The following is a 115,343-nucleotide window of genomic DNA, read 5'->3' on the forward strand; positions in this document are numbered from 1 at the left end:
GATCCCGCTCGATGCGCACCTCATGATCGACGACCCCGACCGCTGGGCGCCCGCCTACGCCGAGGCCGGGTGCAAGAGCGTGACGTTCCACGTCGAGGCCGCGGCCGACCCGCAGAAGCTCGCACGCGACATCCGCGCGGCCGGAGCTCGCGCGTCGATGGCGATCAAGCCGAACACGCCGTGGGAGCCGTACGCGGATCTGCTGCCCGAGCTCGACATGGTGCTCGTCATGACGGTCGAGCCCGGCTTCGGTGGCCAGTCGTTCATGGCGGAGCAGATGCCGAAGGTGCGCGCGGTGCGCGAGAGCATCCGCACGCACGGCGGTGACGTGTGGGTGCAGGTCGACGGCGGCGTCTCGGCCAAGACGATCGAGCAGTGCGCCGAAGCCGGTGCCGACACCTTCGTCGCGGGATCGGCCGTCTACGGTGCCGAGTCCGCTGCCGCCGCGATCGACGAGCTGCGTGCCCTGGCTGCGGGGCACGCGCACTGAACTGACGTGTGTCGCACCGAGCGGGGTGGGCGAGCTTGCGAGGGAAGACGCGCAGAAGAGCGCGAAGGAGTAACATGTTGGGCGTGTACCCGGGGTAGGTGAAATTCCTAGCCGGCGGTGAAAGTCCGCGACCCGGCCCGCTTCGACAGGGGTCGGTTGACTCGGTGAGATTCCGAGACCGACGGTTAAAGTCCGGATGGGAGGTTGCACGCGGTTGTTCGCGCTCTGCGCGGGCGGCCGACGAGCCGTTGCGGCGTGCCTGAGGGCATCGCGCGTGGCGTCTCGGCCGATGTCGTCGGCGCCTTCGTGGCGTGCGGCGGGCGTCAGCTTTCTCGTGCCCCGGTGATCGGTTGTTCGATCGGACCGGAAGGCATCTCGTGAGACTCGAGCGTCACAGCGCCATGGAGCGCGCCGCGCAGCTGGCTGCGCTGTCGCCGCGTGTCGACCCCAATCCTCGTGTCGGGTGCGTCGTCGTCGACGCTGACGGCGTCATCCTCGCAGAGGGCTACCACCGCGGCGCGGGCACGTGGCACGCCGAGGCCGCGGCCATCAACGAAGCGATCGCGACGGGCGTCGACCTGCGTGGCGCGACGGCGTACGTCACCCTCGAACCCTGCGCGCACACCGGGCGCACCCCGTCGTGTGCACGCGCTCTGATCCGCGCCGGCGTCGCCCGTGTTGTCTTCGGCCAACCCGACCCGAACGGCGCGGCCGCCGGGGGAGCGCAGATCCTGCGCGAGGCAGGCGTCGCCGTCGAACAAGTTGACACCCTCGCGGCTGCGAGCCGAGACCTCAACGCCGACTGGACGTTCTCCGTCACCCACGCGCGCCCGTTCGTGCGCTGGAAGTACGCCTCGACCCTCGATGGATTCAGCGCGGCGTCGGATGGCACGTCGCAGTGGATCACCGGCCCGGCCGCGCGCGTCGACGTCCACGCGCAGCGTGCCGAGCACGGCGCGATCGTCGTCGGCACCGGCACCGTTCTCGCCGACGACCCGCAGCTCACAGTCCGCGACGCCCAGGGACGCGCGGGGGTGCAGCAACCGTTGCGCGTCGTCGTCGGCGACACCCCGATCCCCGACACTGCCCGCGTGCTCGACGACGCCGCTTCCACCCTCGTGCTGCCCCGGCAGAGCCCGACCGACGTCCTCGCCGCGCTGCACGCGCGCGGCATTCACGCCGTCTGGCTCGAAGGTGGACCGACGCTGGCCGCGGTGTTCCTGCGTGCCGGGCTCGTCGACGAGATCGTCGCCTATCTCGCCCCCGCCCTGCTCGGCGCGGGCCGCCCCGCGGCCGCCGACCTCGGCATTACGACGATCGCGGAGGCCCGCCGCTTCGACCTCGTCGACGCCACGACGCTGCCCTCGAACGAACCGTCCGCCACCGACCTGCGCCTGCGCCTGCGTCCCACGAAGGAGATCTGATGTTCACCGGAATCATCGAAGCGACCGGCACGCTCGAGCGCATCGAGCACACCGCCGACGCGGCGATCCTCACGATCGCGGGCGCCGCAGTCCTCGACGACGCCCACCACGGCGACAGCATCGCCGTCAACGGCGTGTGCCTGACGGTGACCACGTTCGACGAGCAGCGTTTCAGCGTCGACGTCATGAAGGAGACGCTCGATCGCACGAGCCTGGGCGCGCTCGTGCCGGGCAGCCGGGTCAACCTCGAACGCGCCATGAGCGCGCAGGCACGGTTCGGCGGTCACGTCGTGCAGGGCCACGTGGATGCGACCGTCCGCATCACCGCCATCGAACCGGGGGAGCGCTGGAGCGTCGTGCGTTTCGACCTGCCCGTCGACCTGGCGCCCTACGTCGTGGAGAAGGGTTCGGTGACGCTCGACGGCGTGTCGCTCACGGTCGCCTCGCGCCAGGAGGCGTCGTTCAGCGTCAGCCTCATCCCGACGACGCTCGAGCTGACGACGTTCGGCGCCGCCCGCGTCGGCGGTCTCGTCAACGTGGAGGTCGACGTGCTCGCCAAGTACGTCGAGCAGATGCTCGCGCCGCGCCTCGCTGCGCTCGACATCCGTCTCGTGGAACTCGACGCCCGCCTGGCGGCCTCCGAGGGGCGCGCATGAGCATCTGGGAACAGGCCTACTCGGCGCACCTGACGATCGGCGGTGCGCAGATCACGTGGCGCGAGATCATCGGCAACGCGTTCGGGATGGCGTCCGCGATCGGTGGCATGCGCCGCAAGGTGTGGGCGTGGCCGGTCGGCATCATCGGCAACATGCTGCTGTTCACCGTGTTCGCCGGGCTCGTGTTCGGCATGGACGATCGCGCGCCGATGCTCGGTCAGGCCGGGCGGCAGATCTTCTTCATCATCACGAGCCTGTACGGCTGGTGGGTGTGGCGCGCGAGCCGCCGCGACGGCACGAGCGGTGAGGCCGTCACGCCGCACTGGGCGAGCGCGAGCCAGCGCATCGGCTACCTGATCGCCTGGGGCGCGGGCGTCGTCGTCGTGCACTGGATCTTCACGCTGATCGGCGCGGGTTGGCCGGCGCCGTGGTGGTACTTCTGGTGCGACGCCTGGATCTTCGTCGGCTCCCTGCTCGCGACGTTCGCGATGGCGCGCGGCTGGAACGACTTCTGGCTCATGTGGATCGCAGTCGACGCCGTCGGCGTGCCCGAGCTCATCTATTCCAAGTACTACCCGAGCGCCGTGCTGTACGCGCTCTACGCAGCCCTCGTCGTCGTCGGATTCGTGCAGTGGGTGCGCATCTCACGCCCCCACAGCGTCGCCGAACGCGAGAGGGAAGCGGCCTGAGCGATGCACAGCCCGTCGAAGCAGACCGAGACGATGAAAACCGAGACGAGAGGGAGCCTGATGAGCGCCGCACCCAGCGCCGCAACGCCCGAGGAGACGCCGCTGGCGCTGTCGAGCATCGAGGACGCGCTCGAGCAACTGCGGCTCGGACGGCCGGTGCTCGTCGCCGACGACGAGAACCGCGAGAACGAGGCCGACATCGTCATGTCCGGCGCGACGATGACGCGCGAGTGGATGGCGTGGGCGATCCGGCACAGCTCCGGGGTCATCTGCGCGCCGATGCCGGACGCGATCGCCGACCGCCTCCTGCTGCCCCCGATGGTGTCGCGCAACGAGGATCCGAAGGGCACCGCCTACACGATCTCCGTCGACGCGAAAGGCGGCGTGCACACCGGCATCTCCGCAGCCGACCGCGCGCTGACGCTGCGGTTGCTCGCCGACCCGAGCACCGAGCCGAGCGCGCTGACGCGCCCCGGGCACGTCTTCCCGCTGCGCGCCAAGCCGGGCGGCGTCCTCGAGCGCGACGGGCACACCGAGGCCTCCGTCGACCTGTGCCGCCTCGCCGGGCTCGAACCGGTCGCGATGATCGTCGAACTCGTCCACGACGACGGCGCGATGATGCGGCTGCCCGGCGCGATCGAGCTGGCGCAGCGCGAGGGCCTCGCCGTCATCACGATCGAGCAGCTCATCGGGTGGCGGCGCCGCCACGACCGCGTCGAACACGTCGCGAGCGCCGACCTGCCGACGCAGGTCGGAACGTTCCGCGTCGAGGCCTACGCCGATCGGGAGAACGGCGCCGAGCACCTCGCGCTCGTCGCGCCGACCGACGGTGATGACGTGCCGCTCGTGCGCGTCCACTCCGAATGCCTGACGGGCGACGCGCTCGGCTCGCTGCGCTGCGACTGCGGGCCGCAGCTCGCCGAGGCGCAGCGGCTCGTCGCGCGTGAGGGCGGGGTCGTCGTCTACCTGCGCGGGCAGGAGGGCCGCGGCGTCGGCCTGCTCAACAAGATCCGCGCGTACGCCCAGCAGGACGCCGGCGCCGACACCGTCGACGCGCAGACGAACCTGGGGTTGCCGATCGAGGCGCGCGAATACGGCGCTGCCGCAGCGATTCTGCGCGACCTCGGCATCGAACGGGTGCGGCTGCTGACGAACAACCCGGCCAAGGTACGCGAGCTCGTCGAGCACGGGATCGACGTCGTCGAGACGGTGCCGCTCGTCGCGGGGCGCACCGTCCAGAACGCCTCCTACCTGCGCACCAAGCGCGAGCGCATGGGGCACACGTTCGACGCGTGAACCGCGCGTCGCATCGGAACCACCAGCCCGGCACACCACCCGCACGCACGAACCACCACTGCAGATCGATCGAAGGAGAACATCATGAGCGGCCACGGAGCCCCCACCCTCAGCACTGACGCGGCGGGCCTGCGCGTCGCCGTCGTCGCGGCGAGCTGGCACGAGAAGGTCATGAACGGCCTCATCGACGGCGCCCGTCGCGGCCTCGCCGACGCCGGCGTCCGTGACGACGACGTGACACTCGTGCGCGTGCCCGGCACGTTCGAGCTGACGGCGGCCTGCGCGCGCCTCGCGCCGCACTTCGACGTCCTCGTCGCGCTCGGCGTCGTCATTCGCGGTGGCACTCCGCACTTCGACTACGTCTGCAGCGCCGCGACGGACGGGCTGACGCAGATCGGCGTCACGACCGGCAAGGCGATCGGTTTCGGCGTCCTCACGTGCGACACCGACGCCCAGGCGCTCGATCGTGCGGGCCTCGAGGGTTCGAGCGAGGACAAGGGTCACGAGGCGGCGACGGCGGCCGTCGTCACGGAGATGACGTTGCGCTCGTTGCAGCTTCCGGCCGCGACGCTGTGAGCGGCGCGACGCCGGGCGCGGTCGGCCCGGCGCGAACGCAGCCGGTAGCCTTGGGCACCGTGAAGAGCTTTGAGCAACTGTGGGAAGAACTGAGCGAGAAGGCGGCCACGCGCCCCGAAGGGTCGGGCACCGTCGCCGAGCTCGACGCGGGCGTCCACTTCATCGGCAAGAAGATCGTCGAGGAGGCCGCCGAGGTGTGGATGGCCGCCGAGCACGAGGGCAACGCCGCCGCCGCCGAGGAGATCAGCCAGTTGCTGTACCACCTGCAGGTGCTCATGCTCGAGCGCGGCATCACGCTCGACGACGTCTACTCCCACCTGTGATCGAAGGGTCCTCCATGCTGCGCGTTGCCGTGCCCAACAAGGGCGCCCTGTCCGAATCCGCCGCGTCGATGCTCAAGGAAGCGGGCTACCGCGGGCGTCGCGAGTCGAAGGAACTCGTCGTCGTCGACCGCGACAACGACGTCGAGTTCTTCTTCCTGCGCCCCAAGGACATCGCCGTCTACGTCGGTTCGGGCACCCTCGACCTCGGCATCACCGGGCGTGACCTGCTGCTCGATTCCGGCTCGAGCGCCGTCGAACACCTGCAGCTCGGCTTCGGCGGTTCGACGTTCCGCTACGCCGGCCGCCCGGGTGTCGCGACGTCCGTCAGCGAGCTGGTGGGGCGCCGCATCGCGACGTCGTTCGCCGGCCTCGTGCGGGCCGATCTCGCCAAGAACGGCGTCGAGGCCGAGGTCGTACGTCTCGACGGCGCCGTCGAGACGGCCGTGACGCTCGGCGTCGCCGACGTCATCGCCGACGTCGTCGAGACCGGCACGACGCTGCGCAACGCGGGCCTCGAGGTCTTCGGCGAGCCGATCCTCACGAGTGAGGCCGTTCTCATCCGCCCCGACGCGCGTGAAGTCGGTGACGCCGCACTGACGCTCGTGCGTCGCCTCGAAGGTGTCCTCACGGCCCGCAACTTCGTCATGATGGACTATGACATCGAAGCTTCCCTCGTCGAACGCGCCGCGGCGCTGACGCCGGGGCTCGAGTCGCCGACCGTCTCGCCGCTGCACGACCCGAACAAGGTCGCGGTGCGCGCGATGGTCAACCGCAAGGTCATCAACCACGTGATGGACGAGCTGTACGCGCTCGGCGCGCGCGCCATCCTCGTCACCGACATCGCAGCCTGCCGCCTGTAGTCGAGCCCGCGAGGAGCAATCATGAGTGACGTCGACGCCTACCGTCCCTTCGTCCCGCGACGCGGGCGGGCGATGGCGTTCACCGCGGCGGCGCTGTCCGTCGTCGTGTTCGGCATCGTCGCGTTCGTCCTCGTGCCCGGTGGCGGTGCGACGGGGTGGACGACGATGGACAAGTGGTCGCTGTTCTTCCTCGGGTGTGCCATCGGCTGGATGCTGTCGCGCTGGGGGCTCGTCAAGGCAGTGCCGAACGAGCGCGGCCTCAAGGTGCGCAACCTCATCCTCACGCGTGAGATCGAGTGGGCCGAGATCCTCGGCGTCCAGTTCGGCGGCGGGCGGGCCTGGGCGACGCTCGACCTCGCCGACACCGAGCAGCTCGCCGTCATGGCCATCCAGCGCGCTGACGGCCCGTCGGCCGAGGCGGAGGCCTCGCGCCTCGCGGCCCTCGTCGAGGTCGCTCGTCAGCGTGCCGCGGCCGCGGCGGGCGCGCACGACTGACGCTCGTTCAGCCCCGAATGGGGTCGTCCGGCACGCGAACGAGCGCGTCGGGGCGCGGTGGGTGCGCCGCGAACCAGGCGTCCTCCTGCAACTCCCACGCGAGCCAGTAGGGCACGAACGTCTCGCCGTCGCGCTCCAGCGCGCGCCGCTTGCGTGTCTCGCGCTCGGCCTCCAGCCACAGGGCGGCGTGGGCGAGCGACCGTCCGACCCAGGTCGCGCCGACGCCTTCGACGATGAGCGGACGATCGGGTGTGATTGTGACGCGTCCTCGCGCCGCCGTGCCCGGCCAGTGGGTCGGCAGGTAGGTGCTCGCGTTGTGGCGTGACCACTGCTCGGCGATGTGACGGGCCCGCACGAGCCCCGCCGACAGCCCGTCCCAGTCGCGGTACAGATCGTCGAGGTGGACGATCTGGGCGTCCACGTGACGATCGTGCAGAGCGCCGGCGAGCTGCGTCTTGCCCGAGCCGGAGCGGCCGTCGATCGTGACGAGCCAGCGCGGGCGCGTCATCCGCGCCTCGACGTGCGCGAGGGCGTCGTCGTGTTCGACGTGCGGCACGCACGCGAGGGCGGCGGCCTCGGGACGCACGGGGGCCGAGAGCGAGCCGGCGCGTGCGTCATCCACGGATCAAACCTATCGGCGCTGCGTCGCCGTGGCCTCTAATCTGGTGCCATGACTGTTGCCGTGCGTGTCATCCCGTGCCTCGACGTCGACGCCGGCCGCGTCGTCAAGGGCGTCAACTTCGAGAACCTGCGCGACGCGGGCGACCCCGTCGAGCTCGCCGCGAAGTACGGCGCCCAGGGCGCCGACGAGTTGACGTTCCTCGACGTGACGGCGAGCTCCTCGGATCGTTCGACGACGTACGACGTCGTCTCGCGCACCGCGGAGCAGGTCTTCATCCCGCTGACGGTCGGGGGAGGCGTGCGCACGGTCGACGACGTCGACCGGTTGCTGCGCGCCGGCGCCGACAAGGTCGGCATCAACACGGGCGCCATCGCTCGCCCCGCGGTCATCGGGGAGATCGCCGACCGGTTCGGCGCGCAGGTGCTCGTCCTGTCGGCCGACGTGCGCCGCGTCGATGGCCACTACGTCGTGACGACGCACGGTGGGCGTCGCGCGAGCGACCTCGACGCCGTCGAATGGTGTGCTCGCGCGGAGGCGCTGGGCGCCGGGGAGATTCTGCTCAACTCGATGGACGCCGACGGCACGAAGGCCGGCTTCGACCTCGACCTCGTCGACGCCGTGCGCCGCGAGGTCAGCGTCCCGCTCATCGCGAGCGGCGGCGCGGGCGCCGTCGAGCACTTCGAGCCGGCCGTCGCGCACGGCGCTGACGCGGTGCTCGCCGCGTCGGTGTTCCACTACGGCGAGCTGACGATCGGTGACGTCAAGGGTGCCCTTGCGGCGGCGGGGCACCCGGTGCGCTGACGCTCCGTCGTGCGCTGACGCTCAGATGCCGCGCGGTTCAGCGACGAACCGGTTGATGTCGTCGGGCTCGCCCTCGAACTCGACGAAGCTCATCCGCCCGGCCAGGTGCAGCAGCACCTCGCTCGGCTGGCCGGCGACGATGAACTCGCCGATCGGCTCCGACGGCGAGTTGAGCGCCAGCGGCGCGTGCCCCGGGCACAGCGCCGCGACGCGCATCGCCGAGCGGCGCAGCGTCATCCGTGCGGCCGTGGGCAATGCGTCGTAGAGCGCGTTCTGCAGGTCGGCGCCCAGCACGCGGACGCCGTCCTGGTCGGCGGCCGGCAGCTGAGCGCGCAGGATGTCCTCGTGGTGGATGAAGTACTCCTGCAGGTTCGCGTGCGCATCGACGGCGGGGATGCGGAACGGCGAGAACTCGTGCGGACCCTTGCGCACCATGTCGACGAGATCCTCGAACGGGCGCAACGCGTAGCGCTCCCGGGTGCGTTCGGACGCGTCGCGCACCTGGGGCACGAGGATACCGAGGGCCTCCGGGCGGCGCTCACGCATCGCGAGGTGTGCCATGAGATCCCTGACATTCCAGCCGACGCACAGCGTCGGCGCGTCCGGGCCGAGGCGCAGGGCGGTGTCGCACAGGGCATGACGTTCGGCTTGGGCATACTTGCGCATGCCGCAATGTTGTCACCTGCGCGAATGCGCGAGCAAAGGAACCCCACGTGACCTCAGCCGACCTGGCCCCTGACGCCTCACCTGTGCGCGTGGCCGCCGCCGGCGCCCGCGAGCAGTGGCGAGCGTTCACGCCCGCCGTCATCGGCGCGACGGCATACGGCATCCTCACCGTCCTCACCGCCCGCGTCATCGGCCACCTCGTCGCGGACGTCGTCACGCCGGCGGTGCGCGATCGTCACCTGGACGGTGCGATGGTCTGGCAGATCGTGTGGCAGCTCGGCGGCGTCGTCGCGCTCAACGCGGCCGCCGTCATCCTGCGCCGCATCGCGGCGGGCGTGGCGTACAACAACCTCATCGCCTCGACGCGGCGGCAGGTGACGCGCGCCTACCAGCTACTGCCCATGCGCTGGCACCTCGCGCACCCGTCGGGTCAGCTGCTGTCGCACGCGAACTCGGACGTCGAGGCGATCTGGAACATCTTCCAGCCGCTGCCGATGGCGCTCGGCGTCGCCGTCATGCTGGCGTTCGGGTTCGTCTCGATCTTCCTCGTCGACGTGTGGCTCGGCGTCGTCGCGCTCGTCGTGTTCCCGCTGCTGATCGTCATCAACTACTGGTTCCAGGTCGTCATGCGCGCCCGCGTGGAAGCGTCGCAGGCCGCGCGAGCGCGCGTCAGCGCCGTCGCGGACGAGAGCTTCGACGGCGCACTCGTCGTCAAGGCGCTCGGGCGAGCGGACGCGGAGGTGTCCCGGTTCGGTGACGCCGCGGGCGAGCTGCGCGACGCCAACGTCAGGCTCGGACGTACCGAGGGCATCTTCGACCCGATGACGAACGCGCTGCCGACGATCGGTTCGCTGCTCGTGGTCCTCGTCGGCGCCGAGCGGGTCGCGTCAGGCGCGATCACGGCGGCCGACGTCGTCGAGGTGGCGTACCTGTTCAACCTGCTCGCATGGCCGGTGCGTGCGTTCGGCTGGATCCTGTTCAGCCTGCCGCAGGTCGCGATCGGGTGGAAGCGCGTCAAGCCGATCCTCGACGAGGCGGGCTCGACAGTGGTGCCCGCCCGCACGCTGGAGCTACCCGGTGGGCCGATCGCCGTCGACGTCGAGCACGTGACGTTCCGTCACGACGCGCGGCCGGCGGCGGGGGCTGATGCTGAGGGCGAGTCGGAGGACGGTGCCGACGTGGCCGAGGGCCTTCAGGAGCGGCGCGCAGCGTTGACCGACGTGACGCTGCGCGTGCCCGCGGGCGGATCGCTCGCCGTCGTCGGGGCGACGGGTGCCGGCAAGACGACGCTCGCTCAGGTCATCGCGGGGCTGACGACGCCCGATTCGGGCAGCGTGCTCTATGACGGCGTGCCCGCCGCGCATGCCGTGGCACGCGAGGAGCGGGTGGCGCTCGCGACGCAGGAGGCGTTCGTGTTCAACGAGTCGACGCGTGAGAACGTCGCGCTGGGGCGCGCCGGTGTGGATGCGGGGGCTATCGATGCGGCGCTCGGTGTCGCGCACGCCAAGGGGTTCGTCGCGGCGCTGCCGGAGGGGGAGGACACGTCGCTCGGCGAGCGCGGATCGCGGCTCTCTGGCGGTCAGCGTCAGCGCGTGGCGCTCGCGCGCGTGCTCGCGGGACGCCCCGGGCTCGTCGTGCTCGACGATGCGACGAGTGCCATCGACCCCGCGGTCGAAGGGCAGATCCTCACGTCCCTCGAGGAGGCGACGGACGGCTGCACAAGCGTCATCATCGCGCACCGCCGCTCGAGCATCCTGCTCGCCGACGAGGTCGCGTTCCTCGACGCCGGGCGCGTCGTCGCTCAAGGCACGCACGAAGAACTCATGGCGACGCAGCCGGCTTATGCGCTGTTGCTCACGGCGTACGAGACGCAGGACTCTTCAGCGTCCGGGGACGAGTCTGAGGGCGGGGGCCAAGGCGACTCAGACCGCGGCGCATCGGACGGGGCGACATCGGCTCCGCCTCATGCGGGGTCGGACGAGGCGCCCGCGGGGCAGGGGATCGCAGGGCAGACGGGGGTGTTCCACGAATCGGGTGAAGCGGACGAACGCGGCGCGTTGGGAGCCATGACCGCGGCACCCGAAGCGTCGGTCGTCGATGCCGTCCGCGAGGAAGGCGAGGCGCGATGAAGCGGCGCTCGACAGCCGCCACGGAGACAGCCGCCACGGCGCAGGCGGCGGGCGCGACTCCCGTCGTCAGTGATCGCGGCACCCTTCGGCGCGGCCTGCAGCTCGCACCCGAGATGACGCGTGGGCTCGGGTGGACCCTGCTGCTCGCTCTCGTCGCGACGACGAGCAACGTCATCGTCCCCATGACGATCCAGCGCGCGATCGATGACGGCATCCTCGCGCCGGGCGGCATCGACCTCGGTGTCGTGCGCTGGACGTGTGCGCTCGCGGTGGTCGGCGTCGTCGTCGCCGGGCTGTGCTCGTACGTGATGAACGTGCGGCTGTTCAAGGCGTCGGAGGCGGGTCTCGCGACGTTGCGCGTCAAGGCGTTCGCGCACGTGCATGCGCTGTCGACGTTGACGCTCAACGCATCGCGGCGCGGTTCGATGGTCTCGCGCGTGACGAGTGACGTCGACCAGATCTCGATGTTCGTGCAGCGCGGCGGCATGATGCTCATCGTCTCGATCGGGCAGTTGCTCGTCGCGACGGCCCTGATGCTGTGGTACTCGCCGCTGCTGACGGCCGTCGTGTGGGCGACGTTCGTGCCGCTCGTGTTCCTGCTGCGGCACTTCCAGCGCGTCGTCGGGCGGGCGTACGGCGTCGTGCGTGAGCGCGTCGCGGACATGCTCAGTGCGATCTCGGAGTCGGTCGCGGGTGCCGCGACTGTGCGGTTGTTCGGGGTGCAGGAGCGCACGCAGGCGCGCATGGACGAGACGATCGAACGTCAGCGTCGTGCGGCCATCAGCGCGCAGATCCGCGCGGTCGGTGCGTTCGTGTCCGGGCAGGGCATCTCGGGGCTCGCGCTCGTCCTCGTGCTCGCCGTCGGCGCGTGGCAGGGGGCGCACGGGCGGATGAGCGTCGGTGAGATCACGGCGTTCGTGTTCCTGACGAACCTGTTCACGCAGCCGGTGCAGACGGCGACGGAGGTGCTCAACGACCTGCAGAACGCGCTCGCCGGGTGGCGTCGCATCATCGAGGTGCTCGACACGCCACTCGAGGTCGAGCCGCCCACCGAGCCGGTGACGTTGCCGCGAGGGCCCGTCGGGGTCGAATTCAATGACGTGACGTTCGCGTATCGCGCGGGCGACAAGCCCGCTATCGTCGGGCTGACGGCGTCGGTGGCCGCAGGTCGTCGTGTCGCCGTCGTCGGTGAGACCGGTTCGGGCAAGAGCACGCTCGCGAAGTTGCTGACACGACTCGTCGATCCGTCCGACGGTGTCGTGCGTCTCGGAGCCGTCGATCTGCGCGACCTCGACGACGCGTCGCTACGCGCGTCCGTCGCGTACCTGCCGCAGGAAGGGTTCTTGTTCGACGGCACGATCGCCGACAACGTGCGCTTCGCGCGCCCCGACCTGTCGAATGAGGACGTCGCCGCCGCGTTCGACGCCATCGGCTGCGGCGCGTGGTTGGCGGGGCAGCCCGCCGGAGTACAGACGCAGGTCGGCGCTCGCGGCGGGCGGTTGAGTGCGGGGGAGCGGCAGCTCGTGGCGCTCGCGCGCACGTACGTCGCGGGCCCTGACGTGCTCGTGCTCGACGAGGCGACCTCCAGCGTCGATCCCACGACGGACGTCGCCGTGGGTCGAGCGCTCGATCAGTTGATGACCGGCCGCACGAGCGTCGTCATCGCGCACCGCCTCGCGAGCGCCGAGAGTGCCGACGAGGTGTGGGTCATGGACGCAGGGCGCCTCGTGCAGCGAGGCCCGCACACGGCGCTCGTCGCCGCCGGCGGGCCCTATGCGCGCCTGCACGCCGGCTGGGTGGCGTCGCACGCGCATTGACGTCTGGGCCATGGCAATCTGTCCCGAGTGGCCCGAGCGCCGGGCGCCCGATGGCGGGTAACACGGAGGCAGGTTGCTACTCGCCATCGCGTGAGTTACCCGCCATCCTGCTCGGCGCTCGCTGATTCGTCATCGCCTCGGCTCGTCGCCGAGTTGCCTCCCGGAAGGTGGTCCGCCGGCAGGGAGCGTCGGTCGAAGTCCGACGTGAGCCACCTCTCGAGTGATTCGTCGGGGAAGGTTGGCGGTGACCGGCCGGTGACGGCGGGGTCTGCCGTGGCGGAGGTGATCCGGTCGAGGCGGAAAACGCGCCAGTCGCGACGGTGCAGGTCATGGCGGAGGAGGTACCAGCGGCCCTCGCGGATGAAGCAGATGAGCGGTTGCACCTGTCGATCGCAGACACGGCCGTCGCCGTCGGAATGGCGAAGTGCACGATGCCACGTTGGGCGGCTGTCGACGAGCAGACCGTGCAGGCGCGCGTCGACAGGCTCGAGCCCACTCGTCAGCACGTTGGTCGCCGTCGCGGTCGCGACGGCTCGTCGACGCAGCGACCCCGGCAGCAGGCGTTCGAGCTTGGCGCGCACGACTGTGGCGTCCGTCGCCCCGGGGCTGTCTCCTTCGAGACCTGCCCCCTCGAGCACGAGCAGGGCCGTGACGAGGGTGGACACCTCGTCGGCGTCGAGTACGAGGGGCGGGATCGTGACGCCCGAGTCCAGGCGGTAGCCGCCGCCGGGACCGGGCGTGACCGCACGCTGTAACCGAGGCTGCGCAAGCTAGCGACACCGCGTCGGACGGATCGCGGCCCCGTGGCAAGACGCATGGCGAGATCAGCCACGGAGCACCATCGGCCCGTCTGGAGCAGACCCAACGATTCGAGGGTACGCGACGAAGGACTCGTGACGGGCTTGTGGGACATGCGTTCATTGTCGTGCGAGATGAGGACCGGAACCGTCTGCATCTGGTCCTAGCGTCATTCCACGAGGGCGCGGGCACACCGCCGCTCAGGAAAGGGTGATCGATGCGCATCGCCATCACGACACCCAATGGAAACGTGGGTCGCCACCTGATTCGTATGCTCGTCCGAGTCGGGGTACGGCCCGTGCTCTTGGCACGGCATCCCGCGCAGATCGCGCGGGAACTGCGCCCCCTCGTCGACATCGTCGAGGCGGATTCGCTGGACCGCGACGAGGTCGTCGCCGCGACTCGCGGGATTGATGCCGTGTACTGGGTGAATCCGAGCCCGATGACCGCTGATCCGCTCGCTGAGCATGCTCGGGCGAGCGAGGCAATCGTGGGTGCCGTCCGCGCGAACGGCATCAGGCGCGTCGTGTTCCACAGCAGCGTGGGGGCAGAGAAGCGCCACTGTGTGGGAGGGATCGACGGCCTTGCCGCGACGGAGTTGTCGCTCGACGCGCTCGACGTCGACGTCACGCACCTGCGGTGCGGTTATTTCTTCTCCAACCTCACCCGGCACCTGGCGGCGATCCGCCAGGGCGAAACCGACACGGTGCTCCGGGTTGATCACGCATTCAGCTGGGTGGCGCCGCGTGACGTCGCCGAGATGGCGGCACTCTGCCTCCTTGACGAGGGGTGGCAGGCGCGTCATGTCCGAGCGGTTCACGGGTCGCGGGATCTCTCGTGGCGCGACGTCACGCGCATTCTCTTCGACCACGTGGGAAATGCGGTGGCGGCGCGCCAGATCAGCGATGCGGCGTGATGTCCCGCTACCTGGGGCCGGGCTCGCCCGTGGTCTCGCGCAGGCGTTACTGGGGATGAGCACCGGAATCCGCGATGATTTCCGTCCCGAGCAGGGGCGGACCCCCGCCACCACGACGCCGACGCAGCTCGCGGGCTGGGTGTACGACGAGCTGCTGCCGATCATGGGTGCGTGACGATCGGGTTGGGCAGTCGCGTTTGAGGATCAGCTTTGGAAGCGCCGCCGGCGCCCGCGCGGGCGTGGTCAGTGAGAGCCGGCTCAATGGATCTTTCATGTGACGGAGCCTACCCCTATTCGAACATGTGTGCGATAATTGGGTCATGGAAACGCTAGAGATGACGGACGCGGCGAACATCGTCGCGCGTCTCTCTGAGCTGCCCGGTGAGGCTGTCCTGGCCGTTTGGGGCGAGCTGACGACGCGGGTCGCAGAGGAGGTTCTCACCGATCCGGCATCGCTCGTTCCGCTCACCGATGGAGGCGCGAGCCTGGACGGTCGGTTGGACGCCCTGATGAGTCACCGTCGCCACCTTGAACGCGCTGCGGCGCTCACACAACGTGTTGCACGCAGCGCCGAAGCGGTCACGCACATGCTGGCCTCCGAACACCATGACAGTGTGCGTCGCCACGACGTCCTCAGCGGCGAGGCGATGGGTGAGGGCGCGTCCGACGATTCTCGGGCCTACGACGTCGAGGCCGGCGAGTTCGCGGCCTCAGCGCTCGGCGGCGCACTCGGGCTGACGGCGCCCGCCGCCCGGGCGATGGCGGCGGGGGCTTCGACGCTGCGTGCGCGCCATCCCGGCCTGCTGGCGGCCTCGGCACGCGGAGACGGCTCCGTGCGGGTGGCGGCGATGCTGGCGGGGGAGCTCGCGCACCTCGAGGCGGACGCTGCGCGCTCCGTGGCACAGATGCTCATCGACAGCGGAGATCATCGACGCGCTCACCAGGCGGCGCGGCAGGCGTGCCGCAAGACCCTGCGTCGGCTCGGTCTCACTCGCCCTGCCGACGAGGTCGAGGTGGAGTCGACGCGCGGGGTGTGGTTCGAGCCGCACCTCGAGTTCGAGTCGCTGTGCACGATGACAGCCGTTCTCGACACCTACGACGCCACGGCCATCCAGGCCGTGATGGAGGAACGTGCGCGGCGCCTGCAGGAGAACTCTGCCCCCGGCGCTCGGCTTTTCGTCGGCGCAGCGCGGGCTGACGCGCTCACCGACCTCATCCTCGAGAACTGCACCGTGACGGCCACGCTGAACCTGCAGGTGCCGATCATCGCGCGACCTCCCGACCCGTCGAGATCCGCCGTCGCGGGGCTCCTCGACCCGCCGAGATCCACGGGCGTCCCGGACGCGGAGGACGTGTCCGACCTGCTTGACGCGAGGGTCCCTCGGCCCGCCATTGGAGTGCCGCCGGGTCATTCCCCGGCGTCGCCCGCAACGTCGTCGATGGTCCTGGGTGCCTGTGGCGTGCGCGGCGTCGGTGTTCTTTCTGCTGGCGTCGTCGCCCGCCTCGCCGCTACGGCTGGTGTGGGATTCACGGCGACGCTCGCGTCGCACCACGGGTGTGGTCGCATCACGACGCTGGCCACCACGACGGCTGCTCACCGCCCAAGTGTCGGCATCGCCAAGCTCGTGCGGGAGCGCGACGGCGTGTGCCGCTTCCCGTTCTGCGAAACGGCCGCCTCGCGGTGCGACCTCGACCACGTCATGCCGTTCGACCAGGGCGGGCCGACGAGCGCGACCAACCTGCAGGCGCTGTGTCGTCACCATCACCGCGCCAAGACCCACGGGGGCTTCCGCGTGAGGATGACGCCCGACGGCGTCTGCACGTGGCTGTCGCCCTCCGGTGCCCGCTGGGTCACCGAACCCGGCGGCATCACACACGCCGACGCCGTTCGCGCCGCCTGACGGCCCTCGCGGCCCTGCGGCCCCGGCTGCCTGCCGAACCCTGATCTCACGTGCTCCGCGCTCTCGGTGCGCCGCCGCTCAATCCTGGTCTGGCGAGGTCTGTGCCCGCTACCTACTGCTCGAACCTGGTCTGACGGCGCAGTCATTCCCCGGCCACAACCCGCGGCCCATTTCATGTCCCGGGCGCGTTCACTTTCCCGGGCGCAGCATCATCGACACGGCGGCACCACGCACGCCGGCGCCACACCTGTTCGCGCGGCCTGACGACTCGGTGACGCCCGCCTCCACCTCGCCAGTCGTGTCGGCGACACCGCGTCCGAACCCTCGCTCGGATGCCTGGGTGAGATCACGCTGAGGGAGAACTCCACCCGTTCATGCGACGTCAGCGTGGGATAAGGCCGCGCTGGATCCCCGCCGTCATCCGCCGTGCGCGGGTGCGGGGTCAGGCGCAGCTGCGTCCCCGTCGCGATCCGCGATGCGCGGGAGCGTGAGGTCAGGCGGCGTTGGGGCCCGCAGTGATCCGCGAGGTGCCAGCGCGAGACACCGCGACGGGTTGTCAGGGCCACTTGGCACAATGGCCCCCATGTCTTCGCCCGAGCCTTCATCGCCGCTCAGCCCTGACGTCGCGCAGCGCCTCAAGCGCGACGACGCGGGTCTCGTCGCCGCGATCATCCAGGACGACACGAACGGTGACGTGCTCATGCTCGGCTGGATGGACGACGAGGCGCTGCGCCGCACGCTGAGCGAGGGGCGCGTGACGTTCTGGTCGCGCAGCCGCGGCGAGTACTGGCGCAAGGGCGACACGTCGGGTCACGCGCAGTACGTGCGCAGCGTCGCTCTCGACTGCGACGGCGACGCGTTGCTCGTCCGCGTCGACCAGGTCGGCGCCGCATGCCACACCGGCGAACGCAGCTGCTTCTTCACCGACCTCGACGCCGCCGTCTGCAGTGATGGCGCGATCGCGTCCACCGGAACCGACGCTGACGCAGCTACCACGGCGCCCACCGGAACCGACGCTGCGGACGCAGCCACGACAACGTCAACCCCAACCGTCGCCGCAGACGTACCCGCCACCATGCCCACCCCCAGGAGCAACGCATGACTGCCGCAGCCGAGCCGGAGACGAGCCTCGCCGCCGACCTCACCTGGGGCGCGACGTGGCCGAGCGTCGAGTTGTTCGAGCACCTCGCGGGTGGGCGTCGCGTCATCCCCGTCGTGCGCAAGCTGCTCGCCGACGCGGAGACACCCATCGGCATCTACCGCAAGCTGGCGCGCGACGAGCCGGGCACGTTCCTGCTGGAATCGGCGGAGCACGGCGGCGTGTGGTCGCGCTACTCGTTCATCGGCGCCGCGAGCCGCGCGACGCTCACCGAGCGTGACGGCGACGTCGTCTGGCTCGGCGACGTGCCGACGGGGCTGCCGACGACAGGCCTGGCGGTCGATGCCCTACGCGCGTCCCTGCAGGCACTTCACACCGAACGCATCGCCGGCCTGCCGCCGCTGACGAGCGGTTTCGTCGGCGCGATCGGCTACGACGCGGTGCGTCGCTGGGAGAAGATCGGCAACCACGCCGACGACGTCCTCGCGATCCCCGACGTCACGATGTTGCTCGCCACGGATCTCGCCGTCATGGACCATCAGGACGGCTCGCTCCTGCTCGTCGCCAATGCCGTCAACTTCGACGGCCTCGAACCCGGCGCGCGCGCCGCGTACGACGACGCCGTCGCCCGCCTCGACGCGATGCAGACCCGCCTCGTCGAACCGGCGGCTTCGACGGTGGCGATCCCGCACGAGCGCGCCCAGGACGTGCGCAGCAGCCACACGCGCGAGCAGTTCCACGACATGGTCGAGTCGTGCAAGGAGGACATCCGCGCGGGCGAGGCTTTCCAGATCGTCGTCAGCCAGCGATTCAGCGTCGACACGCACGCCGACGCGCTCGATGTCTACCGCGCCCTGCGCGCGAGCAACCCCAGCCCCTACATGTATCTGCTCCGCCTGCCGCACCCTGACGGCGGCGCGTACGACGTCGTCGGCAGCTCGCCGGAGGCGCTCGTCAAGGTGACAGGCGAACGCGTTATCACGCACCCGATCGCCGGTTCGCGCCCGCGCGGCAAGACCCCGGAACACGATCAGGAGCTCGCCGACGACCTGCTGGCCGACCCCAAGGAACGCAGCGAGCACCTCATGCTCGTCGACCTGTCGCGCAACGACCTGCAGCGCGTCTGTCGCGCGGGCACCGTCGAGACGGTCGAGTTCATGAACATCCGCAACTACAGCCACGTCATCCACCTCGAGTCGACCGTCATCGGCGCACGCCGTGACGACGTCACCGCCTACGACGTGCTCGAGGCGGCGTTTCCCGCGGGCACCCTCTCGGGCGCGCCGAAACCACGCGCGATGCAGATCATCGAATCGCGCGAGGGCACCCGTCGGGGCATCTACGGCGGCGTCATCGGCTACTTCGACCTCGCGGGCGACGCCGACGCCGCCATCGCCATCCGCACCGCCGTGCTCAAGGACGGTGTCGCGCACGTCCAGGCGGGCGCCGGCGTCGTCGCCGACTCGGTGCCGGAGAGCGAATACCAGGAGACGATCAACAAGGCCGCCGCGGCGTTACGCGCCGTCGCGACCGCCGACGGCATGACGGGAATCGCATGAGCACCTTCACGACGAAACGCAGCGTCATCCTGCTCAGCCTCATCGCGGCCGTCCTCGCCGCGATCGTCTCGGGGCGCACGTGGATCAACGGCTCCCTCAACGATGGCGTCATCGCGAGCAGCAAGGTCGACGTCACGGGCAACCAGGCGGTGCCCGGCTACTTCGGCATCGCCCTCGTCGCCGTGGCCGGCGTCCTTGCCGCCGCGACGGCCGGCCGCATCGCGCGTTGGCCCGCCGCGCTCGTCTCGCTCATCGCCTCGGTCGCGCTGCTCGTCGTCACGCTGCTGACGCTGGGCGACCCGGCCTCGGCGGTCAAGACTCGGATGACGTCCGTCACCGGCCACAACGGTGAGGCCGTCGCGCGCGGCACGTTCACGCCATGGTTCTGGGCCGCGGTGTTCGCCGGCCTGCTCAGCGTCGCCGCGTCCCTGCTGGCGCTGCTCGGCGTGCGCCGCTGGGCGGGGCTGTCGAGCCGCTACGACGCGCCGACGGAGACCAAGGCGCCGACCACGCACGAGAGCGACTGGGATCTCATGAACCGCGGCATCGACCCGACGGACACCGAGACCGCCCCCGGCTCGCACGAGCCGGACGGGCCTGACACAATGACCCAGAACAGTTCATCAACGCGCGTGACGGAGACGTCGGCTGCGCAGCACGGCTCCAAGGAGAAATGACGATGTCCGGAGACAGCCCGTACCTCGACCACGGCCACAGCCCCGCCGCCTGGACGGGCGTCGGCATCTGCATGGTCGGTTCGCTCCTCATCGCGTTCGGCGTGTACTTCGGCAACGAACTGCTCGACATCATCGGCGCGGTCCTCGTCGTCGGCGGCGGCGTCGTCGGGTGGCTCATGGGCAAGGCGAACCGCCGCAGCGCTGCCGCGCACGGCTCGATGGACTCCGAGCGCAAGCCCGCCTGATCCACGCCGCGGCCTGACGGGCCCGGCGCGCGCCGTGACCACACGCTGGAACCGGCGGCGCCGTGCCCTGTCACGCTGATTGGATTCGACCGTGACCACTGTTCTCGACTCGATCATCGCCGGGGTGCGAGACGACCTCGCCGAGCGCGTGCGCGCGCGCAGCCTCGCCGACGTCACGCGTGACGCCGACGCCGCACCGCCCGCACGCGACGCGCTCGCCGCGTTCCACGCCGCCCGCGAGGCGCGGCGCATCGCCGTCATCTCCGAGGTGAAGCGATCCAGCCCGAGCAAGGGCGCGCTCGCGCAGATCCCCGATCCGGCCGCGCTCGCCGCGCAGTACGCCGACGGGGGAGCGACCGCGATCTCGGTGCTCACCGAGCAGCGCCGGTTCGGCGGGTCGCTCGCCGATCTCGACGCCGTGCGCGCCGCCGTCGACATCCCGGTGCTGCGCAAGGACTTCATGGTCGAGCCGTACCAGTTCTTCGAGGCCCGCGCCCATGGCGCCGACCTCGTCCTCCTCATCGTCGCCGCCCTCGACGACGCACAGCTGCGCGACTTCGCGGCTCTCACGCGCGAACTCGGGATGACGGCGCTCGTCGAGGTCCACGACGCCGCCGAAGCGGAACGGGCACTCGCCGTCGAAGCGCAGCTGCTCGGCGTCAACGCCCGCAACCTCAAGACGCTCGACGTCCACCCCGAGGTGTTCGGCCCGATCGCCGCGACGCTGTCGGCGCACGTCGTCAAGGTCGCCGAGTCGGGCATCTCCGGGCCCGCCGATGCCGCCCGCTACGCCCGCGAGGGCGCACAGGCGCTGCTCATCGGCGAGGCACTCGTCAAGAACGGCGACCCCCAGCAGGGGCTTGCCGACATCATCACCGCGTGCGCGGACGCCACGAACGCGTCAGCCGTCGAAGGGACGCCCGCATGACCGACCCCACCCCGCTCGGCGAACCGCGCCACGACGGTCTCGCGCCGCACGGCCTCGGGCGCTTCGGCGACTACGGCGGACGCTACGTCCCCGAGGCCCTCGTCGCCGCGCTCGAAGAGCTCGACGAGCAACGCCAGAAGGCGATGGTGGACGATGAGTTTCGCCACGAACTCGCCGAACTGCACCGCACATACACGGGCCGTCCGAGCCCGATCACCGAGGTCAAGCGCTTCGCCGAGCACTGCGGCGGCGCGCGCGTCCTCCTCAAGCGCGAGGATCTCAACCACACCGGCTCGCACAAGATCAACAACGTCCTCGGCCAGGCGCTGCTGGCCAAGCGCATGGGCAAGACGCGCGTCATCGCGGAGACGGGTGCCGGCCAGCACGGTGTCGCCACCGCGACGGCCGCGGCGCTCATGGGCCTCGAGTGCGTCGTCTACATGGGCAAGGTCGACACCGAGCGTCAGGCCCTCAACGTCGCACGCATGCAGCTGCTCGGCGCAAGCGTCGTGCCCGTCGAACACGGCAGCCAGACGCTCAAGGACGCCGTCAACGAGGCGTTCCGCGACTGGGTCGCCAACGTCGACACGACGCACTACGTGCTCGGCACGGTGACGGGACCCTACCCGTTCCCCGAGATGGTGCGTGACTTCCACAAGCTCATCGGTGAGGAGGCCCGCGAGCAGATCCTCGCCGAGGCCGGGCGCCTGCCCGACGCAGTCTGCGCCTGCGTCGGCGGCGGCTCGAACGCGATGGGCATCTTCCACCGCTTCATCGGTGACGACGGCGTTCGCCTCGTGGGCCTCGAGGGCGGCGGCGAGGGCATCGCGAGCGGCAAGCACGCGTCGCGCTTCAGCGGCCAGGGCACGCCGGGCGTCCTGCATGGTGCCTACACCTACGTCATCCAGGACGAGGAGGGCCAGACGATCGAGACGCACTCGGTCTCCGCGGGCCTCGACTACCCGAGCGTCGGTCCGGAGCACAGCTACCTCAAGGACATCGGTCGCGCCGAGTACCACCCGATCACCGACGTCGAGGCGATGGAGGCGTTCCGGCTGCTGTCGCAGACCGAGGGCATCCTGCCGGCCATCGAGTCGGCGCACGCCCTCGCGGGCGCGATGAAGGTCGGCGCCGAGCTGGGTGAGGACGGGCTGATCCTCGTCAGCCTCTCCGGGCGCGGCGACAAGGACGTGCACACCGCCGCCCGCTGGTTCGGGCTCATCGATGAAGACGAGACCGTCGTCAGCGGCGAGGACGAGGAGACGAAGCTGTGAGCACCCCCATCCCGCTTGACGCCGTCTTCGCCGCCACCCGGGACGAAGGCCGCGCCGCCCTCGTCGGCTACCTTCCCGCAGGCTTCCCGAGCGTCGCGGATTCGATCCGTGCCGCGCAGGTCATGGTCGAGAACGGTTGCGACATCGTCGAGGTCGGCCTGCCGTACACCGATCCGCTCATGGACGGCCCCGTCATCCAGAGCGCCGCGACGCAGGCTCTCGCGGGCGGTGTGCACACCGCGGACGTCTTCCGCGTCGTGCGGGCCGTCACCGACGCCGGTGGCGCGGCCGTCGTCATGACGTACTGGAACCCGGTGCTGCGCTACGGCATCCGCCGTTTCGCGGAGGAGTTGAAGGCCGCCGGGGGAGCCGGCCTCATCACCCCCGACCTCGTGCCCGACGAGGCCGACGAGTGGATCGCCGTCGCCGACGAGCTCGGCCTCGCGAAGATCTTCCTCGTCGCGCCCAGTTCGACGCCCGCCCGCGTCGCGGCGACGACGGCGAACTGCTCGGGCTTCGTCTACGCGGCGTCCGTCATGGGCGTCACGGGTGCGCGCACGAGCGTCGGCGACGCCGCGAAGGGTCTCGTCGAGCGGACGAAGGCCGCCACCGACCTGCCCGTCTGCGTCGGCCTCGGCGTCTCGACGGCGGAACAGGCGCGCGAGATCGGCCGATACGCCGACGGTGTCATCGTCGGTTCCGCGCTCGTCAAGACGCTGCTCGACACCGACCCCGAACGCGGCCTGGCGGCCCTCGCCGAGGCCACGAAGGAACTGAGCGACGGAGTACGACGTTGAGCACCAGCATGGACACGAGCACGACCAAGCCCACCGCCGAGCGCTCGAACCGCTGGCCGTGGATCGCCCTCGTGCTGCGCCTCGTGCTCGCCGGCGTCTTCCTCTATGCAGGCCTGCCGAAGCTCACGCACCTCGACGCCTCGCGCCGCTCGGTGCGCGCATACGACCTGTTCTCCTACGACGTCGCGAACGTCATCGGCACGATCCTGCCGCTGGCGGAGGTGGCGCTCGGCGTCATCCTGCTCGTCGGCCTGTTCACCCGCTTCGCGGCGATCATCTCCGCGCTGCTGCTCGTCATCTTCATCGCGGGCATCGCCTCGGCGTGGGCGCGCGGCATCTCGATCGACTGTGGGTGCTTCTCCGAGGGCGGGGCGGTTGCCGCGAGCCAGACGAAGTATCCGCAGGAGATCGGCCGCGACATCGTCTTTCTCATCCTCGCCGGGCTGCTCGCCTGGCGCCCGCGCAGCCGCTTCAGCGCCGACGGGGCGCTGTGGGGCTGAACGATCTTCGTGACTCAACGCCCCCGCCATCTGTGAAAGGCTTCACCCATGCGACCTGATGCTTCCACCAAGCTGCAATCCGTGGCGCCCAAGCAGGGCCCCAGCAAGGGCTTGATCGCCGCGATCGTCGGCCTCGTGGCCGTCCTCGCGATCGCGGCCGTCGCCTTCCTCTCGCTCAACAAGAGCGATGACACCGACACCCCTGTCGCTGCCGGTGACACCCCGACGGGTGCACTCGCCAACGGCCAGGGCATGCCGGTGTTCGCCGACAAGGCCAAGGCCGACGCGAAGAAGGTCGACGTCTACTTCGACTACCAGTGCCCGTACTGCAAGCAGTTCGAGCAGGCCCAGGGAGCCAAGCTCCTGGACATGGCGAAGGCCGGTGACGTCAAGCTGACGTACCACGTCAAGACCTTCCTCGATGAGAACCTGCCCGGCGACAGCTCTGCCCGAGCCGCGAACGCCGCGTTCTGCACCGCCACCGCCGGAAAGTTCTCCGACTTCACGACGAAGGTGTTCGAGAACCAGCCCAAGGAGGGCGTCGGCTACACGAACGAGACGCTCATCAAGCTCGCGAAGGAGGTGGGCGTCAAGGGCTCGTCCTATGAGAAGTGCGTCAACGACAACCGGTACTCGGCGTACGTCAAGAAGACCGAGTCCGAGACCAACAAGGCCGGGGTCAACTCCACGCCGGTCGTCAAGATCAACGGCAAGGACGTCGACAACGCCGACATGGCCGGCATGATGAACATCGAGAACTCGACGCCCACCACGATCGACAAGGTGCTGGCCAAGTTCTGATGCTGACGGAGATTCCTTCACCGACCGAAGGGGTGCTGTGGCTGGGCCCGGTGCCCCTTCGGGCGTATGCCCTCTGCATCCTGACGGGCGTCGTCATCGCGACGATGATCACCGGGCGGCGCCTCGAAGGGCGCGGCTACTCGCGTGACGAGGCCGTCGACGTCGCCCTGTGGATCGTGCCGTTCGGCATCGTCGGGGGGCGGCTGTACCACGTCATCACGACGCCGCAGCCGTACTTCGGCGAGGGCGGGCACCCGCTCGACGCGTTCAAGGTGTGGGAGGGCGGCCTCGGCATCTGGGGCGCCGTCGTCCTCGGCGCCGTCGGCGCCTGGTTCGGCGCGCGCAAGGCGGGCGTCCCGTTCCCGGTGCTCGCCGACTGCGTCGCCCCCGCGCTGCCGCTCGCGCAGGCGATCGGCCGGTTCGGCAACTATTTCAACAACGAGTTGTACGGTCGCGCGACGAACGTGCCGTGGGCCCTCGAGATCCACCAGTGGGACATGAACAAGGGGCGTGCGGTCGTCGACTCGACCGGTGCCCCCGTCGTCCTCGGCACGTTCCACCCGACGTTCCTCTACGAGGCGATCTGGTGCATGCTCATCGCCCTCGTCATCTGGCGCCTGTCGGATTCGGGGCGGCTGCGCCAGGGGCAGGCGTTCGCGCTGTACGTCATGCTGTACCCGCTAGGCCGCATCGTCGTCGAGTTGATGCGCAGCGACTTCGCGAACCGCATCCTCGGTGTGCGCGTCAACGTGTGGGTGTGCGGCATCGTCTTCCTGCTCGGCCTCGCGATCTTCATCGCGCGCCGGCGTGCGTCCGCCGACCCACGGGCGGCGCACCAGCTCGAGGCGGATGCCCACGGCGCACACGATGCGGACACCACGGCCGACGAGGCCTCCTGAGCTGTATCGTCAGCTGAGACGCGCTCGTCCACGTGGTGAGCGCGCATGAACATTCGATAGAATGCATAAAACCCGCAGGCCAATGCCGTCCCGCGGTGGTTTCGACCCGACCCGATGCCTCGTGCGCCCTGCGCTCGGGCGTCCCGACGACGAACAGGACGGTGAGTCATGTCTGCTCATGCTTTCTCCGCCCAGCCCGCTGCCCAGGGGTTGTACGACCCCACGTTCGAGCATGACGCCTGTGGTGTCGCGCTCGTCGCGACGATGCGGGGCCACGCCGGCCACGACATCGTCGACGCGGCGCTGCTGGCCCTGACCAACCTCGACCACCGCGGTGCCACGGGCGCCGACCCGCTCGTCGGCGACGGCGCCGGCATCCTCACGCAGATCCCCGACGCGTTCCTGCGCGAGGTCGTCGACTTCGAGCTGCCCGCGAAGGGCTCCTACGCCGTCGGCATCGCGTTCCTGCCGCAGGACGCCGACGGCCAGTGGCACGTCGGCGAGGGCTTCGACCGCATCGCCGACGAGGAAGGCCTCGTCGTCCTCGGCTGGCGTGACGTCCCCGTCAACCCCGACGTCGTCGGTGAGTCGGCGCGCGGCACGATGCCGGTCTTCCGCGAGGTGTTCGTCGCGGCGAAGGACGGCGACGCCTCGGGCCTCGAACTCGACCGTCTCGCGTTCTGTGCGCGCAAGCGCGCCGAGAACGAGCTCGACGTCTACTTCGCGTCGCTGTCGGCGCGCACCATGGTCCACAAGGGCATGCTGACGACGGCGCAGCTCGAGCAGTTCTACCCCGACCTGTCGGACGAGCGGTTCGAGACGGCGCTGGCCCTCGTGCACAGCCGGTTCTCGACGAACACGTTCCCGAGCTGGCCGCTCGCGCACCCGTTCCGCTTCATCGCGCACAACGGTGAGATCAACACGGTGCGCGGCAACCGCAACTGGATGAGCGCACGCGAGTCGCAGTTGCGCAGCGACATCATCCCCGGCGACCTGTCTCGCCTGCTGCCGATCTGCACCCCGAACGCGTCCGACTCGGCGACGTTCGACGAGGCCCTCGAACTGCTGCACCTGTCGGGTCGCAGCCTGCCGCACTCGGTGCTCATGATGATCCCCGAGGCGTGGGAGAACCACGCGACGATGGACCCGGCGCGTCGCGCGTTCTACGAGTACCACGCCGCGTTCATGGAGCCGTGGGACGGCCCCGCGTGCGTGACGTTCACCGACGGTTCGCTCATCGGCGCCGTCCTCGACCGCAACGGCCTGCGTCCCGGGCGTTACTCGGTGACGAAGGACGGCCTCGTCGTCCTCGCCTCCGAGGCGGGTGTGCTCGGCCTCGCGCCGGAGGACGTCGTCGAGCGTGGGCGCCTGCAGCCGGGCAAGATGTTCCTCATCGACACCGAGGCCGGGCGCATCATACCGGACGAGGAGATCAAGGGCGAACTCGCCACGGCGAAGCCGTATCAGGAGTGGCTCGACTCGGGCATCGTCAAGGTCGGCGACCTGCCGGATCGTGAGCACATCACCCATTCGTTCAGCTCGGTCACGCGCCGTCAGCAGACGTTCGGCTACACGAACGAGGAGCTGAAGATCCTGCTGACGCCGATGGCGTCGACGGGCGCCGAGGCGCTCGGTTCGATGGGCACCGACACACCCGTCGCCGTCCTCAGCTCGCGCCCGCGCCTGCTGTTCGACTACTTCACGCAGCTGTTCGCGCAGGTGACGAACCCGCCGCTCGACGCGATCCGCGAGGAGCTCGTCACGAGCCTCGGCACGACGATGGGTCCGGAGGGCAACCTGCTCACCGACGGCCCCGAGCACGTCAAGCAGGTCGAGTTCGGCTTCCCCGTCATCGACAACGACGAGCTCGCGAAGATCGTCCACATCAACGCCGACGGCGACCGCGCCGGCTTCGCGGCGTACGTCATCCGCGGCACGTACCGCGTCGACGGTGGTGCGAGCGCGCTCAAGGCGCGCCTGCAGGGCATCTTCGCCGAGGTCGACCAGGCGATCGCCGACGGTCACCGCTTCGTCGTCCTGTCCGATCGTGACTCGAACGCCGAGTTCGCGCCGATCCCGTCGCTGCTGCTGACGGCGGCGGTGCACCACCACCTCATCCGTCAGAAGACGCGTCTGCAGGTCGGGCTCGTCGTCGAGGCCGGCGATGTGCGCGAGGTCCACCACGTCGCGCTGCTCGTCGGCTACGGCGCGGCGCTCGTCAACCCGTACCTCGCGATGGAGTCCGTCGAGCAGCTCGCCCATGAGGGTGCGCTCGGTGACACGACGCCCGAGCAGGCCGTCAAGAACCTCATCAAGGCGCTCGGCAAGGGCCTGCTCAAGGTCATGTCGAAGATGGGCATCTCGACCGTCGCCTCCTACCGCGGCGCGCAGGTGTTCGAGGCGCTCGGCCTCAGCCAGGAGGTCGTCGACGAGTACTTCACCGCGACGACGTCGCGTCTCGGCGGCATCGGTCTCGACGTCATCGCGGCCGAGGTCGCGGCGCGTCACGCGAAGGCCTACCCGAGCGACGGCCAGGGCCCCGCGCATCGCGAGCTCGAGGTCGGTGGCGAGTACAAGTGGCGCCGCGAGGGTGCACCGCACCTGTTCAACCCGACGACGGTGTTCCGCCTCCAGCACTCGACGCGCGCGCGTCGTTACGACATCTTCAAGCAGTACACGCAGGCCGTCGACGACCAGTCGGCAGAGCTCATGACGCTGCGCGGGCTCTTCAAGTTCGCCTCCGACCGTCCGTCGATCTCGATCGACGAGGTGGAGCCGGCGAGCGCCATCGTCAAGCGCTTCTCGACGGGCGCGATGTCGTACGGCTCGATCTCGAAGGAGGCACACGAGACGCTCGCGATCGCGATGAACCGCCTGGGCGCGAAGTCGAACACCGGAGAGGGCGGCGAGGACGTCGATCGCCTGCTCGACCCGAAGCGTCGTTCGGCGATCAAGCAGGTCGCCTCGGGTCGCTTCGGCGTGACGTCGCTGTACCTGACGGAGGCCGACGACATCCAGATCAAGATGGCGCAGGGCGCGAAGCCCGGCGAGGGCGGTCAGCTGCCCGGGCCGAAGGTGTACCCGTGGGTGGCGCGCACGCGTCACGCGACGCCCGGCGTGGGTCTCATCTCGCCGCCGCCGCACCACGACATCTACTCGATCGAGGATCTCGCGCAGCTCATCCACGACCTGAAGAACGCGAACCCGAGCGCGCGCATCCACGTCAAGCTCGTCTCCGAGGTCGGCGTCGGCACCGTCGCCGCGGGTGTCTCGAAGGCCCACGCGGACGTCGTGCTCATCTCCGGCCACGACGGCGGCACGGGAGCCTCACCGCTGACCTCGCTCAAGCACGCCGGTGGGCCGTGGGAGCTCGGCCTCGCCGAAGCGCAGCAGACGCTGTTGCTCAACGGCCTGCGCGACCGCATCGTCGTGCAGACCGACGGCCAGCTCAAGACGGGCCGTGACGTCGTCATCGCCGCGCTGCTCGGCGCGGAGGAGTTCGGTTTCGCAACCGCGCCCCTCGTCGTCAGCGGCTGCATCATGATGCGCGTGTGTCACCTCGACACCTGCCCGGTCGGCATCGCGACGCAGAACCCGGAGCTGCGCGAGCGTTTCAGCGGCAAGCCGGAGTTCGTCGAGACGTTCTTCGAGTACATCGCCGAGGAGGTGCGCGAGATCCTCGCCGAGCTCGGTTTCCGTTCGATCGAGGAGGCCGTCGGGCACGTCGAGGCGCTCGACACAGACGAGGCCGTCGAGCACTGGAAGGCCAGTGGTCTCGACCTCGCGCCGATCTTCGCGAAAGCGGAGATGCCGTTCGGCGGTGAGCTGTTCAACACGCAGGGTCAGGATCACCACCTCGACGCTGCGCTCGACAACGAACTCATCGCGAAGGCGAAGGACGCCATCGAGCACAAGACGCCGGTCGCGTTCGAGACGAAGGTGTCGAACGTCAACCGCACCGTCGGCACGATGCTCGGCCACGAGTTGACCAAGCGCTACCTCGATGAATTGCTCCACGACGACTTCGTCGACATCACGCTGCGCGGTGCGGGCGGGCAGAGCTTCGGCGCCTTCATCCCGAAGGGCCTGACGCTGCGGCTCGTCGGCGAGGGCAACGACTACGTCGGCAAGGGCCTGTCGGGTGGGCGCATCATCATCCGTCCCGACACCGAGACGGCCCTCGTCGCCGAGGAGAACGCCATCGCGGGCAACGTCATCGGTTATGGCGCGACCAGCGGTGAGATCTTCCTGCGCGGCAAGGTCGGCGAACGCTTCTGCGTCCGCAACTCGGGAGCGACGGCCGTCGTCGAGGGCGTGGGCGATCACGGCTGCGAGTACATGACCGGTGGTCGCGTGCTCATCCTCGGCGCGACCGGACGCAACTTCGCGGCCGGCATGTCGGGCGGTGAGGCGTACGTCCTCGATCTCGACGCCGACCTCGTCAACCGCGAGCTCGTCGAGGTCACCGGTCTGCGCGCCGAGGACGAGGACGTCGTCAAGGAGCTGCTGACGAAGCACGCCGCCGAGACGGGTTCATCCGTCGCCGAGTCGTTGCTGAACGACTGGCCTGCGAGCCTCGTCCGTTTCTCGCTCGTCACGCCGCGTGAGTACCAGCGCGTGCTGAGCATCCGCAAGGACGCCGAAGGCATGGGCGTCGACCCCGACAGCGCCCAGGTGTGGGACAAGATCATGGAGGTGAGTTGACGTGGCTGACCCCCGCGGATTCCTCAAGACCCGGGAGCGCGAGCTGCCCGAACGTCGCCCCGTTCCCGTTCGCATCCGCGACTGGAAGGAGGTGTACGAGGAGCAGCAGCTCGGCACCCTGCAGCGTCAGGCCGGCCGATGCATGGACTGCGGCATCCCGTTCTGTCACTCGGGCTGCCCCCTCGGCAACCTCATCCCCGAGTGGAACGACCTGTCGTGGAAGGGTGAGTGGGAGGAGGCCATCGAGCGCCTCCACGCCACGAACAACTTCCCCGAGTTCACCGGACGCCTGTGCCCCGCGCCGTGCGAGACGGCGTGCGTGCTCGGCATCAGCCAGCCCGCCGTCACGATCAAGCAGGTCGAGAAGACGGTCGTCGAGGAGGGCTTCGAGCGTGGTTACGTCACGCCGCAGGTGCCGACGCGCCTGACGGGCAAGACGGTCGCCGTCGTCGGTTCGGGGCCCGCGGGCCTCGCCGCCGCGCAGCAGCTGACGCGCGCCGGGCACACCGTCGCCGTGTTCGAGCGCGACGACGCCCCCGGTGGCCTGATGCGCTACGGCATCCCCGAGTTCAAGATGGAGAAGGGCATCCTCGATCGTCGCATCGAGCAGATGAAGGCCGAGGGCACCCGTTTCCGCTGCAACACCGAGATCGGCGTGACGCTGACGGCGGAGCAGCTGCGCTCGCGCTACGACGCCGTCGTCCTCGCGATGGGCGCGACGGTGCGTCGCGACCTGCCGGTGCCGGGGCGTGAGCACACGGGCACGTACCAGGCGATGGAGTACCTGCCCCAGGCCAACCGCGTCGCGCTCGGCGGCGAGGTCGAGGGTCAGATCCTCGCGACCGGCAAGGACGTCGTCGTCATCGGTGGTGGCGACACCGGAGCCGACTGCATCGGTACGGCGCTGCGTCAGGGCGCGAAGTCGGTGACGAGCCTCGAGATCATGCCGCAGCCCGGCGAGGAGCGTCCGGCCAACCAGCCGTGGCCGACGTACCCGATGATCTTCCGCGTCGCCTCGGCGCACGAGGAGGGTGGCGAGCGCGTCTACTCCGCCTCGACGAAGGAGATCCTCGCGGACGACGACGGCAACGTCAGCGGTCTGAAGATCGTCGAGGTGAAGTTCGTCGACGGCAAGTTCGAGGAGGTCGAAGGCTCGGAGCGAGTCATCCCGGCGCAGCTCGTGCTGCTCGCGATGGGCTTCCTCGGCCCGCAGGGCGAGGGTCTGCTCGAGCAGCTCGGCGTCGACACCGACGAGCGCAGCAACGTGCAGCGCGACGCGAACTACATGTCGAGCGTGCCCGGCGTGTTCGTCGCCGGTGACTGTGGGCGCGGCCAGTCGCTCATCGTGTGGGCGATCGCCGAGGGCCGCAGCGCGGCGCGCGGCGTCGACATGTGGCTCATGGGTGACTCGACGTTGCCCGCGCCGATCAAGCCGACGGATCGTCCGCTGACGGTGTGATCGTCCGCATGTGTTGACGCCTGATCGCGCGTCGTGGAAGCCCCTGCCGCCCTCGTGGCGGCGGGGGTTTCCGCGTCGTCGCGGGCCTACCCGCGAGTACGGTGACGGGGGTCTCACCGGGCGAGATGGTCGACTGAGGGAACGCTCGCGCGGGCGATAGGGTTGGCAGCATGCGTCGCGCGAAAATTGTTGCCACCCTTGGCCCTGCTACCGACTCTGCCGAACGGACGCGTGAGCTCGTCGAGGCCGGCCTCGACGTCGCCCGCTTCAACCTCTCCCACGGTTCGTACGAGGAGCACCAGACCCGGTACGACCACGTCCGCGCCGCCGCTGCGGCGACGGGTCGCGCCGTCGGCGTCCTCGCCGACCTGCAGGGCCCGAAGATCCGCACCGCTCGTTTTTCCGCGGGCCCGGTCGACCTCGCGAAGGGCGACCGCTTCACCATCACGACCGAGGACGTCGACGGTGACTCCGAGCGCGTCGGCACGACGTACAAGGGCCTGCCGGGCGACGTCAACGTCGGCGACATGCTGCTCGTCGACGACGGCAAGGTCGCGCTGCGCGCGGTCGAGGTGACGGCCACGGACGTCGTGACCGAGGTGGTCGTGCCGGGCCGCGTCTCGAACAACAAGGGCATCAACCTGCCCGGTGTCGCGGTGAGCGTGCCCGCGCTCAGCGAGAAGGACGAGGCTGACCTGCGCTGGGCGTTGAAGGCCGGCGCCGACCTCATCGCGCTGTCGTTCGTGCGCGACGCCGCCGACATCACGCGCTGCCACGAGATCATGGACGAGGTGGGCATCCGTCGCCCCGTCATCGCGAAGATCGAGAAGCCGCAGGCGGTCGAGAACCTCATCGAGATCATCGAGGCGTTCGACGGCATCATGGTCGCGCGCGGTGACCTCGGCGTGGAACTGCCGCTCGAGGACGTGCCGATCGTGCAGAAGCGTGCCATCGAGCTCGCGCGCCGCGCGGCGAAGCCCGTCATCGTCGCGACGCAGGTGCTCGAGTCGATGATCGAGAATCCGCGCCCGACGCGCGCCGAGGCCTCCGACTGCGCCAACGCGGTGCTCGACGGCGCGGACGCCGTCATGCTGTCGGGGGAGACGTCGGTCGGTGCGTGGCCGATCGAGACGGTCAAGACGATGGCGCGCATCATCTCCTCGACGGAGGAGCACGGCCTCGAGCGCGTGCCCGACCTCGGCATCCAGCCGCACACGAAGGGCGGCGTCGTGACGAAGGCCGCCGTCGAGGTGGGGGAGACGCTCAGGTGCACGCATCTGGTCAACTTCACGACGACGGGCGACTCGGCGCAGCGCATGTCGCGTCTGCGTCCGCGCCTGCCGATCGTCGCGTTCACGCCGTCGGAGACGGTGCGTTCGCAGCTCGCGCTCGTGTGGGGCGTGCAGACGGAGTGCAGCCCGAAGGTCAAGCACACGGACGAGATGTCGATGCAGGTCGACGAGATCTTCCTCGGCGACGGTCGCTGCGTCGAGGGTGACCTCGTCGTCATCGCCGCCGGTTCGCCTCCCGGCATCCCCGGTTCGACGAACGCGCTGCGCGTGCACAAGATCGGTGACGCGAAGAACCGCGTCGCGCCGGCCTACGAGGACCACGAGAAGGCCCGTAGCGCCGCCGCGCACAACTGATCCTGCCTCAGTCCTTGATCGACGCTGCTGCCCCCGCGCCCGGTGCGCGGGGGCAGCGCGCGTTCGGGTAAGGTGAGCGGGCACCAGCCGACGTGGTGGAATGGCAGACACGGAGCACTCAAAATGCTTTGCCGCAAGGCGTGGGGGTTCGAATCCCCCCGTCGGCACGCGCACAGGGCTCGACCGTCGAGGTCGAGCCCTTCGTCGTTCCGCGGCGGCGGCGCTAGGCTGGCGCGCATGCTCTCCAAGGACACGCAGCTGTGCATCTCGATGTCGGGGCGGCCAAGTAACATCGGCACGCGCTTCCACAACCGGCTGTATGACGAGCTGGGGCTCGACTTCGTCTACAAGGCGTTCTCGCCGGTCGATCTCGCGCAGGCCGTCGCCGGCATCAGGGGGCTGCCGATCCGGGGCGCGGCAGTGAGCATGCCGTTCAAGGAACAGGTCATCCCGATGCTCGACGCGCTCGACGAATCGGCGAAGGCCATCGACTCCGTCAACACGATCGTCAACGACGACGGCGTCCTCACCGGCTACAACACCGATTACGTCGCCGTCGCGTCGCGGCTGCAGACCCACGGCGTGCCGACCGACCTGCGCATCGCCGTGCGCGGCTCGGGCGGCATGGGCAAGGCCGTCGTCGCCGCCTGCCGCGACACCGGCTTCACGCACGGAACGGTCGTCGCGCGCAACGTCGAGGCGGGGGAGAAGCTCGCCGCGCAGTACGGCTGGGAGCACTCGCGCGATGTGCCGGAAGGCACCGACGTCCTCGTCAACGTCACGCCCCTCGGCATGGCCGGCGGCGAGGGCGAGGGGCAGTTGAGCTTCACCACCGACGAGATCGACGCGGCGACCTGGATCTTCGACGTCGTCGCGAGCCCGAGCGACACGCCGCTCGTCGTCGCCGCGCGGGAGCGGGGCAAGAACGTCATCACCGGCGCCGAGGTCATCGCGCTGCAGGCCGCCGAGCAGTTCGTCCTCTACACCGGCGTACGCCCCAGCGACGAGCAGATCCGTACCGCGTCCGAGTTCTCGCGCCAGGACGCGTAGGATTTTCGCCGTGAGTGAGACGAGCGACCAAGACCAGCGCCTGCGCGTCGTCGTGGCGGAGGACGAATCTCTCATCCGCCTCGACCTCGTCGAGATGCTCGATGCGGGCGGCTACGACGTCGTCGCCGCCGTCAGCGACGGGGAAGCGGCCGTGGCTGCGATCGCCGAGCACCGACCCGACCTCGCGCTGCTCGACGTCAAGATGCCCCGCAAGGATGGCATCAGCGCCGCCGAGGAGATCGGCGCCGACGGCCTCACCCCCGTCGTCCTCCTGACGGCGTTCAGCGACCGCCACCTCGTCGAACGCGCGAGCGACGCGGGCGTCATGGCCTACGTCGTCAAACCGTTCACCTGGAACGACCTCGGCCCGGCGCTCACCGTCGCGACCCGCCGATGGCGCGAGATGCGCGCCCTGCGTGACGAACTCGCGGCGATCAACGCCAAGCTCGAGACGCGCAAACAACTCGACCGGGCGAAGGGCATCCTCACCACCAAGCTCGGCCTCGACGAACCCGCGGCGTTCCGCTGGATCCAGAAGACCGCGATGGATCGTCGCCTGTCGATGCAGCAGGTCTGCGACGGCGTCATCGCCGAGTTCGGCGACGCCTGACGCGAGAAGGGTTGTGGAGGTTCGCGCGATGGGTATCGCGAGCCTCCACAACCCTTCGTCGCCAGAGGAGGCGTCTCAGCCCTTCGGCAGATCCCGCAGCATGCACGTGATGCGGGCGGTGCAGGTGCGGTTGCCCTCATCGTCGGTGATGACGACGTCGTACGCCGCGAGGGTGCGCCCGATCGACAGCGCCGTCGCGGTCGCCGTCACGATGCCGCTCCTCGCGGAACGGTGATGCGTCGCGTTGATGTCGAGCCCGACAGCGAATCGTCCCGGCCCGGCGGCCATGTTCGCCCCGATGGAGCCGACGCTCTCGGCGATGACGACGTTCGCGCCGCCGTGCAGCAACCCGAACGGCTGCGTGTTGCCCTCGACGGGCATGGTCGCGACGACACGCTCGGGGGAGGCCTCGAGCACGCGGATGCCCATGCGCTCGTCGAGCGTGCCGCGGCTCATCTGCGCGAGTTCGTCGAGCATCTGCTCCTGCGTCATCTCGGGCGCGTGGGTTGCGGTCTCGGGCGTGGGGGAGCTCGTCATGGTCTCGCCTTTCGGGTTGTCGGTGCTGGGACATAGGCTGCCACGTGTGAAGCGCTTGTTGTTGTTGGACGGACATTCCCTCGCCTACCGGGCCTTCTTCGCGCTGCCCGCGGAGAACTTCTCGACCTCGACGGGGCAGCACACGAACGCCGTGTACGGCTTCACGTCGATGCTCATCAACCTGCTGCGCGACGAGGAACCGACGCACCTCGCCGTCGCGTTCGACGTGTCGCGTCAGACGTTCCGCAGCGAGGAGTACGCCGAGTACAAGGCGGGCCGCGCGACGACGCCGAGCGAGTTCAAGGGGCAGGTGAGCCTCGTCAAGGAGGTGCTCGACGCGATGGGCGTCACGCACCTCGAGCTCGACGGGTACGAGGCCGACGACATCCTCGCGACACTCACCACCCAGGCGACGCAGGCCGGTTTCGACGAGGTGCTCCTGTGCTCCGGCGACCGCGATGCGCTGCAGCTCGTGCGCGACAACGTCACCGTGCTGTACCCCGTCAAGGGCGTCTCGGAGCTGACGCGCATGACGCCCGCCGCCGTCGAGGAGAAGTACGGCGTGCCGCCCGAGCGCTACAGCGACCTCGCCGCGCTCGTCGGCGAGAAGAGCGACAACCTGCCCGGCGTGCCCGGTGTCGGCCCCAAGACGGCCGCGAAGTGGATCGGGCAGTACGGCGACCTCGAGGGCCTCGTCGCCAACGTCGACCAGATCAAGGGCAAGGCCGGCGAGAACGTGCGCGCCCACCTCGATGGCGTGCTGCGCAACCGACGCCTCAACCAGCTGCTCGTCGACGTGCCGCTGCCCGTGACGCCGGACGACCTCGCGCGCCACGACTGGAACCGTGACGAGGTGCACCGCGTCTTCGACGGTCTCGAGTTCAAGGTGCTGCGCGACCGCCTGTTCGCGACGCTCGGCACGGCGCAGCCCGAGGCTGAGGGCGACGTCAGCGTCGACGGCGTCGTGCTCGGCGACGGCGAGGTCGAGACGTGGCTCGCCGGTATCACCGGGCGCGCCGGGCTGTTCGTCGACGGCACGTGGGCGAAGGGCGCGGGTGACGCGAGCGGCCTGGCGATCGCCGACGAGAGCGGCCGCGCCGCGTACGTCGACCTGACGACCCTCGCACCCGAGGACGAGCAGGCGCTCGCCGAGTGGCTCGCCGACGTGACGAAGGCGAAGGCCCTGCATGACGCGAAGGGCCCGATGCACGCCCTCGCCGCGCGCGGTCTCACCCTCGCCGGGCTGACGAACGACACCGCCATCGCGGCCTACCTCGTGCGACCCGACCAGCGCTCGTACGGGTTCGAGGATCTGCTGCTGCGCTACTGTCACATCGAACTGCCCGAGACCAGCAAGCAGGCAGCCGGTCAGGGGATGCTCGACCTCGGTGACGTCGGCGCCACGCAGGGCGACGACGCCATGGCGCCCGCCGCGGCCGTCGCGACCCTGGCCGCCGCGCTCGACGAGGCGGTCGCCGACGTCGGTGGCATCGAGCTCATGGCCGAGCTCGAGCTGCCGATCGTCGAGGTGCTCGCGACGATGGAGCAGGCAGGCATCGCCGTCGACCTCGACGCGCTGCACGAACTCGAAGCCGACTACGACGCGCAGGTCGTCGCCGCGCAGCAGGACGCGTGGGACGCGATCGGTGGCGAGCAGGTCAACCTCGGCTCGCCGAAGCAGTTGCAGGTCGTGCTGTTCGAGACCCTGGGCCTGCCGAAGACCAAGAAGACGAAGACGGGGTACACGACGGACGCCGAGGCGATCGCCGACCTGTCGGAGAAGGCGCCGCACCCGTTCCTCGACGCTCTGCTTCGTCACCGTGACGCCTCGAAGCTGCGCTCGACGGTGCAGGGCCTCATCAAGTCGATCGGTGACGACGGCCGCATCCACACCACCTACCAGCAGACGATTGCGGCGACCGGGCGTCTCAGCTCGACCGACCCGAACCTGCAGAACATCCCGATCCGCACCGAATCGGGTCGACGCATCCGTCGTGTCTTCGTGGTCGGCGAGGGCTACGACTGCCTCATGTCCGCCGACTACAGCCAGATCGAGATGCGAGTCATGGCGCACCTGTCCGGCGACGAGGGCCTCATCCAGGCCTTCAACGACGGCGAGGACCTGCACCGGTTCGTCGGCTCACGCGTGTTCGGCGTCGAGCCGAGCGAGGTGACCTCCGAGATGCGCGCGAAGGTCAAGGCGATGTCGTACGGCCTCGCGTACGGGCTGTCGGCGTTCGGCCTGAGCAAGCAGCTGCGCATCTCCACGGCCGAGGCGCAGCGCCTCATGGACGGCTACTTCGAACGCTTCGGTGGGGTGCGCGACTACCTGCGTCAGATCGTCGACGACGCGCGCGCGACCGGCTACACCGAGACGATGATGGGTCGGCGCCGCTACCTGCCCGACCTGACGAGCGACAACCGTCAGCGCCGCGACATGGCCGAGCGGATGGCGCTCAACGCGCCGATCCAGGGCTCGGCGGCCGACATCATGAAGAAGGCCATGCTCGGCGTCGACGAGGCGTTGCGCGCGGCGAACCTGCGCTCGCGGGTGCTCCTGCAGGTGCACGACGAACTCATCGTCGAGGTCGGCGCGGGCGAACGCGACGAAGTCGAACGCATCGTGCGCGAGCAGATGGGTGCGGCCGCCGACCTCGCGGTGCCGCTCGACGTCAACGTCGGCACCGGACGCAGCTGGCAGGACGCCGAGCACTGACGGCCGCCGCCCGTGAGGGTCGACAGCCGGCACGTCGGGTCGGCCGGTGAGAAGAAAACGTTCGCAGCTGCCTCTCGGCCGAGCAGCCGACCTAGAGTGGAAGATTCCGGTTGGGGATCTTTTTCACTCATCTCGGAGGTGCTCATCACCGCTTCGGGCCCGGGGGCCCACGGTTTCGGCCGGGGACCCTTCGAGCCGTTGATGGGGCTCTTGGCCCAGTCGCTCACCGACGTCGAGTGTCACACGGCGGGCGCGCACACCCGGTGTGACGACGGCGTCGTCCCCGATGACGCAGTCGTCCAGCACGGCGCCCGCCCCCACGACCGCGCCGGGCCCGATGATGCAGCCGTTCACGATGGCGTCGGCGGCGACGCGTGATCCGCCCAGCAGCAGGCTGCCGCGGATAGCACCCGCGTCAGGGGTGCCAGCAACCGCCCCCGCCCGCAGGTCGACGGCGTCGAGGTCACGCTCACGCGCCCAGGCGAGGTTCGCCGCCAGCAGGGCGGCGGGCGTGCCGATGTCGTGGAACGGTGCGTCGTCGCGGTGGACGAACACCCCGCCTCGCTCGCTCGCCTCAGGAAACACCTCGCGTTCGAGGGAGACGACCGCGTCGACGGGCACGAGATCGACCAGGGCGGGGGAGACGACGTACGTGCCCGCGTTGACGACGCCCGCAGGCGCGCCTGGCGGCTTCTCCTCGAACGCCGTGACGCGCCCGGCCTCGTCGAGGTGTAGCAACCCGTACGCCGACGCGTGGGGCACGGCGCGTCCGTGGATCGTGGCGAGCACCGGGGGTGCGTCGCCGGCGCGAACGGCACACTCCCGGTGCGCCCGGTGCGCGGCGACCTGCGCGCCGAGGTCATGCTCGGTGATGAGGTCGCCGTTGAGGACGAGCACGTCGTCGTCGGACGCGAGATCGAGCAACCCGCACGCGTGACGCAGCGCGCCACCGGTGCCGAGCGGATGCTCCTCACGGCTGTAGCGCAACCGGACGCCGTACGCGTCGCCGTCACCCAGCGCCGGACGAAAGGCGTCCGCGTGGTACGAGGTCGCGAGCACGACGGATTCGACGCCCGCCGCCGCGAGACGATGAAGTTGGTGCGCGATGACGGGTTCGTCACCGATCGGCAACAGGTGCTTCGGCGTGCGGCGCGTGAACGGCAGCAGCCGGGTGCCGTACCCACCGGCCAGGACGACGGCGTGCAGGCTCATCGGCCGCTGGTGCTCGACGCACTCGACGAGCTGGTGCTGGACGCGCCCGACCCGTCACCGTGCTGCTGGATCTGCGGGGCGAGCCAGTTCCAGAAGATCGGGCCGGACTCGCTGGTGAAGTGCAGCCCATCGGCGTAGAGGTTCACGCCGTTGATGCGGCCGTGATACTGCCCGCCGGGGCAGAGGAAGCCGAACTGGTCGATGAGGGTGACTCCGTTGGAACTCGCCCAGCCCTTCGCCACGTCGTTGAGATGCTCGACCTTCGCGGTGTCGTTGGTCGCGACGACCGTCGGGTCGGTTCCTATCGTCGGCACGCGGTGGCACGACAGGTCGACGAGGTAGGGGTGGGTGATGTTCTGCTGCTTCGCCTTCTGCGCGACGCCGTCGAGGCTGGAGCGCACGAACGCGTCGTGCTCGGCGCTGCCGGCGCGAAGCATCCGTCCGTCGACCGCGTAGTCGTTGAGCAGGTTCTGCGGCAGGAAATACAGCATCGTGTCGCGCCCGGCGAGGCCGTAGTACCAGTCGTCATGGAACTGGTCGCACTTCGACAGCGACGGCACCGGCTGGCCGCCACTGCTCTCCTGCCCGGCGAACGTCGTGCATCCAAAGCTCGCTGATTCCGTCAGCTGCAGGTCGGGAAAGCGTGTCTGCGGGAAGTTGGCGAACAGGCTGTGCGGGATCGAGTTGCCGACGAGGATCGCCTTGACGTCCTCACCGGGCGTGTATGTCTTCATCGCGTACGTCAGTTCGCCGCCACCCGAACCGGCTTCCAGATCGGAACCGCCACCCGAGACGTGCGGTAGCGCCAACGCCCCACCGGCGACGACGAGTGCCGCCGCGGCGGCCGCGATCGGGGCGAGCCGACGAGGTGCAGGCGAGCGCGGCCACAGGGCGCGCACCCCGCCACGGCGCACGGGCTGCTCCACGAAGCGGTAGGTCGCCGTCGCGAGCACGAGGGCGGCGACGGCCTGGACGACGCCCGCCCACGCCGCGTCGAGGCCGAGACGCTCGGGCGCAAGGTAGACGTGCAGCGGCCAGTGCCACAGGTACAGCGCGTAGCTGATGAGCCCGAGCCGGCGCAGCCACTCGAACGACAGCACGTGCTGGAAGCTGTTCGGGTGCGGCGAGGCTGCCGCGAGGATCGGCACGAGCGCGACGACGCAGAACGCGACGAGCCCGCCACGGAACAGCCCGGACGACGACTCGTCGAACGTCAGCATCGCGATGACCAGCGCGAAGAGCGCCGGCCACGCGAGACGTTCGAGCCACAGCAGCCACGGCGCGGGGCGCGCATGACCCCACTGCGACGGCCCGATCCAGGCACCCGCGGCGGCGCCGATGAGCAGTTCGAACGCGCGGGTGTCGGTGCCGTAGTAGACGCGCGTCGGGTCGACGCCGGGCACGTACAGGTGCGCCATCCACAGCGCCGACGCAGCAGCGAGCGCGAGCAACCAGAACGCGAGGTGGCGGCGGCGCGTGAGGAACCGCGTGAGCGCGAGCAGCAGGAGCGGGAACAGCAGGTAGTACTGCTCCTCGATGGCGAGCGACCATGCGTGACGCAGGGGAGAGGGCGTGCCGTTCGAGGCGAAGTAGGCCTCGTCACCGGAGATGAAGTGCCAGTTCGCGACGTACGCGAGGGTCGAGAGCACGTCGAGCGAGACGGCGTAACGACGCGACGGCAACGTCCAGAACGTCGCCATGACGAGCACCGCGAGAAGGACGACGACGAGCGTCGGCATGAGCCGTCGGGCGCGTGCCAGCCAGAACCCGCGCAGGTCGATGCCGCCGCGTTGGACGTACTCGCGCACGAGCAGCGTCGTGATGAGGTAGCCGGACAGGACGAAGAACAGGTCGACGCCGAGCCACCCGCCGCGCGCCGCGTTCGGCCACAGGTGGAACACGAGGACACCGAGCACCGCGAGCGCCCGCAGGCCGTCGAGGGCCGGGCGGTATGTCAGGGGGGTGTGGGGGCGGCGAGCCACGGTCGATCCTCTTCCACGAGTCATTCGTTCGAAGCCCTGAGTGTATTTGTGACATACACCTCATTGCAGGTGAATCCACCGCTAGCATGCGGTCATGCTGAACACGAACGATGAGGCGGGCCCCACGGGTCTCGCGACCGGCACGAAGATCGCTGCCATCATCTCCGCGCTGCTCCTGGCCGTCGCGGTCTACTTCTTCGTCTCCCCGACGAACTTCCGGGGCAAGGACGGCAGCCTGTTCGGCTGCGGTTCGCCGATGTCCCCCAACACCTCCGGCCTCGCGAAGGGGCAGTGCAACATCATCGAGGGGCAATCGCTGCACCGCGCGCTGCTGTTCCTCGCGCTCGCGCTCACCACCGCCGCGCTCGGCTACCTCCTGTTCGGCACGCACGGCTCCGGGCGCGCCGCACGCGGACGCGAGCGCTACGACCGTTATGACGAGCACGACGACGATGACGACGAGCGTCCGGTGCGTCCCGCGCGGCGCGAGCGTCGTGACGCCGAGGAGCGTCCCGCACGTCGTGCACGCCTCGGTGACGAGGACCGCGACGCAGAGCGCCACGAGCGCGGCGTGCGCATCGGGAAGGTCGAGCGGGCCGCAGGCGACGACGGCGAGGACGACGACGTGCACGAGCGCCGCACCGCGCGCGGGCGCAAGCGCCTGTCGGACCAAGAGCGCGACTGACGCTGCCCGTACCGGCCCCGCGAAACGAGGCCAGGAGAAACGACGATGGCCTCAAAACTGTTCGCCTACCGCCCCGGGCTCGACGGCATCCGCGGCTACGGCATGGTCGTGTTCATGCTGTGGCACGTCGGTGTACTGACGTTCCTGCCCGGCGCGTGGATCCTCATGAACGTCTTCTTCATCCTCTCGGCGTTCCTCATCACGCGCCTGCTGCTCGCCGAGCAGCGTGAGTTCGGGTGGATCAGCGTGCGTGAGTTCTACCGACGGCGCGTGCGTCGCCTCGCGCCGGCGCTGCTGGTCATGGTCGGCGCCGTCACCCTCGACGGGTGGGCGTTCGCGCCAGCCGCGGAGCGCACGTACCTGCGCGGCGACATCCTCGCGACCCTGACGTACGTCATGAACTGGCGCCTCGTGCTGCGCGACGATCAGTACTTCGAGGAGTTCACCCACCCGAGCATCACGCGCCATGCGTGGAGCCTGTCGGTGGAGGAGCAGTTCTACCTCGTCGTGCCGCTGCTCATCATCGCGGCGCTGACGTACGCGCACCGCCGCAGCGCGCGCACCGCGGGGTTCGTCGTCCTCGCGCTCGCGTCGGCGGCGTGGGCGTCGACGATCGATCTCGACTCACCGGGCGGGCAGGCACACGCCTATTACGGCACCGACGTGCGCATGCAGGCCCTCGCCCTCGGTGTCGCGGCGGGCGTGTGGACGGGGCATCGTGGACGTGGTGGTGGGCTGCTGCGGGCACGGGATCGTCGCGATCCGCTCGATGCGGGAGACCGCCGGCTCGAGATCCTCGGCTGGGTCGGCCTCGTCGCGACGCTCGCAGGCATCGCGCTCATCGAGCCGCTGAGTGACTGGATGTTCACCCGCGGCGGGATGCTCCTCACGAGCCTCGCCGGCCTCGCGTGGATCATCGGGTGCGCCCAACGCGTGCCCACGCCCCTCGTGCGGCTGCACGCCAACCGTCTCGCGGTGCACACCGGCAAGATCTCCTACGGGCTGTACCTCTACCACTGGCCCATCTACCTGTGGCTCGTGCGCGCCTTCGGTCACGGGCACGTCATCCCGCTCGCGGTGGCGACGCTCGTGCTCTCGTACGCCGCCGCCGACGCGAGCTACCGCTGGCTCGAGAAGCCCGTCATCAAGCGCGGGGTGCGGGCCTTCGGTGGGCGGCGCGCGGGCGGCGCGGGCGCCGTCGGTCTCGTCGGGGTCCTCGTCGCGGCGCTGGCCATCCCCGCCGGGGCGAGCACGGCGGCCCACGAGGTGTCTGCGCCGCAGTACCCGCAGTACGTCGCGCACATCCCGACGCTCGTCGAAGGCCAGGCGACGTACACGCCGCCCGCCCGACCACTCGCCGTCACGCTGTACGGCGACTCGGTGCCGTACTTCCTCGCCCAGCGCATGCCGAAGGACAACTTCTCGAACCTCGTCGTGACGAACGCCGGCGCCCCCGGCTGCGACCTGCTCGACGCGCCCGTGCAGTGGACGGCGACGCGTCAGCAACCCAACGACACGCCGTGTCGCGAAGCGAAGGCGGAGTTCGGGCCCACGGTGCGTTCTTCCGACTCCCGGCTGGCCGTGCTCATGCCGACGCTCTACCTCGCACTGCGACACGACGTCGACGGCAAGGTGCTGTGGCTCGACGACGAGGCCTACCGCGACCTCATCACCCGCACGCTGACGAAGACCCTCACCACCGCGCGCACCTCGGGCGCGGCGAAGTTCGCCGTCACGACCGTGCCGTGCCGCACCATCGACGAACTGCAGGTGCCGCCCGAGTACCGCGGCGACTTCGACAAGTTCCCCCAACTCGTCGCCGAGGCTGGGCACCCGAAACGGGTCAACGCGATCATCACGGCGTGGGCGAAGGAACACCACGTGCCCGTCCTCGACCTCGCGGGCGCGGTGTGCGGTTCGTCGTACCAGCCAACTCGCCACGGCATCACGCTCTACGACGACGGCATCCACTTCTCGCCCGAGGCGACCCCGATGATCTGGGGTTGGCTCGCGCCGCAGATCGTGGCGGCCGCCCGATGAACGAGGCAGCCCGATGAACATGGTGGCCAGACGATGAGCACATCCGCACGCTCGCGCGGGAGCCGTGTCGAGCGTCCCCGCACCGATCGTTACGCGGCCATGGACGGCTACCGCGGCCTGTTCGTCCTGCTCGTCATCGCGTATCACTTCGGCGCGACGGGCCTCGTCGGCGGCTGGGTGGGCATCAACCACTTCTTCGTGTTCTCCGGGTTCCTCATCGCGCGCATCCTCATCAAGGAACGTCAGCGCACCGGTCGCATCGACGTGCGACGCTTCTACGTGCGTCGCGCGCGGCGCGTGCTGCCGGCGATGTTCGTCCTCGTCGCAGCAGTGCTGACGCACACCGCCTTCTTCGAGCAACCCGCCCAGCAGAAGCAGTTCGGCGGCGACGCACTCGCCACCCTGGGCTTCTACCTCAACTGGAGGTTGATCGGCCGGAGCGACAGCTACTTCGACCAGATCGGTAACCCGTCGCCGCTGCGTCACGCCTGGACGCTGTCCGTCGAGGAGCAGTTCTACGTCGTCATCCCGTTCCTCATCCTCGCGATCTGCGCACTCACGCGCTCGCGCCGCCTGCGCTTCACCCTCGTCATGGCGCTCGCCTGCCTCAGTGCGTGGTGGACGGCGCACCTCGGGCTCGCCTCGTTCGAGGATCAGGCGCGCCTTTACTACGGCACCGACACCCGCGTGCAGGCGCTGCTCGTCGGTGTCGCGTTCGGGTTCGCCTTCGGCGTCGGCGCCGACGGACGGGGGCCGCGCCTGCCATCGCGCGAGGTGACACAGATTCTCGGCATCCTCGGCACGATCGTGTCGATCAGCGCGGTATTCCTGCTCGACGCGCAGACCGAGTGGGTCTACGCGAAGGGCGGCGTGCTGCTGTTCGCGCTCGGCGCCTCGCTCATGGGCTGGTCGAGCATCGACCCGCGCGGCCTCGCCATCAACCGCGTCTTCGGCTGGCGGCCGCTGGCCTTCGTCGGACAGATCTCCTACGGCCTCTACCTCTACCACTGGCCGGTGCGCCTGTGGCTGCGCCCCGACGTGCCGCAGCCCGCGCTCGGGTTCCTCCAGTTCGTCGTGACGTTCGCGCTCGCGGTCGTGAGCTTCCGCTCCCTCGAGGCGCCGATCCTGCAGGACGGGTTGCGTGGCATGTGGCCGCACCTGCGACGCAGCCGTCGCCGGGCCCTCGCCATCGGCGCGTCGGGGGTGCTCGCGGTGGCGAGCGCCGCCCAGGCCCGCACGAGCGCACCCGGCGTGCCGACGGACGTGCCGCCGCTCGTCGCGGGGACGCCCGCGTACCGCACGGGCGCGCACCAGGACGCCGGCATCGTGGGCGACAGCGTGGGTTCCTCACTCGCGCAGGGTTTTTCGCCGTCGGTCTACACCGACCTGTCGATGAGCGACGCGACGATGATCGGCTGCGACCTCGTGCCCGCGCCGATCAGCCACGACGGCCAGGACGTCGCCGAGTCCACGCGCTGCGCGAGCTGGCGCGCGGGCGTCGAGAAGCAGTTGCGCGACGCGCACGCGCGCACCCTCGTCATCGTCGGTGACGCCCACTTCCTCACGACGCACCGCCTTGACGGCGTGCTCGCCGCGCCGCAGACGCCGCAGGGCGCGGAGTCGATCGAGCTGGCCCTCGACTCGTGGGCGCAGCGAGCCCGCGCCGCAGGCGTCGAGCGCACGGTCGTCGTCAATCTCCCGTGCCGACGCATCGACCCGGTGCGACTCGATCCGTCGTTGCGCTTCTTCGCCGAGCAGGGCTCGAACGACGCCGCCGTCGACTGGGCGAACGGCGTCATCGCGGCGTGGGTGAAGCATCACCCCGATGCGGCGCTCGCCGACCTGCACGCCCAGACGTGCAGCGCCGGGTACCGCTCCGTCATCAACGGGGTGAGCCTCTACGAGGACACGCTGCACTTCACCCTGCGCGGCGCCGCGATGATCTGGACGTGGCTCGCGCCGCAGGTGCAACGCGCGGGCGCCGCACGGTGAGGTTCGCCTCGGGCGGGGCGGCGCGGGAGTTGGCGAACACCGCATGCGAAAGTGCGCCCGACGTGTGACCATGGTCACCAGTTACCGCGCGGTACGCGCGCACACCTCTCGACCCTCACGACGGACGGAACGCCATGGACACCTCGACCTTCTTCCGCGACCTGCCGGCCCTGTTCGCCGGTGAGCCCGCGACGTCGGACCCGATCGACCCGCGTTGGTCGGCCCTGTGCGACGAGGTCGCGGGGTACACCGCGCCCAACGAGCTCGCCGTCCTCAACCATGCCGCCGCGACGATGCCCGCCGACGAGGCCTACCTCGAGGTCGGCACGTTCAAGGGCCGCTCGATCTGCGCCGCCGTGCAGGGCAACGGGGACAAGACGTTCGTCGCGATGGAGAACTTCATGGAGTTCGGCATGGCGGGCGAACTCGCGCGACGCGAACTCATGACGAACCTCGAGACCCACGCCGGGGACGCCGACGTCACGCTGCTCGAAGGTGACTGCTTCAAGCTCATGGTGCGCCCCGACGCGCTCGATCGCCCCGTCGGGGTCTACTTCTACGACGGTGAGCACACGCTGCTGTCGCACTACCTCGCGCTCGCCGCCGTCGAGCCGCTGCTCGCCGACGAGGCGCTCGTCCTCATCGACGACGCGTCGTGGCCGGTCGTGCAGAAGGCGCACAGGCTGTTCCTCAAGCAGCACCCGGGCTGGGAGATCGTCGAGCAGTGGGACGCCGCGCACGCCGACGACCCACGCTGGGCGAACGGCCTGCACGCGCTGACCTTCCGTCGCCGCCCCGGCACCGCGAAGCGCCTCAGCCGTCAGGACGAGATGCTGCGCCGCTACCAGACGACGGTGCAGGACCGCCTCAACGCGGCGATGTGGAAGGCCGTCGGCGTCGTGCCCGGGCCGATCACCGCCGTCGCGAAGGTGCTGCTCGGCCGCTCGCGTCAGATCGGTGACGACGGTGTGAAGAGCGACGGCCAGAAGAGCACTGACCAGCACTGAGCCCTGTTGGGCCGCGCCGAGCGAAACCGGCCCCCCGATGGGGGCGGTAGGACTAGGCCGACCAGCCTGAGCGGATGGGTCCGGTTCGAGCGGTGCGAGCCGACCTTGAGGTCGAAGGACGTCGGGGGTCAGCTCGTGTGATCGAGCACGAGCAGGTCCTCGGCGTCCTCGACGTGGGTGACGCGCGTGCTGCGCGAGCGCCACGCGCCGGCCACGACGACGACGCCCGCGCAGGCCGCGGCGAGCGTCACGATCTGCCAGACGCTGTCGTGCCACCAGAGCCACCCGGCGACGAGTTCCACGGCGACCATGACCCACGTCAGCATGCCGAGGCGCGTGTCGTCGCCCGCCATCTGCGAGAACAGCCACAACTGCGCGAGCGCCCAGACGGTGCCGAGTGCGAGGCACGCGATGACGAGGGAGCCGTTGCCGTCGAACGCGTGGCCACCGACGGAGGCGACCACGGCGTCAGCGTCGAGCAGCGACCCGACGACGCAGCCGACCACGCCGAGCGCGAGGACGAAACCGGCAGCCCGCCACAACGCGCGGGCGCCGTTCGCCGCGCCTGCAGTGTCACCGGACGCGACGCCACCCGAATCAGCGCCACCCGAATCGGCGGGAGATGCGGAGGCGCTCGAGGCGGCGAGGCGCGGCACGATGAGCAGCGCGAGGAACTGCGTGCCCCAGCACATGGCGCGCGCGAACGTCGAGGCGAGGCCGTAGGCGCCGGACGTCTCGGGGGCGAGGAAGTGACGCACGAGGACGACGTCGACGTTCGTCAGCGCCGTGAACGCGGCGAGCGTCGAGTTGGAGCGCCACATCTCGCGCGCCAACCCGTCGCTGCCCGCGCCGACGCCGACGAGCGCATCACGGCTCGCCCACCAACCGAACGCGGCGGCGCACCACGCGGCGAGCGCCATGACGACGAAGACCTCCGTGACGTTCGCGCCCGCCGCCGCGCACCCGAGCGCGCCGGCGACGCGGGTCGCCGCCGTCACGACGTAGAGCGCGGCGAGGCGGGCGATGGCGCCGCTGCCGAGCAGGACGCCCTGGTAGGCGCCCGTCAGCGTCATCGGCAGGAGCATGAACGCCATCGCGATCGTCGGCGCGAGGCCGCCGAGGTGGAACAGCGCGTCGACGCCGGGGGAGGCGAGCATCGTGACGACGCTCAGCGCGACGCCGACCCGCGCGGCGAGCCCCAGCCCGCTCGAGCGCAGCGACGGGTGCGCCCAACGTCGCGCGATGACGACCTGCAGCGCGCCTGCGGGGATGACGAGGACGATGCCGAGGGTGATGAGCGCCGAGTACGCGCCGAATCCGGCCGGCCCGAGCGCGCGCGTGAGGATGAGGACGAAGACGTAGCTGAGCAGGTTGCCGAGACCCATCGCGACGGCCAGCACGACGCCGCCGCGCCCTGACGGTGCCTCCGACGTGGCCTGCGTCGAGTCGGGAGCCGGAGCCGGGCGCGCGTCGGCGGATGTGGCGTTCACCTGCAGGACCCTTCTTCCGAACGCCCGTGTGACGTGGGCTACCTGCTGGTTATATTAGGTGCTTCACGGTCGACCGTCCGTGAACCCCCTCGGCCCAGGCCCGGAAGGACGCTCGTGCGACGACCCATCCTGCGCCGCGGACGCCTCGATGCCTACGCCGTGGCCTGTGCCGTCGCCGCCGTGGTGCTCGCGGCCGTCGTCTTCCTCAACGATCTCGGCCACTTCAACACCGACATCAAGCCCGAGGTGTACCTCGCGCCGTGGGAGATGGTCGGCCGGTACCTGTCGTCGTGGACGGCGTCGCCGTACCTGGGGTCGGCGAACTTCAACGTCGGGCTCGTGCCCGTCCTGCTCGTGCTGTCCGCGCTGCGCGGCATCGGGCTGTCGCCGGAGTGGACGTTCAAGGTCTTCCACCTCGCACTGTGGCTCGTCGCGGCCTGGGTTGCCGCGCGCCTGACGCGCACCGTCGCGCCGCGTTCGACACGCTGGCTCGGGCTCGCTGCAGCCGTGTTCTATCTCGCCAATCCGTACGCGATCGCCGCGGGCAACACGCTCGCCATCGCCCTGCCGATGGCGTTCCTGCCATGGCTGCTGCTGTGCTACCTGCGCGCCCTGCAGCGGCCGTCGTCCTGGGCGTGGCCGGCGCTGTTCGGGCTCGCGTTCTTCGCGATGAGCGGCATGAACGTCGCCGTCGTGCCGCTGTTCCAGCTGTTCGGCATCATCCCGATCGCCGCCGTCGCGCGCTGGCACCTGCACCGCACCTGGCGCGAGGTCGCCGCCGTCACCGCGAAGTGCGCGCTGTTCGTCATCGCCGTGTCGCTGTACTGGCTCGTGCCGGCGATGTCGGCCGTCGCCACCGGCAGCCAGATCGTCGACACGTCAGAAACTCTCGACGGCATCCACAAGGTCTCCTCGTTCACCGAGGTGCTGCGCGGGCTCGGGCTGTGGCCACTGTACGGCCACGGCGACGCCGGACCGTGGGTGCCGCAGAACGCCGCCTACATCACGAGCCCCTGGGTCATCGCCCTGACGGCCCTGTGGCCCGCGCTGGCGCTCGTGTCGCTGCGCTGGGCCCGCACCGGGGTGCGGCGCGCCGCGGCGCTGACGGCGGCGATCGCGGCCGTCGTCATGGTCGGGCTGTTCCCGGGTGAGAACGATGCGGAGAGTCCCGCGGGTTGGCTCATCCAGGCCGTGCTGGCGTTCCCGCCGCTCGCCGCCTTCCGCACGACCAACAAGATCGGTGCGCTGCTCGCGCTGTCGTTCGCCGTCGCCCTCGCGTTCGGCGCCGTCCATCTCACGCGTCTCGTGCGCCGCCGTTCCGGTCTCGCGCCGATCGCCGCGGCGCTCGCGAGCATCGTCGTCGCCGCCTGGATGCTGCCGGCCCTGGCGAACGGGCTCTACATCTCGCGCATGGACATCCCGTCGTACTGGGACGACGCCGCCCGCGCCGCCGATGACGGCGCCCCGCACTCCTCGACGCTCGTCCTGCCGGGCCAGACGCGCCCGACGTACCGCTGGACGGTGCAGCGCCCCGACGACCTGACGAACTCCCTGCTGAAGCGCGACGCCGTCATCCCCGAGACGACACCGAACGCGAGCGCCCCCGGCGGCAACTTCCTCGCGGCCCTCGACGACACCGTCCAGTCCGGTACGGCGTCGGGCGACATGGTGTCGACGTTCGCGCGCTACCTCGGCTCCGACAACGTCCTCGTGCGCCACGACACCGTCTGGGAGAACGACGGGGGAGCGCGCCCGGCCGTCGTCCAAGCCCTCATCGGCACCGACACCGGCCTGTTCGGTTCCGGCAACTTCGGCAAGCCCGGGCAGAACGTCCTGTCGCCGGTCGCCTCGCCCGCCGGGTACGACGAGGCGAGCCTGCGCCCCGTGCAGCTGTACACCGTGCGTGACCCGCGAACGGCCGTGCGGGCGCAGAGCATGGCGAACTCCCTCGTCGTCGCGGGTGACGGCTGGTCGTTCCCCGAGATGGTGAACGCCGGGCTGCTGCGCACGTCACCGAGCGTGCAGTACGCGCAGGATCTCGACGCCGCAGCCCTGACGCGCGCGCTGCAGGCCAAGGGGCGCCTGGTCATCACCGACACGAACGCGCGACGCTCCGCCATCGCGCAGCGCCTCACCGCGGGCAACGGCGCGCTGCTCGCCGCGGGCGACCCTCTCGGCACGACGCGCACGCTCGGCGATTCGCCCGACGATCAGACGGTGCTGCTGCGCTCCGGGACGCTCGTCACCGCGACCACCTCCGGCGGCACGTTCTTCGACCTGCCGTACGCGGTGCCCGAGAACGCGTTCGACGGCAACCCCGACACGAGCTGGCGCTTCGGCGACTTCCGCCGCGCCGTCGGTCAGCGCCTCGACCTCACCCTGCCCGCGAGCCAGACGCTCGGTGACGTCACGATCGCCCAACCCGACCTCGGCCCCGTCAAGATCGACAAGGCGACGATGACGGCGGGTGGCCGCTCCGTCACGGTGCGCGTCCCCGATTCGGGCAAGGCCACCTTCCACATGGGCGGCGTGAGCGCGGACCGCGTCAGCGTCCACATCGACAGCATCCGCGGCGACGGCTTCAACCTCGTCGGCATCTCCGAACTGGGCCTGCCGGGGCCAAAGGCGACGCGTGCCGCGCGCACCCCGACGACGCTGACACGCCTCTACACAGGCCTCGACGACGCGGGCCGCTCGGCGTTCTCGTCCGCGCCCCTCGACGTCCTGCTGCGCCGCGTCGAGAACACGCCCGCGGCCGCCGACGACAGCGAGATCGCGCTGCGCCGCGTCGTCTCCCTGCCGCAGGGCCGCACCTTCAACGGGGATGCCCGCGTGCGGATCGACGGCGACGACCTGGAGAAGATCTACGACGAGGTCGCCGGGTACAGCGACGCGGTGCGTGCGACGTCGTCGGGCGTGTGGTTCGACAAACGCCAGTACCGTGCCTCGGCCGCGGCCGACGGCAAGAGCGACACGGGCTGGGTGCCCGGGGGAGCCTCGCCCAAGGGCGCCTGGTGGCAGCTGACGACGGCGCCGCGCGACATCACCAGCGTCGACCTCACGCAGAAACCGACGCTCGGCGACGCGAAGCGCACGCAGTGGGCGACGAAGGTGTCGGTGCTCGTCGACGGCAAGAAGGTCGCGAGCTCGTCGGTGAACAAGAACGGCGACACGCACATCGCGCTGCCCGACGGCACCCGCGGCTCGCGCGTGCGGGTCGTCATCGACGCCTCCGAGGGCCCGGAGCTCGCGACGCCCGCCGAGTTCACCCGCATCGACACGGGCGCGTCGATGAAGGCCTCCGACCTCGGCCCGTTCGACTCACCCGGCAAGAACCGCTGCCTCGACGTCGCGACGATCGACGGGCGCGCCGTGCCGATGCGCCTCGACGACGACACGATCACCCGCTCCTCGCAGGAGGGCACGCGCTGGGTCTCGTGCACGCCAGTGACGCTCGACGCCGGCGATCGCCGTATCGAGCAGGCCCCAGGGTTCGTCCTCGACTCCCTCGACCTGCGCGACAACCGCAAGCAGGCGACGAGCGTGCCCGCGGCGCCCGCGTTCCGCGTCACCGACGACACGCCGACGCACAAGACGATCCGTCTCGAATCGAGCGCGACGCCGAGCGCCGTCGTCATCGGCCAGAGCTACGACGCACGCTGGAGCGCGACGCTCAACGGCAAGGCGCTTCCCGCCCCGACGACGATCGACGGCTACAGCACCGGCTGGATCCTGCCCGCCGGCGCGCAGGGCACCGTCGAGATGCGGTTCGCGCCGCAGCGCTGGGCGAACGTGGCGCTGATCGTCACGCTGCTGACGCTCGCGGCGATCGCCGCCATCGTCATCGTCGCCGCCCGACGCGGCGGCCTGCGCGCGCCTGTGCCGCACCGCAGCGAGACGTACACGCGCAGCATGCGCCGCGCCGACGCACTCGCACGGCGCAGCGACGCTCAGTACCTGCGCCTCGACGTGGCATGCGTCGTCGCCGCGACGTTCGGCGTCGGCGCCGCGGGCCTCGTCGCCTCGCTCGTCGCGGTCGCGGCGCTGCGCCTGACGCGGGTGCGCTCGCGTCATCTCGTCGTCGCGGGGGCGCTGCTCGTGCTCGCAGGCGTCGGGGCGTTCCTCCTGCTCGACCCGAGCCTCGGGCAGGTGAGCGCCGACGCCATCGCCGCGAACATGTGGCCGCACCGCATCGCGGGCGCCGGCTTCGTCATCGCGCTCATCGGGTTGTTGCGTCAGCACGACGCGCCACGAACCGCACGCCGCAGCGGCGGCAGCCACCGCGCGGGGCCGCACACCGAGGCGGCCACGGACCCAGCCACGAAGACAGCCACGACCGACCGGGCGATCGCAGAACGAGGATGATGATGGACGAGCGAACCCCTGACGCGATGTTCGAGCGTGGTGTCAGCGTCATCGTGCCCACGCGCAACAACGAGCGCACCCTCGAAGCGACGCTGCGCTCGGTCAAGGAGCAGAGCGAGCCGGGCGTCACGCTCATCGTCGTGGACAACGCCAGCACGGACGCGACGAAGGACATCGCGCGCCGCTGGGCCGATGTGTACCTCGAGGGCGGGCCGGAACGTTCCGCGCAGCGCAACCGCGGCATCGAGGCCGCGCAGACGCCGTGGATCGTATGGCTCGACAGCGACATGATCCTGCCGCCGCGGGCGATCGAGGTCGCCCTCGACACGGCGCAGCGCACCGGCGCCGACGGCGTCGCGCTGCCCGAGCGCACGATCGGCGACGGTTTCTGGACGGCGTGCCGGGCCCTGGAGCGCGAGTGCTACCTCGACCAGCCGTGGTTGCACAACCCGCGGCTGCTGCGGCGTGACTTCATGCGCACCGACGGCGAGTTCCACCTCGCGATGTCGGGGCCGGAGGACGCGGATCTGCGGCTCAAGATGCGCCGCGCGGGTCAGCGGATCGAGCTCGCCCCCATCATCATCGACCACGACGAGGGCCGCCTCACGCTGCGCGACGTCTTCTCCAAGCGCTATTACTACGGGCGCAGCATCCCTGCGTTCGCGGCCGAGCACGACGGTGCCGTCGGGCAGCAGGGCCGTGACGTGCTGACGGCGTACTGGGCGCACCGCGACGACCTCGCGCGTCGCCCGCTGCACGCGGCCGGCATGGTCGGCATGCGCGCGATGGAGGCCGTCGGCTACGCCCTTGGCGCGGCGAGCGCACGGCGCGATCACGCGCGATGACCCGCGAGCTGCTGTGGCTGTCGCTGCCCGATCAGCGGCCGCGCCGTGAGCTGTACTGGATGTCGCGGATGCCGGGCACGCACGTCACGGCGATGGCGCGCGAGGAGCCGTTCGGCGACCTCACCTGGGTGCCGACGACGTACCGTCGCCCCGTGACGCGCTTCATCGAGGCCGGCGCGTTCGCGTGGGCGCAGGGGCTCGACGAACAGCTCGAGCGGACGCGCCCCGACTGGGTCGCGAGCCTCGAGCTGTGCTCGCTGGTCACCGGCCAGCTCAGCGCGCGGCGTCGACGCCGCCCGGGGCTGCGGCAGGCCGTCATCACCTGGGAGAACCTGCCGCGCCAACCGTTGTACGCGCTGCCGCCGTACCGTCAGGCGTTCGAGAGCACCCGCGACGCCGACCTCATCCTCTGCATGGTCGACGCGGCGCGCGACCACCTCGAACTCAACGGATTCGACCTGTCGCGCGTTCGCGTCGTCAAGCCGGGCATCGACGTCGAAATGTTTTGCCCCGCAGCCGAACTCGCCGACCGACCGCGGGTCGTGTTCACCTCGCCGCTCTCGGCGAACAAGGGCATCGACACCGTCCTCGACGCGATGCGCCTCGTGCGCCGGCGCGTGCCCGACGCGCAACTCGTCGTCGCCGGTAGCGGGCCGCTCGCGGGGCTCGTCGAGGAGGCCGAGCAGGCCGAACCGGGCGCCGTCGTGCGCGCCGGATCACTCCACGCGCCCGGCGTCGCCGAGCTGCTGCGCTCCGCGCGCGTCTTCACGACGGCGCCGCGCCCGACGTGGAAGTGGACCGAACAGCTCGGCCTCGCCTACCTCGAGGCGCAGGCGTGCGGGTTGCCCGTCGTCACGACCGCGTGCGGCACCAATGACGAAGCCGTGCGCGCACCCAACCTGCTGACGGAGTCGGGCGCGTACGCGCTCGCCGAGGGTCTCGTGCACTTCCTCACCGACGACTCGGCCGCGCGTGCGGCGTCGGCGGCGAACCGCGCGCGGATGCTCGCCGAGCACGACATCCGCCGTCAGAGCGCGAAGATGGGCGAGGCCTTTGCCGAGTTCGAGTGACGCCGTCACGACGTCCGGCCGGGGAGCGACGCACGGGGCTGCGTGGGGCGCGACGCGCTGGGCGGGCCGTCACGCCGGGCTGCTCGCGAGCGCGGTGTGCGCCGCCGTCATCCTCGGCCCGATGCTGCTGACGCGCGGGTTCTGGCTGCACTACGACATGGTGTTCGTCCCGCATCTGCCGTTGTCGGACACGACGCTCGGTACGGCCGGGCAGGTGCCGCGCGCGGTGCCGAACGACGCGATCGTCGCGCTGCTCGACCTCGTCCTGGCCGGGGACATCACGCAGAAGATCATCCTGCTCGGGGCGTTCCTCGCCCTCGGCGCAGGCGTCGATCGATGGCGCGCGCCGGTGCTCGCGCGCGTGTGCGCGAGCGTCCTGCTCGCCTGGAACCCGTGGGTCGCCGAGCGTCTCGCGATCGGCCACTGGGGGTACCTCTGGGGCTACGCGGCGTGCGTGTGGGCGATCGTCGGGGCGCTCGAGGCGCGCCGCGCTCGCACACGTTCGTCGGACGGCGTCGCGGCCGGCCGCGCGGAGGCCGAGACTGCTCGCCGCGCTGATTCGGCGGGAGAAGTCGACGCCTGGATCGACACGGACCGCGCCAGAGAGAGCGTCGCTCACCGCGACGCCGATGCGACGCACGCCCGCCGCAGCGTCGCCGTCGCGCTCGTCATGTCGGCGGCGTCCGGTTCGACGGGGGCCGTCCTCGTGGCCTTGGCCCTCGCCGCTGTGACGTTCGCACCCGGCGCGGGACGGCTGGCATGGCGCGCCGGGTGGCGCCCGACGTTGCGGACGGTGCTCGCCTGGGTCGGCCTCAACGCCTCGTGGTGGTGGCCGTTCCTCACGGCCGCGCCGAGCGACGCCGCCGACGCGGCCGGCGTCGAGGCGTTCGCGGCCCGCAGCGACGGCGCGGGGCCCGTGTGGACGTCCCTGCTCGGCGGTGGCGGCATCTGGCACGCGCCGTCATGGTTCGCCGAACGCAGCTCAGCGCCCATCGTGCTCGCCTCCGCCCTCGTGTGCGTCGCCGGCGTCATCGCCGCCCGGCGCCTCGGTCGCGGGCCGATCACGGCGCTCGCCGTCACGGGGCTGTTCCTCGCGGGCGCGAGCACCGTGCCGGGGCTGCGTGACGTCATGACGGCGATCGTCCTGCACGTGCCCGGCGGCGGGCTGCTGCGCGACGGGCAGAAGTTCGTCGCCCTCTGGGTCGTCCCGGCGGCCCTCGGCTGGGGGCTGCTCATCGACGCCGAGGTGCGCCGCGCTCGCGGCAGCATCCTCGCGCCCGTCGCCCTCATCGGCGGCATCGTCGCCCCGCTCGTGCTCCTGCCGGGCCTCGCGTGGGCACGCGGCGGACAGTGGCGCGGCGTCGATTATCCGGCGCCGTGGACGCAGGTCGCGCGCGACCTCGACGCCGGGACCAACGGCGCGACGCTCGTCCTGCCCTGGTCGACCTACCGTCGCTACGCCTGGAACGGCGAGCGCACCGTCCTCGACCCCTGGAACCGTTTGCTCACCGGCCGCGTCATCGCCGACGACGCGCTGGCCGTGCGTCAGGGCTCTGGCGTGCGGGTCGTCGCGGGGGAGGACCCGCACGCCGCCGCCGTCGGTCGCGCTCTCGTTCACCGCTCGGCCGACGAATTGCGTGACGCGATGGCTCGGGCCGACGTCAGCCGCGTCATCGTCCAGACCGACCAGCCGGACGCCGCCGCCGTCGCGGATCTCGTCCGCCGCGCGGGGGCGACGCCGCTCGCCGCCGCGCCGCCGGTCTCGCACCTCACGACGTGGTCCGTCCCCGGTGCGACGCCTCGCCCGGCGACGCCGTGGTGGCGCGCGCTCGGCCTCGCGACGAGCATCATCACCGCCGGCGTGGTCATCGCGCGTGCGAGCCGCACCGGGCGATTGCGCCGAAAGCGATGCACTCGCGCGCCGGAGCAGCTAAGCTGAACCAAACGCGTCGCCCAGGCGATGCTCCGTCGTGCCACCCCGTGGCGCGGCGGCTGACCACGAGCGAAGGTGAAGGCGGTCAACCCCATGGGCGCGTCCACGAACAAGACGATGTACAACATCATCGGAGCCGTTGTCGGCTTCCTGCTCGCCCTGTTCGCGATCTGGGGTCTCGTCCAGTCGCAGAACTCGAGCCAGCCGCAGCAGTACCAGTCGAAGATCAGCTACGACGGCTGAGCCTCCGGCTCCCTCATCTCAGGCGAGAGCGGGGAACGACCTCTACGGTCGTTCCCCGCTCTGGCATGCCCTGACGGGGCTCAGTGGTCGCCCGCGCCGAGTGGCGCATGACGTCAGTTCAGCTCGGCAGCGCCGCGGCGGGCATCGCGTTCGGCGACGAGCTCGCGCAGGCGTCGCACGTGTAGGGGCGTGTCGGGCGGCTGGGGTGCGCGCTCGGCGCGGCCGAGGACGTCGAGCAGCGTGTGGTGCACGTTGCGGCCGGCCGATTCCCAGCTGAACGAGCGCGCGTACGTCACAGCGTTGCGTCCATAGGCCTCACGCACGTCGTTGCGCGACAGCAGCACGCGCACGTCGTCGATCATCTCCGCCGTCGTCGAGGCGAGCGCGCCCGTCGAGCCGTGCTGGATCGACTCGCTCGGCCCTCCGGCTTGCGCGAATGCGACGGCCGGGGTGCCGTGCAGGCCGGCCTCGACGATCGTCAGGCCCCACCCCTCCTTGTAGGAAGGCATCATGACGACCCAGGACGAAGCGAGCAGCGTGTGCTTCGTCGCCTCGTCGACGAACCCGTGGAAGTGGACGGCGTCCTCGACGCCGCGTTCACGGGCATGGCGCTCGATGTTCGGCTGCCAATAACCCGAGCCGACGACATTGAGGTGCAGGCCCGGGAACTCCTCACGCAGTTCGGCGAGGGTGTCGACGGCGATCTCGACCTGCTTGTGCGGCACGAGCCGGCCGAGGACGGTGAGCGATGGCGCGGCGCTGCGGGGCACGTCGGCGTAGGAGTCGAGATCGCGCGGGTGGTCGTTGCCGGAGTAGACGAGGTCGATGCGCTCGGCGTCGACACCGAGGCTCGCGAGTTCGCTGCGGCTCGCCTTCGAGACGGTGATGTAGCGGCAGCGCCGGTACACCCACGGCGCGACGCGTGACTCGAGCAACCAGCCGAACCTTGCGAGGCGCGGGCCGAAGATGCTCGCCCACTGGTCGCGGTGGACGTGGTGGACGACGGCGACGACGGGGATGCGCGCGACGAGCGGCGACCAGAACGGCACGCCGTTCTGCACGTCGATGACGACGTCGTAGTCACGCTGGTGCCGCACGAGGTGCCACAGTCCCGCGGCGTAGCAGGTGAACCGGTTGCCGGCGCGAATCACGGTGACGTCCCCATGCATCGTGCGGCGTGCGGCGCCGGGGAAACGAGCCGTGTGGATCGTGACGTCGGCGCCAAGCTCGCTCATCACCTCGCTCGTGCGTTCGACGAACACCTCCGAGCCGCCCGCCTCGGGGTTCTCGCGGTCGCGCCACGACAGATAGAGGACGCGCAGAGGCTCGGCGTCGCGCTCGTCGTGCATCCTGTGGCTCTCCTCGCCGTTCGGCTGCCTGCTTCCGGGTCGCCCGTTAGAGTATCGGGGTCGAGGAAGGCAGGTGGCCCGTTTCCATGAGCGCGTGCGAAGTGTGCGGTGGTCCGTGCACGGATCTGCCCCTGGGAGGCTCCGTCCTCGACGCCTGCACCCGTTGCGGGCACCTGCGTCGCGACCTCGACCGCGCGCCCGCGCGCCACCGCGATCATGCCTACGGCGGTGACCCGACCCTCGACGCGGCCCGCCTGCACCTGACCCACCGTGCCCTCGTCGCCGACGGCGCGCCCGCGTCGGTCTTCGAGATCGGGTACGGCGCCGGGGGATTGCTGCGCGCCTTCCATGACGCGGGGGCGCGCGTCGCGGGCGCCGACCCGGATCAGCTCGACCGGGACGTCGACCCCGTCGTCGTCGCGCACGGTCGCCTGCACGCCTGCGGTATCGAGGAGGTGCCGGCGGGGGAGCCGCCCGTCGACCTCGTCTACGGCATCCACGTCCTCGAGCACGTCGTCGACCCGATCGAGACGCTGCGCCGCACGCACACACTGCTGCGCCCCGGCGGTAGCGCCCACTTCTTCACCCCGGCCGGCGACTGGGCCGGCCTGCGCCTCGCGAGCGACGGCTGGTGGATGCTCGAGGACCCGACGCACGTGCGCTTCTTCACCGCCGATTCCCTCATCCGCGCCGCGTGTGAGGCAGGCTTTGACGACGTCGAGATCCGTCGCCCGCCGCTCGATTCGCTCGTCCACGACGCCGCGAGCGCCGTCCGCCGCGTAAGGCCTGCGCCGCGGCCGCAGGGGGTTCTCGCGCAGCGCTCGACGCTCGCTCTCACCGCTGCGACGCTGCCGCTGACTCTCGCTGCACGCGCGCTCGTGCCCCGGCTGCGCCCGACGCTGCACCTCGTCGCGCGGAGGCCGGAGTGACGTCTCGCCCAGGTGCCGCGACGCGACGGGGCCTCGGGCGTAGCGTCCGGTTGTTCCGTGCGTTCCTCGTCGAGCAGAGCGACCCGCACCGCTTCTACTCGGCTCTCGCCGACGACTCGATCGCGATCCTCGCCGAGCACGTCGACCTCGACGGTGCGCGCGTGCTCGACGTCGGCGCGGGCCCGTCCGAGTTCGCGGACGCCTTCCTCGCGGCCGGCGCCCACTATGTGCCGTTGGACGCCGACGCGAGCGTCCCCTCGGTGCGTGACGGCGGCGTCGTCGCGGACGCGGAGCACCTGCCGTTCGCACCACGAACCTTCGACGTCGTGTTCAGCTCGAACCTGTGGGAGCACGTGAGACGCCCCGAAGCGGTCGCCGATTCGTTGCTCGACGCGCTCGCGCCGGGGGGCGTGCTTTTCCTCGCGTACACGAACTGGTTGAGCCCGTGGGGTGGGCACGAGACGTCGCCGTGGCACTGGCTCGGCGGCGAACGGGCGGCGCGACGCTACGAGCGTCGGCACGGCCACCCGCCGAAGAACCTCGTCGACGAGAGCCTTTTCCGGGTGAGCGTCGCGCAGGGGCTCGCCTGGGCGCGCTCGGTCGAGCAGCGCGGCGGTGAGCTGATCGACGCCCGTCCCCGCTACTGGCCGGATGCCGCCCGCGCCGTCCTGCGGGTGCCGGGGCTGCGCGAGATCGTCACGTGGAACCTGCTCGTCCTCGTGCGCCGCGGATGAACGCGACGCGCGCACGGCTGCTCGCGCTGCGCGTCGCATTGGTCCTCGCGTTCGTGCCGTGGCTCGTGCAGCCGGGCGTCATCCAGCCGGACACCAAGGTCGACCTCGTCGTCTCGCCGTGGCGTTACCTCGCGCGCTCGCTCGACGCGTGGTCGACGCACTCGGGTTTCGGCGAACTGCAGAACCAGGCCTACGGCTACCTGTTCCCGATGGGCCCGTTCTTCGGCGTCCTGCACTCGCTCGGCGTGCCCGGCTGGGCGGCGCAGCGCGCGTGGTGGTCGTTCATCCTCGTCGTCGGCTTTCTCGGCGCGGCCCTCGTCGCGCGCCGCATCGCCGGGCTGAGCGCGGGGGCGGCCTGCGTCACCGGTGTCGCGTACGCGCTGAGCGCACGCGTGCTGACGCTGCTGTCGGAACTCAGCGTCGAGACGTGGCCGGGCATGCTGCTGCCGTGGCTCGTCCTCGCCGTGTGGTGGGGATGGCGCAGCAGCCGCCACATCAGGTTGCTCGCGTCCACCGGTGTGCTCGTCGCGTGCCTCGGCGGCGTCAACGCGACGGCGTCGCTCGTCGCCGTCCTCGGCGCCGGATTGTTCGCGCTCGTCGTGACGCGCGAGTGGCGCCTCGTCGGCGCGTACGTGATCGGTGCCGCGCTCGGCAGCGCCTGGTGGCTCGGGCCCCTCGTCGTCCTCGGCGGATACGCCTACCCGTTCCTCGACTTCATCGAGACCGCGCGCATCACGACGGCCGTGACGACGCTGCCCGCCATCCTGCGCGGTGCGTCCGACTGGGTCGCCTACATCGTCGACGCCGACGGTCACCCCATCTGGCAGTCGGGGTGGGTCGTCGCGCAGGGCACCCTCAGCATCGTCGCGGGTTCGACGCTCGCCGGCATCGCGCTCGCAGGGCTCATGACGACGCGCGGTGGTGCCTCGCGGGGCGCGCAGGATGACGTCATCCGCGCCGCGCGCCGCGTCCGCGTCGCCTGCGTCATCCTGCTCGCGGGCGGCATCGTGGGCATGGCCCTGCCGTACGCCGGCACGCCGAGTGGCCCGTTCTCCGGTCCGATGCGCGATCTGCTCGACGGCCCGCTCGCTGCGGCGCGCAACGTTCACAAGCTCGACCCGCTCGCCAGACTGCCCCTGGCCATCGGCGTTGGTGCGGCGTGGGATGCGCTGGCGCTCAGGAAAACTCGTGCGGATCACCCTCGCGCCGCACGCACCGCGTGGGTGGCGCGGGCCGGCATCCTCGTCGTCCTCGTCGGCACGTTGGCACCGTTGCTCGTCGGGCGTCTCGGTGACGCGAACGGCGTGCGCGCGTGGCCCGCCTCGCTCGTCGCCACCGCCCGAGACGTGGACGACGCGGCAGCCCGCGACGGCGGATCAAGTCTCGTCCTGCCGTCGACGCGATCGGCCCAGGCGGACTGGGGGAACGCCACCGACGAACCGCTCACCGCGTTCGCCGCGTCGCCCATCGTCGTGCGCGCCTCGGCTCCGCTCTACCACCCGGGTGCGCAGCGGCTCGTCGATGCCGTCGACACGGCCCTCGCGCCGGGTTCGGCGAGTGATCGGGGACGGGCGAGCGAGGCCGTGCAGGCGGCGGCACGGGCGGGGGTGCATCGCATCGTCGTGCGCTGGGGGAGTTCCACGTCGCAGCAGACGTCACCGCCGCAGGCGTACGTCGCAGCCCTGACACACGCCGACGGAGTGAGCGCCCATCGCGTCCACGGCAGCGGCGCCACGCGCTACGACGTCTTCGACCTGGCCCCCACACCGTCGACTACGGGCGCTGCGGTCTCCGTCCTCGGCGGTCCGGAGTCGACGCTGACGCTCGCCGGCGTCGGCGTCAGCGCGAGGCGCCCGTTCGTCACGGGCCGTGCCGACGGGTGGATCACCGACGACGTGCGACGCCGCGCGTACAACAACGGCCAGGTCGTCGGACGGGCCTTCGGGCCTGCCCTCACCGCCGATGACCCCGCGCCCACGCGCGTCGGCGCGCACGACCTCGACTTCCCCGGCCGTGACGCAGGAAGCAGCGTCCGCCGCGTCACCGGCGCCTCGCGCATCGAGGCGACATCGTCGACCGCCGACCCGTTCGCCTCGCTCTACCTCGGCCCGGGCACGTCTGCGGACGCGGCGTTCGACGGCTCCGACGCCACGCGCTGGCTGACGCGCGCCGACCAGCCCGGCACCCTGAGCGTGACGTGGGACGGCGGCGCCCCCGCTCAGACGATGACGCTCGTCCCTGCGGCCACGGGCGACGCGCGGGTGGCAAGCGTCGACGTGCGCATCGACGGGCGATCGGTGAAGCCGCAGCAGGGCGCCGATAGCACCTGGAGAATCGACGTGCCGGCCGGGACGCGCGCGGTCGCGGTCACCCCGCGCGCGGCGCCGGGGACGGGCACGAAGAATGCAGCCGTCGGGCTGGTCGAGGTGCGCTCCACCCGCCCCGTCGTCAGCGTCGTACACCTGCCGGGCACCGTCGATGGCACCCGAAACGGCGTCGTCGTGACGCGCACGCACCCCTGGTTCGACGGTCACGCGCTGGCGTCGGAGGATGACGGTGCGTGGACGCGAGCATTCACGGTCTCGCGTGCTGCGACCATGATCGTCACGCTGACGTTCAAGGCTGGCGTGGCGCCCGGATCGGTGCGAGAGCCCCTCATGATGCGGTCCGGATCCGGCGCCTGGCAGCCTGCCGGAACACCTGGTGGAGGGGCCGATACTGCAGGGAGAACGAGGTTGATGGCCCTGCCTGCCGGCGAGGCCAACCTGAAGGTTTCACCTGAGGTCGAACGTGTGACACTTGTTCCGGCCGCCGCGGCGGCCAGGGACCAGCTCGGACTCAGTGCGGATTCGAGCACGGACACGCCGGCCAACCCGACGCTCGCCTCGACGCAGGGCGCCAACGCCGGTTGGGCTCTCGACCCGGCATCGCCCACCCCCGCATCTGGCATGACCGCCGGTAGCACGCGCCTCGTGACCCTCGACGGATGGCGTCAGGGCGCCGAGCACGCCGCCCACGGACAACACTTTGTCTTCGCACCGCAGCACCTCCACCGCCTCAGCCTCGTCGTCGGTGCGGCCTGCGCACTCGCGTGCCTCGTGCTGCTCATTGCCACGACGTGGTGTGCCGCGGCGTCATCGCGACGCGCTGCGCCGATACGCCGCCAGGCAGCCTCCGACGACTTCGCGCTGCAGACACCGCGGGCACTCGTAGCGCACGCAGAATCTGCCGTGCCGGCCTTGCGCCCCCGCGCCGCCCTCGCGCTTGCCGTCCTCACCGCCATCGCGGCGGCACTCCTGGGATGGGTGGCGATACCCGTCGTCCTCGTCGCTTGCTTCGTGCCGCGGCGTCGACGGCGGGTGCTCGTCATCGCGCTCATGGTCGCGGTCGGCCCGATCATGGCGGCGCTCGGCGTCGTCGATCGCGGATCGCTCGGCGCGGTCTCCGGCCAGGTGCTGACGGCGCTCGCGCTCGTCGTGTTCAGCCTCGAGGTAAGCAGTGTGCCCAGCGGATGGCGGGTGCTTCGACGACGCGCCAACTGAGTCGCGCCAGTGCGAGTGACACGACGAGCGTCACGATGAGTACGAGAGCGAACGGCGCGTGGAACAGCCTCAGGTGCAGGGTCGTGAACAGCACCTGCAGCACGAGAACATGCCACAGGAACAGGCCGTAGCTGACGTCGCCCGCGCCGCTCAGCAGGGCCTGCGCCTCGGCGCGCGTCGGCCACGTCTCGTCTTCCGACGCTCGGACGGCCGCGCCGAGCAGCAACGCCGCGATGAGCGCGTACGCGAGTTCCTTGACGAGCGCCTGCCCGTGCGTCGGTGTCTCGAGGTGGATCGGCCCGCCGAGCGGTGTGGCCACCGCGACGTACGTGACGCCCGCCCATCCCAGCAGTGCTGACGGCGACGCTTCACGCACCGCGAGCCCCATGCGCGCCCGGCGGCCTGACCCGCCGGTCGTCGGGTCGGCCGTGAACACCCACCCCGCCGCCACACCGACGGCGAACCACGCGGCGTGTCCGATGACGCTCGTGCTGACGGCCCCGAGGTTCGCCCGTCCGCTCGAGGCGGCGAGTGTCTGCACGACGAGACCGGCGACGGCGACGAACATCAGGACCGGCAGCGGAGAGCGACCATCACGGCGACAGCCGCGCAACCACCGGCAGATCAGCGGCACGAGGGCGTAGAACGTCACCTCCGTCGTGATGCTCCAGGCCTGCGTGAATCCACGGAACGACTCGCCCGCGTATCCCTGCAGCAGCGTCAGGTGTGACAGCACCGAGCGCACGTCGACCGCACCCGGTTCGACCGCCAGCGTGACGACGACGACCGCCGCGAGCGCGACGAGATAGGCCGGCAGGATGCGTGCGGCGCGCTTGCGCCAGTAGTGCCTCGTCGGGGCCGCCCCCGCGCTCGCACCACGCGTCAGCAGGTAGGCCGATATGGCGAAGAAGACGGCGACGCCGACGTCACCGCGGGCGAGCAGACGCCCGACGCCGTCGATGCTCGAACCGCCGCTCCAGTAGGCGACGTGGGAGACGAGGACGAGCCCGGCAGCGACGCCTCGCAGCGGATCGATCCATGGAATGCGCTGCATGTGCCGTCCCTCACATCTACCATCGGGTAGCGTGCGTCCGGCACGCATCATCGAATGGAGGCTAGCCGCCCATGAACGACGAGGCGCGATCCACCCCCGAATCTTCTCCCGGGCCTTCGCCCGAGGGTCGGGCGTACGTCGACTACCGACGTCCGGTGCTGCGTGCGCGGGCGCCGCTGCGCGTCAGTTTCGCCGGGGGTGGCACGGACGTCGCGCCTTTCCCCGAACGCGAGGGCGGCTGCGTCCTGTCAGGCACCCTCAGCCAGTTCGCGTACTCGACGCTGCGTCCGCGCACAGACGGCCGCATCACAGTGCAGTCGCTCGACTTCGGTTACTCGATCGGTTTCGGCGTCGACGACCCGGTCGAGTACAACGGTGAGCTCGATCTGCCGAAGGCCGCGATAGCTCGCATCCGCGAGGTGCCGGGTGCGCTACCCGTCAGCGGGTTCGACCTGTTCCTCCACACCGCGGCGCCCCCCGGTTCGGGGCTGGGCAGTTCGAGCGCCGTCATGGTCTCCGTCATCGGCCTCGTCGCGCAGCACTGCGGCCTCGACCTCACGCAGTACGAGATCGCCGAACTCGCCTATCGCCTCGAACGCGAGGATCTCGGCATTCCCGGCGGTTCGCAGGATCAGTACGCCGCAGCGTTCGGCGGGTTCAACTTCATCGAGTTCACCGCCGACCAGGTCGTCGTCAACCCGCTGCGCGTGCGCAGCGCCACCGTCCACGAGCTCGAGCACAACATGTTGTTGGCGTTCACCGGACGGACGCGGGTGAGCGACCACATCATCGAGGATCAACGCAGCCGCTACGAGACGGGCAACGCCGAGGCCCTCGAGGGGTTGCGGGCGCAGAAGGAACTCGCCGAGCGGATGAAGATCGCGCTCGTGCGCGGCGAGGTCGACACGATCGGCCGGCTGCTCGGGGAGGCGTGGCGCGAGAAGCAGAAGATGTCGTCGCGCATCACGACGCCGCTCATCGACGAGGCGATGCGCCGCGCCCTCGACCACGGCGCGCTCGGCGGCAAGGTGACGGGTGCCGGCGGCGGCGGCCACATGGTGTTCATCTGCGAGTTCGAGCGCCGTCACATCGTCGCCCAGCAGCTCATCGACCTCGGCCTCACGGTGAGCGAGCCGATCTTCAGCCATGACGGCGTCACGACGTGGAGGGGGCAGAGCTGATGGAGCACCCCATCCACACCCTGGCCGACGGCGCGGCCTCGCCCGCGCTCACCTCACGTCTCGACGCCGGTATCGCCGCGTGGGTGCAGCTCGTCGACGCCGTGCGCGAGGCGGCGCTGCACGCGCAGGTCGTCGCCGCGGGGGAGGCGGTGACGAACGCGCTCACCGGCGGACACAAGATCCTCGTCGCCGGCAACGGCGGCTCCGCGGCGATCGCCTCGCACGTCGCCGCGGAGTTCCTCGGCAAGTGCGTCCACGACCGTGCGCCGCTGCCGGCGATCAACCTCGCCGAGAGCTTGTCGTCGGTCACGGCCATCGGCAACGACTACGGCTACGAGCAGGTGTTCGTCCGCGGCGTGCGCGGCCTCGGGCGCGCGGGCGACGTCTACGTCGCGATGTCGACGAGCGGACGCAGCCCCAACATCGTCGCGTCCCTGGCCGCAGCGCGCGAGCTCGGGATCACGACGATCGCGATGACGGGCGCCGGGGGAGAGCACCTGCGCGACGACGTCGACCACCTCCTCGTCGTGCCCTCGCACGAGACGCCGCGCATCCAGGAGGTCCACATGCTGTGGGCGCACGCGTGGTGCGAGGCCGTCGACGATCTCAGCCAGCCCGGCGCGTGAGCCCCGATCCGAGCGGACGCACCCACACGCGCCTGCCGCGTCCCGGGGCCGGCGCCCCGTACGACGTCGTCCTGCTCGATCGTGACGGCACACTCAACGCCCTCGCCCCCGGGTATCGCACGCCCGACGACTTCGCGCTCCTGCCGGGGGCCGTCGACGCGGTGGCGCGCCTGAGTGCTGCGGGCTGCGCGATCGTCGTCGTCACCAACCAGCAGGGCCTCGCGACGGGACGGCTGACGTGGGCGCAGCTGAGCGCCGTCAACGCCCGGCTGATCGCCGAGGTCGAGGCCGCCGGCGGCCGCATCGACGACGTCCGCCTCTGCCCGCACGCGGCCGACACCTGCGTGTGCCGCAAGCCGGCGCCCGGCCTGCTGTGCGCGCTGTTCGACGAGAATCCGCACGTGTCGCGCGAGCGCAGCGTCATGGTCGGTGACGCCGAGACGGATGCCGCAGCCGCCACAGCCGCGCGGGTGGCGTTCATGCGATGCGAGCCGACGATCGGGCTCGCCGGCGTGGTCGATTCGCTCGTCGATGACGAAACGGGCACAATTCCATCTCGTTGGTGAAACCGGTCACATTGCCCCTGCTGCAGGTGTTACCGTCGCGTAAGTTCCAGTCCCTGCCTAGGAGGCTCTCCCGTGCGCAAAGCCGCAGTCATGATCGGATTCGGTGCGTTCTTCCTGACGTTGGCGCTCCTGATGCGGTTCTACGCGTACCCGAAGCTGGCCGTGATCCCGAGTGATCAGAATACCCAGCAGACGGTCACCGACGATCACGCCAGCTACTTCGACGCCGACACGGTCAAGCCGGGGTCGGGCAAGATCATCACGAAGGCGACCGTCGTCGCCAACAAGGAGATGACGAAGAAGGCCTCCAAGGAGCTCGGCCGCGACGTCATCGTCATCGACCAGTGGCAGACGACGGACAACGTCAACGACAAGGGCCAGACGGCGTCGCCGCCGATGGATGCCTCGACGCAGCAGTACGCCGTCGACAAGTCCTCGGGTGAGGCCGTCAAGTGGAGCGGCAACATGCTCGACGGCAAGCCCACCAACTACGAGGGCCAGACGATCAAGTTCCCGTTCCAGGTCGACAAGAACAAGACCTACCGCTACTGGGACTCGACGCTCGGCAAGGCCGTCCCGATGAAGTACGCGGGTTCTGAGGACATCAAGGGTCTGAAGACGTACAAGTTCACGCAGACGATCCCGAAGACGAAGTTCACGACGATGGACGTCCCGGGTGAGGTCTTCGGTCTGCCCAAGGGTTCGAAGCTCGCCGACCGGTACTACACGAACGACCGCACGGTGTGGGTCGAGCCGGAGACGGGCGTCATGATGAAGCTGCAGGAGAAGCAGCACCAGACGCTCGAGGTGCCGAACGCGAAGCCCGTCGACGCGATGCTCACCACCTCGACGATGACCGACGAGACGATCAAGAAGAACGTCGACGACTACAAGACGAAGTCGAGCCAGCTCAAGATCCTGCGCCTGTGGGCTCCGCTGCTGCTCGGTCTGCTCGGTCTGTTCGCGCTGCTGCTCGGCCTGTTCGTCTCGCTGCGTGCCGGCCGTGAGCGTCGCGCCGCCCGCCATGAGCGCCGTGACGAGCGCGAGGTAGACGACGTGCGCCACGACGACGACTCCACGCTCGTGTTCGGTGACCACCCGCAGTCGCGTGGCGCGCACTCCGCCGATGAGCGGGGCCAGTACTGAGCATGCGGATCGTCATCACGGGAGGTGCGGGCTTCCTCGGCTCGCACCTGTCCGAGACGCTCGTCGCACGCGGTCACGAGGTCGTCGCCGTCGACAACCTCGTGACCGGGCGCCGCGCGAACGTCACGCAGCTGGAGGCTTCAGGTCGTTTCGAGCTGATCGAGCACGACGTGACGGAGCCCTTCGACGTCGGCGGTGACGTCGACGGCATCCTCCACTTCGCGTCGGCGGCTTCACCGGTCGACTACCTGAAGCTGCCGATCGAGACGCTGCGCGTCGGTTCGCAGGGCACGCAGAACGCGCTCGAACTCGCGGTGCGCAAGGGCGCCCGGCTCGTGTTCGCCTCGACGTCCGAGGTGTACGGCGACCCTCAGGTGCACCCGCAGCCCGAGACGTACTGGGGTCATGTCAACCCGGTCGGCCCGCGCGGCGTCTACGACGAGGCCAAGCGATATGCGGAAGCGCTCGTGCTCGCTTACCGCGAGGCGCGCGGGGTCGATGCCGGCATCGTGCGCATCTTCAACACGTTCGGCCCGCGCATGCGGCCCAACGACGGTCGCGCCATCCCGAACTTCGTCCGCCAGGCCCTCGCCGGTGAGCCGGTCACGGTCAGTGGCGACGGTGATCAGACGCGGTCCATCTGCTACGTCGACGACCTCGTCGCGGCCATCCTCGCGATGCTGCTCGAGACGCACGACCCCGGCCCGGTCAACATCGGCAACCCGCACGAGATCTCGATGCGCGACCTCGCGCAGTGGATCATCGAGCTGGCGGGGTCATCCTCGACACTCGAGTTCATCGAGCGCCCCACGGACGATCCGTCGGTCCGTCGCCCCGACACGACGAAGGCGCAGCGCCTGCTCGGCTGGTCACCGCAGGTGCCCGTGGAGACCGGGCTGCAGCGCACCATCGAGTGGTTTCGCACCGAGGCCGCGTCGACTCCGGTCCTGACACCCGGTCAGACCGAGGAGATCCTCAACCGCTGACGCGATCCCGGCCGCGGCCGACCCTGTTGGCGGTATTCGCGCGACGCACCCTTCAGGCAGGTCTGCGGCCGGCGAGGATGAGCGTGCCCGGCACGAGCCGTCCGCGCAGGGGGCTCCAGCCACCCCAGGTCGACTTGTTCGACTCCTTCCACGGCAGTTCGCGTAACTGCTCGAGTACGAGCCCGGCGTCGAGCAGTTCGCGCACGCGCTGCTCGAGAGTGCGGTGGTGCTCGGCGTAGACGACGTCGTCGCCCGCCGCCTCGGCGTAGGGCGTCGTGTCGAAGTACGAGTGCTGGATCGTCAGCCCGGCGGCGTCGGGCACATCGGGCAGGCTCCAGCGGACGGGGTGCGTCGTCGAGAACGCGACAAGCCCGCCTGGGCGCGTGACGCGCGCCAGTTCCCGCATGAGGGCCGAGGTGTCGGCGATGAACGGAACCGCGCCGAAAGCCGAGAAGACGACGTCGAAGGAGGCGTCCGCGAACGGCAGTCGGCTCGCGTCGCACTGCACGAGCGGCAGTGACGTGCCGGTGCGGGCGTCGAGTTGCACGGCCGTGCGCAGCATCCCGCCGGACAGGTCCGTCGCGACGACGCGTGCACCCTGCCTGGCGCACCAGCGTCCGGCCTGCGCGGCGCCGGCACCGAACTCGAGGAGGTCGCGGCCCGCGAGCCCGCTCGGCTCGCCGAGGACGTGGAGCTCGTCCTCGCGCCACCCCTCCGGCCCCCAGACGAACTCGGCGTCACCGAGGAAGGCGCCGTGCTCGTCGAGATAGTCGCGCGCCTCGGCGTCCCACCACGAGCGATTTCCGCGGGCGGAGGAGGCTGCGTCGACGTCGAAGCGTCCGGCACGGTCGGGGGTCTGCATGAACCCACGCTACGATGCCCTTCCCATTTGGCCCTGATCGCCCCGCGTGCCTAGGATGAGAGGGCGTGTCGTACGTGCCCACGCTCCCCGTTGCTCGCAGACGGGGCCGGGCGCGCCCGAGACGTTGTTCGATTTGTCCGCAGAGGCGGTCCACCTGCGCGCGTTGTCGTGCCCGATGGTCTCGCCTCCCGAATTGCCCACCGAAAGTTACTTCTTACACATGACTTCCACCACCACGTCCCCGATCGCTGTCAACGACATCGGTTCGGAGGAGGAGCTGCTCGCCGCGATCGACGCGACGATCAAGCACTTCAACGACGGCGACATCGTCGAAGGTGTCATCGTCAAGGTCGACCGTGACGAGGTTCTCCTCGACATCGGTTACAAGACCGAGGGTGTCATCCCCTCGCGCGAGCTCTCGATCAAGCACGACGTCGACCCGGGCGAGGTCGTCAAGGTCGGCGACGACGTCGAGGCTCTCGTCCTCCAGAAGGAGGACAAGGAAGGCCGCCTGATCCTGTCCAAGAAGCGTGCGCAGTACGAGCGCGCCTGGGGCACGATCGAGCAGATCAAGGAAGACGACGGCGTCGTCACCGGTACGGTCATCGAGGTCGTCAAGGGTGGTCTCATCCTCGACATCGGCCTGCGCGGCTTCCTCCCTGCGTCGCTGGTGGAGATGCGTCGTGTCCGCGACCTGCAGCCGTACGTCGGCAAGGAGATCGAGGCCAAGATCATCGAGCTCGACAAGAACCGCAACAACGTGGTCCTGTCGCGTCGTGCGTGGCTCGAGCAGACGCAGTCCGAGGTTCGCACGACGTTCCTCAAGGAGCTGCAGAAGGGCCAGGTCCGCTCCGGCGTCGTGTCCTCGATCGTCAACTTCGGTGCGTTCGTGGACCTCGGTGGCGTCGACGGTCTCGTCCACGTCTCCGAGCTGTCCTGGAAGCACATCGACCACCCGTCCGAGGTCGTCGAGGTCGGTCAGGAAGTCACCGTCGAGGTGCTCGACGTCGACATGGACCGCGAGCGCGTCTCGCTGTCGCTCAAGGCGACGCAGGAAGACCCGTGGCAGCACTTCGCTCGCACGCACGCCATCGGCCAGGTCGTGCCGGGCAAGGTCACGAAGCTCGTCCCGTTCGGTGCGTTCGTGCGCGTCGAGGACGGTATCGAGGGTCTCGTCCACATCTCCGAGCTCGCCGAGCGTCACGTCGAGCTGCCCGAGCAGGTCGTCACCGTCGGTACCGACATCTTCGTCAAGGTCATCGACATCGACCTCGAGCGTCGTCGCATCTCCCTGTCGCTGAAGCAGGCGAACGAGGACGGCGCTGCCGCCTCCGAGTTCGACCCGACGCTGTACGGCATGGCTGCGGAGTACGACGAGCAGGGCAACTACAAGTACCCCGAGGGCTTCGACCCGGAGACGAACGAGTGGCTCGAGGGCTTCGACGCGCAGCGTGAGAAGTGGGAGAAGCAGTACGCCGAGGCCCACTCGCGCTGGGAGGCCCACCAGGCCCAGATCGAGCAGGCCCGCAAGGACGACGCCGAAGCTGCGGCGTCCGGTGAGACCGCCCCGACGTCGTACTCGTCGTCGAACTCGGGCTCGAGCTCGCAGGGTTCGTCCTCCTCGTCGTCGAGCTCCAGCTCGAGCTCGGCTCCGGCCGAAGGCACCCTCGCCTCCGACGAGGCGCTGGCTGCTCTGCGCGAGAAGCTCACGGGCAACTGATCCACGCGATCAGCTGAGAGCCACGGCTCTCACCCGCTGAACGTCGGCCCCTCTCACTGCGGTGAGGGGGGCCGACGGCGTTGTCGGGGCACGGGTCGGTAGGCTGCGGGCGTGTCATCGACGAAGGTGCTCGTCCTCGGCGGAACGAGTGAAGCCCGCGCTCTCGCAGCACGCCTCGACGAGCTGGGGATCGCGTTCGTCAGTTCCTTGGCCGGGCGCGTGTCGCGGCCAAGGCTGCCGGTCGGCGACGTCAGGATCGGCGGGTTCGGCGGCGTCGCAGGGCTGACGGCGACGCTGCGCGACGACCGCTTCACGCACGTCGTCGACGCGACGCACCCGTTCGCGGTCACGATGCGTTCCCACGCGGTGGCTGCCTGCGCGGCCGCCGACGTCCCGCTCGTGCGCCTCGCGCGCCCCGGTTGGCGTGAGCACCCGGATGCGCCCACCTGGCACTGGGTCAGCACCTACGCCGGCGCGCGGGCGCTCGTCGACGCGCAAGGGTGGCGTCGACCGTTCGTGACCACAGGGCGTCAGACACTCGAGCACTACCGCGGTTGGGACGACAAGGCCGCGCTCGTGCGCATCGTCGAACCGCTCGACATCCCCGCGCCGCCCGCGTGGACGGTGTTGCACACCCGCGGCCCGTTCGACGTCGACACCGAGATCGCGACGATGCGGGAGCACGCCGTCGACGTCGTCCTGACGAAGGACTCCGGCGGCAGCTACACCGCCGCGAAGCTCACCGCAGCACGCGAACTCGGCGTCCCCGTCGTCGTCGTCGCACGGCCCGCGGCACCGGCCGGGCTGCGTGAGGTGAGCACGCTCGACGAGGTCGTGACGTTCCTGCGGAGCTGACGAGCGGGGCTGTTCCTGCGTTCGAATACGCGCGCGGTTCGGCTGTGCCCGCACACGCGAACCGGTCAGTTCATCGTGCGACGCCGCGCGAGGAGACGCGCGCCGAGCGCGAGGACGAGGACCGTGCGTCCGACGCGTCGGGTGAGCCGTACCGCACGCGGGATGTCAGTGACGTCGACCGCGCGTCCGTCGCCGAGTTCACCGCGATGCTCGGTGCGGCCGGCGTACACGTTCGTCCCGCCGAGGCGCACCCCGAGTGCGCCCGCGGCGGCGGCCTCGACGGGCCCGGCGTTGGGGCTCGGATGCGCGGGGGCGTCACGGCGGACGGCGCGCACGACGTCGCGCACGCGCGACGGCTCGCCCGCCACGACACAGCTGATCGCCGTCGCGAGCACGCTCACACGGGCCGGAACGGCGTTGAGGACGTCGTCGAATCGTGCCGCGGCCCAACCGAACTGCTCGAGCCGCTCGGTCCGGTGCCCGATCATCGCGTCAAGCGTGTTGGCGCAGCGGTGCAGCACGACACCAGGCGCCCCGAACCCCGCGCCCCAGACGAGGGTTGCCGCGACGGCATCCGACTGGTTCTCGGCAAGCGACTCGACGACGGCCCGGGCCATCTCGTCGGGGCCTGCCTGCGACGTGTCGCGTCCGACGAGCGAGCGAATGCGGTGACGAGCGCCGTCGAGGTCGTCCGCAGCGAGCAGGTCGTGCACCGCCATCGCCTCGCGCTCCAGCGAACGTCCGCCGAGGGCCGCCCACGTCACCAGCGCCGTGATGAGGGTGCGCGTCAGCGGCCGGCGTCGATCGAAAACGAGCGCACCGGCGACCGGCGGAGCGAGCGTCACGACGAGATACGCGATGCCCCGCGAGCGTCGCGGCGCCCACAGCCGGTGCTCGCAGGTGGCCGCCCAGCCACCGAACCAGGCGACGGGGTGATGCCGGGCCGGGTCACCCCAGCGCCGGTCGGCGAGATACCCGAGCGCCACACCGGCCGCGATCGGATCCCAGCCGGCGCTCGCGCGCGCTGTCCGCGTCACAAGCCCTGTCCGCGTCAAGAACCTTGGCGCGGCGGTGGTCGTCGCGCCGCGCGAGACCGCACCGTCGAGGTGCGCCATTTGCGTGAGTAGAAGGCCGGTCACGATGCCCCCGATGGGTTCTTGGGCTCGCCCTTGATCACGAGGGGGCAACCCGCCACGACGAGGACGACGTCGTCGCACGCTCGCGCGAGGCGCTGGTTGAGGCGCCCCAGCTCGTCGGTGAAGAGGCGCCCCGACTGGTAGGGAGAGACGAGACCGAAGCCCACCTCGTTCGTCACGATGACGAGGTCGTGTTCGAACGCCGTGATCGCCGCGACGAAGGCATCGGCCCGGGCGGCGTACCGCTGGTGCCACGTCGGCATCGACGGGGGCGGGGGCGTCGATGGCTCCTCGTCGCCTCGGCGAGGGCCTTCGCCGGTGTCAGAAACCCAGGCGCCGGATTCCTCGAGGGCGGAGGTCAGCCACGAGCCGACGTCGTCGAGCAGGAACGGACCGTGGATCTCGGTGAGCGCGCAGGGAACATCGACCGACTCGAGGCTCGACCAGTGTGACGGCCGCCGCTGCTGATGGGCTGCGACGCGGGCACGCCACTCGTCGTCGTCGGGACGTGTCGGCCCCGTGGCCAGGTACGTCGCGGGCGCCTCCCACAGCAGGCGTTCGGCGTACGTCGACTTGCCCGAGCGCACGCCGCCGGTGACGAGGACGCGGCGCGGGGCGCTCATCGCCAGACTCCGAGCGTGAGGACGATGAGCATGACGGTGAGGGCCACCTCGATGCCGGCTCCCATGACGTCACCCGTCAGGCCGCCAAAGGTGCGGGTCGCGCGACGAGCGAGCCATTCCAGCGCGGCGCCGGAGGCGACCGAGGCGGCCAGTGGAGCGGTGAGAAGCGTTGCGCCGGTGGAGAACCCATCGTCACCTGAGGCATCAGCCAGGGCAGATCCGCCGACGAGCACCAGCCATCCCACGACGCTTGCGGCGACGAGCTCCGGGGTCCGGACGGCCGACAGCACGACGGCGCCCATCCCGTCAGGCCGTGCAGCGCTCCACCGTCGGTGGGCGAGGGTCGTGCACGCCACCCGCGAGACGATGACGGCGGCGCCGGCCAGCCACGGCGCGTCGAGGAGCGCCGCGAAGCACGCCGTCTGCACGCCGGCCGTCACGACGACGGCGATGACACCCATCGGGCCGACGTCGCCACGCTTCATCACCTCGAGGGCGCGCTCCCGGTTCCACCCCGCGCCGAATCCGTCGACGGTGTCAGCCAATCCGTCGACGTGCATGGCGCGTGTGCCGGCCGCGAGGGCAGCGACCGCGCAGAAACCGGCCACGAGCGGAGGCGCGTCGACCCAGTGCCCGACGAGCAGGACGAGCGACGTCACCACAGCGAGCGGGACGGCGGCCAGGGGCGCGAGGGTCATCGCCCAGCGCGCCACCGGCGTGGTGATCGGCGGGATCGCGCCGACGGGAATGACGCTCAACGTCCCCGTCGCGAGGCGCAGCCCCTCCCATGCCGGTCGGGTGACGACAGCGTCGCTCATCACGCCGCTCCGGTGTCGTCGGACGACGCATGGAGCCGGGTGCCGTCGAGAGCTGCGACGACGTCGCCGATCACGGTGATGGCAGGTGCGCCGAGGCCGGCGTCGGCGACGGCGTCCGGCAACGTCGCAAGGGTCGCCACGACGCGTCGCTCGCTCGGCATGGCGCCGTCGGCGATCGTTGCGGCGGGCGTCGAGGCGGGCAGGCCACCGTCGACGAGTGCCGATGCGATGGCGCGCAGGTGCGCGACGCCCATGAGGACGACGAGGGTGGTGCGGGTGCGGGCCAGTGCCGCCCAGTCGAGATCCGAGCGCGGGTCGCCGGGCGCGACGTGCCCCGAGACGACCGTGAACCCCTGCGATGACGTCCGGTGCGTCACGGGGATGCCGGCGAGCGCCGGCACGGCGATCGCCGATGTCACCCCCGGCACGACGTCGACGCTGAGACCGGCGTCTCGACAGGCGATCACCTCCTCGCCGCCGCGACCGAAGACGAAGTTGTCGCCGCCCTTGAACCGCACGACGTCACGCCCGGAGAGCGCGTGCTCGACGAGCAACCGGTTGATCTCCTCCTGCGGCGTGAACGCGCCGCGCGGAATCTTGCCGACGTGGATGATCGTCGCGTCGGCTCGGGCGTGTACGAGGGCGTCGAGGGGAGCGAGGCGATCGCAGACGATGACGTCGGCGCGCTCGATCGCGCCCAGCCCGGCGACGGTGAGCAGGCCCGGATCACCCGGGCCGCCGCCGACGAGCGTCACTCGCCCAGGACGCTTGGCCTCACCGGCAGGTCCGTGGGGAGCCTCCTCGCCCGGCTGGTTGACGGTGAGGCGACGCACTTCGTCATAGCGCAGCGGATCGGCGTCCGTGACGAGTCGGCACAGCCCGCGTGAGGCGAGGTCGTCGAGGTGGGGTGCATGAGGGTCGGGAGCCTGGAGGTGGGGAGAGCTGCGGTGAGCAGCGCGGGCGCTCGCGTTCTCGCCCACATCCAGAAGGACATCGACCTGTGCCCCCGCGCGGGCGAGTTCGGCGATGATCCCGGGCAGGCTGGGGCCGAGCACCCCCGGCCCGTGGAGCAACACGCGCGTCACGATGCGGCCTCCCCGCTCTGGCGGAACGCGTCGAACGCGGTGAGGAGGGCATCCGTCGTCAGCGGGTCTCGGACGGCGAGGCGCACCCACGAGCCGTCGAGGCCGGGAAAAGTGTCGGCGCGGCGTGTCGCGAACCCGGCGTCCCGCCACGCGGCGTGCGCGCCCGCTCCGACGCGCGCGAGTACGAACGGGGCGGCCGACGCCAGCACCGGCACGCCGCGTGAACGCAGGCCGCGGTCGAGATGCTCGCGCCACTGGCTCGTCTCCTCGGCCCACTCGGCGACCTGACGCGCGGCGGGGGCCGTCATCGCGTACCGCGTCGCCTCGAGGGCGAGTGAGTTCACCGACCAATGCGGCTGCTGCGCGCGCAGCGTCGCGATGAGGGCCGCGTCGCCGACGACATGGCCGGCGCGCACCCCGGCGATCGACCACGTCTTCGTCAGCGATCGCACGACGAGCACCCCGGTCATGTCGCCACCGATGAGGCTCTCGCTCTCACCGGGCACGAGATCCATGAACGCCTCGTCGACGACGAGCACGCGTCCGGAACCGCGCAGCTTCTCGAGCTGCGCGCGCGGGTGGAGCACGCCCGTCGGGTTCGTCGGGTTGCCGAGGACGACGAGATCGGCGCCGTCGAGCGCCGCGACGTCAGCGTCCCCGAGGTGAGCACCGGAGCGGACGTGGAGCACGTGCGCCCGGGCCGGGCACCCGGCGCGGCGCAGCGCGGCGTCGGGCTCGCTGAACTGCGGGTGGACGACGACGGGTGCGCGCGGCGCCAGCGCCCGCGCGATGAGCGTGAACGCCTCGGCTGCTCCGTTCGTGAGGAGCACCTGCTCACGCGCCAGCCGATGGTGCGCGGCGACCGCGTCGGTGGCGGTGCGTGCATCGGGGTAGTGGGCCGCCTCGTCGAGCACGCCGCGCAGGGCGTGCCGCAGGTTCGCCGGGGGCGTGCTCGCACGGACGTTCACGGCGAAGTCGACGAGCCCGTCACCGACCTCGGCGTCACCGTGATGCTCGTCGCCGGGCGTCGCACCGCCCGGCAGCGCCGCGTCCACTCGCGCGTCGACACGCGGGCGGGGCAGGCTCGGCAGCGTCGTCGCGACGAGGCCCAGGCCCGCCGCGCGATGCGTGGCGGCGGCGAAACGGTCTGCGAGCTCGGGGTGCCCCGCCCAGTGCGTGTGCAGGTACGAGGCGTGGACGGTCGGCTCGCTGCCGGAGCCGTGGGCGGCGGAGAAGCCGTCGGCACCCGCGTCGAGCAGCCAGGCCGCGTGGCCCCCACCTTCGCCGTCACCGGCGGCCGGCGTCGTCAGCGTGCGGTGGAACTCGTGGCCGCGCACCCGCGTGCCCGCGTCGGCGAGAAGCGTGTCGACGGGTGCTTCGGCCTCGCGGTAGCCCAGCGTCAGCCGTGGTGACATCGCCGCCGTCGCGGGCAGTACCCCGGAGAAGCGGTGACCGTCGACGGCCTCGAGGAGATAGAGCATCCCGGCGCACTCGGCCACGGTCGGCAGCCCCGACGTCACGGCGTCGCGCAGCTGGGCCAGCAGGCTCGTGTTGGCCGCCAACGAGCGCGCGTGCACTTCGGGGAAGCCGCCGCCGAGGTAGAGCGCGCGGGTGCCGGCGGGCAGTGCGCGATCACGGACGGGGTCGAACACGACGGGTTCGAGACCTCGCGCGCGCATCATCTCGAGCGTCTCGGCGTAACGGAACGTGAAGGCACGACCCCCAGCGACGGCGACGACGGGGGCGTCCCGCCCGGCCGTCGTCGGCGCCGCAGACATGGGTGCGGGCGACCACGGTTCGTCAGCGAGATCGGGTGCGCCCGAGGCGATCTCGAGCAGCGCATCAAGGTCGATGTGAGCGGCGGTGCGTTCGGCCAGTCGGTCGAGTGTCGCGCGTGCGGCGTCCCGTTCGTCGGCCGGGACGAGTCCCAGATGCCGTGACGGGACGCTCACCCCCGCGTCACGCGGCAGCACACCGAGCACCGGCACGCCGATGCGTTCGCACGCGCGCCGCACCTCGCCTGCGTGACGTTCGGAGCCGGCCTTGTTGAGCACGACGCCCGCGACGTCGAGCTGCGGGTCGAACGTGCGCAACCCGTGGATGCTCGCGGCGACCGAACGCGACGAGGAGCTGATGTCGACGACGAGGACGACGGGGGAGTGCGTCAGCGTCGCGACGTGCGCGCTCGAGGCGAACCCCTCCGTGCCGAGGCGCCCGTCGAACAGCCCCATGACGCCCTCGATGACGGCGACGTCGGCGGGCGCCGGCGTCATCGCGCCGTGCACGAGCATCGGTGCGACGCGTTCGGGGCCGACGAGCCACGGGTCGAGGTTGCGCCCGACGCGTCCTGTCGCGAGCGCGTGGTAGCCGGGGTCGATGAAGTCGGGGCCGACCTTCGCGGGCGCCACCTGCAGGCCGCGCGCGGCGAGGGCGGCCATGACGCCGACGCTCACCGTCGTCTTGCCCTGCCCGGACGCCGGCGCGGCGAGCACGACGCGCGGCAGTCGCGTCACCATTCGATACCTCGCTGGCCCTTCTGGCCGGTGTCGAAGGGGTGTTTGACCTTCGTCATCTCGGTGGCGATGTCGGCCACCTCGAGCAGCGCCGGGTGCGGGTCGCGCCCGGTGATGATGACGTGCTGATTGCCGGGTCGCTCCGCCAGGGTGCGCGCGACCTCCTCGCCGTCGATCCAGCCCCACTTGATCGGGTAGGTGAACTCGTCGAGCACGTACATCTGGTGCGTCTCCGCCGCGAGGCGACGCTTGATCTCGCGCCAGCCCTCGAGCGCGTCCGCGGCGTGGTCGGCCTCGGTGCCGCCCTTGCGCGACCACGACCAGCCCGAACCCATCTTGTGCCACTCGACGGGCCCGCCCCGGCCGGTGCGCTCATGCACCTCGCCGAGCGCCATGAGCGCCTCCTGCTCGCCGATCTTCCACTTCGCGGACTTGACGAATTGGAACACGCCGATCGACCACCCCTGGTTCCAGCCGCGCAGTGCCAGCCCGAACGCCGCTGTCGACTTGCCCTTGCCCGCGCCGTAGTGGATGGCGACGACGGGTCGGTTGCGGCGCTGACGCGTCGTCAGGCCGTCGTCCGGGGTGACGGTCGTTTCTCCCTGGGGCATCAGGCGGCCTTTCCGTGCGGCGCGCGAGCGGCGGCGACGGCGTCGACGAGGCCCGAGGCGGAGACGTTCTCGAGGGGCACGTGCGTCGCGCCCATGCGGTGGGCGAGGTCGGCGGCTAGGCGCATGCGGAAGCGTCCGCTCTCGCAGTCGACGACGACGGTGTCGACGCCGAGGCCCGGCCACGCCGACGCGGTGCGCTGGGCGCAAGCGAGGGCATCGGGCCCGCTCGTGGCGCGCCCGTCGGTGACGACGACGACGAGCGCGCGACGGCGCGGGTCGCGGCGGCGTTCACGTTCGAGGGTGCTCGCGGCCAGCGTGAGCCCTTCCGCGAGGGGCGTGCGTCCGCCGTGCGGTAGCTGTGTCAGTGCCGCGGCCGCCCGATCGACGGACGACGTCGGGGCGAGCAGGACGTGCGCGTCGGCGCCGTTGAACGCGACCAGCCCGACCTTGTCGCGACGCTCGTACGCATCGAGCAGCAGCGACAGTACAGCCGTCTTCACCTCGTCCATGCGTTTGCGCGCCGCCATCGAACCGGAGGCGTCGACGCAGAACAGCACGAGATTCGACTCGCGCCCCCGCAGCCGGGCGTGACGGACGTCGTGCGCCGCGATGTCGAGGCGGCCCCGCGTCCCCGCGGTGCGACGCGACGCTGCGCTCGTGATGGTGGCCGTGACGTGGACGCGGCCGGTCGTCGTCGGGGAGACACCGATGACGCGTCCGCGCGTCGTCTCGGCCGCGCTGCGCCGACCGGCCTCACCGCGACCGACACCGCGCACCTCGAAACGGCGCGGACGGTACGGCGTGCCCGCCGAGGCCGTGCCGACGGCGGCGGCTGCGCCGGTTCGCTGCTCGGAGGACGGCTGCTCCTGGGAGGACTCCTCCGCATCGGACGGCGAATCGTGCTGCGGATCAACCGAATCCGACGAGGACTCAGTCGCCCGATCGCTCGATGCCGGTGGCTGCTGCGAGCCAGCCGGCGGAGGCCCGTCGTCGTCGTTGTCAGGCGCGTCGTCACCGTCACCCGGTTCGCCGTTCGGGTCGTCGTCCGAACCACCCGACGGGGGCTGCGGATCGTCGGGGCATTCGGGGTCGGTCGGCGGTTCGGGTTCTTCGTCGAGCAGCCGGTCGAGCAGCTCCTCGTCGAGGCCGGGCGGGTCGAACGGCCCGCGTCGGCGACGGTGCGACAGCGCGAACCGGGCGGCGATGCGGATGTCCTCACGCGTCACTCGGTCGCGCTCGCACCACGCGGCGTGGGCGCGCGCCGCGCGGGCGATGACGATGTCGGCGCGCATGCCGTCGACGTCGAATCCGGCACACACACGGGCGATGGTGCGTAGCGCCCACGCGCTCAGGTCGACGCCGTCGAGGGCCTCCTGCGCCCGGACGATGCGTGCCCCGAGCTCGGCCTCGGCTGCCGCGTAGCGGGCAGAGAACGCGTCTGGGTCGGCATCGAAGGCGAGACGTCGACGCACGACCTCGGCCCGCTCGTCGGGGTCGCGGGAGGCATTGACATCGACCGACAGCCCGAAGCGGTCGAGCAGCTGCGGGCGCAGCTCGCCTTCCTCGGGGTTCATCGTCCCGACGAGCACGAAGCGGGCCGGGTGCGTCACCGACATGCCGTCACGTTCGACGGTGTTGCGACCCATCGCCGAGGCGTCGAGCAGCAGGTCGACGAGGTGGTCGGCGAGCAGATTGACCTCGTCGACGTACAGCAGCCCGCGGTGCGCCTGCGCGAGCAGACCGGGGTGGAACTCGGTGCGGCCGGCGCCGAGGGCCTGCGCGAGGTCCATCGAGCCGGTGACGCGGTCGTCGCTCGCACCGACAGGAAGTTCGACGAGGCGCGTCGGGCGTCGCTCAGCGGTGACGGCCGCGTCAGCGCCGATCGGGTGCGGGCCGTCCGGGCAGTCCGGCGCGGGCTCGGCGGGGTCGCACGAGAAGCGGCACCCGGCGACGACGTCCACCCGCGGCAGGACGCCGACGAGACCACGCACGATCGTGGACTTCGCGGTGCCCTTCTCACCCCGGACGAGAACGCCGCCGATAGCGGGGGAGATGGCCGTCAGGACGAGGGCGGTGGACAGGTCGTCGGCGCCGACGACGGCGGTGAAGGGAAAACGGGGCATCAGTTCGCCTCCTGGCAAGTGACCACGCTTGCCGCTCGGGGGGCACCGACGCCGGACGACGCCAGTGGTCGCGGCGACGTCCTGGCTTACCCCGTCGGGGATCACAGTGGCGGGACCGCTGCCGGATTCGCACCGGCATTCCTCGCGCGCGACGGCCCCATCATGACAGACGCCGACGCCGCCCGAGGCCCCGGCGGGGCATAGGGTGTCGCCCATGATCGAGGTCGTCGGCATCGAGGACGGTGGGTGGGCGCTGCTGCCCGCCCACCTTCGGCAACTCGTCACGGACGCTGACGTCGTCGTCGGCGGGCGACGGCACCTGGAGCTGCTGCCGCAGGTGGAGGGCCAGGAGCGCCGCACGTGGCCGCGCCCGTTGCGCGACGGGCTGCGCGAGCTCCTGTTCCATGCCGATGACCATGCCCATGGGCGCGCCACGTCGTCCGACGCCCACGAGATGGACGATGCCGCGTCCGGGCGCGTGGTCGTGCTCGCCTCCGGCGATCCGCTGCGCTCGGGTGTCGCGACGACGCTCATCGACGAGTTCGGTGCGGGCGCCGTTCGCGTCCATCCCGCACTGTCGAGCGAAACCCTCGCGCGCGCCCGGATGGGGTGGGCGGCCGAGAGCGTCGACGTCGTGACGACGGTGGGCCGCAGCATCGAGCGAGTGCGCCCGTTCGTCACGCCCAGAGCGCGACTCGTCGTGCTGTGCTCCGACGCGCGCGGCCCGGGCGAGCTCGCCGCGCTGCTCGTGCAGTCGGGAGCACCGGAGGCGAGGCTGACGGCGTGGTGGCACCTCGGCGGGCCCGGGGAAGGGTCGCTACAGGCCACCGCCCAGGGGTGGCCCGACGGGGAACGCGACCTCGCCGAGCCGATTCCCGACCTCGTCCTCGTCTGCGTCGAGGTGCCCGACGAACTGGGCGCGGCCGACGTCGTCGGGACGGTTCCGGGCCGCGCCGAGACGTGGTTCGGCAATGACGGGCTCATCACGAAACGCGACGTGCGGGCTGCGGCACTCGCGCGATTGCGCCCCACGCGCGGCGCGCTGCTCTGGGATCTCGGCGCCGGCTCGGGGGCCGTCGGCATCGAATGGGCGCTCGCCGCGCCCGATGCTCGCACCGTCGCCGTCGAACGCGATGCCGTACGCGCCGAACGCGCCCGCGAGAACGCCCGCGCCCTCGGAGTCGATCATCGCGTCGACGTCGTCGAGGCGAGCGTCCACGATGTAGCCGTCCACGGCGCGCAGCACCCCGATGGCACCGCCTGCGGCCCCTGCCGTGACGGCGCCGCTCGCGCCACGAGCGACGCCCGTCACAGCGCTCCCGATGCGGTCTTCTTCGGTGGCGGGCTGAGCGCTGAGGCTGTGGACGCTGCCCTCGCGGCTCTACGCCCCGGTGGCCGCCTCGTCGCTCACGCCGTCACGCTCGAGAGCGAGAGCATCCTCCTCGACGCCTGGCGCACGCATGGCGGCGACCTCACGCGCCTGGCCGTCGAACACCTCGAACCCCTCGGCCGACTGCACGGCTGGCGCCCCGCGCGCGCCGTCGTCCAGTGGAGCTACGCGAAGGATCTGACATGACCGTTCACTTCATCGGTGCCGGCCCCGGCGCCGCCGACCTGCTGACGCTGCGCGCGGTGCGCCTGATCGAGAGTTCGCAGGTGTGCTTGTACGCCGGCACCTACCTCGACGACGCCGTCCTCGCCCATTGCCCGCCGGGCGCGCGCCGCGTCGACACACAGCACCTCACCCTCGACGAGATCATCGACGAGATCGTCGCCGCGGATGCGCTGGGGCACGACGTCGCGCGTCTGTGCTCGGGCGACCCTTCCGTCTACAGCGCCGTGGCCGAGCAGGGCCGTCGCCTCGACGCAGCCGGTATCGCCTGGGACGTCTGCCCGGGCGTGCCGGCCTACGCGGCCACAGCCGCGCGTGTCGGACGCGAGCTGACGGTGCCCGAGGTGACGCAGTCGGTCGTCCTGACGCGTGCACAGCGCGATTCGACGCCGATGCCGGCGGGTGAGGAGCTCGCGAACTTCGCGCGGACGGGGGCGACACTCGTGCTCCACCTCGCGATCCGTCACACGCGGCGGCTGGCACACGAGCTGGCCGAGCACTACGGCACCGACTGTCCTGTTGTCGTGGGCTCGCAGGTCAGCAGCCCCGACGAACTCATCCTGCGCGGCACGCTCGCCGACATCGCCGATCAGGTCGAGGACGCCGGGCTGCGGCAGGCCGCCGTCATCCTCGTCGGGCCTGCGCTCGCGGCCCACGGCTTCGCCGAGTCGCACCTCTACAGCTGCAGCCGCGAACGAACGTGACGCACGAGAGCCACCGCGTCATCGGCGGTGGCTCTCGGGTGGCCTGCTCGGTCGGTGTCCTGACCGGCGTCGCTCAAAACCGGTGTGTCGGGTTCTGCCCGTCGACGTCGTTCGTGCCGTTCGCGCCGGGGTAGGGGCCCTGTTGCGCCTGGTAGGGGCCGTTCTGGGTCTGACGACGCTGCTGTTGCGCGAAGGCTTGCTCGCGCTGCTTGCGACCGCGACGCACCATGAAGAACAGGACGAGCGCGGCGACGACGAGCAGCGGCAACCCGATGAACATGAACACGAGCCCGCCGAAGAATCGCCCGACCCCGCTGCTGCGACGCTTCTTGCGGGACGGCGTGCGCCGCCGCTCGGGCTGCTGCCCGATGGACTGCTGGTTCGTCGACGCGTCGACGAACGCGACGTTCTGGGCACCGTGCGCCGCAACGCCTGCCGTCCCAACGCCCCCGGTCACAGCTGCGGCTCGTGCTGACGACGCAGACGAGACGCTGGTCGACGCGGCAGTCACCGACGTGGGTTCAGCAGCGGACGCCGGGCCCGCGCCTTCGACGAGCAAGCAAACGGCAGCCGCGCCGGCGACAAGAATTCGACGCATCGTTCTCCCCCTTGAACGGTGATGTTCCGGTATCACGTGCATCTAACCGGGGTTCGTGACGGCCCGCAACCGAACCCGCACCCCGCGTCGGCCTGATATCTGTCTCAGGCAGACTCGCGTGGCTCAGGCGGGCTCGTCCAGCGGGAACTGATCGAGCAGCGCGTCGATCTCGGCGGGGTCGTGTCGGCCCGGCTGCTCCGGAGCCCCGGCTTCGGCGGAGGCCTCGACGAGCGCCTCCCCGAGGTGATGGGCCTCGGCGGGCGAGAGGTTGGTGTCGCGGATGAGGTCGTGGACGTCGCCGCGGGCGACGAGATGCACCTGGGCCCCATCCACCTCGACACCGAGCGTCGAGCCGTCGGGGTAGGTGACCGACGGCGACTCGGAGGAGCCGGCGTGGGGGGTGAAGTCGCTCATATCCCTGACGCTACGTGCCCGCGGGTCTCCTGTGTCCATAGAGACCCGACGGTTTTTCGACCGCCGACGTGATCACCTCGTCGGGACGTATCGCGCCGTCCACACGCGCCCGTCCGCCGTGGTGCGGGTGCCCTGGGAGCCGACGATGACGAGGCAACCCATGTCGATCGTCTCGGGGTCGAGCGCGGCCACGCTCGTCACCTCGAGGGCCTCCTGCTCGCGGCCGACATGACGTGCGACGACGACGGGGCGATCGCCTGGTAGTTCCTCACGCAGCACGGCGAGCGCCTGGGCGAACTGGTGAGGGCGGCTCGCCGAGCGGGGGTTGTAGAACGCCATCGCGACGTCGGCGCGGGCACAGGCGCGCAGACGCGCGTCGATGACGTCCCACGGCTTGAGGCGGTCGGACAGCGAGATGAGCGCGTGGTCGCCACCGAGCACGGCTCCGGCCAGCGCGGCCGCGGCGTGCGCCGCCGTCACGCCGGGAACGACATGCACGGGCACCGAGGCGAGTGCGGCGTTCTCGGGTCGCTCGCGCGCCTCGAAGACGGCCGACGCCATCCCGAACACCCCGGCGTCGCCCCCAGAGACGACGGCGACATCGTGCCCGTCTTGCGCCAGTTCGAGGGCCTGGGTGCCGCGATCGACCTCGACCGTGTTGCCGCTCGGGAGCCGGACGAGGCCATCGCGTGTGGGGACCCGGGCCACGTAAGGCGCATAGCCGATGACGTACGAGACGCGCCCCAGGACGTCAGCCGCCTCGGGCGTCAGCCAGGCGTCGGGGCCGGGCCCGAGCCCAACGACGAACACGGTTCCGGGCTCGCCCGACCTCTCGGACGTCGCTGCGGCGGGCAGCACGCCGGGGACTCGCTGCATCGCGGTCCGGCTCGAACTGCTCGCGCTTCCCGACGCGCGGCCGGCGGCGTCGGCGCGTCGATCGAGCCCGGGCACGACGACGAGCGACATGTACGGCACGTGCGACGGGTCGACCTGTGTGACAGGGAGGAGGCGTTCACCGTCACGGCTCGCCCGCTCGACGTACCAGGCGCGCTCGAGCAGGCCCGCCTGGGCGAGTGCTTCGCGCACGTTCGCGAAGGTGCGGCCCAGCTTCATGATGACGGCGGCGTCGGTGTCGGCGAGGCGGCGCGCCATCTCGGTGACGGGGAGGGTGCCGGGCAGCACGGTGAGCACGTCCTCGTGCCGGCACAACCCTGTCGACAGGCCTGCGGACGCCGCGGAGACCGACGTCACCCCGGGCACGACATGGGCGTCGAAACGCTCGGCGAGCAGGTCGTGGACGTACATCGACGAACCGAAGAACAACGGGTCGCCCTCGGCGAGCAGGACGACGCTGCGTCCGGCCTCGAGGTGGGCGCCGAGGCGCTCGGCGCACTCGAGGTAGAACGCCGCCATCGCACCGTGGTAGCCGCCGGGATGGTCGATCTCACCAGTCGTCACGGGGTAGACGAGCTCTTCCTCGACGACGCCGTCCGGGATGAGATCGGCCGCGATGGCGCGTGCGGTGCTCGGACGATGACCGGCGCGGTGGTAGGCGACGACGTCAGCGGTCTCGATGAGCCGAGCGGCCTTGCGGGTGATGAGTTCGGGGTCACCGGGGCCGACGCCGACGCACCACAGGCTGCCCGTCATCACAGGATCTCCTGCTCGGTCGCGAGGGCGTTGACGGCGGCCGCAGCCATGGCTGAGCCTCCCCGGCGCCCATGGACGGTCAGCCAGGGGATCTGTGATCCGTCGTCGAGACGATGCTCGGCGAGAGCGACCTTGGACTCGGCGGAGCCGACGAAACCGACGGGCATCCCGACGATCGCAGCCGGGCGCGGGGCGCCGTCGAGCAGCATCTCGAGCAGGTGGAACAGGGCCGTCGGGGCGTTGCCGATGGCGACGACGGCGCCGTCGAGGTGCGGTGCCCACAACGACGCGGCGGCGGCCGAGCGAGTCGTCGACCAGGCCTGTGCGAGCGCCGGCACCTGCGGTTCGCGCAGCGTACAGATGACGTCGTTGTCGGCGGGCAGTCGGCTGCGCGTCACGCCCGCGGCGAGCATGTGCGAGTCGGTGATGACGGGCGCGCCGGCGCGCAACGCGGCGAGAGCGGCCTCGCCGACGTCCGTGCTGCCGGCGATCTCGTCGATGACGCCGACGTCGCCTGCGGCATGCGCGACCCGCACCGCAGCACGGTGGACGCCCTCGGGCAGGTGGTCGAGCGTCACCTCACGACGGATCGTCGCGAACGACTCGCGATAGATGGCACGCCCGTCACGCTCGTAGTCGTAGCGGCGGGTCGGGGGAGCGATGTCGGTCATGAGCGGCCGTTCGGGTCGAGGATGTCGGTCAGGTTGTGAGGGGCGACGACGAGATGATGCTCGCCGGCGGGGCGGCCGCACGCACGCTCGCACCCGACGACGTGGACGCGGGGTGCGGCGGAAACGGTGGCACGTCGATCATCGGCGCTGGCATGCTCGGGCGTGCTAGCAGCGATGACGCTGCCGATGCGGCTGTCATCGAGCGCCGTGTCACACCAGTTGCCGTCGTCGAAGATCCTCGCCGCGGCCCGCGTGAGGTCGAGCGTCGAGACGTCGGTGCGACGGCAGTACGGTGCGCCGACGCAGGCGCTGAATCGCGCTCGGGCCGAACCGGGTTCGGTGACGAATCCGGCGCCGCGCAGATGCCTGGTCGCGCTGGGCAGGTCGGCGCCGTCGCGCAGCGTACGCACGACGATGCTGCGCTCGGGGGTGACGACGACGTCCTGCGTCACCTCGTCCAGGGCGCGAGCGGCCGGCGCGTCGAGCAGGCCGAGCGGGAGATGAACCTCAAGGCGGCTCTTGGACGTGGCCGCCGCGGTGCCGGTCGCGGGCCGGGCCTCGGCGCGGGGCATATCGGCGGCGCTCACCTCGGCGGCGCGCACCCGCTCGTCGAGTCGGGCGAAGAACGGATGATCGTCGGGCAGGTCGGTGACGTTCCAGAACCGCCCGTCATCATGCTGCGTCGTCGCGACGAAGTCCTCCGCGACAGCGACCAGCGTCGCCGCGGCCTGGTGCGCAGCACATGCGAACGACCGGCCACCGACGCGCACTTCGCCGGCACGCATCTGATCGACGCGCATCTCACCCGTCCACGAGCTGTCGTCGTCCGCGCCGAAAGCGAACGCGACATCGGCCGGCACCGCGGGCAGCGTCTCGTCCCCGGCGGCCAGCGCGAAGATCCATCGCCCCGACAGTGACGCCAACGACGGCGTGTCGACGATCGCCGAATCCAGTTGCTGCACCAGGGAATCGAGCGACGCATCCGGCCCCGCGACGATGTTGCGCACCCGCTCGTGGGTTGCTGACGGCAGCATCCCGAGCGCCGCGACGGCGTCGACGAACGCGCCCGGCAGCGGCTCGTCCAAGCCGCGAAGCTGCAGGTTGCCGCGTGACGTCAGCTGGACGAACGGCTGGCCGAATCGTTCGGCAAGATCGCACACCGTCACGAGGTCATGGCTCGACACGCGGCCACCGGGCACGCGCAGGCGGACAATGGCGCCGTCGGCAGCTGCGAACGGGCGCAGCACACCGGGGCAGCGGTCGTCGACATCTCGTACGGGCACAGCGAGCAGCATACGAGCCGTCTCCGTTAGGCTCGGGCACGGTCGTCAGGTGATGGAACCCGGTGCGAATCCGGGACGGTCCCGCCACTGTGTGTCCGACGCGTGCGTCGGCGAGTCAGGAACGCCCTGACGATCGACTCCCGTGCCACGGGAGCCCTCTCATGACGACGCGGGCGTGGACACCCGCGAAGGAGCTGCCCTCATGGCGCGCATCGCCCTCATCTCGACCTCCGACACCGACCTGCTCAGCGCTCGCGCGAGCGGCGCCGACTACGCCGTCTCCAACCCGGGGCGCGTCCCGACGCACGGCGACGCCTCCGAGGGCGCCGACATCGTCGTCGTCCGCCTGCTCGGCGGCCCGCAGGATCTGTGCAGTGGTTTCGCGGCGTACGCCGCCTCCGGCCGTCCCGTCGTCGTCCTCGGCGGTGAGCAGGAGCCCAACGCGGCCCTCATCGAGCGTTCGACGACGCCGCCCGGTGTCGCGGCGCAGGCCCACGAGTACCTCGCGCAGGGCGGTGCGGCGAACCTCAAGGAGCTGCACGCGTTCCTCAGCGACACGCTGCTCATGACCGGCGAAGGCTTCGAACCGCCCGTCGTCACGCCGTCGTGGGGTGTGCTCGAGCGTGCCGAGATCGCCGATGACGCCGAGAGCACCGACGGCGCCACGGCCACGAAGAAGCCCCGCGTCGCGGTGCTCTTCTATCGTGCCCAGTACGTCGCGGGCAACGACGCGTACGCCCATGCCCTCGCCGACGCGATCGACCGCGCCGGCGGCATCGGGGTGCCGATCTACGTCTCCAGCCTGCGCGAGGCCGACGCCGAACTGCTCGACCACCTCGCCGGTTACGACGCGCTCGTGACGACGGTGCTCGCGGCCGGCGGGTCGCGTCCGGCGTCCGCGGGCGCGGGGGAGGACGACGAGAGCTGGGACGTCCAGGCCCTCGCCGCGCTCGACGTCCCCATCGTCCAGGGGCTGTGCCTGACGTGGAGCCGTGAGCAGTGGGCCGCCTCCGATGACGGGATGACGCCGCTCGACGTCGCGACGCAGGTCGCGGTGCCCGAGTTCGACGGGCGCATCATCTCGGTTCCGTTCAGCTTCAAGGAGTTCGACTCGGACGGCCTGCCGTCCTACGTCGCCGACCCGGAGCGCTGCGACCGCGTCGCGGGCATCGTCGTCGGGCACGCGCGGCTGCGTCATCTCGACCCGTCGGAGCGCCGCATCGCGGTCATGCTGTCGGCGTACCCGACGAAGCACTCGCGCATCGGCAACGCCGTTGGCCTCGACACGCCCGTCTCGACGATCCGGCTGCTGCGCGCCATGCGCGAGGCCGGTTACGACCTCGGCGAACGCGGCGCGATCCCCGGTCTCGACGACGTCGAACCGATCGAGGGCGAGGAGCTCGACACGACCGCGGGCAACGCGCTCATCCACGCCCTGATCGCCGCGGGCGGGCAGGACCCGGAGTGGTTGACGGACGCGCAGCTCACCGACGCGCACGTACGTATCCCCGCAGCGCTCTACCGCGAGTGGTTCGCCCGCCTGCCCGAGGATCTGCGCGAGGGGATGAGCGAGCACTGGGGTGAGGCGCCCGGTGAGCTGTTCGTCGACCGCTCCCATGACGAGGCCGGCGAGATCGTCACCGCGGCACTGCAGGCGGGCAACCTCGTCATCCTCGTGCAGCCGCCGCGCGGCTTCGGTGAGAACCCCATCGCGATCTACCACGACCCCGACCTGCCGCCGACGCACCACTACGTCGCGACCTACCGGTGGATCGAGGAGGAGTTCGGCGCCCACGCCGTCGTCCACATGGGCAAGCACGGCAACCTCGAGTGGATGCCGGGCAAGAGCCTCGGCATGTCCGCCTCGTGCGGCACCGATGCCGCGCTCGGCTCGCTGCCGCTCATCTACCCCTTCCTCGTCAACGACCCCGGCGAGGGCACCGAGGCCAAACGACGCGCGCACGCGACGATCGTCGACCACCTCGTGCCGCCGATGGCGCGCGCCGAGAGCTACGGCGACATAGCCCGCCTCGAGCAGCTGCTCGACGAGTACGGCAACGTCAGCGTCATGGACCCGGCGAAGGCGCCGGCGCTGCAGGGCGAGATCTGGACGCTCATCCGCGCGGCCGAGCTGCACCACGACCTCGGCCTCGAGGACATGCCGGACGAGGATTCGTTCGACGAGTTCGTCATGCACGTCGACGGGTGGCTGTGCGAGATCAAGGACGTGCAGATCCGTGACGGTCTGCACGTGCTCGGCGCCGCGCCCGAGGGCGAGGGCCTGACGAACCTCGTCGTCGCGATGCTGCGCTCCAACCAGCTCTTCGGCGGTGCGAAGGACGGGCTGCCGGGCTTGCGCACCGCGCTCGGCCTCGACCCGACGAGTGACGACCGCGACGCCACCGACAACGCCGAGCGGCACGCGCACGCCCTCGTCACCGCATTGGCTGCTGCCGGGTGGGATGCCGCGTCGGTCTCCGATGTCGTCGAGGCGCACCTCGCGGGGTTGGCGGACGACGAGGTCGCCGGCGTCGACCGCGCCGGCGTCGAGGCGTCCCTGCGGTTCGCCTGCACCCAGATCGTGCCGCGTCTGCAGCAGACACCGCAGGAGATCACCTCCGTGCTGCACGCCCTCGACGGTGGGTACGTCGCCGCCGGCCCGAGCGGTTCGCCGCTGCGCGGGCTCGTCAACGTCCTACCGACGGGCCGCAACTTCTACTCGGTCGACCCGAAGGCGATCCCGAGCCGCCTCGCGTACGAGACGGGCCGCGCGATGGCGGATTCGCTCATCGCCCGCTACCGCGAGGACGAGGGCGCGCTGCCCGAATCGGTCGGGCTGTCGGCGTGGGGCACCTCCGCGATGCGCACGAGCGGCGACGACATCGGCGAGATCCTTGCACTGCTGGGCATCATGCCCATCTGGGACGAGCAGTCACGCCGCGTCGTCGGGCTCGAACCGATCAGCCTCGAGGAGCTCGGGCGTCCGCGCATCGACGTCACCGTCCGCATCTCGGGGTTCTTCCGTGACGCCTTCCCGCACGTCGTCGCGATGATCGACGACGCCGTCAAGCTCGTCGTCGACCTCGACGAGCCGCTCGATCAGAACTTCCCGCGCGCGCACGCCCTCGCCGACGTCGAGACGCACGGCGACGAGCGGCGCGCCCGCACCCGCATCTTCGGTTCGAAACCGGGTTCGTACGGCGCGGGCCTGCTGCAGGTCATGGAGTCGGGCAACTGGCGCAGCAACGACGACCTCGCGGAGGTCTACACGGCGTGGGGTGGGTTCGCGTACGGCCGCGACCTCGACGGCGCGCCCGCACGCGACGACATGGAGCGCAACTATCGACGCATCCAGGTGGCGGCGAAGAACGTCGACAACCGCGAATCCGACATCCTCGACTCCGACGACTACTTCCAGTACCACGGCGGCATGGTCGCGACGGTGAAGGCACTGACGGGTGCCGAACCCAAGGCGTACGTGGGAGATTCGACGAGCCCTGACGCCGTGCGCACCCGCACGCTGACGGAGGAGACCGCCCGCATTTTCCGCGCCCGCGTCGTCAACCCGCGCTGGATCTCGGCGATGCAGCGCCACGGCTACAAGGGCGCGTTCGAGCTCGCCGCGACCGTCGACTACCTGTTCGGTTTCGACGCGACGAGCCAGGTCGTGCCCGACTGGATGTACGAGTCGATCGCGTCCGAGTACGTGCTCGACGAGACGAACCAGGCGTTCATGCGCCATGCGAACCCGTGGGCGCTGCGCGGCATCATCGAGAAGCTCGGCGAGGCGGCCGAGCGTGGACTGTGGGCGGAACCGAACCCCGAGACCGTCGCCGCGATGCAGCAGGTCTACCTCGACGTCGAAGGTGAGCTGGAGGAGTGAGCCCCGACGAGTCGCTGCGTGGAGTGCCGGCAGGGCCTGCGCGGGGTGCGCCGTCCCCGGATGTCGAGGGGATTCTGCGTCACGCCGGGGACGCCTCGCTCGCGGAGTCTTCTCGGATCGCCGACTCGAGCGACGGAGGTGGCTTCCGTCGTCCGACGCCTGTCATCGGTGACGCCTCGTCGGCGCGCGAACGCCGCGATGATCCGGCTGGCTGGTCCATGGGCGCGCAGGTGCAGGAAGCCCTCGCCGACGTCATCGGGGCGCGTCGTGACATTCGGCGTTACCGCCCCGACGCGGTGCCGGACGAGCTCGTGCGCGAGGTGCTCGCTGCGGGTCATGCCGGGCCGTCGGTCGGCCATTCACAGCCGTGGCGGTTCATCGTCGTGAGCGATCCGGCAACCCGGGATCGCGCTGCGCACCTCGCGGACACGGCACGCTTGCGGCAGGCGCGTCAGATGCTGCCCGAGCGGGCGGCGCGGTTGCTCGACCTCAAGCTCGAAGGGCTGCGCGAGGCGCCCGTCGGCGTCGTCGTTGCCTGTGACCGGCGCGTGCCCGCAGCGGGCGTGCTCGGGCGGGCGACGTTCACCGACACGGACGTCTGGTCATGCGCGTGCGCCATCGAGAACATGTGGCTGACGGCGCGCGCCCACGGACTCGGCATGGGGTGGGTGACGCTGTTCGAACCCGCCGATCTGGCTGATCTGCTCGGCCTGCCCGACGGCGTCGAGACCCTCGGCTGGATGTGCCTCGGCTGGCCCGACGAGCGTCCGCCCGAACCAGGTCTGCAGCGCGCCGCATGGTCGGCCAAGCTGGCTCTCGACGACGTCGTGCTGGCAGAACGCTGGCCCGAGACGGGTGAGATCGATGCCACGGCACGCGGACCGGAGACCGTGGGTGTCGACGGCGGCCCGGCGGCGTTCGGTTCAGGGGCCCCCGCGTCAGGCTTGCGTCCGACCGGGCCGCCACCGTCCTACCTCGCAGGCCCCGAAGGCGCCCGTCTCGTCGTCGCCAGCGACGACGCCGACCGCCTGCTCGCTCCGCCGGAGGCGCTCGGGGTGCTCGACCGCGTCGTCAACCGGGTCGCCGCCATCGCCGGGCCGGACGTCGCCGGCGGCACACTGGTCCTGGCCGGTGCCGACCACCCGGTCACCCGCCACGGCGTGAGCGCCTACGCCTCGTCCGTGACGGCCGACGTCATGCGCGCGGCCAGGGCGGGCACTTCCCTTGGAGCGGCACATGCGCGTTCGGCCGGCCTTGCCTGTCTTGTCGTCGATGCCGGCGTGGACGGGCGGCAGCCGGCGCCTGCATCGGGTGCCGATGAGCTTTCCGCGGGCGTCCCCACCGAGCGCGTGGACCTCGTGGGGCCACGGGGTGACCTGGTTGACGCCGACGCGCTCACCCCGCACGACGTCGAGGCGTGTCTTGCGGCCGGGCGGCGGCTCGGGGCGAGGGCCGGGGCGAGCGGTCTCGTCGTGCTCGGCGAGGTCGGCGTCGGCAACACGACGATCGCCGCTGCTCTCGCGGCGGCGCTGCTCGAGGCTCCGTCCGACGCTGTGCTCGGCCTCGGATCGGGCGCGGATGCCGCGATGATGGCGCGCAAGAAGCGCGTGGTCGAGGCCGCACTGGAGCGCAGCCAAGGCTCACGTGACGTCGCCACGAATCGGGGCGAGCGTGCCCGCCTGGCACTCACGCAGGTCGGTGGGCCGGAGGTCGCGGTGCTCGCAGGTGTCGTGCTCGGCGCCGCTGAGGCGCACGCGCCGATCGTCCTCGACGGACTGGCGACGTCTGTCGCGGCTTTGGCGGCCGCACGGATGGAGCCGTCGGTCCAGGCGTATCTCGTGGCGGGTCAGCGCAGCCGGGAGAGCGCGCACGGTCTCATGCTCGACGAACTCGGCCTCGAACCACTGCTCGACCTGCGCCTTCGCGCCGGCGAGGGCGTCGGTGCGTGTCTCGCTGCGGGGATGATCCTGCAGGCGCTGGACGCGCGCCGCGCCTCCGTGCGCACGACCGATGCCGGCGGCGTACTCGGCGACGGTGATGCGGCAGGAGACAGCTGATGGGGCTGTATCTGTCCCACACGACCTGGGACGCGCGCGATCCGTTCGCCGTCGCGCAGTTCTGGCGCGCACTCATGGGATGGGAGATCGCCGAGCCGGAGTCGTACCGTCCCGGCTCGGACGAGTGCTCACTCGAGGCCCCGAACGGCACCATCGTGCTGTTCTACCGGGTGCCCGATGCGAAGCAGGTGAAGAATCGCGCCCACATGGATCTGCGGGCTCAGGCCTCGACGCGTGATGCCGAGATCGAGCGTGCCCTCGCCCTCGGCGCGACGATGGTCGACGATCGCCGCAGCGACCTCGGCTGGGCCGTCCTCGCCGACCCAGAGGGCAACGAGTTCTGCATCCTCGACGGTTGAGAGCTGAAACCCTGTATGGCGCGATCGCGGCTCTCACGACATCCCGCCTCTCAGGAACGAGACCCAGGAGTGCGGTGGCCGACGGCGGGGCCACTCGTCAGGATGCCGGCAGGCTCAGCGCGTAGACGTCCATGACCCAGCCGTGCTCCTGCTTCAGGCGGGCACGAACGTCGACGATCTCGTCGATGACGTCGACGAGGCGGCCCGCGCGCAGCGTCTGCTGGGGCATGCCGACATACGCGCCCCAGTGGATGACGAGGGCAGGGTGCGTCTCGACGAGGTGGCGGCAGGCGAGGTGCCCGTCGAGCATGACGACGACCGTTCCGAGGCCGGGGGACCATTCACTCACGAGCCGTCGTCCGGTCGTGACGTGCACCGGTTGGCCGATCTCGTGCAGCACGATGCCGTGCGCCGCGGCGAGGGTCTGGAACGCCGAGATGCCCGGAATGACAAGCGAGTTCACCGGCCGATGGCGCGCCAGTCGATCGACGACGCGGATCGTCGAGTCGTAGAACGCGGGGTCACCCCAGACGAGGAATCCGACGACGATTCCCGGCTCGAGCGCGTCGATCACCTCGCCCCACGCGTGAGCGCGCGCGTCGTGCCAATCGAGAACACCGTCGGTGTACTGGTGCGCGTCACGCTCGGCGTCGGGGCCGCGCCGCGGATCGGGGAGCGCGACGAACCGGTAGCTGCCCTCGGCCAGATGCGTGCGGCACAGTGCCTCGCGCACCTCGACGAGCTCGCGCTTCTCATCGCCCTTGTCGGCGACGAGGAAGACGTCGACCTCACGCATCGCGTCGATCGCCTCGAGCGTCAGATGACGCGGGGAGCCCGCGCCGATACCGATGACGCGAACCTCGCGAGGGGTCGTGGTGTCCGTCATGATTCAGCCCTTCCTCATCGCCAGGTCGAGCAGCGCGTCGACGTCGAGGTGTTCGTCGCAGGCGTCGGCGAGGGCGTCGATCATGGCTGAACGTCGGGCACGGAACCCCATCGCGCCGCCGCGAGGCACCCACGCAGAGCCCGACGCGCGGGCGACGTCACTCAGCCACGCCCGCCGGAATCCGTCGTTCTCGAGGGTGCCGTGCCAGATCGTGCCCCACACGGCCCCCGCGCACGTACCGCCGGGAAAGTTCGGTTCGGCGGTGACGACACCGTGGTGGATCTCGTAGCCGTCGACGTCCTCGCCCCGCCACGTTCCAGCGGGCCGAGCCAACGTCTTCTCCGCCTCGAACCTCACCGATCCGCGCAGGTGCCCGAGCCCGTCGACCGCCCCGACACCGGATTCCACGGAATCCTCCAGCCGGTCGACGAGCATCTCGTAGCCGCCGCAGATGCCGAGCACCGGCGCCCCACGCCGAACGCGGTCGGCGACGACGTCGGCGAGCCCGCGGGCGCGCAGCCAAGCCAGATCACTGACGGTCGCGCGACTGCCCGGCAGGACGAGCAGGTCGGCCTCACGGCACAGGTCGGCGTCCGTCGTCACCCGCACGTCGACGCCCGGTTCGGCGGCGAGAGCATCGACGTCGGTCGCGTTGCTCGTGCGCGGAAACCGGACGACGGCGACGCTCAGACGCGCCTCGTCTGCATCGCCGCCCGCAAGACTCGGTCGCCACCGACCGATCGACAAGGCATCCTCAGAGTCGAGCCACACATCCTCGAGCCATGGCAGCACGCCGCGGCAGGGCAGGCCGGTACGTCGCGTGATCTCGTCGAGGCCGGGCTCGAGGACGGACGCGTCGCCGCGAAACTTGTTGATGACGTACGCCGCGAGATGGCGACGATCGTCGTCGTCGAGCAACGCCCACGTCCCGTACAGCGCGGCGAGCACACCGCCGCGGTCGATGTCGCCGACGAGGGCGACGGGCAGGTCGAAGCGGCGCGCGAGCCCCATGTTGACGTAGTCGCCGCCGCGCAGGTTGATCTCGGCGGGGGAGCCGGCACCCTCGGCGATGATGACGTCGACGTCGCCCGCCAGCTCCTCGAAGGCCGTGAACGCCGCGTCCGCGAGGTGACGCCGGCCCGTCGCGTACTCACCGGCGCGCAACCGCCCTGCCGGTCGGCCACGCAGGACGACGAACGCCTCCCGGTCGCTGCCCGGCTTGAGCAGGACTGGGTTGTGCACGCTCGCGGCCTCGACGCCCGCAGCCTCGCACTGCAGGTACTGCGCGCGCCCGATCTCGCTGCCGTCACGGCACACCATCGAGTTGTTCGACATGTTCTGCGACTTGAACGGGGCCACACGCACCCCGCGTCGCGCCCACGCCCGCGCGAGCCCGGTGACGACGAGCGACTTGCCCGCATCGGAGGAGGTACCGGTCACGAGGAGGCCATTCACGCCCCCACCCTAAACGTTTCACGAGGTCTCGCTCTGCGGCATGATGGCTGCGTCGGGCCCCGCGAGATCCGCGGGGCCACCAGCTCGAAAGGCGCACCGTGCCTCGTTTCATCTCCTCCCGTTACCAGGCGGGTTCCGCGACGCAGATGTCCGTCATCGCCGACCGTGCGCGCGAGTTCGACGACGTCATCAACTTCAGCCTCGGCGACCCCGACCTGACGACCGACGCCGGCATCATCGAGGCTGCCGCGGCCGACGCGAAGGCCGGCCACACGCACTACACCTCGAGCCTGGGTTACCCGGAGCTGCGCCAGGGCATCGTCGACATGTACCGCGACGACTACGGTCTCGAACGCAGCATCGACGACGTCATGGTGACGACGTCGGGCTGCCACGCGATGTGGCTCGTCATGGAGACACTGCTCGACGACGGTGACGAGGTGCTCGTCATCGAGCCGTACTTCACGCCGTACCCGCACCAGGTGCGTCTCGCGCGCGGCGTGCCGGTCTTCGTGCCGACGACGAAGGAGAACGGCTTCCAGGTGACGATCGCCGACCTCGAGGCCGCCATCACGCCGCGCACGCGCGCCGTCATCGTCAACACGCCGTGCAACCCGACGGGTGTGCAGTGGAGCCGCGAAACGCTCGAAGGCGTCGCGCGGGTCGCGACGGAGCACGACCTCGTCGTCGTCGCCGACGACATCTACACGCTGTTCACCTACCGCGAGCCGTTCGTGCCGTTCGCGTCGCTGCCCGGCATGGCGGAGCGCACCGTGACGATCGGGTCGTTCAGCAAGGACTACCTCATGACGGGCTGGCGCATCGGGTGGATCCTCGCCCCGGCCGACTTCGTCTCGACGGCGCGTGACGTCAACGAGAACAACGTCTTCACCGCGCCCTCGATCTCGCAGCGCGCGGCCCTCAACGCTCTCGAACGACGCGCCGAGCTGCGTCCGCCCGTCAAGGAGCTCTACCGCGGCCGCCTGCAGCGCGCATATGAGCGCGTGCAGCGGCTGCCGCACATGGACGCCTTCGAGCCGCAGGGCACGATCTACCTGTGGGTCGACATCCGCGAGACCGGTCTGACGTCGCTCGAGTGCGCCGCGCGCATCGTCGAGGAAGCCCACATCCTGACGATCCCCGGCACCGCGTTTGGCGCGTCGGGCGAAGGGTTCCTGCGTCTCGCTGTCACCGTCGGCGAGGAGCAGATCGACGAGGCCTTCGACCGCCTGGAGCGCATGAGCATCTTCGGCGGCTGACGGCGGCCTGGGGGTGCTCGGCGCGAGCCGCGGGCACCACGTAGGGTTGGCCCTCGTGCCACGAGGGCACGACCCGGCTCGTGGCGATCGTCCGCGGGCTTGGGCCCCACCGACCCCGAAGCGTTGATGAGCGCCTTAACCACCCGTCTGCACGACCGTCTCGGCCTACGTACGTCACCGCGGATCTTCTTCGGCTCCGCTGCGCTGATCGTCGTGTTCACCGCGTCCATGGCACTCTTCCCCGACCCGGTGCGTTCCGTCTTCGGTGCGGCGGCACACTGGTTACGTTTCGATCTCGGCTGGTTCTACACGGCGGCCGCGACCCTTCTCGTCGTCTTCTCGCTGGGGCTCGCCGCAAGCCGTTACGGGCGCGTCAAGCTCGGCCCTGACGACGCCGAGCCCGCCTATTCGGGGCTGTCGTGGTTCGCGATGATGTTCGCGGCCGGCGTCGGCGCGACGTTGATGTTCTGGGGCATCGCCGAGCCGATTAACCACTACGCGCGCCCGCCGCTCGGCGCGGCGCCCTACTCGGACGAAGCGGCGTGGGACGCGCTGTCGATCGCGAACTTCCACTTCGGCATCCACATGTGGGCCATCCTCGTCGTGCCCGGCCTGTGCTTCGGGTACTTCACGTACAAGCGGAACCTGCCGCCGCGCGTGTCGTCTGCGTTCCATCCGCTGCTCGGCGACCGCATCCACGGCCCCATCGGCCAGGCCATCGACATCATCGCCGTCGTCTCCACCGTCTTCGGTCTCGCCGTCTCGACGGGTCTCGGTGCGCTGCAGATCAACTCGGGCATGAACGATGTCTTCGGCGTGCCGATCGCCGGGTGGGTGCAGGCCGCGATCCTCGCCGTCATCACGGCGGCTGCGCTGACGTCCGTGCTCGCCGGCATGGACAAGGGCGTCAAGAACCTGTCCTACGCCAACATCCTCATGGCGATCGCGCTGCTCCTCTTCGTGGCGATGACGGCGATGTCGGCCTCAGACGTGGCGCGCGGCATCGTCGAGTCGGCCGGTCGCTACCTGTCGCAGCTGCCGATGCTGTCGACGTTCAACGACACGATGCACCACGGCGCGTGGTCGGGTCAGTGGACGGTCTTCTACTGGGCGTGGACGGTGACGTGGGCGCCATTCGTCGGGATGTTCGTCGCCAAGATCTCGCGCGGACGCACCATCCGCGCGTTCGTGACGGCATCGATCGGGCTGCCCAGCGCCTTCGTCATCGTGTGGATCGGCGTGTACGGCCTCACGTCGATCACGAGCGATCGAGCGAGCGCGAAGGCTGCGGGACAGGGCGGTTCGCTCGCGCACACCATCGTCGACGAGAACAACCCGCAGGCGGCGCTGTTCCAGTTCTTGCGCGACCTGCCCGGCTACCTGCCCGTCGCGACGCTGGCGCTCGCCGTCATCGTCATCTTCTTCATCACCTCGATCGACTCGGGCGCGCTCGTCATGGACGCCATGGTCAACGGCCACGAGGACGCGTCGGTGCGCCGTCAGCGCGTGTTCTGGTCGCTGTCGGTGGGCGCCGTCTGTGCTGCGATCATCCTCACGGCGGGCGAGGACGGGCTGTCGGCGCTGCAGGAGGTCATCATCGTCATCGGGTTCCCCATCACGGTCCTGACGGTCCTGCAGGCCTGGCTGTTGTTCCAGGCGCTGCGTGAGGACGCCGGAGCGGCACGCCCGATGCGGACCCGCCAGTGGAAGCAGGTGCTGCCCGCCGAGGAGTACGAGCGGCGCGCCGCCGAGGGCGTGCTCGACGAGGACGCCTACGTCGTCCTGCCCGAGTTCGAGGAGGGCACCGAGCCGGAGTTCGAGACGCACGTCCCGACGACGGCGCAGACGCAGCAGCAGGCCGCGGAGCGCGCCGCCGTCTCCCTCGGGCTGACGGGGCCGGTCGCCGCGGGCAAGTCGGTCGTCGGCGACGCGTTCGAGCGCCGCGGCGCGGTTGTCGTCGAGTTCGACGAGGTGATGCGCGAACTGCTCGTGCCGGGCGAGGAAGCCCTCGACCGGTTGCGGGAGGTGTTCTCCGAGACGATCGCCCACCCCGACGGCACGATCGACTGGCACACGCTCGACGACCTCACGACGCGCAGCCCCGCGGCGCGCGAGCGGATGTATGCCGTCATCGGCCCGTTCGTGCGTGCGGAGGCCGACGCCCGGGCCAAGGCCGTGGGCGATGACTCGGTGCTCGTGCTCGACCTCGCGCTGCTGACGGACGCCGCGACGCCGCGCGACTTCGACCACGTCGTCGTCGTGGAGGCGCCGGCGGAGGTGCGCGTCGAACGGCTCATGGCCGAGCGTGGACTGGATCTTGAGCAGGCCTGGGCCGAGATCGACGCCGACACGCAGGGGCGCGAGCGCAGCGACGCGGCCGACGTCGTCCTCTCGAACGAGGGCAGCATCGACGAGCTCGACGCGGCTGTCGGTGCGTTCTGGGACGATGAGGTCGCACCGGCGCTGAACAGTGCCGCGACGCGCGTCTGAGGAGGCGACGATGAAGGTCGGGTTGACGGGTGGGATCGGTTCGGGCAAGTCTGCGGTGGCCCGATTGCTCGTCGAGCACGGGGCGCTGGTGGTCGACGCCGACGCCGTCGCGCGCGAGGTCGTCGCGCCCGGCAGTGCGGGGCTCGCGCAGATCGCCGACCGCTTCGGTGACGGCGTCCTGACGGCGCGGGGCGAGCTGGATCGCGGCGCGCTGGGGGCCATCGTCTTCGCGGACGAGGGCGCGCGGCGCGACCTCGAAGCCATCACGCACCCGCTCATCGCGGCGCGCACGCTCGAGTTGTTCGCCGCGGCGAAACCGGGGCAGGTGCTCGTGCACGACATTCCGTTGCTCGTCGAGCTGGGGCGCGAGGGCGACTACGACGTCGTCATCGTCGTCGATGCGCCCGTCGAGACGCGTCTGCAGCGGCTCGAGGAGCACCGCGGGATGCCGCGTGAGGTCGCCGAGGCACGCATGCGCAGTCAGGCCAGCGACGAGCAGCGCCGCGCGGTCGCCGATGTGTGGATCGACAACGCGGGGGACGAGGACACGTTGCGTCGCCGCGTCGACGACGTGTGGCGCACGCGCTTGCAGGGCTGAGGACCGCGGGATTCCGGGGTTGTCAGTGGGCGGGTCTAGGGTTGCGGCATGCGTCCAGTCACCGATCTGCAGCGTTCTGTTGCACCCATCAAGGTCGAATCCGAGTTCGAGCCCGCCGGCGATCAGCCGAAGGCCATCGCCGAGTTGTCGAAGCGCGTCAAGGCGGGGGAGCAGGACATCGTCCTGCTCGGTGCGACGGGTACCGGAAAGTCGGCAACGACGGCGTGGCTGATCGAGCAGGTGCAGCGCCCGACGCTCGTGCTGGCGCCCAACAAGACGCTCGCGGCGCAGCTCGCCAACGAGTTCCGCGAGTTGTTGCCGCACAACGCCGTCGAGTACTTCGTCAGCTACTACGACTACTACCAGCCCGAGGCGTACGTGCCGCAGACGGACACGTACATCGAGAAGGATTCCTCGATCAACGAGGAGGTCGAGCGGCTGCGTCACTCGGCGACCAACTCGCTGCTGACGCGGCGTGACGTCGTCGTCGTCGCGTCCGTGTCGTGCATCTACGGTCTCGGGACGCCGCAGGAGTACGTCGACCGAATGGCCCGTCTCAAGGTCGGCCAGGAGATCAACCGCGACGAGTTGCTGCGCCGGTTCGTCGAGATGCAGTACACGCGCAACGACCTCGCGTTCACGCGCGGCACGTTCCGCGTGCGCGGCGACACGGTCGAGATCATCCCCGTGTACGAGGAGCTCGCGATCCGTATCGAGTTCTTCGGCGACGAGATCGACCGGCTCTACACGTTGCACCCGTTGACGGGGGAGATCGTCAACGAGGAGTCGGAGATGTACGTCTTCCCGGCGACGCACTACGTCGCCGGGCCCGAGCGCATGGAGCGCGCCATCGCCGGCATCGAGGTCGAGCTGGGCGATCAGCTCAAGCGGTTCGAGGCCGAGGGCAAGATGCTCGAGGCGCAGCGCTTGCGGATGCGGACGACGTACGACATCGAGATGATGCGGCAGGTCGGGTCGTGCGCCGGCATCGAGAACTACAGCCGTCACATGGACGGTCGTGGCCCCGGTACCGCGCCGAACACGCTGCTCGACTACTTTCCGGAGGATTTCCTCCTCGTCATCGACGAGTCGCACCAGACGGTCCCGCAGATCGGGGCGATGTACGAGGGTGACATGTCGCGCAAGCGCACCCTCGTCGACCATGGTTTCCGTCTGCCGAGCGCGATGGACAACCGGCCGTTGAAGTGGGAGGAGTTCCTCGAGCGCATCGGGCAGACGGTGTACCTCTCGGCGACGCCGGGCGACTACGAGATGAGCAAGAGCGACGGCTACGTCGAGCAGGTCATCCGCCCGACGGGTCTCGTCGATCCCGAGATCGTGCTCAAGCCGACGAAGGGGCAGATCGACGATCTGCTCGGCGAGATCCGCACACGGACGGACAAGAACGAGCGTGTCCTCGTCACGACCTTGACGAAGAAGATGGCCGAGGATCTCACCGACTATCTGCTCGACAAGGGTGTGCGGGTGCGCTATCTGCACTCGGAGGTCGACACGTTGCGCCGCGTCGAGTTGCTGCGCGAGTTGCGCATGGGTGAGTTCGACGTCCTCGTCGGCATCAACCTGCTCCGTGAGGGTCTCGACCTACCGGAGGTGTCGCTCGTCGCGATCCTCGACGCCGACAAGGAGGGCTTCCTGCGGTCCGCACGAAGCCTGATCCAGACCATCGGTCGCGCTGCGCGAAACGTCTCCGGTCAGGTGCACATGTACGCCGACAAGGTGACGCCGTCGATGCAGGAGGCGATCGACGAGACGTCGCGCCGCCGTGAGCTGCAGATCGCGTACAACACGGAGAAGGGCATCGACCCACAGCCGTTGCGCAAGAAGATCGCGGACATCACCGACATGCTGCAGCGCGAGTCCGCCGACACGGACGCACTGCTCGGTTCCGGCCGTTCGATGTCGCGTGGTAAGGGTCGCGGCGGCAGCGGTGCGGCGAGTGCCGACGCGAACGTCGCCGCGGGCGCGAAGCGCGAGGCGAGCAGCGCCGCCGACCTCGCGGGCCTCATCCAGGAGTTGCAGGCCCAGATGAGTGAGGCGGCCTCCGAGCTGCAGTTCGAACTCGCAGCGCGTCTGCGCGACGAATTACGTGACCTCAAGAAAGAACTGCGCCAGATGACGGAGGCGCAGAAGTAGCGCCCTGATGGCGTCCGCGGCGCCGGGTGGGATCTCGGCGCCGCGTGGTCATCGCCCCTTGTTGCGAGGATGGTTGCGGGCCTGACGCTCATTGCCGCGGCGATAGTTGCCGGTGAGGCGCGCCATGATCTCCTGAGCGTCACCGTCCTCGACGTCTTCCAAGAAGTCCGCAGCACGCGCGCCCCTAAGAGTCGTCGCTGTGCGTCCGTGATGAGTGATGACAACGACGCCATCACGTTCGAGAAAGGCGAAGCCAGCAGGTTGGGGCATGCTCGACACGCTATGGGCGAGGCAGCCGACCGGCAAGCGAAATACGGTCACGCCACGCCGGGGCTGATGTCATTTGATCGCCCGGATGAGCCTGACGAGGTCCTGACACCCCGCATGATCGGCCATGGCCAACCGGGGCAGTTCGCTCTCGGCGAACCAGCCGATGTCGTCGTGCTCGTCGGGCGCGATGTTGCGGGGGTTCCCTACCCAGCGCGTCGCGAAGAACGCATGCTTCAACAGGGCTGGATCCTTGCAGGCCATCGGAAATCGCTCTGGATCGATCACCGTCACTCCGAGCTCTTCGACGCACTCGCGACGGGCAGCGCACTCGGCGGACTCGCCGGGTTCGACGTGTCCCCCGGGCAGGTCCCACAGGTCCGGATAATTCATCCGGTTCGGGTGGCGGTGAGCGAGTAGCACCCTCGCGTCCCGAACGAGTGCCACGACGGCAATGTGCGTGGGCAGCGTCGCTGAGGCCATGGGATGAGTCAACCACCAGTCGCCTGTACCTCGTCTGCCGTCAGGCGGTAGACCAAGCGGGTGCAAACCAGCGCCGCCTGATCGCAGGGTTGCACGCGGCGGGTGCTCTTGTGATTCGTGATGCAGCCCTGGCGCGGAGGAAGGGCCGGCCAGTGGGTTCACTCACTATCCCTTTGACCCTACCAAGATTCGAACATGTGTACTAAACTAGTGGCATGGATCAAACGCTGGCAGTGACGGCCGAGACGGTCGCCGCCATGCCGTCCACCGAGCTGGTGGGCGCATGGGTTCTGCTGACGCGCGCGATCGCAGAGCAGGCGCTGGCCGACCCGGAGACATTGGCGCCCTGCTCGGGCGACGCGTTGCCGCGAACCTTCGATGAGCGCCACACGCGCACGTTCACGCTCCAAGCACAACTGGAAGACATCGCCGTTGCTGCGCAGGAGGTGACGAGGGCCGCCGACGCGGTGCTTCACGCCGTCGCCGTCGAACACGAAGACACGGTCGCCCAGCGTGCTCACCTCGACGAGGAGAACTATGGGCTCTGCGAACGCCCTCCGACCGCAGGCGAATTCGCGGGGGATGATCTCGGGAACGCCCTCGGGTGTTCGAGCGCCACCGCGTCGCGCCTCGCTGTCGACGGACGCATGCTCCGCGACCGCGCGCCCGCTCTGCACGAACTGACGCTGCGGGGAGCCTGCCGCACCATGGTGGCCGCCACGCTGGCGCGTGAGATGGCGCACCTCGACGACGAGTTGGCTGCAGAGGTGCTCACGGATCTCGTGAGCGGGGGAGCACACCACCTCAGCGTCGACGGTGCCCGCTCCCGGGCGCGCAAACTGCTGCACGACAGGCGGCTGGCGCAGACCGAGGCCGACACCGTCGACCCCCGTCGTGAGCACGGGCTATGGTTCACGCCCCACCTCGATTTCGACACCCTCACCGAGGTGCGTCTGATCATGGCCACCGAGGACGCTGCCCGTCTCCGCGCCGCGATCGAAGCGCACGCTCAGACGCTCAACGACCATGCGCCAGATCCACGTGACGAACTCGCGCGGTGGCGCGCCGCGAGCCACGTCAGTGTGGCAGGGAGTGGCACCGAACCCCTCGGCGCCGTTCGCGTCGACGCACTGCTCGACCTTGTCTTCGCGAACTCAACGGTCAACACCGTCATGCACCTCAAGGTGCCCGTCCACGCGAGCCCACCAGCGCCTTCCGACCGGCGGTTCGGAACGCTGGAGCCCCCTGCGTCGCTCGCCTCCGTCCCCAACTGCGGTCTCGACGAGGGCGGTCTTGATGAGGACGGTCTTAGTCGGCCCCGTCAGCACGCTGAGGCCGGGCCGATCGGCGTCATCACGCGACCCCCGGACACATTGGGCGCGGCCCACATCCCCGGCCTGGGCCACGTCGACGCGGCAGCCGTTCGCCTCGTCGCGGCGCTCGTCGACACCACGTTCACGATCGACCTCGTTGACGGTGCGTGGACGACGCTCGCGAGTTGCTCGACGACGTATCGTCCCGGCGCGCGAGTGGCGCGGCTTGTCCGTGAGCGTGACGTGCACTGCCGCTTCCCGCACTGCACCCGGGTCTCGACGAACTGCGACCTCGACCACGTCGTCCCGCACGCCGACGGTGGGCCGACGAGCGTCGGCAACCTGCAGGCCCTGTGCCGCCACCATCACCGCGCCAAGACCTTCGGCGGCTATGCCGTGACCATGACGCCAGACGGAGTTTGCACGTGGGAGTCACCGACCGGCCGCCGCTGGACGACTCTCCCGAGCGGGGAGACGGTCGCGACCACGCTCGCTCCCGCGAGCTGAGCTGTTGGCAGGCACGCTCCATCGGCCGGCACTCAGGCCGTCTCAGTAGAATCGCCGCATGTCTCGAATCTTCAAGATCTTCGCGTTCGCCGAAGCTGTTTCCTGGGGTCTGCTTCTCATCGGCATGTTCTTCAAGTGGGTGCTCAAGACCACTGAGGTCGGAGTGCAGATCGCCGGGCCCATCCACGGCGTCATGTTCATCGGGTACGTCCTGTGCGCGCTCAAGCTGTGGCAGGAGAAGAGCTGGCCGAACAAGACGATCGGCATCGGCCTGCTCTGCGCCGTGATCCCGTTCGCGACGATCTGGTTCGAGAAGCGCGCCGAAGCGCGTGGCGAACTCGGCGACGAACCGCGTCAGAAGCCCCTCGCCGGCTGACGATCCCCCTGCACGTGCGACCGGCGGGGCCGCGAACCGCGAGGGTTCGCAGCCCCGCCGCTCGTTCGTCATGACACGCCAGTCGACGAGACGCACCGACGACGCCGGCCCCTGCCTGCGCGTCACTCAGCCGCGGCTGCGATACGAGACATCGCCGGCGCTCAAGGCGCCAGAGGTGTTCGCGCACCTGGTCGAGGCATGACCATCCAATTGGTCACCGCGGCGCGCCGCAGACCCGCGTCGTCGTCGGCGCTCAAGTCGCCAGGCCTGCCCGCGCCACGCATCCAGGTGCGGTCATTCACGCAAAGACCGCGTCGTGCAGGCAAGGGCGGCGATGATGTCGGGCGCCCAGGTCGCCAGGCCTGCCCACGCCACGCATCCAGGTGCGGTGGTCACGCAACGACCGCATCGTGCAGTCAGGGGACCATGCAGTCAAGGGCGACGATGATGTCGGGCGCTCAGCTCACCAACCGCGTTCGCGCCACTCGTCGAGGTGCGGGCGTTCGACAGACAGACGCGTGTCGTCGCCGTGGCCCGGGTGAACGTCGGCATCGTCGAAACGCCCGAAGATGCGATCGCGAACCATGGTGAACAGCTCGTCGAACGACTGCTCATCGGAATGCGTCGTCGCGCCGACGCCGCCAGGAAACAGCGTGTCGCCCGTCCACAGCTGAGGCAGAGCGTCGCTGCCGGCGGGTGGCGTCCACGACAAAACGACGCTGCCGGGGGTGTGGCCTGGCACGTGGTGCGCGACGAGCGTCTGCGCGCCGAACTGAATCGTGTCACCGTCACTCAGCGTCCGCGCGGGCGCGACCGGGAGGTGCGGTCCGTCCTCGAGACCGGCGAGCGTCGCGTCAGCACGCTCGGCGAGCTCGGGCAGGGCGCGGTGATGATCCCAGTGCTTGTGGGTCGTCACGACGGCATCGAGACGATCGACGCACGCCTCGTCGAGCATCGCCGTGATGGCTCCGGCATCTGCCGCAGCGTCGATGAGCACCGCCGCACCACCCGTCTCGGGCGTCGCATCACGCAGCAGATACACGTTGTTGTGCATGTCGGAAACTGACAGCTTCCACATCGTCAGCCCCGGCAGGTCGAGTCGTGACGGCGCGTCGCCCGGTTTCACATCGGAGAGGTAAGCACTCATGCCTCTACCATCTCACCCACCCAGCCACCGGTGCCACAGGTACCGGCGCCGGGTGGCCCGGGCACGCCGCGCGCAGGGGCGGCCCGGGCCCGTGACAGCGCGAGCGTGCAGCCGATGCCGCGTCATCAGTGTCGTCGCTCTGGGCCGCCGGGGCAGGAAACCCCGCTACCACCGCGTCAGACGTTCGCCCCGCGCGCAGCGACCTGCGCCTCATGCAGGTCGTAGCCGGCGCCGATGAGAGTGAGGTGACTGAAGGCCTGCGGGTAGTTGCCGACCTGGGTCATCTCCTCGGGGTCGTACTCCTCGGCGAGCAGTCCGACGTCGTTCGGCAGGTCGCACAACCGGTCGAACAGCTCCTCGGCCTTGTCGAGCTCACCGATCTTCGCGTACGCGGAGACGAGCCAGAACGAGCAGGCGAGGAACGGGTGCTCGTCTCCGGCGAGGCCGTCGACGCCCGATTCGGTGCGGTAGCGCAGGAGGAAACCGCCGCGCATGAGGTCGTTCTCGATGGCCCGCACCGTGCCGATGACGCGAGGATCGTCGGCGGGCAGGAACCCGACGGCCGGGATGAGCAGCAGCGACGCGTCGACCTCGGTCGTGTTGTAGTGCTGCGTGAACGTGTTCTTCTGCACGTTGAAACCCTTCGTGAGGATCTCCTCACGCACGAGCTCGCGCACCTCGCGCCACCGCTCGACGTCGCCCGGGTGGCCGTGCTTCTCGACGGCGGAGATCGCCGCGTTGAACGCAGCCCACACCATGACGCGCGAGTGCGTGAAGTGCTGCAGCGGCCCGCGGATCTCCCATAAACCGTTGTCCGGCTCGTCCCAGTGCTCGGCGAGCTGGTTGACTAGCGCGGCCTGGATCGCCCAGCTCTGCTCGTTCTCGTACCCACCCTTGGCGCGCGCGTGCTCAAAGGCGATCATGACCTCGCCGAGGACGTCCGTCTGCTTCTGGTCGACGGCGCCGTTGCCGACACGCACCGGCCGCGAATCCGCGTACCCGGGCAGATGGTCGAGTTCACGCTCGGGCAGCTCGCGCCCACCGTCGATCGTGTACATGATCTGCATGTCCTCGGGATCACCGGCGAGGGCACGCACGAGCCACTCGCGCCACTTGATCGTCGCGTCGACGTAGCCGGCGCGCAGCAGCGACTCGAGACCTAGCGAGGCGTCGCGCAGCCAGCAGTAGCGGTAATCCCAGTTGCGTTCACCACCGAAGTCCTCCGGCAGCGACGTCGTCGGCGCCGCGACGATGCCGCCGCGGCGGCTGTCCGTCAGCAGGTTGAGCACGAGCAGGCTGCGACGCACGACGTCGGCGTGCGGCCCGTCGTAGGTGCAGTGGCCGATCCAGTCGTTCCAGCGCCCCAGCGTCGACGCGATGCGCTTGTCGGTGTCGAGCGGGATCGGGATCGGCTTGTAGCTCGGCACCCACGTCATGCTGAAGTCGAGCGCCTCACCGGCGGAGACGTCGAACAGGTCACGGTGACGCCCCTCGTTGCCGACGGGCAGCCGGTCGCCGCGGAAGATGAGCATGTCGGGGCCGGCGATCGCGACGAGCACCTCCTCGTCCTGCACGTGCCCCGGGTGGTGGCTCACCCACGGCTTCACCTTGCCGTAGTTGAGGCGGACGACCCACTCCTGCTCCAACGTCACGGTACCCTCGAGGCCCTCGACGCGACGCAGGACGTCTGCGCGGCCGTCGCTGACGGGCATGAGATCGGTGACCTTCACCTTGCCGGTCGCCGTCTCGTGGATCGTCTCGAGGATGAAACTGTCCTCGCGGTACGCCCGCGTCGTCGTGGCCTCCTCGGCGGGCCCGAGCAGCCAGCGTCCGTGATCCGGCGTGCCGAGCAGCGCCGTGAAGCAGCTCGACGAGTCGAAGCGGGGCAGGCACAACCAGTCGATGGACCCCCGGAGGCTGACGAGCGCCGCCGTCTCGGTGTCACCGATGATGGCGTAGTCCTCGATCGGGGTGGTGTTGACCTCGGAAGGGGTGAAATCCACAGACATGCGCCCCAGACTAATCGGACCGGCGCCATGGCCTGATCCGTCGTCGTGGGCGTGTCCCGGGTGCCCACAGGGGTGGGTTTCCCCGCGCCGTTCGGGGGTTGTCGGTGCGCGCACCTAGCATGGGGGACGTGCCGAAGATTCCAAGCAGCAGCAACGCCGTGGCCCCACGTCGCGGCCACGATCACCTTCTCGTGCGCGGCGCACGGGAGCACAACCTCAAGAACGTCTCGATCGAGATCCCGCGTGACGCGCTCGTCGTGTTCACCGGGCTGTCCGGCTCGGGCAAGTCGTCCCTCGCGTTCGACACGATCTTCGCCGAGGGCCAGCGCCGCTACGTCGAATCCCTGTCGGCGTACGCGCGTCAGTTCCTCGGTCAGATGGACAAGCCGGACGTCGACTTCATCGAAGGCCTCAGCCCCGCCGTCTCCATCGATCAGAAGAGCACGAACCGCAATCCGCGCTCGACGGTGGGCACGATCACGGAGGTCTACGACTACTTCCGTCTGCTCTTCGCCCGCGCCGGTCGCCCGCACTGCCCCGTCTGCGGCGCGCCGGTCGGCAGCCAGACGCCGCAGCAGATCGTCGACTCGATCCAGGAGCTACCGTCTGGCACCCGCTTCCAGGTGCTTGCACCCGTCGTGCGCGCCCGCAAGGGCGAGTACGTCGACCTGTTCGCCGAACTGCAGACGAAGGGCTTCTCCCGTGCCCGTGTCGACGGTGAGACGGTGACGCTGAGCGAACCGCCGACGCTGGAGAAGCAGAAGAAGCACACGATCGACGTCGTCGTCGACCGTCTCGTCGCGAAGGGGCCGGACGACCTCAGCGGCCGCCAGCGCCTCACCGACTCGGTCGAGACGGCCCTCGGCCTCGCGGACGGCCTCGTCGTCATCGAACGCGTCGTGCGCGAGGGCGCCGAGGACGAGCACGACGAGCTGCCGCTCGAGCGCCGTTACTCGGAGAAGCTCGCCTGCCCGAACGACCACGCGCTGTCGATGGACGCGATCGAGCCGCGTTCGTTCTCGTTCAACAGCCCGTTCGGTGCCTGCCCGGCCTGCACCGGTCTCGGCACCGAGCTGCGTGTCGACCCCGACCTCATCATCCCCGACGAGGACAAGACGCTGCGCGAGGGCGCGATCCTGCCGTGGGCGCAGGGCAGCGGTGCCGCCGACTATTTCGTCCGCGTCATGGGCGCGCTCGGCAAGGAGAGCGGGTTCGACCTCGACACCCCATGGCGCGACCTGCCGGCCAAGGCGAAGACGATGCTGCTCGAGGGCAAGAACCACAAGGTTCACGTCACCTACCGCAACCGTTTCGGGCGTGAGCGCTCCTATTCGACGGGCTTCGAGGGCGTCATCCCGTTCGTCAAGCGTCGCCACACGGAGACGGAGTCGGAGTGGAGCCGTGAGCGCTACGAGGGCTACATGCGCGAGGTGCCATGCCCGACGTGCAACGGCGCACGCCTCAAGCCCGAGTCGCTGTCGGTGACGATCGGCGGCAAGTCGATCGCCGAGGTGTGCGCGCTGCCGATCTCGGAGTCCGCGCACTTCCTCGACGACGTCGACTTCACCTCGCGCGAGCGGCAGATCGCCGAGCGCGTCATTAAGGAGATCGCGGCGCGTCTCGGCTTCCTGCTCGACGTCGGCCTCGACTACCTCTCGCTCGACCGGCCCGCCGGCACGCTGTCGGGTGGTGAGGCGCAGCGCATCCGCCTCGCGACGCAGATCGGCTCGGGTCTCGTCGGCGTGCTCTACGTCCTCGACGAGCCGTCGATCGGTCTTCACCAACGCGACAACCACCGCCTCATCGAGACGCTGACGCGCCTGCGCGACCTCGGCAACACGCTCATCGTCGTCGAGCACGACGAGGACACGATCGCGACGGCCGACTGGATCGTCGACATCGGGCCCGGTGCCGGTGAGCACGGGGGAGAGGTCGTCTACTCCGGCCCGGTCAAGGGCTTGCTCGCGGAGAAGAAGTCCGTCACCGGCGGTTACCTCAGCGGCCGATTGTCCATCCCGGTGCCGCAGACGCGTCGCGGTCAGGACGGTCGCCGCCTCGTCGTCGAGGGAGCGCGTGAGCACACGCTCAAGGACATCGACGTCGCGTTCCCGCTGGGCAACCTCGTCGTCGTCTCCGGCGTGTCGGGGTCGGGCAAATCGACGCTCGTCAACGACATCCTCTACACGACGCTCGCGAACGACCTCAACGGCGCCCGCCAGGTCGCCGGGCGCCACAAGCGCGTCACCGGCACCGAACTGCTCGACAAGGTCGTCCACGTCGACCAGAGCCCCATCGGGCGCACACCGCGAAGCAACCCGGCCACCTACACGGGCGTGTTCGACGCCATCCGCAAGCTCTTCGCAGAGACACAGGAGGCGAAGATCCGCGGCTACCAGCCGGGGCGCTTCTCCTTCAACGTCAAGGGCGGACGCTGCGAGGCATGTTCGGGTGACGGCACGCTGAAGATCGAGATGAACTTCCTGCCCGACGTGTACGTGCCGTGCGAGGTGTGCCACGGGGCGCGCTACAACCGCGAGACGCTCGAGGTGCACTTCAAGGGCAAGTCGATCGCCGAGGTGCTCGACATGCCGATCGAGGAGGCCGCGGAGTTCTTCGAAGCGGTGCCCGCGATCGCGCGTCACATGCGCACGCTCGTCGACGTCGGTCTCGGCTACGTCCGTCTCGGCCAGCCGGCGCCGACGCTGTCGGGTGGTGAGGCGCAGCGCGTCAAGCTAGCCGCGGAGCTGCAGAAGCGCTCGTCCGGCCGCACGATCTACGTCCTCGACGAGCCGACGACCGGTCTGCACTTCGAGGACATCCGCAAGCTGCTCGAGGTCATCCAGGGCCTCGTCGACAAGGGCAACACGGTCGTCGTCATCGAGCACAACCTCGACGTCATCAAGAGCGCCGACTGGGTCATCGACATGGGCCCCGAGGGTGGTTTCCGCGGCGGTGAGGTCGTCGCCGAGGGCACGCCAGAGCAGATCGCGCAGGTCGAGGCGAGCCACACGGGTCGCTTCCTGCGTCCGCTGCTCGAAGCCGCAGGCGTGACGCCGACGATCGTGGCGCAGAAGCCCGTCATCGACCCGCGCGCGGCGATGAGGAAGACCGCCGCGAAGAAGACGGCGAGCAAGCAGACCGCGGCCGGCAAGACGACCGCAAAGAACACGAGCGCCGCGCCGAGTGCGGCGAAGAAGACGACCCGGAAGAAGGCATGATGAGTGACCTCCAGGCACAGTTCACGCGCCGCAGCGCGATGACCGCGACGATCGCCGTGGCCGGCACCGGCATGCTCGCCGCGTGCGGCGGGGGCGACGACGAGGCCTCGACGAAGTCCGTCGACGCCACGATCGACGCGAGCAAGGTGAGCGTCGGCAGCGGCTTCGTCGACCGCGGCAACTCCATCGTCGTCACTCAGCCGACGAAGGGCACCTTCAAGGCGTTCACGTCCGTGTGCCCGCACCAGGACTGCCAGGTCGGCGAGGTCACCGACAAGGCGATCGTCTGCCCCTGCCACGGCAGCCGCTTCGACCCGATGACGGGCGCCGTGCTCGCCGGCCCCGCGGACAAGCCGCTCGCCGAGAAGAAGGTCGAGGTCAAGGGCAGCCAGCTGCACGTGACCGGCTGATGGCAGACCCCCGCACCTACCGCCCCAAGACGGGCGACATCCCGACCGAACCCGGCGTCTACCGCTTCCGCGACCGCGACGGGCGCGTCATCTATGTCGGCAAGGCGAAGAACCTGCGCTCGCGCCTGAGCAACTACTTCCAGGATCTGCGGCTGCTGCACCCGCGCACGCGGACGATGGTGACGACGGCCGCCTCGGTGGAGTGGACGATCGTGCGCACCGAGGTCGAGGCGTTGCAGCTCGAGTACGCCTGGATCAAGGAGTTCGACCCGCGCTTCAACGTCAAGTACCGCGACGACAAGTCCTACCCCTACCTCGCGGTGACGATGTCCGACGCGGTGCCGCGCGCGCAGGTGATGCGCGGGCGCAAGCGTCCCGGCACTCGCTACTTCGGCCCGTTCACGCACGCGTGGGCGATCCGCGACACGCTCGATCAACTCATGCGCGTGTTCCCGATGCGCACGTGCAGCAACGGGGTCTACCGACGCGCCGAGGCGTCGGGTCGCCCGTGTCTGCTCGGGTACATCGACAAGTGCAGCGCGCCCTGCGTCGGCAAGGTCAGCAAGGCCGAGCACCGTGAGATCGCCCAGGATTTCTGCGATTTCATGGCCGGCGATTCCGCGCGCTTCACCCGGGAGATGGAGCGACGCATGAAGGCTGCCGCCGCCGACCTCGACTTCGAACAAGCGGCGCGCTTGCGCGACGACCTCGGTGCCCTGGAGAAAGTGCTGCAGAAGTCAGCCATCGTGTTCGACGACGCGACGGATGCCGACGTCTTCGGCGTCGCCGAGGACGACCTCGAGGCAGCCGTCCAGGTCTTCCACGTGCGCGGCGGCCGCATCCGCGGTCAGCGCGGCTGGGTCACCGACAAGGGCAGCGACGCCGGCGTCAACACCGCCGACCTCGTCGAGGCCATGCTGCTCGAGGTCTACGGCGACCTTCAGGGGCGCGACGACGTCCCGCGCGAGGTGCTCGTGCCGTCGTTGCCGCCCGATGTCGAGACGGTCAGCTCGTGGCTGCGCGAACGCCGCGGCAGCAACGTCGACGTCCGCGTGCCGCAGCGCGGCGACAAGCGCGAGCTCGCCGCGACGGTCGCGAAGAACGCCGAGCACGCGCTCGCGCGCCACAAGGTGAGCCGCGCGTCCGACCTGACGGCCCGCTCGCAGGCCCTCGAAGAGTTGCAGGAGAACCTCGGGCTGCCCGAGGCGCCGCTGCGCATCGAGTGCTTCGACATCTCGCATGTGCAGGGCACGAACGTCGTCGGTTCGATGGTCGTGTTCGAGGACGGTCTGCCCCGCAAGTCGGAGTACCGCCGCTTCATCGTCAACGGCATCGAGGGCGAGGATGGCACGCTGCGCAACGACGACGTCGCCGCGATGCACGAGGTGCTGACGCGGCGTTTCGCCCGGCTCGCGAAGGAGAGCGCCGACCTCGCGCCCGCGACGACCGGCGAGATCCCGGCGGACGCGGCGACCGCAGGCCCCTCCCTGCGTGACGAGAACGGCCGCATCAAGCGCTTCGCCTACCGTCCGCAGTTGCTCGTCGTCGACGGCGGACGCCCGCAGGTCGACGCCGCCGCGCGGGCCCTCGCCGACGTCGGGTTCGACGACATCCCCGTCGTCGGGCTCGCGAAGCGTCTCGAGGAGGTGTGGCTCGTCGACGACGACTACCCCGTCATCCTGCCGCGCACGAGCGAGGCCTTGTACCTGCTGCAGCGCGTGCGCGACGAGGCGCACCGCTTCGCGATCACCTTCCATCGTGAGCGACGCTCGAAGTCGATGACGACGTCCGCGCTCGACGGCATCGCCGGGCTCGGCCCTGCCAAGCAGAAGGCGCTGCTCGCGCACTTCGGCTCGCTCAAGCGCATCCGCGCGGCGGACGCCGACGCGCTGTGCGAGGTCAAGGGCATCGGTCCGACGCTCGCCGAGACCATCGTGCGTTCGCTCCGGCAGGAGCAGGGCGAGCCAGCGGTTAACGTGATGACCGGAGAGATCGTCGAATGAACGAGCGAGAGGCAGCCATGTCACACCCACCGCGCGCGGAGTTGATGGTCGTCACCGGCATGAGCGGCGCCGGCCGCTCGACGGCCGCGAACGTGCTCGAGGATCAGGGCTGGTACGTCGTCGACAACCTGCCGCCTCAGCTGCTGCCCGACCTCGCCGGGCTCGTCGACGCGAGCGCGGAGGACGTCCCGCGCCTCGCCGCCGTCGTCGACGTGCGCAGCCGCGCGTTCTTCACCGACTTCCGCGCGGGCCTC

At 70.4% G+C, this 115,343-nt stretch carries 91 protein-coding genes, 1 tRNA gene, 1 pseudogene and 3 riboswitches (2 of these 96 cut by a window edge); of the genes and pseudogenes, 65 read left to right on the forward strand and 28 right to left on the reverse strand.

Annotation, left to right across the window (positions count from 1 at the left end):
* From rpe to DYE07_RS01245, 9 genes are all read left to right on the forward strand, one after another.
* Positions 1 to 490, forward strand: the 3' portion of a protein-coding gene (rpe, locus tag DYE07_RS01205) for a ribulose-phosphate 3-epimerase (RefSeq protein WP_115297044.1). Its footprint begins 185 nt before the window's first position; only the last 490 of its 675 coding nucleotides appear in the window; its start codon lies beyond the left edge, outside the window; it ends in the stop codon at positions 488 to 490.
* Between the two features lie 81 nt (positions 491 to 571).
* Positions 572 to 702, forward strand: a riboswitch (FMN riboswitch).
* A gap of 189 nt (positions 703 to 891) precedes the next feature.
* On the forward strand, positions 892 to 1,914 hold the full coding sequence (gene ribD / locus DYE07_RS01210) for a bifunctional diaminohydroxyphosphoribosylaminopyrimidine deaminase/5-amino-6-(5-phosphoribosylamino)uracil reductase RibD (RefSeq protein ID WP_006943835.1): 1,023 nt from the start codon (positions 892 to 894) through the stop codon (positions 1,912 to 1,914).
* Positions 1,914 to 2,570, forward strand: coding sequence for a riboflavin synthase (locus tag DYE07_RS01215; RefSeq protein WP_006943813.1), 657 nt, complete (start codon positions 1,914 to 1,916; stop codon positions 2,568 to 2,570). The genes ribD and DYE07_RS01215 overlap by 1 nt, the downstream gene beginning before the upstream one ends.
* Positions 2,567 to 3,259, forward strand: coding sequence for a nicotinamide mononucleotide transporter family protein (locus DYE07_RS01220; protein ID WP_115296157.1), 693 nt, complete (start codon positions 2,567 to 2,569; stop codon positions 3,257 to 3,259). Before DYE07_RS01215 ends, DYE07_RS01220 begins: the two co-directional genes overlap by 4 nt.
* 60 nt (positions 3,260 to 3,319) lie before the next feature.
* Complete coding sequence (locus tag DYE07_RS01225; protein ID WP_062255956.1) at positions 3,320 to 4,555, forward strand: bifunctional 3,4-dihydroxy-2-butanone-4-phosphate synthase/GTP cyclohydrolase II; 1,236 nt, start codon at positions 3,320 to 3,322, stop codon at positions 4,553 to 4,555.
* Positions 4,556 to 4,639: 84 nt separating this feature from the next.
* Positions 4,640 to 5,131: a 6,7-dimethyl-8-ribityllumazine synthase gene (gene ribH, locus DYE07_RS01230; protein WP_006943795.1), complete on the forward strand. Its 492-nt coding sequence runs from the start codon at positions 4,640 to 4,642 to the stop codon at positions 5,129 to 5,131.
* A gap of 59 nt (positions 5,132 to 5,190) precedes the next feature.
* Positions 5,191 to 5,454 (forward strand): phosphoribosyl-ATP diphosphatase, encoded by a 264-nt coding sequence (locus DYE07_RS01235; protein WP_006943831.1) that lies wholly within the window; start codon positions 5,191 to 5,193, stop codon positions 5,452 to 5,454.
* 14 nt (positions 5,455 to 5,468) lie between these two features.
* The gene (gene hisG, locus DYE07_RS01240) at positions 5,469 to 6,314 is read left to right on the forward strand and encodes an ATP phosphoribosyltransferase (RefSeq protein ID WP_006943808.1); all 846 of its coding nucleotides are present in this window, start codon (positions 5,469 to 5,471) and stop codon (positions 6,312 to 6,314) included.
* Positions 6,315 to 6,335: 21 nt separating this feature from the next.
* The gene (locus DYE07_RS01245; protein ID WP_006943810.1) at positions 6,336 to 6,809 is read left to right on the forward strand and encodes a PH domain-containing protein; all 474 of its coding nucleotides are present in this window, start codon (positions 6,336 to 6,338) and stop codon (positions 6,807 to 6,809) included.
* A gap of 7 nt (positions 6,810 to 6,816) precedes the next feature.
* Here DYE07_RS01245 and DYE07_RS01250 read toward each other — a convergent pair whose 3' ends face one another.
* Positions 6,817 to 7,431 (reverse strand): nucleoside/nucleotide kinase family protein, encoded by a 615-nt coding sequence (locus tag DYE07_RS01250; protein WP_006943823.1) that lies wholly within the window; start codon positions 7,429 to 7,431, stop codon positions 6,817 to 6,819.
* A 48-nt stretch (positions 7,432 to 7,479) separates the two neighbouring features.
* Here DYE07_RS01250 and hisF point away from each other — a divergent pair, with 48 nt between their 5' ends.
* The gene (hisF, locus tag DYE07_RS01255) at positions 7,480 to 8,232 is read left to right on the forward strand and encodes an imidazole glycerol phosphate synthase subunit HisF (RefSeq protein WP_006943747.1); all 753 of its coding nucleotides are present in this window, start codon (positions 7,480 to 7,482) and stop codon (positions 8,230 to 8,232) included.
* A 21-nt stretch (positions 8,233 to 8,253) separates the two neighbouring features.
* On the opposite strand, the gene DYE07_RS01260 is transcribed toward hisF, so the two are convergent.
* Positions 8,254 to 8,898 (reverse strand): TIGR03085 family metal-binding protein, encoded by a 645-nt coding sequence (locus tag DYE07_RS01260; protein WP_006943812.1) that lies wholly within the window; start codon positions 8,896 to 8,898, stop codon positions 8,254 to 8,256.
* 47 nt (positions 8,899 to 8,945) lie between these two features.
* On the opposite strand from DYE07_RS01260, the gene DYE07_RS01265 reads away from it, so the two are divergent.
* Both DYE07_RS01265 and DYE07_RS01270 read left to right on the forward strand, forming a co-directional pair.
* Positions 8,946 to 11,027, forward strand: a complete 2,082-nt coding sequence (locus DYE07_RS01265; protein WP_115296158.1) for an ABC transporter ATP-binding protein — start codon at positions 8,946 to 8,948, stop codon at positions 11,025 to 11,027.
* Positions 11,024 to 12,844 carry an ABC transporter ATP-binding protein gene (locus DYE07_RS01270; protein ID WP_115296159.1) on the forward strand — a complete coding sequence of 607 codons (1,821 nt, stop codon included), beginning with the start codon at positions 11,024 to 11,026 and terminating at the stop codon, positions 12,842 to 12,844. The genes DYE07_RS01265 and DYE07_RS01270 overlap by 4 nt, the downstream gene beginning before the upstream one ends.
* 95 nt (positions 12,845 to 12,939) lie before the next feature.
* Here DYE07_RS01270 and DYE07_RS01275 read toward each other — a convergent pair whose 3' ends face one another.
* On the reverse strand, positions 12,940 to 13,509 hold the full coding sequence (locus DYE07_RS01275; protein ID WP_237723730.1) for a helix-turn-helix transcriptional regulator: 570 nt from the start codon (positions 13,507 to 13,509) through the stop codon (positions 12,940 to 12,942).
* A 350-nt stretch (positions 13,510 to 13,859) separates the two neighbouring features.
* Between DYE07_RS01275 and DYE07_RS01280 the strand changes: the two genes are divergently transcribed.
* The 18 genes and pseudogenes from DYE07_RS01280 (at position 13,860) to DYE07_RS01370 (ending at position 34,707) form a co-directional block, all read left to right on the forward strand.
* The gene (locus tag DYE07_RS01280) at positions 13,860 to 14,558 is read left to right on the forward strand and encodes an SDR family oxidoreductase (RefSeq protein ID WP_115296160.1); all 699 of its coding nucleotides are present in this window, start codon (positions 13,860 to 13,862) and stop codon (positions 14,556 to 14,558) included.
* Between the two features lie 320 nt (positions 14,559 to 14,878).
* The gene (locus DYE07_RS01290; protein ID WP_082740820.1) at positions 14,879 to 16,459 is read left to right on the forward strand and encodes an HNH endonuclease signature motif containing protein; all 1,581 of its coding nucleotides are present in this window, start codon (positions 14,879 to 14,881) and stop codon (positions 16,457 to 16,459) included.
* A gap of 574 nt (positions 16,460 to 17,033) precedes the next feature.
* Positions 17,034 to 17,396 (forward strand): annotated as a pseudogene (gene hisI, locus DYE07_RS01295) (phosphoribosyl-AMP cyclohydrolase); the annotation flags it as partial.
* Between the two features lie 161 nt (positions 17,397 to 17,557).
* On the forward strand, positions 17,558 to 19,117 hold the full coding sequence (locus DYE07_RS01300) for an anthranilate synthase component I (protein WP_115296162.1): 1,560 nt from the start codon (positions 17,558 to 17,560) through the stop codon (positions 19,115 to 19,117).
* The gene (locus DYE07_RS01305) at positions 19,114 to 19,794 is read left to right on the forward strand and encodes a Trp biosynthesis-associated membrane protein (RefSeq protein WP_062258168.1); all 681 of its coding nucleotides are present in this window, start codon (positions 19,114 to 19,116) and stop codon (positions 19,792 to 19,794) included. Before DYE07_RS01300 ends, DYE07_RS01305 begins: the two co-directional genes overlap by 4 nt.
* Before the next feature lie 2 nt (positions 19,795 to 19,796).
* Entirely contained in the window at positions 19,797 to 20,039 is a 243-nt protein-coding gene (locus tag DYE07_RS01310; RefSeq protein WP_136788427.1) for an HGxxPAAW family protein, read from the forward strand.
* Positions 20,040 to 20,130: 91 nt separating this feature from the next.
* Positions 20,131 to 20,967 (forward strand): indole-3-glycerol phosphate synthase TrpC, encoded by an 837-nt coding sequence (gene trpC, locus DYE07_RS01315; protein ID WP_115296163.1) that lies wholly within the window; start codon positions 20,131 to 20,133, stop codon positions 20,965 to 20,967.
* Positions 20,964 to 22,241, forward strand: coding sequence for a tryptophan synthase subunit beta (gene trpB / locus DYE07_RS01320; RefSeq protein ID WP_115296164.1), 1,278 nt, complete (start codon positions 20,964 to 20,966; stop codon positions 22,239 to 22,241). The genes trpC and trpB overlap by 4 nt, the downstream gene beginning before the upstream one ends.
* Positions 22,238 to 23,038 carry a tryptophan synthase subunit alpha gene (gene trpA, locus DYE07_RS01325; RefSeq protein WP_006943817.1) on the forward strand — a complete coding sequence of 267 codons (801 nt, stop codon included), beginning with the start codon at positions 22,238 to 22,240 and terminating at the stop codon, positions 23,036 to 23,038. The genes trpB and trpA overlap by 4 nt, the downstream gene beginning before the upstream one ends.
* Positions 23,035 to 23,538 (forward strand): MauE/DoxX family redox-associated membrane protein, encoded by a 504-nt coding sequence (locus tag DYE07_RS01330; protein WP_231729550.1) that lies wholly within the window; start codon positions 23,035 to 23,037, stop codon positions 23,536 to 23,538. Before trpA ends, DYE07_RS01330 begins: the two co-directional genes overlap by 4 nt.
* A gap of 81 nt (positions 23,539 to 23,619) precedes the next feature.
* Positions 23,620 to 24,339, forward strand: coding sequence for a DsbA family protein (locus DYE07_RS01335; RefSeq protein WP_050786435.1), 720 nt, complete (start codon positions 23,620 to 23,622; stop codon positions 24,337 to 24,339).
* Positions 24,339 to 25,238 carry a prolipoprotein diacylglyceryl transferase gene (gene lgt, locus DYE07_RS01340; RefSeq protein WP_074045257.1) on the forward strand — a complete coding sequence of 300 codons (900 nt, stop codon included), beginning with the start codon at positions 24,339 to 24,341 and terminating at the stop codon, positions 25,236 to 25,238. Before DYE07_RS01335 ends, lgt begins: the two co-directional genes overlap by 1 nt.
* Positions 25,239 to 25,406: 168 nt before the next feature.
* A complete protein-coding gene (gene gltB / locus DYE07_RS01345; RefSeq protein WP_115296165.1) occupies positions 25,407 to 29,942 on the forward strand; it encodes a glutamate synthase large subunit in 4,536 nt (1,511 codons plus the stop codon).
* A gap of 1 nt (position 29,943) precedes the next feature.
* Positions 29,944 to 31,401, forward strand: coding sequence for a glutamate synthase subunit beta (locus tag DYE07_RS01350; RefSeq protein WP_062258180.1), 1,458 nt, complete (start codon positions 29,944 to 29,946; stop codon positions 31,399 to 31,401).
* Positions 31,402 to 31,571: 170 nt separating this feature from the next.
* A complete protein-coding gene (gene pyk / locus DYE07_RS01355; RefSeq protein WP_115296166.1) occupies positions 31,572 to 33,047 on the forward strand; it encodes a pyruvate kinase in 1,476 nt (491 codons plus the stop codon).
* 86 nt (positions 33,048 to 33,133) lie between these two features.
* Positions 33,134 to 33,214 (forward strand) — tRNA-Leu (locus DYE07_RS01360).
* Between the two features lie 70 nt (positions 33,215 to 33,284).
* A complete protein-coding gene (locus DYE07_RS01365) occupies positions 33,285 to 34,097 on the forward strand; it encodes a shikimate 5-dehydrogenase (protein ID WP_115296167.1) in 813 nt (270 codons plus the stop codon).
* Positions 34,098 to 34,107: 10 nt separating this feature from the next.
* Positions 34,108 to 34,707: an ANTAR domain-containing response regulator gene (locus DYE07_RS01370; protein WP_006943731.1), complete on the forward strand. Its 600-nt coding sequence runs from the start codon at positions 34,108 to 34,110 to the stop codon at positions 34,705 to 34,707.
* A 75-nt stretch (positions 34,708 to 34,782) separates the two neighbouring features.
* Here DYE07_RS01370 and DYE07_RS01375 read toward each other — a convergent pair whose 3' ends face one another.
* Positions 34,783 to 35,244 (reverse strand): PaaI family thioesterase, encoded by a 462-nt coding sequence (locus tag DYE07_RS01375; RefSeq protein ID WP_370447720.1) that lies wholly within the window; start codon positions 35,242 to 35,244, stop codon positions 34,783 to 34,785.
* Between the two features lie 46 nt (positions 35,245 to 35,290).
* Between DYE07_RS01375 and polA the strand changes: the two genes are divergently transcribed.
* Entirely contained in the window at positions 35,291 to 37,960 is a 2,670-nt protein-coding gene (gene polA / locus DYE07_RS01380; RefSeq protein ID WP_172462925.1) for a DNA polymerase I, read from the forward strand.
* Positions 37,961 to 38,083: 123 nt separating this feature from the next.
* Here the strand turns inward: polA and DYE07_RS01385 are convergent, their stop codons facing one another.
* Positions 38,084 to 39,172 (reverse strand): nucleotidyltransferase family protein, encoded by a 1,089-nt coding sequence (locus tag DYE07_RS01385; RefSeq protein ID WP_062258188.1) that lies wholly within the window; start codon positions 39,170 to 39,172, stop codon positions 38,084 to 38,086.
* Positions 39,169 to 41,154 (reverse strand): acyltransferase family protein, encoded by a 1,986-nt coding sequence (locus tag DYE07_RS01390; RefSeq protein WP_172462926.1) that lies wholly within the window; start codon positions 41,152 to 41,154, stop codon positions 39,169 to 39,171. The genes DYE07_RS01385 and DYE07_RS01390 overlap by 4 nt, the downstream gene beginning before the upstream one ends.
* Before the next feature lie 94 nt (positions 41,155 to 41,248).
* On the opposite strand from DYE07_RS01390, the gene DYE07_RS01395 reads away from it, so the two are divergent.
* The 4 genes from DYE07_RS01395 to DYE07_RS01410 all read left to right on the forward strand — a co-directional run bounded on the left by DYE07_RS01395 (position 41,249) and on the right by DYE07_RS01410 (position 46,878).
* Entirely contained in the window at positions 41,249 to 41,839 is a 591-nt protein-coding gene (locus tag DYE07_RS01395; RefSeq protein ID WP_006943805.1) for a hypothetical protein, read from the forward strand.
* Between the two features lie 45 nt (positions 41,840 to 41,884).
* The gene (locus DYE07_RS01400) at positions 41,885 to 43,879 is read left to right on the forward strand and encodes an acyltransferase family protein (RefSeq protein ID WP_074045265.1); all 1,995 of its coding nucleotides are present in this window, start codon (positions 41,885 to 41,887) and stop codon (positions 43,877 to 43,879) included.
* A gap of 33 nt (positions 43,880 to 43,912) precedes the next feature.
* A complete protein-coding gene (locus tag DYE07_RS01405; protein WP_115296170.1) occupies positions 43,913 to 45,871 on the forward strand; it encodes an acyltransferase family protein in 1,959 nt (652 codons plus the stop codon).
* Between the two features lie 134 nt (positions 45,872 to 46,005).
* Complete coding sequence (locus DYE07_RS01410; RefSeq protein WP_115296171.1) at positions 46,006 to 46,878, forward strand: class I SAM-dependent methyltransferase; 873 nt, start codon at positions 46,006 to 46,008, stop codon at positions 46,876 to 46,878.
* 128 nt (positions 46,879 to 47,006) lie between these two features.
* Here DYE07_RS01410 and DYE07_RS01415 read toward each other — a convergent pair whose 3' ends face one another.
* Complete coding sequence (locus DYE07_RS01415; RefSeq protein ID WP_115296172.1) at positions 47,007 to 48,368, reverse strand: lipopolysaccharide biosynthesis protein; 1,362 nt, start codon at positions 48,366 to 48,368, stop codon at positions 47,007 to 47,009.
* Positions 48,369 to 48,482: 114 nt separating this feature from the next.
* Between DYE07_RS01415 and DYE07_RS01420 the strand changes: the two genes are divergently transcribed.
* The 5 genes from DYE07_RS01420 to DYE07_RS14620 all read left to right on the forward strand — a co-directional run bounded on the left by DYE07_RS01420 (position 48,483) and on the right by DYE07_RS14620 (position 56,824).
* On the forward strand, positions 48,483 to 52,733 hold the full coding sequence (locus DYE07_RS01420) for an alpha-(1->3)-arabinofuranosyltransferase domain-containing protein (protein WP_147286876.1): 4,251 nt from the start codon (positions 48,483 to 48,485) through the stop codon (positions 52,731 to 52,733).
* Positions 52,734 to 52,735: 2 nt separating this feature from the next.
* A complete protein-coding gene (locus DYE07_RS01425; protein ID WP_006946049.1) occupies positions 52,736 to 53,578 on the forward strand; it encodes a glycosyltransferase family 2 protein in 843 nt (280 codons plus the stop codon).
* Complete coding sequence (locus DYE07_RS01430) at positions 53,575 to 54,648, forward strand: glycosyltransferase (RefSeq protein WP_115296174.1); 1,074 nt, start codon at positions 53,575 to 53,577, stop codon at positions 54,646 to 54,648. Before DYE07_RS01425 ends, DYE07_RS01430 begins: the two co-directional genes overlap by 4 nt.
* Positions 54,632 to 56,587 (forward strand): hypothetical protein, encoded by a 1,956-nt coding sequence (locus tag DYE07_RS01435; RefSeq protein ID WP_115296175.1) that lies wholly within the window; start codon positions 54,632 to 54,634, stop codon positions 56,585 to 56,587. Before DYE07_RS01430 ends, DYE07_RS01435 begins: the two co-directional genes overlap by 17 nt.
* A gap of 87 nt (positions 56,588 to 56,674) precedes the next feature.
* The gene (locus tag DYE07_RS14620; RefSeq protein ID WP_156444985.1) at positions 56,675 to 56,824 is read left to right on the forward strand and encodes a hypothetical protein; all 150 of its coding nucleotides are present in this window, start codon (positions 56,675 to 56,677) and stop codon (positions 56,822 to 56,824) included.
* A 113-nt stretch (positions 56,825 to 56,937) separates the two neighbouring features.
* On the opposite strand, the gene DYE07_RS01440 is transcribed toward DYE07_RS14620, so the two are convergent.
* Positions 56,938 to 58,173 (reverse strand): glycosyltransferase family 4 protein, encoded by a 1,236-nt coding sequence (locus tag DYE07_RS01440; protein WP_074045272.1) that lies wholly within the window; start codon positions 58,171 to 58,173, stop codon positions 56,938 to 56,940.
* 86 nt (positions 58,174 to 58,259) lie between these two features.
* Between DYE07_RS01440 and DYE07_RS01445 the strand changes: the two genes are divergently transcribed.
* Genes DYE07_RS01445 through DYE07_RS01455 form a run of 3 tightly spaced genes read left to right on the forward strand, consistent with a single transcriptional unit; the run spans position 58,260 to position 63,378 of the window.
* Positions 58,260 to 59,102 carry a class I SAM-dependent methyltransferase gene (locus DYE07_RS01445; RefSeq protein WP_237723729.1) on the forward strand — a complete coding sequence of 281 codons (843 nt, stop codon included), beginning with the start codon at positions 58,260 to 58,262 and terminating at the stop codon, positions 59,100 to 59,102.
* Entirely contained in the window at positions 59,099 to 59,836 is a 738-nt protein-coding gene (locus DYE07_RS01450) for a class I SAM-dependent methyltransferase (protein ID WP_006943303.1), read from the forward strand. Before DYE07_RS01445 ends, DYE07_RS01450 begins: the two co-directional genes overlap by 4 nt.
* Entirely contained in the window at positions 59,833 to 63,378 is a 3,546-nt protein-coding gene (locus DYE07_RS01455) for an alpha-(1->3)-arabinofuranosyltransferase domain-containing protein (RefSeq protein ID WP_115296176.1), read from the forward strand. The genes DYE07_RS01450 and DYE07_RS01455 overlap by 4 nt, the downstream gene beginning before the upstream one ends.
* On the opposite strand, the gene DYE07_RS01460 is transcribed toward DYE07_RS01455, so the two are convergent.
* Positions 63,317 to 64,432, reverse strand: coding sequence for an acyltransferase family protein (locus DYE07_RS01460; RefSeq protein ID WP_062258378.1), 1,116 nt, complete (start codon positions 64,430 to 64,432; stop codon positions 63,317 to 63,319). The genes DYE07_RS01455 and DYE07_RS01460 overlap by 62 nt on opposite strands.
* A 71-nt stretch (positions 64,433 to 64,503) precedes the next feature.
* Between DYE07_RS01460 and DYE07_RS01465 the strand changes: the two genes are divergently transcribed.
* The 5 genes from DYE07_RS01465 to DYE07_RS01485 all read left to right on the forward strand — a co-directional run bounded on the left by DYE07_RS01465 (position 64,504) and on the right by DYE07_RS01485 (position 68,937).
* Positions 64,504 to 65,613 (forward strand): GHMP family kinase ATP-binding protein, encoded by a 1,110-nt coding sequence (locus tag DYE07_RS01465; RefSeq protein WP_006943302.1) that lies wholly within the window; start codon positions 64,504 to 64,506, stop codon positions 65,611 to 65,613.
* Complete coding sequence (locus DYE07_RS01470) at positions 65,613 to 66,239, forward strand: D-sedoheptulose-7-phosphate isomerase (RefSeq protein ID WP_115296177.1); 627 nt, start codon at positions 65,613 to 65,615, stop codon at positions 66,237 to 66,239. Before DYE07_RS01465 ends, DYE07_RS01470 begins: the two co-directional genes overlap by 1 nt.
* The gene (locus DYE07_RS01475; RefSeq protein ID WP_006943304.1) at positions 66,236 to 66,805 is read left to right on the forward strand and encodes a D-glycero-alpha-D-manno-heptose-1,7-bisphosphate 7-phosphatase; all 570 of its coding nucleotides are present in this window, start codon (positions 66,236 to 66,238) and stop codon (positions 66,803 to 66,805) included. Before DYE07_RS01470 ends, DYE07_RS01475 begins: the two co-directional genes overlap by 4 nt.
* 72 nt (positions 66,806 to 66,877) lie before the next feature.
* On the forward strand, positions 66,878 to 67,951 hold the full coding sequence (gene pgfA / locus DYE07_RS01480; protein ID WP_006943300.1) for a cell envelope lipid trafficking protein PgfA: 1,074 nt from the start codon (positions 66,878 to 66,880) through the stop codon (positions 67,949 to 67,951).
* A gap of 2 nt (positions 67,952 to 67,953) precedes the next feature.
* Entirely contained in the window at positions 67,954 to 68,937 is a 984-nt protein-coding gene (locus tag DYE07_RS01485; RefSeq protein ID WP_006943312.1) for a UDP-glucuronic acid decarboxylase family protein, read from the forward strand.
* Between the two features lie 52 nt (positions 68,938 to 68,989).
* On the opposite strand, the gene DYE07_RS01490 is transcribed toward DYE07_RS01485, so the two are convergent.
* Positions 68,990 to 69,799, reverse strand: a complete 810-nt coding sequence (locus DYE07_RS01490; RefSeq protein ID WP_115296179.1) for a class I SAM-dependent methyltransferase — start codon at positions 69,797 to 69,799, stop codon at positions 68,990 to 68,992.
* Positions 69,800 to 70,019: 220 nt separating this feature from the next.
* On the opposite strand from DYE07_RS01490, the gene rpsA reads away from it, so the two are divergent.
* A complete protein-coding gene (gene rpsA / locus DYE07_RS01495; protein ID WP_115296180.1) occupies positions 70,020 to 71,519 on the forward strand; it encodes a 30S ribosomal protein S1 in 1,500 nt (499 codons plus the stop codon).
* Positions 71,520 to 71,630: 111 nt separating this feature from the next.
* Positions 71,631 to 72,374: a cobalt-precorrin-6A reductase gene (locus DYE07_RS01500; RefSeq protein ID WP_115296181.1), complete on the forward strand. Its 744-nt coding sequence runs from the start codon at positions 71,631 to 71,633 to the stop codon at positions 72,372 to 72,374.
* A 65-nt stretch (positions 72,375 to 72,439) separates the two neighbouring features.
* Here DYE07_RS01500 and DYE07_RS01505 read toward each other — a convergent pair whose 3' ends face one another.
* The 7 genes from DYE07_RS01505 to DYE07_RS01535 are packed head-to-tail and all read right to left on the reverse strand — an operon-like array spanning position 72,440 to position 81,283.
* The gene (locus DYE07_RS01505; RefSeq protein WP_115296182.1) at positions 72,440 to 73,489 is read right to left on the reverse strand and encodes a cobalamin biosynthesis protein CobD/CbiB; all 1,050 of its coding nucleotides are present in this window, start codon (positions 73,487 to 73,489) and stop codon (positions 72,440 to 72,442) included.
* A gap of 20 nt (positions 73,490 to 73,509) precedes the next feature.
* On the reverse strand, positions 73,510 to 74,133 hold the full coding sequence (locus DYE07_RS01510) for a bifunctional adenosylcobinamide kinase/adenosylcobinamide-phosphate guanylyltransferase (protein WP_074045279.1): 624 nt from the start codon (positions 74,131 to 74,133) through the stop codon (positions 73,510 to 73,512).
* On the reverse strand, positions 74,130 to 74,951 hold the full coding sequence (locus DYE07_RS01515; RefSeq protein ID WP_074045280.1) for an adenosylcobinamide-GDP ribazoletransferase: 822 nt from the start codon (positions 74,949 to 74,951) through the stop codon (positions 74,130 to 74,132). The genes DYE07_RS01510 and DYE07_RS01515 overlap by 4 nt, the downstream gene beginning before the upstream one ends.
* Positions 74,951 to 76,036, reverse strand: a complete 1,086-nt coding sequence (cobA, locus tag DYE07_RS01520) for a uroporphyrinogen-III C-methyltransferase (RefSeq protein WP_115296183.1) — start codon at positions 76,034 to 76,036, stop codon at positions 74,951 to 74,953. Before cobA ends, DYE07_RS01515 begins: the two co-directional genes overlap by 1 nt.
* A complete protein-coding gene (gene cobBC / locus DYE07_RS01525; RefSeq protein WP_172462927.1) occupies positions 76,033 to 78,552 on the reverse strand; it encodes a bifunctional hydrogenobyrinic acid a,c-diamide synthase/histidinol phosphate aminotransferase CobBC in 2,520 nt (839 codons plus the stop codon). Before cobBC ends, cobA begins: the two co-directional genes overlap by 4 nt.
* Positions 78,546 to 79,160 (reverse strand): cob(I)yrinic acid a,c-diamide adenosyltransferase, encoded by a 615-nt coding sequence (cobO, locus tag DYE07_RS01530; protein ID WP_006945423.1) that lies wholly within the window; start codon positions 79,158 to 79,160, stop codon positions 78,546 to 78,548. The genes cobBC and cobO overlap by 7 nt, the downstream gene beginning before the upstream one ends.
* A complete protein-coding gene (locus DYE07_RS01535) occupies positions 79,160 to 81,283 on the reverse strand; it encodes a VWA domain-containing protein (protein ID WP_115296184.1) in 2,124 nt (707 codons plus the stop codon). The genes cobO and DYE07_RS01535 overlap by 1 nt, the downstream gene beginning before the upstream one ends.
* A 78-nt stretch (positions 81,284 to 81,361) precedes the next feature.
* Positions 81,362 to 81,425: riboswitch (cobalamin riboswitch) on the reverse strand.
* A 72-nt stretch (positions 81,426 to 81,497) separates the two neighbouring features.
* On the opposite strand from DYE07_RS01535, the gene cbiE reads away from it, so the two are divergent.
* Entirely contained in the window at positions 81,498 to 82,859 is a 1,362-nt protein-coding gene (gene cbiE / locus DYE07_RS01540) for a precorrin-6y C5,15-methyltransferase (decarboxylating) subunit CbiE (RefSeq protein ID WP_115296185.1), read from the forward strand.
* Positions 82,856 to 83,599, forward strand: a complete 744-nt coding sequence (gene cobM / locus DYE07_RS01545) for a precorrin-4 C(11)-methyltransferase (RefSeq protein WP_115296186.1) — start codon at positions 82,856 to 82,858, stop codon at positions 83,597 to 83,599. The genes cbiE and cobM overlap by 4 nt, the downstream gene beginning before the upstream one ends.
* Positions 83,600 to 83,672: 73 nt before the next feature.
* Here the strand turns inward: cobM and DYE07_RS01550 are convergent, their stop codons facing one another.
* From DYE07_RS01550 to DYE07_RS01570, 5 genes are all read right to left on the reverse strand, one after another.
* Complete coding sequence (locus DYE07_RS01550) at positions 83,673 to 84,056, reverse strand: hypothetical protein (RefSeq protein ID WP_115296187.1); 384 nt, start codon at positions 84,054 to 84,056, stop codon at positions 83,673 to 83,675.
* A gap of 264 nt (positions 84,057 to 84,320) precedes the next feature.
* Positions 84,321 to 84,611, reverse strand: coding sequence for a hypothetical protein (locus tag DYE07_RS01555; protein ID WP_115296188.1), 291 nt, complete (start codon positions 84,609 to 84,611; stop codon positions 84,321 to 84,323).
* Between the two features lie 72 nt (positions 84,612 to 84,683).
* Entirely contained in the window at positions 84,684 to 86,261 is a 1,578-nt protein-coding gene (locus DYE07_RS01560) for a precorrin-2 C(20)-methyltransferase (protein WP_115296189.1), read from the reverse strand.
* Complete coding sequence (locus DYE07_RS01565) at positions 86,261 to 86,932, reverse strand: precorrin-8X methylmutase (RefSeq protein ID WP_038568351.1); 672 nt, start codon at positions 86,930 to 86,932, stop codon at positions 86,261 to 86,263. Before DYE07_RS01565 ends, DYE07_RS01560 begins: the two co-directional genes overlap by 1 nt.
* Positions 86,929 to 88,227, reverse strand: a complete 1,299-nt coding sequence (locus DYE07_RS01570) for a ferredoxin-like domain-containing protein (protein ID WP_115296190.1) — start codon at positions 88,225 to 88,227, stop codon at positions 86,929 to 86,931. Before DYE07_RS01570 ends, DYE07_RS01565 begins: the two co-directional genes overlap by 4 nt.
* A riboswitch (cobalamin riboswitch) is annotated at positions 88,227 to 88,359 on the forward strand. (Overlaps the previous gene by 1 nt.)
* 58 nt (positions 88,360 to 88,417) lie before the next feature.
* Between DYE07_RS01570 and cobN the strand changes: the two genes are divergently transcribed.
* From cobN to DYE07_RS01585, 3 genes are read left to right on the forward strand one after another with little or no spacing between them, the layout of a single operon-like run.
* Complete coding sequence (gene cobN / locus DYE07_RS01575) at positions 88,418 to 92,098, forward strand: cobaltochelatase subunit CobN (protein WP_115296191.1); 3,681 nt, start codon at positions 88,418 to 88,420, stop codon at positions 92,096 to 92,098.
* Positions 92,095 to 94,155 carry a 5,6-dimethylbenzimidazole synthase gene (gene bluB, locus DYE07_RS01580; protein WP_202774993.1) on the forward strand — a complete coding sequence of 687 codons (2,061 nt, stop codon included), beginning with the start codon at positions 92,095 to 92,097 and terminating at the stop codon, positions 94,153 to 94,155. Before cobN ends, bluB begins: the two co-directional genes overlap by 4 nt.
* Positions 94,155 to 94,514, forward strand: a complete 360-nt coding sequence (locus DYE07_RS01585) for a VOC family protein (protein ID WP_038568339.1) — start codon at positions 94,155 to 94,157, stop codon at positions 94,512 to 94,514. Before bluB ends, DYE07_RS01585 begins: the two co-directional genes overlap by 1 nt.
* A 97-nt stretch (positions 94,515 to 94,611) precedes the next feature.
* On the opposite strand, the gene cobF is transcribed toward DYE07_RS01585, so the two are convergent.
* Positions 94,612 to 95,400, reverse strand: a complete 789-nt coding sequence (cobF, locus tag DYE07_RS01590; RefSeq protein WP_038568336.1) for a precorrin-6A synthase (deacetylating) — start codon at positions 95,398 to 95,400, stop codon at positions 94,612 to 94,614.
* Positions 95,401 to 95,403: 3 nt separating this feature from the next.
* Positions 95,404 to 96,855 carry a cobyric acid synthase gene (locus tag DYE07_RS01595; RefSeq protein WP_115296192.1) on the reverse strand — a complete coding sequence of 484 codons (1,452 nt, stop codon included), beginning with the start codon at positions 96,853 to 96,855 and terminating at the stop codon, positions 95,404 to 95,406.
* 98 nt (positions 96,856 to 96,953) lie between these two features.
* Between DYE07_RS01595 and DYE07_RS01600 the strand changes: the two genes are divergently transcribed.
* The 4 genes from DYE07_RS01600 to uvrB all read left to right on the forward strand — a co-directional run bounded on the left by DYE07_RS01600 (position 96,954) and on the right by uvrB (position 103,356).
* Positions 96,954 to 98,114 carry an aminotransferase class I/II-fold pyridoxal phosphate-dependent enzyme gene (locus tag DYE07_RS01600; RefSeq protein WP_115296193.1) on the forward strand — a complete coding sequence of 387 codons (1,161 nt, stop codon included), beginning with the start codon at positions 96,954 to 96,956 and terminating at the stop codon, positions 98,112 to 98,114.
* A 126-nt stretch (positions 98,115 to 98,240) separates the two neighbouring features.
* Positions 98,241 to 100,604 (forward strand): dephospho-CoA kinase, encoded by a 2,364-nt coding sequence (coaE, locus tag DYE07_RS01605; protein ID WP_115296194.1) that lies wholly within the window; start codon positions 98,241 to 98,243, stop codon positions 100,602 to 100,604.
* Positions 100,605 to 100,614: 10 nt separating this feature from the next.
* Positions 100,615 to 101,202 carry a dephospho-CoA kinase gene (coaE, locus tag DYE07_RS01610; protein WP_115297050.1) on the forward strand — a complete coding sequence of 196 codons (588 nt, stop codon included), beginning with the start codon at positions 100,615 to 100,617 and terminating at the stop codon, positions 101,200 to 101,202.
* Between the two features lie 48 nt (positions 101,203 to 101,250).
* Positions 101,251 to 103,356 (forward strand): excinuclease ABC subunit UvrB, encoded by a 2,106-nt coding sequence (gene uvrB, locus DYE07_RS01615; protein WP_074039365.1) that lies wholly within the window; start codon positions 101,251 to 101,253, stop codon positions 103,354 to 103,356.
* Positions 103,357 to 103,404: 48 nt separating this feature from the next.
* Here uvrB and DYE07_RS01620 read toward each other — a convergent pair whose 3' ends face one another.
* Positions 103,405 to 103,626, reverse strand: a complete 222-nt coding sequence (locus DYE07_RS01620; protein WP_038570941.1) for a hypothetical protein — start codon at positions 103,624 to 103,626, stop codon at positions 103,405 to 103,407.
* Positions 103,627 to 103,695: 69 nt separating this feature from the next.
* Entirely contained in the window at positions 103,696 to 104,106 is a 411-nt protein-coding gene (locus tag DYE07_RS01625; protein ID WP_115296195.1) for an NUDIX hydrolase, read from the reverse strand.
* Positions 104,107 to 104,321: 215 nt separating this feature from the next.
* Here DYE07_RS01625 and DYE07_RS01630 point away from each other — a divergent pair, with 215 nt between their 5' ends.
* Both DYE07_RS01630 and DYE07_RS01635 read left to right on the forward strand, forming a co-directional pair.
* Positions 104,322 to 105,926 (forward strand): HNH endonuclease signature motif containing protein, encoded by a 1,605-nt coding sequence (locus tag DYE07_RS01630; RefSeq protein ID WP_115296196.1) that lies wholly within the window; start codon positions 104,322 to 104,324, stop codon positions 105,924 to 105,926.
* A gap of 58 nt (positions 105,927 to 105,984) precedes the next feature.
* A complete protein-coding gene (locus DYE07_RS01635) occupies positions 105,985 to 106,302 on the forward strand; it encodes a DUF3817 domain-containing protein (RefSeq protein WP_006945470.1) in 318 nt (105 codons plus the stop codon).
* Between the two features lie 463 nt (positions 106,303 to 106,765).
* On the opposite strand, the gene DYE07_RS01645 is transcribed toward DYE07_RS01635, so the two are convergent.
* Both DYE07_RS01645 and DYE07_RS01650 read right to left on the reverse strand, forming a co-directional pair.
* The gene (locus DYE07_RS01645; protein ID WP_074039360.1) at positions 106,766 to 107,449 is read right to left on the reverse strand and encodes an MBL fold metallo-hydrolase; all 684 of its coding nucleotides are present in this window, start codon (positions 107,447 to 107,449) and stop codon (positions 106,766 to 106,768) included.
* A gap of 176 nt (positions 107,450 to 107,625) precedes the next feature.
* Positions 107,626 to 109,458 carry a glycoside hydrolase family 15 protein gene (locus DYE07_RS01650; RefSeq protein ID WP_115296197.1) on the reverse strand — a complete coding sequence of 611 codons (1,833 nt, stop codon included), beginning with the start codon at positions 109,456 to 109,458 and terminating at the stop codon, positions 107,626 to 107,628.
* 119 nt (positions 109,459 to 109,577) lie between these two features.
* Between DYE07_RS01650 and uvrA the strand changes: the two genes are divergently transcribed.
* The 4 genes in view from uvrA to rapZ are tightly spaced (at most 17 nt apart) and all read left to right on the forward strand, a layout consistent with a single transcriptional unit that may run on beyond the window.
* Positions 109,578 to 112,676 carry an excinuclease ABC subunit UvrA gene (gene uvrA, locus DYE07_RS01655; RefSeq protein WP_172462929.1) on the forward strand — a complete coding sequence of 1,033 codons (3,099 nt, stop codon included), beginning with the start codon at positions 109,578 to 109,580 and terminating at the stop codon, positions 112,674 to 112,676.
* Entirely contained in the window at positions 112,676 to 113,086 is a 411-nt protein-coding gene (locus DYE07_RS01660) for a Rieske (2Fe-2S) protein (protein WP_202774992.1), read from the forward strand. Before uvrA ends, DYE07_RS01660 begins: the two co-directional genes overlap by 1 nt.
* On the forward strand, positions 113,086 to 115,089 hold the full coding sequence (gene uvrC / locus DYE07_RS01665) for an excinuclease ABC subunit UvrC (protein WP_115296198.1): 2,004 nt from the start codon (positions 113,086 to 113,088) through the stop codon (positions 115,087 to 115,089). The genes DYE07_RS01660 and uvrC overlap by 1 nt, the downstream gene beginning before the upstream one ends.
* Before the next feature lie 17 nt (positions 115,090 to 115,106).
* On the forward strand, positions 115,107 to 115,343 hold the beginning of the coding sequence (rapZ, locus tag DYE07_RS01670) for an RNase adapter RapZ (protein WP_237723728.1). 636 nt of this gene lie beyond the right edge of the window; the window shows 237 of its 873 coding nt (coding positions 1-237); its start codon is at positions 115,107 to 115,109; its stop codon lies beyond the right edge, outside the window.

This window comes from Dermacoccus nishinomiyaensis (assembly GCF_900447535.1).
In the GTDB taxonomy this organism is placed as follows: domain Bacteria; phylum Actinomycetota; class Actinomycetes; order Actinomycetales; family Dermatophilaceae; genus Dermacoccus; species Dermacoccus nishinomiyaensis.

Coding starts and splice junctions, on each gene's coding strand:
- cobO (WP_006945423.1), bottom strand. CDS start 79,160: ATGCCCCAGGGAGAAACGACCGTCACCCCGGACGACGGCCTGACGACG.
- DYE07_RS01535 (WP_115296184.1), bottom strand. CDS start 81,283: ATGCCCCGTTTTCCCTTCACCGCCGTCGTCGGCGCCGACGACCTGTCC.
- DYE07_RS01225 (WP_062255956.1), top strand. CDS start 3,320: ATGAGCGCCGCACCCAGCGCCGCAACGCCCGAGGAGACGCCGCTGGCG.
- coaE (WP_115297050.1), top strand. CDS start 100,615: ATGAAGGTCGGGTTGACGGGTGGGATCGGTTCGGGCAAGTCTGCGGTG.
- DYE07_RS01290 (WP_082740820.1), top strand. CDS start 14,879: ATGGAAACGCTAGAGATGACGGACGCGGCGAACATCGTCGCGCGTCTC.
- DYE07_RS01440 (WP_074045272.1), bottom strand. CDS start 58,173: ATGCACGACGAGCGCGACGCCGAGCCTCTGCGCGTCCTCTATCTGTCG.
- DYE07_RS01310 (WP_136788427.1), top strand. CDS start 19,797: ATGTCCGGAGACAGCCCGTACCTCGACCACGGCCACAGCCCCGCCGCC.
- cobF (WP_038568336.1), bottom strand. CDS start 95,400: ATGACGGACACCACGACCCCTCGCGAGGTTCGCGTCATCGGTATCGGC.
- DYE07_RS01570 (WP_115296190.1), bottom strand. CDS start 88,227: ATGCTGCTCGCTGTGCCCGTACGAGATGTCGACGACCGCTGCCCCGGT.
- DYE07_RS01485 (WP_006943312.1), top strand. CDS start 67,954: ATGCGGATCGTCATCACGGGAGGTGCGGGCTTCCTCGGCTCGCACCTG.
- DYE07_RS01300 (WP_115296162.1), top strand. CDS start 17,558: ATGACTGCCGCAGCCGAGCCGGAGACGAGCCTCGCCGCCGACCTCACC.
- DYE07_RS01455 (WP_115296176.1), top strand. CDS start 59,833: ATGAACGCGACGCGCGCACGGCTGCTCGCGCTGCGCGTCGCATTGGTC.
- DYE07_RS01555 (WP_115296188.1), bottom strand. CDS start 84,611: ATGAGCGACTTCACCCCCCACGCCGGCTCCTCCGAGTCGCCGTCGGTC.
- DYE07_RS01260 (WP_006943812.1), bottom strand. CDS start 8,898: ATGCGCAAGTATGCCCAAGCCGAACGTCATGCCCTGTGCGACACCGCC.
- hisG (WP_006943808.1), top strand. CDS start 5,469: ATGCTGCGCGTTGCCGTGCCCAACAAGGGCGCCCTGTCCGAATCCGCC.
- DYE07_RS14620 (WP_156444985.1), top strand. CDS start 56,675: ATGGGCGCGTCCACGAACAAGACGATGTACAACATCATCGGAGCCGTT.
- DYE07_RS01650 (WP_115296197.1), bottom strand. CDS start 109,458: ATGTCTGTGGATTTCACCCCTTCCGAGGTCAACACCACCCCGATCGAG.
- DYE07_RS01430 (WP_115296174.1), top strand. CDS start 53,575: ATGACCCGCGAGCTGCTGTGGCTGTCGCTGCCCGATCAGCGGCCGCGC.
- DYE07_RS01560 (WP_115296189.1), bottom strand. CDS start 86,261: ATGACGGGCAGCCTGTGGTGCGTCGGCGTCGGCCCCGGTGACCCCGAA.
- DYE07_RS01305 (WP_062258168.1), top strand. CDS start 19,114: ATGAGCACCTTCACGACGAAACGCAGCGTCATCCTGCTCAGCCTCATC.
- DYE07_RS01470 (WP_115296177.1), top strand. CDS start 65,613: ATGGAGCACCCCATCCACACCCTGGCCGACGGCGCGGCCTCGCCCGCG.
- DYE07_RS01620 (WP_038570941.1), bottom strand. CDS start 103,626: ATGCCCCAACCTGCTGGCTTCGCCTTTCTCGAACGTGATGGCGTCGTT.
- cobN (WP_115296191.1), top strand. CDS start 88,418: ATGGCGCGCATCGCCCTCATCTCGACCTCCGACACCGACCTGCTCAGC.
- DYE07_RS01400 (WP_074045265.1), top strand. CDS start 41,885: ATGGCCTCAAAACTGTTCGCCTACCGCCCCGGGCTCGACGGCATCCGC.
- DYE07_RS01410 (WP_115296171.1), top strand. CDS start 46,006: ATGGACACCTCGACCTTCTTCCGCGACCTGCCGGCCCTGTTCGCCGGT.
- DYE07_RS01220 (WP_115296157.1), top strand. CDS start 2,567: ATGAGCATCTGGGAACAGGCCTACTCGGCGCACCTGACGATCGGCGGT.
- rpsA (WP_115296180.1), top strand. CDS start 70,020: ATGACTTCCACCACCACGTCCCCGATCGCTGTCAACGACATCGGTTCG.
- DYE07_RS01465 (WP_006943302.1), top strand. CDS start 64,504: ATGAACGACGAGGCGCGATCCACCCCCGAATCTTCTCCCGGGCCTTCG.
- DYE07_RS01215 (WP_006943813.1), top strand. CDS start 1,914: ATGTTCACCGGAATCATCGAAGCGACCGGCACGCTCGAGCGCATCGAG.
- DYE07_RS01510 (WP_074045279.1), bottom strand. CDS start 74,133: ATGAGCGCCCCGCGCCGCGTCCTCGTCACCGGCGGCGTGCGCTCGGGC.
- trpB (WP_115296164.1), top strand. CDS start 20,964: ATGACCGACCCCACCCCGCTCGGCGAACCGCGCCACGACGGTCTCGCG.
- DYE07_RS01425 (WP_006946049.1), top strand. CDS start 52,736: ATGGACGAGCGAACCCCTGACGCGATGTTCGAGCGTGGTGTCAGCGTC.
- ribH (WP_006943795.1), top strand. CDS start 4,640: ATGAGCGGCCACGGAGCCCCCACCCTCAGCACTGACGCGGCGGGCCTG.
- DYE07_RS01460 (WP_062258378.1), bottom strand. CDS start 64,432: ATGCAGCGCATTCCATGGATCGATCCGCTGCGAGGCGTCGCTGCCGGG.
- cobBC (WP_172462927.1), bottom strand. CDS start 78,552: ATGGTGACGCGACTGCCGCGCGTCGTGCTCGCCGCGCCGGCGTCCGGG.
- DYE07_RS01365 (WP_115296167.1), top strand. CDS start 33,285: ATGCTCTCCAAGGACACGCAGCTGTGCATCTCGATGTCGGGGCGGCCA.
- ribD (WP_006943835.1), top strand. CDS start 892: ATGGAGCGCGCCGCGCAGCTGGCTGCGCTGTCGCCGCGTGTCGACCCC.
- DYE07_RS01280 (WP_115296160.1), top strand. CDS start 13,860: ATGCGCATCGCCATCACGACACCCAATGGAAACGTGGGTCGCCACCTG.
- DYE07_RS01645 (WP_074039360.1), bottom strand. CDS start 107,449: ATGAGTGCTTACCTCTCCGATGTGAAACCGGGCGACGCGCCGTCACGA.
- uvrC (WP_115296198.1), top strand. CDS start 113,086: ATGGCAGACCCCCGCACCTACCGCCCCAAGACGGGCGACATCCCGACC.
- DYE07_RS01625 (WP_115296195.1), bottom strand. CDS start 104,106: ATGGCCTCAGCGACGCTGCCCACGCACATTGCCGTCGTGGCACTCGTT.
- DYE07_RS01270 (WP_115296159.1), top strand. CDS start 11,024: ATGAAGCGGCGCTCGACAGCCGCCACGGAGACAGCCGCCACGGCGCAG.
- DYE07_RS01515 (WP_074045280.1), bottom strand. CDS start 74,951: ATGAGCGACGCTGTCGTCACCCGACCGGCATGGGAGGGGCTGCGCCTC.
- DYE07_RS01490 (WP_115296179.1), bottom strand. CDS start 69,799: ATGCAGACCCCCGACCGTGCCGGACGCTTCGACGTCGACGCAGCCTCC.
- lgt (WP_074045257.1), top strand. CDS start 24,339: ATGCTGACGGAGATTCCTTCACCGACCGAAGGGGTGCTGTGGCTGGGC.
- uvrA (WP_172462929.1), top strand. CDS start 109,578: ATGGGGGACGTGCCGAAGATTCCAAGCAGCAGCAACGCCGTGGCCCCA.
- DYE07_RS01565 (WP_038568351.1), bottom strand. CDS start 86,932: ATGACCGACATCGCTCCCCCGACCCGCCGCTACGACTACGAGCGTGAC.
- DYE07_RS01505 (WP_115296182.1), bottom strand. CDS start 73,489: ATGGCGCACCTCGACGGTGCGGTCTCGCGCGGCGCGACGACCACCGCC.
- DYE07_RS01395 (WP_006943805.1), top strand. CDS start 41,249: ATGCTGAACACGAACGATGAGGCGGGCCCCACGGGTCTCGCGACCGGC.
- cbiE (WP_115296185.1), top strand. CDS start 81,498: ATGATCGAGGTCGTCGGCATCGAGGACGGTGGGTGGGCGCTGCTGCCC.
- DYE07_RS01405 (WP_115296170.1), top strand. CDS start 43,913: ATGAGCACATCCGCACGCTCGCGCGGGAGCCGTGTCGAGCGTCCCCGC.
- coaE (WP_115296194.1), top strand. CDS start 98,241: ATGAGCGCCTTAACCACCCGTCTGCACGACCGTCTCGGCCTACGTACG.
- DYE07_RS01445 (WP_237723729.1), top strand. CDS start 58,260: ATGAGCGCGTGCGAAGTGTGCGGTGGTCCGTGCACGGATCTGCCCCTG.
- hisF (WP_006943747.1), top strand. CDS start 7,480: ATGACTGTTGCCGTGCGTGTCATCCCGTGCCTCGACGTCGACGCCGGC.
- DYE07_RS01375 (WP_370447720.1), bottom strand. CDS start 35,244: ATGACGAGCTCCCCCACGCCCGAGACCGCAACCCACGCGCCCGAGATG.
- DYE07_RS01585 (WP_038568339.1), top strand. CDS start 94,155: ATGGGGCTGTATCTGTCCCACACGACCTGGGACGCGCGCGATCCGTTC.
- pyk (WP_115296166.1), top strand. CDS start 31,572: ATGCGTCGCGCGAAAATTGTTGCCACCCTTGGCCCTGCTACCGACTCT.
- DYE07_RS01385 (WP_062258188.1), bottom strand. CDS start 39,172: ATGAGCCTGCACGCCGTCGTCCTGGCCGGTGGGTACGGCACCCGGCTG.
- DYE07_RS01660 (WP_202774992.1), top strand. CDS start 112,676: ATGAGTGACCTCCAGGCACAGTTCACGCGCCGCAGCGCGATGACCGCG.
- gltB (WP_115296165.1), top strand. CDS start 25,407: ATGTCTGCTCATGCTTTCTCCGCCCAGCCCGCTGCCCAGGGGTTGTAC.
- DYE07_RS01245 (WP_006943810.1), top strand. CDS start 6,336: ATGAGTGACGTCGACGCCTACCGTCCCTTCGTCCCGCGACGCGGGCGG.
- DYE07_RS01635 (WP_006945470.1), top strand. CDS start 105,985: ATGTCTCGAATCTTCAAGATCTTCGCGTTCGCCGAAGCTGTTTCCTGG.
- DYE07_RS01630 (WP_115296196.1), top strand. CDS start 104,322: ATGGATCAAACGCTGGCAGTGACGGCCGAGACGGTCGCCGCCATGCCG.
- uvrB (WP_074039365.1), top strand. CDS start 101,251: ATGCGTCCAGTCACCGATCTGCAGCGTTCTGTTGCACCCATCAAGGTC.
- cobM (WP_115296186.1), top strand. CDS start 82,856: ATGACCGTTCACTTCATCGGTGCCGGCCCCGGCGCCGCCGACCTGCTG.